Here is a 113,055-nt window from a genome sequence, read left to right as displayed (position 1 = left end):
TTATGCGGCGGCGTTCCGGAACCGGGAGGCACTGTCACCTCAAGGACGCTCAAGCCCATTTCGGGAACTTCGCCCATAAACTGCACCTTGTCGCGGATAACCCACAGGGCTTCCGCGCTTTCTTGCGTCTTGTATGCCATGCCCATGTCACTCTCCATTTGAATAGGTTTAACTCGATTGCTTATTCGGTCACTGGGCGTCGGGCTTTGCGGCTTTCAAAATGACCTGCATTGCCCATGACGCCGCCTCTCCGGCCTCCTGACCGGTTAGGCCGGCGTAGTCTTTGAGGATTTCCCATGCCCCTGCGCTGTACAGGAGGTGGAAAAGAGCCTCGGCCCTCTTCCCGTTTTCTGAAGCCGGCTCCATCTCGGCGGCGGTAAAGCACTGCTTGAATGCCTTCCGGCGTGCCGCAATCCTACGCATACGCATTGCGTATCCCGCCGGAGTGTGAATGCTTGCGCGTATGACGCCCTGGTTTTTGTCGAACTGCTGAAACATATCGATCGGCGCGTGAACGAGTTCGTCGAGCGTTGATGGCAAAGTCTGCGCGTTCATGCCTTCATTGATGAAAATCCAGAATGCGTCGAACAAGGCTTCCTTCGTTGCGAAATGCCGGAAAACCGTCCGCCTCTCGACGCCTGCGGATTTGGCAACGTCATCCATCGAGATGTCGCCGAATGGATTGACGTTCAGGAGATCCAGCGTCGCGCGCAGAATCCTCTCGCGCGTCTCGAGCGCCTGCTGTTCTCTCAGCGGAGAGGAATATTTTCGTGTATCAGCCGATCCTGACATTATGTCTCTCTTGATGTATTCATGTCATTATTAGTGACATTATTTTGGATGCGGGTCAATGCCTTTCTCGCGGGCTCATGACTCCGCGCTTGCTAAAGTGGCTTTCCCGCGACCGATATCGTTGAAAGTGAAGGATTATTTCCATGGCATCAGGGTTACGCTCAAGGTCCGAGCCCCGGCCATAAACCGATGGGAAAATTATTGTCCCATGGCTCTAATCCTCGGGCCACGAAGGCATCCGCTGCGCGGCGCGTCTCACAATATCAGCGACCGCATTCCTGCCGAAAGCCAGCAATTCACCAATAACTGCGCTCTTCGGCGATCAGGGCAGTTTCGCCCTCAACCCGTACAGGTTCCTACCAGACGAGACCGCGGGCCGCGACCTCCTCGACGCGGGTCACGACCCCGCCCCGATGAAACACCATCGTATCGAACAGGTTGGACACCACGCAGGTGTGGTTCGGGATGATGAAGAGCTTCTCGCCGATCTGCGGCCGAGGGCCGGTGCAATTCGAAAGATCGATCACCCCGTGTTCTTCCGAAAGGCTGGTGATCCGCGCCTCGGGATAGCCGACGATCAGGCCGTAATCGCTGAAGCCCTGGAGGTCCGAGGTCAGCGCTTTCGAGCCGGCGTCGATGACGGCGCGGTCGGCGGTCGGGCGGGAGACGACCGTTGCCAGCACGTGCATGGCGCAATCGTCCTCGCTGCAATGGCCCATGCGCACCATCTGGCGGTCGTTGTAGATATAGGTGCCGGCGCGGTGTTCGGTGGCGGAGGGGACGAGATGCGCCTCGAACAGGCTCGGCGTTCCGCCATTGCTGACGATCGGGCAGGTGATGCCGTCGGATTTCAGGCGGTCCAGCGTCTCGGCGATGAAGGCTTCGACGGCGGCGGCCGATTGCGGCTTCGGATAGGTGACGATGCCGCCGAAGGTGAGGCCGTCGGCAGCAGTGATGCGCCTGGCGAGCGAGGCCGCCTCTTCCGGCGTCTGCACGCCGCAGCGGCCGCCGCCGGTATCGCATTCGACAAGCACCGTCAGCGGCTTGTGGCCGGAAAAATGCGCTGCCAGCCCATCGATCGTCACTTCGCTGTCGGCGACGACCTTGAGATCAGAAATGCGCTCGTTCAGCCTGGCCAGGCGCTCGAGTTTCTGCTGTCCAAGGATGTTGAAGGTGATCAGGATGTCGTTGAAGCCGGCTTCGGCGAAGACTTCCGCCTCCGTGACCTTCTGGCAGTTGATGCCCCTGGCGCCGGCGGCGACCTGGGCGACGGCGAGTGCCGGTATCTTGTGCGTCTTGATGTGCGGGCGGAAGTTCAGCCCGTGCTCATCCATATAGGATTGAACGCGGGCGATATTGGCAGCCAGCCGGTCTTCGTCGATCACGGGGCGCGGCGTCGAGAGATCGGCGATCCGGTCTCCGGCCTTGGCGACGACGGCAAAGCTGCGATCAGGCATTCAGGCGGCTCCGCGTTTTAACCCATGTGGATCGGCCACGATCGGCCATATCGTCTTCGGCGCCCGCCGGTACGGCGTCGTCGCCGGATTATTGGGATAGGGCGTTCCGGCAGAGCAGTAAAGGATTTCCGCGGCGATCTTCGAAAAGGAGGCGAAGAAATGATTGGTGGATTTGATCACCAGGATCTTCTGCTTGGTCGGATCGATGCCCATCACCGAAAACAGGCTCGGATCGAAGCTCTGGGCGCGCGTCGAATTGAGGATGATATCGATGCCGCCGAGCACGATATGGGCGGCATCGCCGAAGGGCGCCAGGCTCTCGCCGAACTGCATCTCGGCATTCCTCACCAGCCTGACGACCTTGACCGTGCCATCGATCGGGTTGCCGGTGCCGGGCGCCGATTTGGCGCCGAAGCGCAGCGGAATTTCCGCCCCCTCGCCTGCCGCAAAACAGATCTGCACCGCCATTGGATCCCAGATGGTGCCGATAACAGCACTGGTGACGCCGCGGGCCATCAGCTCGGCGAGGATGACGGTCGCATCGCCCGCCGTGCCGCCGCCCGGATTGTCCCAGACATCGGCAATGACGACGGGCCATGCGGTGGCGGCCATGGCGCGGGACACCGCTTCCTTTTCGTCGATCTGCGGCACCATGAAGGTGCCGCGCTTGGAAAAGAGTTCGAGGCCGAGCTCGCGCGCCAGGGCGGCGCCCTTCTCCGGCTTGTTGTCGGTGACGACGAGCAGCTTCGTTCCCATTTCGGGCACGTCGCCGACCATGAAGCCGTGGATCACCGAGATCGACAGGATCTCGGGGTCATCCTTCTCGATCCGCATGATCTTGTCGACGAAGGAGCGCATCGGCTCGCGCGAGGTCGGGAAAACGTCGATCATCCGGCAGTCGAACACCGACATGCGGGGCTCGACCCGGCCTTCCAGCGTGTCGACGGCGATGCGCCAGAGATCCTCGGCGCGGTCGACGAAATCCGTGTGCGGAAATTCCTTGAAATAGACGGCGAAATTAAGCGCGGCGACACGTTTTGCGGTGAGATGGCTGTGCGGATCGAGCCCGGCGCAGATGAGGACATCGGGCCCGACGATGTCGCGCATGCGGGATAGAAGATCGCCTTCCGTATCCTCATAGCCGGCTGCCACCATGGCGCCGTGCAGGCCCATGACGACGGCGTCGACAGGCATGGCCGCGCGGAGCTGGTCGAGGATTTCGTCGCGCAGTTCCTCATAGGTCGTGCGGTTGACGAGGCCGGCCGGATCGGCCCAGGTGGCGGTGCCCTCAATCAGTTCCCAGCCCTTTTCTCTGGCGACGGGCCGGCCGACGGTGATCGGCGCGGTGCAGAGCGTCGGTGTATCAGGATGCTGGCCGGGCGGGGCATAAAGCGAGGCTTCGAATGCGCGACGATCGACGCAGATCGGGGAGAAGGTGTTGGTCTCGGTCGCCAGTGCTGCCGTGAATATGCGCAAGAAAGTGGCCTTCGTGTTGCAGGCCCCGCGTCACCCCATCGGGTTCGGCAGGTAGCCGGTGAAACCTGAGATCTTCCAGCGTCCCTCGTGCCGCCGGCAATAATAGAGCGTCTGCCATTGCAGGATATCGCGGGTGCCGTCGGCCTTGGTGATGCCGCCGTCGAACTTCTTGCGGACCAGTGCCGTCTCGCCTTCGATCTCGATGTCTTCGAGCGTCGTGGTGGTGAAGATCGCCGTGCGCGGATCTTCCGCGAAACTCTGCCCGGCGAAATCTCTCGCCTGCCGCAGCCACTCCTCGCGATAGGCCGCGAGCGTCGGGAAGGTGAGCCGCCACTTGTCGGGGTTCACCTCCTTGCGGCCGTCGATGCCGATGAAGCCTTCTTCGACGAAATCATGCTCGACCATCGCCCAGTCGGCGGCGAGAAAAGCATCGATATCGCGCGAAACGAGCATTTCCCAGATCGCGTGCCGGGCGCTGTCGGAGGGGAAAGGGTTTTGAAAAGGATCGCGCATGTGTGCCCCGGATTGAAATTCTTTTCATAAATCGCGTTTTTCACTGGTCAAATTCCGCTTTCTATGGTCATTTGTCAACGTATCAAGAAAATAATTTGCAAGGACTTCAGCATGCCCATCAAACGCTATGGCACGGTTCAAACGGGCGCCGGCGGCAAGACGCTGCCATTCGCGCATGCGGTCGAAGCCGATGGCTGGCTCTATGTTTCCGGCCAGGTTGCGATGGAAGACGGCGAAATCATCGACGGCAACATCATCGCCCAGACCCATAAGACGATCGCCAATGTGCTGGAGATTCTCGAGGAGGCCGGCTATGGCGTCGAGGATGTGGTGCGCGTCGGCGTCTGGCTCGATGATCCGCGCGACTTCTGGACCTTCAACAAGATCTATCAGGAGTATTTCGGCGACCATCCGCCCGCACGCGCCTGTGTGCAATCGTCGATGATGGTCGATTGCAAGGTTGAGATCGATTGCGTGGCCTATAAGAAGAAGGACGCATAGCGAAAAATCGGTGGGAGTCGGTTTGGATATCTTTTCGACATTGCAGGAAGATAAGAGCCGGCTTTCTCCTTCGGAGAACCGCATCGCCGAAATCATCGTCAATGATTTCGAGTTTGCGGTGAATGCCTCGATCATCGAGCTCGCCGAACGCGCCGAGGTTTCGCCGCCGACCGTTACCCGCTTCTGCCGCCGGCTCGGCTGCGAGAGCTTTTCCGATTTCAAGGTGCAGCTCGCCCGCACCGCCCATATCGGCGTGCGCTATCTGAAGCCGGAATCGAAAAGCACTGAACCGGCCGATGTCGCCCAGGATATCATCACCAAGGCGCAGAACGCGCTGTTTCTGCTGCACCGCTCGCTCGATCTGGCGGCGATCGAAGCGGCCGTTGCCCATATCGCCAAGGCCGACATGATCTATGCCTTCGGCTCGGGCGGCAATTCGTCGATGATTGCTGACGAGCTGCAGAACCGCCTCTTCCGTCTCGGGCTTCGCATCACCGCCAGCTCCGATCACAGCATGCAGCTGATGATGGCGGCGGCGGCCCGGCCGGGCGACGTGCTGATCGGTTCGTCCTTCTCCGGCCGCAATCTGGAGCTGGTGCGGGCCTTCGAGCTTGCCCGTCAGAACAAGGTGAAGACCATCGCGCTGACCCAGACGGACAGCCCGGTTGCCAAGGCCGCCGAAATTGTCGTGCCGATCGACCTTCCCGAGGGCAATAATATCTACCGTCCGACCTCGACGCGCATCGCCTATATCGCGACGGTCGATATTCTCTCGAGCCTGGTCGCCTATGCCGTTCAGCCGAAGGCGACGACCACGCTGCGGCGCATCAAGCAGCAGCTCGTCATCCACCGCGACGGCGACGACCGGCAATTGCTTGGAGACTGAAACCCATGAGCGGGAGTGCGGGAAAATGACCCAATCGGCAGCGATCGTCACGGGGGCGGCGGGCGATATCGGTGCGGCGATCGCCGCACGCCTTGCCGAAGATCACGACGTCGTGCTGCTCGCCGATATCGATGCTGCGGCTGCGGCCGCCGTCGCTTCCAAGCTCGGGCCGGCCGGCCGTTTCGTGGCCGTCGGCTGCGATGTGACCAGCGAGACGAGCATATCAGAACTGGCAAAACGCGCCGCTAATGCCGGGCTGGTTCGAACCCTCGTCAACAATGCCGGTGCGGCGCGGGCGACCAGCCTGCATGATACGACGCCGGGGATCTGGCGGGCGGACAATGCGCTCAATCTCGAAGCCGCTTTCCTGTGCTTCCGCGCCTTCGAACCGATGCTGAAGGCCTCCAAAGGGTCTGTCGTCAATATCGCCTCGGTCAATGGCATGCATGTCTTCGGGCACCCGGCCTATAGCGCGGCCAAGGCCGGCCTGCTGCATTTCACCCGGCTCGTCGCGGTGGAATACGGCAAGTTCGGCATCCGCTCGAATGCCGTCGCCCCCGGCACGGTGAAGACGCAGGCCTGGGAGGCACGCGCCGCCGCCAATCCCAATGTTTTCGAGGAGGCGCGCCGCTGGTATCCGCTGCAGCGCGTCGTCGATCCTCGCGATGTCGCCAATGCCGTTGGCTTCCTGGCCGGTCCGCTCGCCGCCGCAATTACCGGGGTCTGCCTGCCCGTCGATTGCGGTCTCACGGCTGGCCAGGCCGAGCTGGCGCGAACCTTCTCCCAATCGGAGCATTATTGATCAGCCGCTCCGATCTCCGAGCCGACAAGACAGCATAGCCTGACCTTCAGGGCTGCCCGTTGCGGCCGAGCCTGCGAATTTCCCTGACGATTGATGATCCGATGAGTCGCTTCTTTCCCGACGTCTTCCGCAATCCGGCGATCCGCGCCAGCATGATTGCCATTTTCACCTTCGGCATGGCGGGGGCGATGACCGCGCCCTATCGTTCAATCGTCGGCATTCGCGAACTGGGGCTGAGCGACGGGCTCTATTCCTTCCTCGCCTTTGCCTCGGCAGCGGTGAATGTGGTGATCAGCGTCCTGCTCGGCAATCTTGCCGACCGGCTCGGCGAATACCGTTCGGCAATGATGGGCGCCTGTCTGTTCGGCATCGTCGGCTACGGCATGGTCTATGCCTTTCCGAGCCCGGCGACCTTCATCGTCAGCGCGCTGCTGCCGCTGCCGATCTACGGGGCGCTGAACCCGCTGCTGTTTGCCAATGCGCGCGCGGCGATGCACGGCATGAGCCGCAGCAACATGATGACGGCCAACTCCGGCGTGCGCGCGATGATCTCGCTCTCCTGGGTGCTGATTCCCGGTATAACGGGTCTTGTCCTCTCCGGCGCGTCGAGCATGCTGCCGGCCTATCTCTTCGCCAGCCTCTCCTGTGTGCTGTGCCAGGGCATCATCCTCTTTGCTCTTCCGAAGCGCGCCGGAGCGATGATGGCGGAGGTTCGCCGTCTCACCTATTTCGAAGCGCTCCGCCAGGTGGTGTCGCCGCGGGTTTCGGCGCATATCGCAGGTGTCGCCCTGATCACCAGCACGCTGCATCTGAATGATGCGCTTCTGCCGTTGATCGCCACGGGCGCGGCGCATGGCCGGCTTAGCGATGTCGGCATTCTCGTCGGCATCGTCGCAGCGCTGGAGATCATCTTCATCATCGTCTGGTCACGGATCGCCCGGAAGACCGGCCAGATGACGGCGCTGGCCGCCGGCACCATCATCTACGCGCTATTTCTCGGCCTGCTCGGCTTTGCCTCCGTTCCATGGCATCTCTATGCGCTGACCCTGCTTGCCGGCATCGGTGCTGCGGCGATCATCAGCATTCCGATCACCTACCTGCAGGATCTCATTGGCGACCGGCCAGGGCTCGGCAGCGCGCTGATCTCCGTCAATGTCTTTGTGGGTACGGGCATCGGTGCGCTGGTCTTCGCCGCCGGCACCTGGGCGACCGGCTATTCCGGAACCGCCATTCTGAGCGCAGTCACCGGCCTGTCTGGGATCACGATCCTCGGCCTGCTGCAGCGGCGCAATGCCGTTGCGCCCGCCGACGCCGAGGTTCAATAGGGGGCACGAAGAATGTGGCTTTCATCGCCACCCGTCTTGTGACAAGGGTGGTGAGGCTTATCCTTTGAAGGCGACATGAAGGCGATTTCCGGCACGAATCTCGAGCAGGCCAAGTCTCACAATCGGCGCGTGGTAATCGAGTTGATCCGCACGCACGGTTCTCTGTCGCGAGCGTCGATCGCCCGCATGACGGCGCTGACGCCGCAGACGGTGTCGAATATCGTTGAGGAGCTGGAGAGGTCGCATCTGCTCGTCGCCGCCGAGGCGCAGAAGGTGGCGCGCGGCCAGCCGATCATTCCCTATTCCATCAATCCGGCCGGCGCCTATTCGATCGGCCTCGAGCTTGGCCGCCAGCAGGCGAGCGGCGTGCTGACCGATCTCTCCGGCGCCGTCTGCGCGCGCATCGAGCGCCAGGTCGAACACCCCGATCCGCAGCAGGCGATGCCGGTCCTCCAGTCGATCGTCGAGCATCTCAAACAGGCCTTCGCCTTCGACCACGAGCGGCTGCTCGGCGTCGGCATCGCCCTGCCCGGCCGCTATGCCGAGGGCGGCACCACCTCGCTCAGCCCCCAGAGCCTGCCCGGCTGGCAGGGATTCCCCGTCGGCCCTGAGCTGGAGCAGCGGCTCAATGTGCCGGTGCTGGTCGAGAACGACGCGACGGCCGCGGCGATCGGCGAGCGCCTGCACGGCGTCGCCCGCGGCCTCGCGAGCTTCGTCTATCTGTTTCTGGCCGCCGGCGGCGGCATCGGCGCCGGCATGTTCCTCGATGGCCATCTCTACAAGGGCAGCCGCCACAATGCCGGCGAGATCGGCCATATCATCGTCGAGCCGCATGGCAGGCTCTGCAGCTGCGGCAAACGCGGCTGCCTCGATCGTTATGTCTCGCCATCGGTCGCCTACGAATTCATGGGCATCGCCGATGCAGGGGAGCTTTCGCCCGACGCGCTCGACGCGCTGATCGACAGGGGCAGCGACGGTCTGGATGCCTGGCTCGACCAGGCCGTCCAGCCGCTGCGCCAGACCGTCGATTTCCTCGAACTCGCCTTCGATCCTCAGACGATCGTGCTCGGCGGCAGCCTACCGACATCGCTGATGCGCCGGCTTGCCGAACGGCTCGAGCCGCTGCACGATCCGATCGATCCCGGCCGGCAGCGAACGGTTCCCCGCGTCATGATCGGCATGACCGGCAAGGATACCGCCATCCTCGGCGCGGCCGCCCTGCCGATCTTTTCCGAAACCAATCCGCGCTTCGACGTGCTGCAGAAGCCGGTCGGTTAACGGCCAGGGGATGGTTTCGTTCAGTGAAAGTATTTCTGAAGAAAAATCATGTAGAGTATCATCGGAGAAGAGGCGATCGTGATTATTATGTGCAATTTACGCCTCAGAGATAGATATTCTGCGGCAATCTCGGGCGGGCAATCGGGATGACCATAGGCGATTCCCGTGAAAATAGTTCGGGCGTGGTAAGTTATATTCCCTATCCGGGCAGCGCGTGCCGCGAGCATTTCGTTACGCACATAAAAGTATGCGATCAGCACGCAGATGATGACAACATCAATTCCCAGCGTGACGCGGATCGCAAAGTTGATTTCGCCGTGCGTCATTCCTTGCCCTAGCCGTTGGAAAAATCGCCCACATATACTCGCAGCATCTCGCGATTTTTTCCTCGCGCAAGTGGAATGAGCGTTCTCCTCTGCTTCCCCTTCTACGACATTGAAGGTGGTTAACGGATCGTAAGACTCAAGTGTCCTCCGAGCTCCTTTGAAGCGTTTCCGTGGCTTGGGCGATGGCCTCGTCCAGGCGGTTTCGGAAAGCCCTGAGATCCGCGGGAATACGACGGTCGAAGACGTCGCGATCCATCTGAAAGACCGCGACGCTGCCCGTCCTTCAGCTGCGTGCCGGCAAGCTCGCATCTGGTTGCGGCGACCGCCGTGCGAGAGGGCGCGCAAAGATGATCACGTTCCCGAGAAGCGTCAGCGCCAGGCCGATCAGGCCGAGACCGGTCCAGTGGTAGCCCTCGAACACCGTCGACAGCGACAGGGCGACGATCGGGAACAGCACGGTGGCGTAGGCTGCGCGTGAGGAGCCGATGCGCGACACCAGCATCAGGTAGGTGGTGAAACCGATCACCGATCCGATGGTCGAGAGATAGAGCAGCGCGGCAAGATAGGTGATGCCTGATGGTGCCACGACCGGCGTCCGCGTCACGGCAATCAGGACGAGGAGGATGATCGCGCCATAGGTCATTCCCCAGGCATTGGCGGTCAGCGGCGAGATGCCGGCCGCGCTGTTGCGGCGCGATGCCATGTTGCCGAGCGAGAAGAACAGCGTGCCGAGCGCTGCGAGCCCGATCCCTTTCAACGTGCCCATGTCGAAATCGACGACAACCTCCTCTCCGAACAGCAGCAGGAGGCCGGTTGCGCCGAGCGCCGCTGCGAAGAGCGTGCGGCCGGTAATGCGGTCGCCGAAGAAGAGGCGCGCATTGACGGCGTTGTAGATCGTTGCGAGCGAGAAGATCACAGAGATCAGCCCTGAAGGAACAAAGGCGGCAGCGTTGTAGAAACAGATGAAATTGAGGCTGAACAGGCAGAGCGCTTGCGCCAGGATGAAGGGTTGATCGCGCAAGGCAGGGACCTCGAGCCGGCGCATGGCAGCCAGGATGGCGACGAGGATCACGGCGGCAAGCGCAAATCGGTAAAAGACCGAGACCAGGACCGGCACGGGACCGACCTGCATCGCAATGGCGATCCAGGTCGTCCCCCATATCAGGACGGTCGCGATGAAAAGAACGGCATTTGCCATGGAGGTATCCTTGTTTTCTCCACCAATAGGCAAACCGTGAACGGGTCTCTTGCAGATTCTTGCTATGAAATCGATGTCCCCGCACTTCCCCCTCGCCATATCAGGGGTCCCCCCGTATTATTCTGAACGCGTGGCCAGCTGTGGGAAAGATGAGTGAAAGATAGCCGCCTCTCGGTTTTCAGGTTTTTGTCCGCATCTCCCAATGCGCGGATGTCACAGTCGATCGATCTGGGTTTCGGGCGATCGGCTGCCATCTGGAGCAATGCGCATGACCGGATGAGCTATGAGCGGCCGGACGGTCATACGTTCAGTCTTTATCTCAGCGGTGGCGCCGGAACGCGTCGGCTGGATGGCGGCCCCGACGCGCGCGGCCGTCCTGGTGTGCTGTGCATCATGCCGCAGGGGCACTCGTCCGAATGGGAAATCACCGACTTCTTCGAATTCGTCCATCTGTATGTTCCCGACGATCAGATGCGCCGGATGTTTGCCGAGACGTTTGACCGCGATGCGCGGCTCATGGCTCTTCCCGAAGTGACCTTCGACGATGCACCGGTCCTGGCTGACAGGCTTCGGCAGATGACGGAAGCGATGTTGGCGGGCGTTCATCTGCTGGCCGAAGAAGCGATGACCCAGGCGATCAACGATCTCTTCGTTGATCCGCGTTATGGAGGCATGCGTGCCCGCGCGATCAGCGGCGGACTCGCGCCGCATGTGCGGCGCCGAACTCTGGACTATATCGAGGCCCATCTCGGCGAGACGATCCGCTTGCAGGATCTGGCTGATATCGGGCAGCTCAGCGCCTTTCATTTTCAGCGGATGTTCCGCGCAAGCTTTGGTGTGTCGCCGCATAGCTGGGTGGCGCACCGTCGTGTCGAGCGCGCCAAATCGATGCTATCGGGCATGGAGCCGATCGCGCAGATCGCTTCGGCCTGCGGCTTCAGCAGCCAGAGCCACATGACCCGGGCCTTCAAGCTGGGCACCGGCGTCACACCCTCTGCCTACCGGCAGCGGCAGTGAAGGCCGGCCTTACGATTGTTGCAGCCCGTAAAGCAGCGGCATCAGCCCTGCGAGTGCCTTGAAGCGGTCCCATGACCTGGCGGACGGCTTCGTCCAGCCGGTTTCGGCAAGCCCGGAGATGCGCGGGAAAACAAGGCGGTCGAATACAGCGCGATCCGTCATCGGTTCCGACCAGATGCAGGCCTGGATGCCGAGCAGCTTCTGCTTCTGGCCCGCCGACCAGCCACCGACCGGATCGAACTTATAGAGCTTTTCCGCATCGGAATTCCCCGCCCAGCTGGCGCCCGGCTCGTCCCAATTGGGCCTCAGGGCCATATCGAGGTAATAGACCTGCCCGGGGCAGACGACCATTTGATAGCCGCGTTCGGCAAGCTCGGCCGAGACCTCGACATTGCGCCAGCTGCAGAGATAGCTCTTCTCCTTGTCGATGACATCGCCATGCGCCGCCTCCTCCCAGCCGCCGGTGATGCAGCCCTTGCTCGCCAGGAAACGCTGCACGCGCTCCAGGAACTCCGCCTGCAGGATTCCCGCGCCGGAGCCGTGGATATCGTCGGCGCCATGCGTGTTGGTGACGACGTTCAGCCGCTTGGCATGGGCATCGGCAACCGCATCGCCGGCGACATCACGCAGGCGCGCGAGTGCTGCCGGCGAGCCGGACCATGCGCCGAGGGGCACTTCGTCGGCGCCGAGATGGATGACCTTGAACGGGAAGAGCTCGATCAGTTCGGAAAGAATGGTCTCGACGATCTCGTAGGTCTGCTCGCGGACCGGGTTGATGCAATTGTCAGGAAAGCCCTGGACCGAGTAGTAGCTGCCTTTCTCGGCCGGATCGCGCAGCTCCGGTATCGCCTGCTGCATGGCGTAGCAATGGCCGGGCATGTCTATCTCGGGCACGATTTCGATGCCGAAGCTCTTCGCCTGGGCGACGATCTCGCGGATGACAGCCTTGGTGTAGTAGCCGCCCGTTCGGGCCGGGCTTGAGCCCAGCAGCGGCGGCACGGCAAGGCCGTGGCCGCGCCAAGCGCCGATCTCGGTCAGGGCGGGATAGGCGTCGATCTCGACACGCCAGGCTTCGTCGTCGGAAAGGTGCCAGTGGAAGCGGTTGAGCTTGTTCCAGGCAAGCACCGCCAGCAGCTTCTTGACCTCGGCGGCGCCATAGAACTGGCGGGCGACGTCGAGATGCAGGCCGCGCCAGCCCATCGCCGGCTCGTCGACGATCTCGCCGGATGCGGGAAACTGGAAGACGCCGGGATGCAGCCTGGCGCCGCGCCAGATCTGCCCGAGCGTGACGAGCCCGTAGAGAAAGCCGGTGCGGCCGCTCGCCTCAATGGTCAGCCTCTCCTCGTCGAAGCTCAGCCGATAGGCTTCGGGACCGAAGCCGGCGGCATCCTTCAGGATGACCGGTACTGCGCCTTCCGCCTCGCTGCGCACGATGCCTTCGACGGCAAAGAGATGGTCGACCAGCGCAGCGAAGCCTTTTTCCGCCGCCTCCCCTTCGGCGCTCTGCGCCTGCGGCGCAAAGCCGGCCGGCAGCGGACGGCGGGAGGAGACCGCGACATGGTTCGGCCAGGGGATGACCGATATCTGAACGGGTGCGTTGACCGGAACGGGATAGATCTCGGCGCCGCGCTTCAGGGCTGCGTTGCTAACCGAAGAGCGCGTCGGCTCGATGCCGAGCACAATGGTGCTGCCATCGGAAAGCGCAAGATAGGCGCTTGTCGCGCCATCCGTCCAGTGGCGGAACTGCCAGCTCAGCGCAAAGACGGACACTGTCCAGGTTTCGCCCGCGCCGAGAACGAAACCAGCCGGTGGCTGGAATTCGGTGAAATTGGAGAGCCGCTTCGAGACGGTCGCGCCTTCGACGCGTCCGGCCGGATCGACGCGGCCCGGGCCGCTGACGCAGAGGGAAAAACTCGAAAGCGGTTCGCTGCCGAGGTTCTTGAGGCGCAGGACGTAGGAGAATTCCTGGCCGTCGGCGGGCGGGTTCCAAAGGGTTTCAAGCCGCAGGGCGTGCGGACGCGGTGTCGACATGGGACTCTTTCCTCGAGGAAAAACAGGCTTTTGAGCATTCCGGCGCGGGCGCCGGGATTGGCATGGCAGTGAAGTCAATCAAATTGATTTAATATTGATAGTCGGATTTTTGCCGGGGTCAATCGACGGGGCGGATTTTCTGTGGTGGCTCCGGGCCAAGCCGCGTGCCCGCGGGCCAGCCCCTGCCGCTCCCTCGGTTCTGCGGGTTGAGCCAAGATACTCAATCTGCCGATTGACAGCTCGATCGTTTCGATCGCAAACATGACAGCTTGGATGCCGCGGCCGGTGGGATCGTCGCATGTCGGTTGAAGTTGAAGCTGCTCGTCCGGATCGAACGCCCGCCATCGTCTGGCTCGGCTTCCTAGCGATGTGCGTCGGCATGTTCATGGCCATCCTCGACGTCCAGGTGGTGGCGACGTCGCTGCCGACCATCCAGTCGGCGCTCGAGATCGATCCGGATCAGATGAGCTGGATACAGACGGCCTATCTCATCGCCGAAGTGATCGCGATCCCGCTCACCGGGCTCTTGACGCGGCTCCTGACGATGCGATGGCTGTTCGTTGCCGCCATCACCCTGTTCGTGATTGCGTCGGCGGGCTGTGCCGCCAGCGGCAGTTTTGGCACGCTGGTCGCCTGGCGGGTGCTGCAGGGTTTTTCCGGGGGGACGCTGATCCCCTCGGTGTTTTCGGCCGTGTTCATCCTGTTCCCGAACAAGCGGCAGGCGCTTGCGACGACGATCGCCGGCGTGCTGGCGGTGCTGGCGCCGACCATCGGGCCGATCGTCGGCGGATGGCTGACCGAAACCTATTCCTGGCACTGGCTGTTCCTGATCAACATCCTTCCGGGCATTGCCTCGGCAGTGCTGGCGGCCCGCTTTCTGCCGCGGCAGGCGGCCGACTCGTCCGAACTCCGGCATCTCGACGCCGTGTCGCTTGTCCTGATGGCGGCGGCGTTGACGAGCCTGGAACTCAGCCTGAAAGAGGCGCCGACCAGCGGCTGGACTTCGGCCTATGTGCTGAGCCTGCTGGCGGTCTGTCTTGTGTCGGGAGGCGCCTTCATCGGCCGGACACTACGCCGGCGCCGGCCGATCGTCGATCTCGGCAATTTCGCCGATCGCAACTTTCTCGTCGGCTCGGTCCTGAGTTTCGTGCTTGGCATCGGCCTTTTCGGCTCGGTCTACCTCATGCCGGTCTTTCTCGCTTTCGTCAGGGGCCACGATGCGCTCGAAATCGGCATGACGATGCTGGTCACCGGCATTGCGCAGCTGATCACCGCGCCGGTCGCCGTCGCGCTGGAGAAGCGCATGGATGCGCGGCTGCTCTCGGCTGTCGGTTTCGCCATGTTTGCGATCGGGGTCGGCATGAGCGCCTTTCAGGACCCGCGTTCGGACTACGACGCGATGTTCTGGCCGCAGGTCGTGCGCGGCGTCGCCATCATGTTCTGCCTGCTGCCGCCGACGCGGCTGGCGCTCGGCACGCTGCCGGCCGATCGCATTCCCGATGCCAGCGGGCTTTTCAATCTGATGCGCAATCTCGGCGGCGCGATCGGCATCGCCCTGATCGACACCATCATCTACACGCGCTCGGAACCGCTGGGACAAGGTCTATGGGCGCGCCTTCAGGCCGGCGACATCGGCGCGGCAGCTTTCGTCGGCGCACCGCTTCAGGCCATATCGGGACATAATGGCAGTTTCGATGCCGATACCACCGCGTTGCTCGATCCGCTGATCCAGACGGCGGCAATCGTTCAGGCCATCGATGAAGCCTGGATGGTCGTCGCCATCCTGACCGGCTGCGCGCTGCTGTGCGTGCCCTTCGCCAGGCGGCCGGCGCCGGGGTGAAGATCGTCACGACCGCTTGCCGATCTGCCGGCCACCGGTAAGATTTCTCTCGATTTGCGCCATCCTCTGATTCCCCTCTGACATCAATCGACGAGACCTCAATGGCCCCCAACCGGACGCACAGCTTGCAAATGCCACGACGCGAAGAGCTTGGCCTCTTTGCGATCAGCAACGGTTCCGGCCTGACGATATCGGTGCTGCCGAACGGGACGCTGTTTGCCATCGACTATGCCGACGACAAGGGATCGGTGCAGGTCAACCAGATCCAGGGCTCGCCGCTCATCGGCGGCATCGGCCGCCTTTATCTGCGCGTCGGCGGCGCCCGTCCCGATGTCGTCGAGATCGTCGGGCCGCGTGCCAAAGGCAGTTTCGCCTATGATGCGACGAGCTTCTCCTGGAGCGGCAAGACAGGCGATATTGCTTACGACGTCCGCCTCGCGCTTCACTCTTCCGAAACGGCATGGTTCTGGCGTGCCTCGATCCGGCATCTGATGGATGGCACGCTGCCGGCGGATCTGGTGCTGATCCAAGATGTCGGCCTCGGCGACCGCGGCTTTCTGATGAACAGCGAGGCCTATGCCTCGCAATATGTCGATCACCACATTGCCGACCACAAGGCCTATGGCTGCGTCGTGATCAACCGGCAAAATCTCAAACAGTCGGGCGGCCGCAATCCCTGGCTCGCGCAAGGCTGCCTCGACGGGGCTGTCGCCTATGCCACCGATGCGATCCAGCTGGTGCAGGCAAAGAGCCGGCTCGACGACCTGCTGGTCGGCGCCTTCGGCACGCCGCTGCCGAGCGAACGGCGCCAGCAGGAGACCGCCTGCCCTGCCGTTCAATCGAGATCGCTGTCGGTCACACCAGATGGCGCGACGGCGACGTTCTTTGCCCTGTTCGCCGCCGATCATCCCGAGGCGTCGAGCGATGCCGATCTTTCGCGGCTCGACGGCATCGAGCTGCCGGACGATGCTGTAGCTCGTCCGGAAGCGGCAGCGCCGGTTCGCAGCCTGCTCCAGGACGCTCCTCTGCTGGAAGTCGAGACGCTGGATAAGGCGATCGGCCGGCTGTATCCCGAGCGGAGCCTGGAAGAGCGTGGCCACGGAAAGCTGCTTTCCTTTTTCGTGCCGGACGGTGCTCTCAACCGCCACGTCGTGCTGCGCGACAAGGAGCTCGTCGTCGCGCGGCGCCACGGCGCGATCGTCCGAAGCGGCCAGAACATGTTGCTTGACGATGCCACGCTTGCCGCCACCTGCTGGATGCAGGGCATTTTTGCTGCGCAGCTGACGATCGGCAACACCTCCTTCCACAAGCTCTTTTCCGTCTCGCGCGATCCCTACAATCTGACGCGCGCCAGCGGACTGCGCATCATGGCGGATGTCGGCGCGGGCTGGCAGCTTCTGGCGGTGCCGTCGGCTTTCGAGATGGGTTTGAGCGACTGCCGCTGGATCTATCAATGCCCGGAGCACACGATCATCGTGACGGCCGTCGCCTCCGGCGAGGATGCGGCGATGCAATGGAGCGTTTCCGTCGAGGGCAAGCCGTGCCGCTTCCTGGTCTTCGGTCATGTCGTGCTCGGCGAGCGCGAATATGACGCCGGCGGGCAGATCGACTTCGACCCCTCGCGCAAGCGCGTCTCCTTCCGGCCCGACCCCGCCTGGCTCTGGGGCGGGCGTTACCCCGATGCCGCCTATTGGCTGGTGAGTTCGACGCCCGATGCCATCGACGAGATCGGCGGCGACGAGCTGCTCTATACCGACGGCCTTGCGCGCAACGGCGCTTTCGTGGCGCTGCGCTCCCGGCCGACCCAGGCCCTCTCCTTCGCCGTCGTCGGTTCGATGACCGATGCGGACGACGCCGAGCGGCTGGCGCAACGGTATGAGGCCGGTGTTAGCGAGGAAGCCATGCTCGCCCCGGCATCGACATTCTGGCGCAACGCCGTGCGCGGCATGCGGATTGCCAGCGCTTCGCCCGATCTTGCCGCCCAGGCGACCCTCCTGCCCTGGCTTGCACATGACGCCATCGTGCATCTGAGCGTGCCGCATGGATTGGAGCAATATACGGCTGCTGCCTGGGGCACGCGCGACGCCTGCCAGGGGCCGATCGAATTCCTGCTCGCCTATGAGCATGACCGCGAGGCCAGGCAAGTGCTGAAAACGGTCTTCAGCGAACAGTACCTTGATAAAGGCGACTGGCCGCAATGGTTCATGCTGGAGCCCTATGCCAACATCCGGGCGGGCGACTGCCACGGCGATATCATCATCTGGCCGTTGAAGGCGCTGTGCGACTATATCGAAGCGACCGGCGATCTCGCCATTCTCGACGAGAAAGTGTCCTGGCGCGATGAAAAGACCATGCAGAAGGCGCCCGGGGCCGACACCATTGCCGTCCATGTCGAGAAGCTGCTCGATACCGTCCGCGAACGCTTCATCCCGGGAACCCATCTGATCCGTTATGGCGAGGGCGACTGGAACGATTCGCTGCAGCCCGCCGATCCGCATCTGCGCGACTGGATGGTCAGCAGTTGGACCGTCGCCCTGCTCTACGAGCAGATCGTTCGTTATTCCGCCATCCTGCGCCGCCTCGGTCACAAGGGCAAGGCCAAGGCGCTGAGCAAGATCGCAATGGCGATGCGCCGGGATTTCAATCGCCATCTCGTGCGTGACGGCGTCGTTGCCGGCTACGGCATCTTCGATCCCGCCCATGACGGCGTTGAATTGCTGCTGCATCCAAGCGACACGCGCACCGACCTGTCCTTCTCGCTGATCGCGATGACGCAGGCGATGCTCGGCAAGCTGTTCACGCCGGCGCAGAGGCGCGATCATATGCGGCTGATCGAGGAGCATCTGCTTTTCCCCGACGGCGTGCGGCTGATGGAAAAACCAGCGACCTACGCCGGTGGGCCTGAAACGCTGTTCCGCCGGGCCGAATCCTCCTCCTTCTTCGGCCGCGAGATCGGGCTGATGTATGTGCATGCGCATCTGCGTTATTGCGAGACGCTTGCCATCGATGCTGCGGCCGACGCGCTCTGGACGGCGATCGCCATCGTCAATCCGATCGCCGTCACGACGGCCTTGCCGCATGCTTCGCTGCGCCAGCGCAATACCTATTTCAGCAGCAGCGACGCGGCCTTCCATGACCGCTATCAGGCGGCAGATGATTGGGGGCGCGTCAAGGCCGGAAACGTCGCCGTCGATGGCGGATGGCGCATCTATTCAAGCGGCCCCGGCCTCTACACCAGGAGCTTCGTCGAAAATATCATAGGTTTCAAACGGCGGTTCGGCCGGCGCCGGCGCAAACCGCTGCTGCCGGCGGCGCATGCCGCCCTCGATCTGCAGACGGATCACGCTGCCTGGCGGCGGTTAATGAAGCCGAAGCCGCAGATTTGAAATTCAGGTCGGGTTGGTCGCGTCGCGCAGCTCTTCGAAGCGCGCCGCACTCTTCGACAGGTGGCTGCGGATCGCGCGACGCGCGGCCGCTTCGTTGCCATCGCGGATCGCCCCGAAGATGGCGTGGTGTTCCCTGCGCATGCGGGCGGCATGGCGCTGGCGCTCCAAGCCCGTCATCTTGTCGAGACGCGCCCATTGGCGCGGCACCATAATATCGCCGAACGTGTCGAAGAGGCGGCTGTAATAGGAATTCTGCGTCGCGACCAGGATCGACCTGTGGAAGGCGTAATCCTCCTGCGCGCCGTAGCCGCCCTTCTCCAGCGCCTTGTCGAGGGCGTCGAGGCGGTCCTGCATGCGCTCGATGTCCTCCGACGTACGCCGCAGCGCGGCAAGACCGGCGGCTTCATATTCGACCCCGATGCGCAGCTCCAGCACACGCAGAACCTCATCGATCGACTGCAGATCGTTGGGGATGATCGAGAAGGATCGCGGGTTGGGATCGTTCGAAACGAAGGCCCCCAGGCCCTGATGCGTGGTGATCAGGCCTTTGGCACGCAGCGTGGCGAGCGCCTCGCGCACGATGGTCCGGCTGACGCCGGTCGCCGCCATGATCGCCTGTTCGGTCGGCAGCCGCTGGCCCGGCTTCAGGTCGCCGGATTCGATCTGCGCCATCAGCGTATCGGCAAGGCCGCTGCGCAGGTTCGGCGGCTGGCGAATGGTGGTGAAGAGCGCGTTGTCCTTGTCCGTCATCCCGATCGAAATCCTGCCTGTCGAGGTGGCTCCGCCGACCGCTGTCCCTTTGCTAACGCATGCCGACGGGAAAGGCAAAACGACGTGCGGCTTGGCGGCTCAATATCGGTCACACGGTGACGCGGATCACCGCGCCAGCCAGCCGCCATCGACGGGCAGCACCGTCCCATGCACATAGTCGGATGCCGACGATGCCAGGAAGACGGCCGCACCGCCGAGTTCATCGGGCTTCCCCCAGCGCCCGGCCGGAATGCGGGCGAGGATGGCGGCATTGCGATCCGGATCCTCGCGCAGCGCCGTCGTATTGTTGGTGACGAAATAACCCGGCGCGATGGCGTTGACGTTGACGCCCTTGCCGGCCCATTCGCAGGCAAGCAGCTTGGTCAGGCCGGCAAGGCCGCTTTTCGAGGCGGTATAGGAGGGGATGCGGATGCCGCCCTGGAAGGACAGCAGCGAGGCGATGTTGATGATCTTGCCCCTGCCCTTGTCGACCATGTGACGGCCGGCCGCCTGCGACAGGAAGAAGGCCGTCTTCAGGTTGACGTCGATCACCGCGTCCCAGTCTTCCTCGGTGAAGTCGAGCGCATCGGCGCGGCGGATGATGCCGGCATTGTTGACGAGAATGTCGAGGTCGCCGAAGGTCTGGATGGCCTCGGCGACGATCCCCTTGACCGGTTCGATGGTGCCGAGATCGGCCTTGATGACATGGAAGCGGCTGCCCGCTTCCTTCACCAATGCTTCGGTTTCGTCCATCGAGGAGCGCCCGACGGCGACGATCGAAGCACCGGCCGCAGCCAGCGCGGCCGCGATGGCCTGGCCGATCCCGGTATTGGCACCGGTGACGACAGCCGTCTTGCCGGAAAGATCGAAGGGATTGGCCACGGCGCTCACCTCAGATCCGCAATGGCGATGTGGTCCATGTCGGTGAAGCTCTTGTTGTCGCCGGCCATCGCCCAGATGAAGCTGTAATTCTTGGTGCCGGCGCCTGAATGGATCGACCAGGGTGGCGAGATGACCGCTTGCTCGTTGGCGACAAGCATATGCCGGGTCTGCTGCGGCTCGCCCATGAAGTGGAAGACGCGCTGCTCGGCTTCGAGATCGAAATAGAGATAGGCTTCCATGCGCCGGTCATGTGTATGGGCCGGCATGGTGTTCCAGACGCTGCCCGGCTCGATCATGGTGAAGCCCAAAGTGAGCTGGCAGGATTGGCAGACCTCAGGGTGGATGAACTGGTAGATCGACCGCTTGTTGGCCGTCGCGGCTTCGCCCGGCGACAGGTGGCGGGCCTTTTCGCGGGTGAGCAGCACGGTCGGATGCGTCTGATGGGCCGGCGTCGAGACCAGATAGAACTTGGCCGGATTGTCGGCATCCACGCTTTCGAACCTGACGTCCTTGGCGCCCTTGCCGGCATAGAGGCAATCATATTTGGCAAGATCGTAGCTGGTGCCGTCGACGATGATGCGGCCGGCGCCGCCGATATTCAGGGCGCCGAGTTCGCGCTCGGCAAGGAAGGTTTCCTGTCCGATCGCCGTCGGCGCCGTCAGCGTCAGCCCGGCGCCGAGCGGAGTGGCGCCGCCGATGACCATGCGGTCGTAATGGGAATAGGTCAGCCGGATCTCGCCGCCTTCGAAGACGGTTTCCACCAGAAAGTGACGCCGCAGTGTTTCGGTGTCGTAACCGCGCACGGCCTCGGGATGGGAGGCGTGCCTCACGTCGATCTGCATGTCAATTTTCCTTCAGCTTCATTGTCGTCAGGCGGTACCGCTATTGCGGAAAGCGGGTCATATCGGACGTTTTCCGCCGCGGTGGTATCCGTCTGGTTACATAGTTGTACGACAAGTTCGGTGTCAACAGCTTTGTCCGCGCTTGCCTTAAAGACAGGGGAGGCGGCAGGAGCATTCAAGCAGAGTTGAGAACCAACAGGAGAATTTGCCTGGGATTGATGACGACATCCCCATCGCAAGCGGCCGCTCTCGGCGCGGTCCGGTGGCCAAAACGAAAAAGCCTGCCGCGGGAGGAGGTGCGGCAGGCTTTTCGAAAAGAACCGAACGACAGCTGGGAGGAAAAGTGCTGTCATTCCCGCAGGCGACCTTGGGAGGAGAATGGGCGCCTGCATATCGAAGGGATGCGGGAGGAGATGCATCCCTTCGATGGAAATAATCATACTTATTTTATGCCCAGTTGATAGGCATTTCTTTGCAAGGCAGCCATGCATTATGCGAAATGCTCATGGCTCGCGACGCAAAAGCAAAGCGCCCGCTCGGAAGAAGCAGGCGCTGGGCAAGGCTCGAAGAGAGTCGTCTGTCAGGCCGTTAGCGGCCGATGGCCGCACGGGCGATGGAGCGGATTTCGCCGCGGCCGATGCCGAGGTCGTCCAGTTCGCGCGTGGTCATACGGCCCAGTTCAGCGACCGTCTGACGGTACTTGCGCCAATTGTTGAAAGAGCGTGCTACGTTCATGATGATCCCCTTTCCGTGGGCTTTCGAAGCCTAGCTGCCAGTCCTTGGCGCTTCGTTCGCTTCGATGAGCCGTATATAATATGAGCCCCGTGATTGTTGCAGCGCCAATGCATCACTGCACCTATGCGGCTCTTGCATGGGTCGCGTCGGGAGGGTTTTGTTCAGGATCCGAACCGCTTCGCGGTCAGAGTTTGAAACGATCGAAGGCCGTCAGCCGCACGGTCGGCGGATCCGCCTCTCTCCATCGGTAGATTTCCGAGCGCAGATAGGAGAGTTCGTCACCGAGCTCGTCTTCGCCGACTTCGATCCACCAGGACTTCAGGCGGCCGTCGCTTCCGTCAGACCAGCGATAGCCCCTCGCCTTCAGATGGTCCTTCATTTCGAACGGGCTGTGTTCGGCGAAGATCCGGATGCGCGAGCGGTGGCTGGCCCGGTACAGTTCGGCAAACGGGCTTTCACCCTCACCTTGCTGCCGGTCGAGGATTTCCAGGAGCGCGTGGCAGTCGTCCACCGCGCGATGGCCGTCATGGAAATAACCGGCCTGGCCGACGAGATAGCCGAGCTTGGTGCCCTCGAAGCCGCGCGCGCTCCAGTCGATTTCCGACACCGAACATGCCCAGGCCTTGCCGGTGAAAAGCGTCGAGAAGGCCTCGCAGAACGGCCGGTCGAAACCGGCATTGTGGGCGATGATCAGATCGGCCGGTTCGATCAGATCGCTGAGCGACCTGATGTCGATCACCTGTCCTTCGACCATCGCATCGGTGATCCCCGTCAGCCGGGTGACTTCGGGCGGGATCGGCCGCGACGGCTGCTGCAGGCCGCCATAGATGCCGACGATATCGCCGACCGTGCCGTTGTCGGCGAATGTGAAGGCGACGGCGCCGATTTCGATGATTTCGTCGCTGCGATGGTTGAGACCGGTCGTCTCCGTGTCGAGAACGACGCCGAGCCGCGGATATTCCGGCCGCCTGACAGGGGCAATCGGCCGGGCGGTCAGTTTCCTGAGGATGCGATAGTTGCCGCTTTCTTCAAGTGCGCGCGCCATGTCTTCATCGGAACGGGCGTCCGGCTGCGACGGCGGCCGGCGCGAAGGAGCGCGCGCCTTGGCGACCGCCGGCGATGGCCTGGCAAACATGTCGAGTTGCGAATCTCTCTGCACGCTCATCGGACCTGTATGTCACGCGAAGGCGGTTTAATCCATGGCGCGGCGCGCTATCCCCAGCCCTTGTCTTTTATCGAGATGAAAGTTTAGCTGAGCCCGAGCAGCCAAAGGAGAAGACATGTCCGGTGATAATGGCAAAGGCGCCGACGAAGACGTCGTCATCATCGGCGGTGGCGCAGCCGGCATTGCCGCCGCTCGGCGCTTCCAGGCGATTCGTCCGGATCTTTCGATTCTCCTGCTGGAAGCCGGCGACCGTCTCGGCGGCAGGGCCTGGACGGTGGGATTGCCGGGCGCAGCCGACGTCGCGCTTGATCTCGGCTGCGGCTGGCTGCATGGGGCGCGGACCAATGCCTGGACGGCGATTGCCGAGAAGGTGGGGTTGACGGTCGATCGCACGCCGGCGCCCTGGAACGGCGGGCGGCGGCTTCAGCGGGATGGCGTCGACATCCATGCCGCGCAGGAGGCGATCGGCGGCTATTTCGAACGCCTCGACAGCCATGAAGGCGATGATGCGGATCTGGCGGCTGTGCTCGAACCAGGCAATGCCTGGAACGGCCAGATCCGGGCAATCGGCACCTATATCACCGGCGCCGAGTTGGAACTCTCATCGATCGTCGACTACACCAGATACGATCCGGGGCCGGGCCCGGACTGGCGGGTGCGCGAGGGCTACGGAACATTGATCTCGCTCTACGGGGGGCCGGTTCCGGTAAGGCTTGGAGTCGAAGTCGGGAGCATCGATCACCGTCACGCCGGCCGGGTCGGCATCGAGACGAACCAAGGCGTGCTGAGCGTCCGCGCCGTGCTGGTCACCGTTTCGACGAATGTGCTTGCCGCCGAAAAGATCGCCTTCGACCCGCCCTTGCCTGATAAAACGCAGGCGGCCGCCCGTTTACCGCTCGGGCTGGCCGACAAGCTCTTCCTCGGACTTGCCCATCCGGAGGCGCTGCCGGCTGATACCCATATGCTCGGCTCCATCAGCAGCGGTGCAACAGGCACCTATCAGCTCCGCCCTCTCGGCGCTCCTGTTGTCGAAGCCTATTTCGCCGGCGATCTGGCGCACCATCTGGAGCGGGAGGGAAAAGAGGCCGCCTTTGCCTTCGCCGCCGATGAATTGGCCGGGCAATTCGGCGCGGACATCCGCAAGGAGTTGTCGCTGGCGGCGATCTCCGCCTGGGCCGCCACCCCCCATATCGGCGGGTCCTATTCCTATGCCGAGCCCGGCGCCTCCGATCAGCGGGCGGTCCTCGCAGCACCACATGAGGGGCGAATATTCTTTGCAGGCGAAGCCTGTTCGCGCTCGCGTTACTCGACGGCGCACGGTGCCTATGAGACCGGTGTCGCAGCCGCGGACCTGATCGCCGCCTCGTTCTCGAAGAATCCGTAATCGTCGCCGGCTGCGCGGCAGGCGGGAATATGTTTTCCCACTTGTGGCACGGGCGGGATTGGTTATGCTGCCCTCGCCCCTGCGCTGGATGAGCCCAGGGCGCCATACGTCATCCGGCGGCAGAGGCCGCCTCAAGCTCGATATTGTCATTAGATTGCGGAAGCCGCGGCTTCTGCCCCGGCGATTTTGCGCGTCGGCTACGGGTATCCGCATGAGGAGGAATAAATGGATTATCGCAAGCTCGGTCCCAGCGGGGCCGTCGTCACCGCCTACTGCCTGGGCACCATGACCTTCGGCGCGGAGGCCGACGAAGCGGCCTCGCACAAGCTGCTCGACGATTATTTCGCCTGGGGCGGCAATTTCATCGATACAGCCGATGTCTACAGCGCCGGCAAGTCGGAAGAGATCATCGGCCGCTGGCTGAAGGCGCGCCCGACCGAGGCCCGCCAGGCGATCGTCGCCACCAAGGGCCGGTTTCCGATGGGCAACGGACCCAACGATATCGGCCTGTCGCGCCGGCATCTCGGCCAGGCGCTCGATGATTCGCTGCGCCGCCTCGGCATCGAACAGATCGATCTCTACCAGATGCATGCCTGGGACGCGCTGACGCCGATCGAAGAGACGCTGCGTTTCCTCGACGATGCGGTTTCCTCTGGCAAGATCGGCTATTACGGCTTCTCCAACTATGTCGGCTGGCACATCGCCAAGGCGTCGGAGATCGCCAAGGCGCGCGGTTATACGCGTCCGGTGACGCTGCAGCCGCAATACAGCCTGCTGGCGCGCGACATCGAGCTGGAGATCGTTGCCGCCTGCCAGGATGCCGGCATGGGCCTGTTGCCGTGGTCGCCGCTCGGCGGCGGCTGGCTGACGGGCAAGTACAAGCGTGATCAGATGCCGACCGGCGCCACACGCCTCGGCGAGAACCCCAATCGCGGCAGTGAATCCTATGCGCCGCGCAATGCCCAGGAACGCACCTGGGCGATCGTCGGCACGGTCGAAGAGATCGCCAAGGCCCGCGGCGTCAGCATGGCGCAGGTGGCGCTCGCCTGGACGGCGGCGCAGCCGGCCGTCACCTCGGTCATTCTCGGCGCCCGCACGCCCGAACAGCTCGCCGACAATCTCGGCGCCATGAAGGTCGAGCTATCCAACGACGAGATGGCGAAGCTCAACGAGGTCAGCGCGCCTCAGCCCTTCGACTACCCCTACGGCAAAGGCGGTATCAACCAGCGCCACCGCAAGATGGAAGGCGGCCGCTGAGCTTCGGTCTATAAGCAACAAGCTGTCAAAGATCTGCAGCCACCAACGAAAAAAGCCGCCATGTTTTTTCATGGCGGCTTTCTGCTTGGGAGGCGATTTAGGCCGGAAGCTGGAAGATCACGTTGGCGATCAGGACGATCGCCAGGCCGCCGGCGAGTGCCAGATAGGGCAGCATACCGGCTTTCTTGGCGCCGAGATCCCGGCCGACTAGTCCGAGATCCTCCATTGCGCCTGCCGGAAACTTGCCGCCGTCGCGCACATAGTGGCGATAGGCGAAGACCGGCAGGATTAGGGCGGCGAAGATGAAGCCGACCCAGAGTGCGTTGGAATAACCCCAGACCTTGGCGCCGGCGCCGAGGAACAGTGCGTTGACGAAGGCGAGCACGGTGTTGAGGCCGATCAGCCAGGTCGGCGCCTTCCAGGGGCGTTCGATGTGGCCGGAATCCATCCGATGGATCCAGCCGGAATTGAGGTTCAGGAAGTTGAAGATGATGTAGCCGACATTCGAGACGGCAAGCACGAAGAAGTAACCGCCGGTATCCGAGGCAATGGCCAGAAGGAAGAGGTTGAAGGCGAAATCGGTCCACATCGCCCGCGTCGGGGCGCCGTTTTCGTTGACGTGGTCGAGATATTTCGGCAGCCAGCCGTCCTTCGAGCCTTGGTAGAGCGTGCGCGAGGAACCGGCCATCGCCGTCATGATGGCGAGGAAAAGCGCCATGATCATCAGCACGACGAGCAGTTGGGTGACGACGCGGCCAGCGCCGATCAGGCCGCCAAGCGCTTCGGCAACGCCGGTGCCGTCGACGATGCCGGGCGCGAGCATGCCCGCATGGCCGAGAACGCCCTGGAATGCGAAGGGCACGAGGAAGAAGAAGAGACAACAGGCAAGGCCGGAATAGAAGATCGCCTTGAAAGTGTCGGTCTTCGGATTCTTGAGTTCGCGGGTGTAGCAGACGGCGGTCTCGAAGCCGTAGGTCGACCAGGCGGCGATATAGAGGCCGCCGAGGAAGAGCGTCCAGCCGCCGTTGCTCCAGGTACCGTCGGCGCCGGAATAAGCGGCCGTCGGCGGCACGAGGCCGGTGACGTTGGCTGCAAGGATATGGCCGCTGACGATCGGGTAAAGGCCGATGATGAGCAGCGGCACCAGCACGATGATTGCCAGCCACTTCTGCACGCTTGCCGTCTCGGAGATGCCGCGATGCTGGATCGCGAAGATGATCAGCATCAGGATGCCGCCTATGAAGAAGGTGGCGTTGACATTGGCGGTGGCAAGAAAGGGAATGCTGAAGCTGACGAGCGACCAGCTGCGGATCCACGGTGTCAGCGCAGCGACGCCGTCGGTGCTCAACAACGCTTTGACGGCGTCATCCGGTGTCGTGCCGGCATGGGCCGCAATATATTCGGCGACGCGGGGGCTATCGGCCGTGATGGACGCGGCATGCGCGGAGATCCAGTCGAGGACTATCTGCGAATCTGCCGCCGGGATGGGGAAGAAGGCATTGAGGATATAACCGGCGGCGATGGCGCAGCCGAGCGATAGCACGGGCGACCAGGCAAACCAGTTGCACCAGACGGACAGCGGCGCGATGAACTTCGAATAACGCAGCCATGCTGTAGCGCCATAGACCGAGGCGCCGCCGGATTTGTTGGCGAACATGCCGGCGATTTCGGCATAGGTGAAGGATTGCAGGAAACCCATCGCCATCGAAATAATCCAGACGAGGAAGGCCAGCTTGCCCGTCGTGCCTGCGATGCCGCCAATGGAGAAGAGAACGAGCGGCGGCACGCCCGCGGCCACCCAGAATGCGCCCTTCCAGTCGAGCGCACGTATAAGCTTACCTTCGGTGCCGGATGCGATTCCGACCTCCACAACATCTGTCATCGGTGAAATTCCCCATTCGATTGTTCCGGACGTATCTCTGTACGTCTCCCTGAACGTGTCTCCCTGACAGTCTCAAGCCCGCTCGGATGATTATGGTGATCCGCGCTCCCGACGGATTCTCCGAGTTGAACTATTGATGCATAGTGAAGATATTTTCTTTTTAGTCAATATCACTTTACTTTCCACAGGCATTTTGTAACCTGTATGGGCGTATGCCGAAGGGCATGCCGATCCCCCGAGGGTAGAATGCGAGAACTTCATCCTGTTGTGCCGGGCCCACGAACGGTCGCTCCGAGCCTTGTGCGTTATCCCGGCACCCCTGCCCTGCCGGAGGGGACGGAGCGCTACAGGGCAAGGGGCGGCGGATCGGTCGTCGTGCGTGTCGAGCCGGGAGATTGCGTCAGCGTTATCGACAGCGAGGGCGGACAGGTTTGCGAGATCTCCTTTGTCGATGAAAAAGGCCGCTTCCTGGCAACGGGCCTCGGAACGGCATTCGGCAATTCAGCCGAGGATTTGAAGGCCATTCTTCAAGAAGACGATGAGAGTGCTGCCCGTACGCGAGCAGCACTTCAGCGGCGCGGCGCCGATCTTGCGGCGGCTGGAGCGCTCAGCATCTTCGGGGCGGGATCGAGCGCGGGCAGCCGGGCGGAATTCACGATTTCCATGAAGGGACTGCTGATCGTCGCAGCACCCGCCGGCGCCATGTCGCCGGAGGCGCAGGACACGGCGACGCCGATCGAGATCCGGATCAAGCGAAGCCTGCTGATCCGCGACTATGCCGCCGCCCTGCCGGAACCGGCGGCCGATCCGATCGAGGATATCCGCATCCGGGCGGCGAGCGCCGCCGCCTATTTCGTCCGCGCCGGCGAATTCATCCAGATCATCGATGTCTATGGGCGCCAGTGCACCGATTTCCAGGCCTTTGCCGCCCGCAAGGTCGACAAGGGCCTCGATCTCGCGCTCGATTCGACCGTCACCCGCACGCTGCTCGGCCGCAGCTATCCCACGCCCGGCCTGCCGTCCAAGGCTTTCGACCGCGACTTCGAGCCGCTGGTCGAGATCGTCCAGGATACCGTCGGCCGACACGATGCTTTCGCAACTGCCTGCAATTCACGCTATTACGACGACATGGGTTATCCCGGCCACGTCAACTGCACGGATAATTTTAATGCGGCGCTGGCGCCTTACGGCATTGCCGGGCGCAAGGGCTGGGAAGCGCTGAATTATTTCTACAACACCAATATCGACCACAACAACCAGCTTTATCTCGACGAACCCTGGTCGCGCCCCGGCGATTACGTGCTGATGCGGGCGCTGACCGATCTCGTCTGCGTCTCCTCGTCCTGCCCTGACGATATCGATGCGGCCAACGGCTGGAATCCGACGGATATCCATGTGCGCACCTTTTCCGGAAAAGAGAAATTCTCACGAGCGCTAGCCTATCGAATGACCCCAGATGCCGACGCAGAACTGACGCGCGAAACCGCCTTCCATCCCCGCCTCTCCGCCTTGACGCGGGACTATGCTGAATATCGCGGCTACTGGCTTCCGAACCGCTTTTCCAGCGACGGGCCGATCGAGGAATACTGGGCCTGCCGCGAGCGCGCCGCGATCATCGATCTCTCGCCCTTGCGAAAGTTCGAAGTGACGGGGCCGGATGCCGAGGAGCTCTTGCAATATTGCCTGACGCGCGACGTGCGCAAACTTTCGACCGGCCAGGTCGTCTATTCCGCCATGTGCTATGAAAATGGCGGCATGATCGACGACGGCACACTCTTCAGGCTCGGCGACAAGAACTTCCGCTGGATCGGCGGCGATGATTTCAGCGGCATTTGGCTGCGTCAACAGGCCGAGAAGAAGGGTTTCAAGGCCTGGGTCCGATCATCTACCGATCAGCTGCACAATATCGCCCTGCAAGGCCCCAGGAGCCGGGATATCCTGAAGGAGATCATCTGGACGGCGCCGCGCCAGCCCGAGATCGGCGAGCTCGAATGGTTTCGCTTCACCGTCGCTCGCATCGGCGGCTTCGAGGGCGCGCCGGTGGTGATCTCGCGCACGGGCTATACCGGCGAGCTCGGCTACGAGATCTTCTGCCATCCGAAGGATGCATTGACGGTGTTCGACGCCGTCTGGGAGGCAGGACAGCCGCATGGCCTGAAGCCGATGGGGCTGGAGGCGCTCGACATGGTCCGCATCGAGGCGGGCCTGATCTTCGCCCATCACGAATTCACCGACCAGACGGATCCGTTCGAGGCCGGTATCGGCTTCACGGTGCCGCTGAAATCCAAGCAGGACGATTTCATCGGCCGCGAGGCGCTGATCCGGCGCAAGGAGCACCCGCGCCTTTTGCTCGTCGGCCTCGACATCCAGGCCAACGAGGCGGTCGGCCATGGCGATTGCATCCATATCGGCCGGGCCCAGGTCGGCGTCGTCACCAGCGCCACGCGCTCGCCTGTTCTCGGCAAGATGATCGCGCTCGCCCGCGTCGACGTGATGCATGCAAGCCCGGGCACTGAAGTCGAGATCGGCAAGCTGGATGGCCACCAGAAGCGCCTGCCGGCGACCATCGTGCCACTTTCCCATTACGACCCGCAGAAGACGCGGCCGCGCTCGTAAAGCGCATCGCAAGCTTTTAGATTCGTTCCCTACGCCCAGGTCGTTGTTTTTACGCATGTCGCGGTCGCAAGCCGCTGCACAGCTTTTCGCGACAGGCTTAAAATGGGATGATTTATACCGGATTGGCACAAAATCCTGAAACCTGTTCTGAATTGAAGAGTTGGAACAGGATAATGTCGTTCGAAAAGCGCAGCTTTTCGCCGTCATGCTCTAAGCAGCGTATGAAACGCGGAACGGATATGACAGAGACACTCAGCAAGGCACGCAAGCAGGCGGAGATCGCCTTCGGAAAGGCACAGTCGGAGTTCATGGCGCGAAGCCGTGCGGTGGAGGTGGTCGATCCAACCGTGCGCGCCCGCGAGGAAAAGACGTTGAGGTTACGCCAAGCGCGTGAGGCCAAGGAGTTGCAGGATCGCTTGGCCGCAGCCACCGTCCTGCCGAGAAGCGAAAAAGAATATCTGACGCTGGATCGGATGATTTTCTGCCTGGATTGGCCTAATATCGTCCAGGTTTGTGTCAAACAGTCAGGAAACAGGTTTGAAAAACAGCAGAAACAACGAGCTTGCCGATCGTCGCGGCGCAGCTGCCGAAGCCAAGGCGGCTCTTCTCAATGCCTATCGCAGCGCCAAGGAAGTGGCCGAACCCACTCGGCTCGCAAAGCAGGCAGAGCGTCAGGCCATAGCGGCGGCCAGGGAAGAACGGCGCGCTGAGCGGGAACGGGTAAAGCTTGAGGAGCAGGCGCGGGCTCAAGCCGCGGAAGCAGAACGTCAGGCTGCTGCCGAGGCCGTGGCCCGGGCCGATGTCGACGCGCGCGAAGCGGCGGACAAAGACCGGATCGCTCGCGTGATTGCGGATGAAGCCGCGCGAAAGGCCGCACGCGACCTCCGTTACGCCAATCGAAAAGCCAGAAAGTCGTAATTGCCGGCGCTGCCTGTCACAACGGCAGCGCCGTCTTTCAAGCAGCCTGTACGGCTGCATTCAGCGGGATTTCCACGTCGATTTCTAGGGTCGAGACGAATTCGTTGCGGTCGATCGTCACCTGCACCTTGTCGTGGTCGAGCTGCACGTGCTTGGCGATCACTGCAAGGATTTCCTCGCGCAGCAGAGAGACCAGGTCCGAGCCCGTCGAAGAGCGCTCATGGGCGAGAAGCACCTGCAGGCGTTCGCGCGCGGCAGGGGCGGTTCTCTGCTTGTTGAAAAGACGGAAAATATTCATGCTGCCCTCCGTCCGAAGAGTTTACCGAAGATATTCCGCTTTTCCTCAGGGATCGCCATTGGCAATGTCTCGCCGGCGAGCCGGCGGGCGGCATCGAAATAAGCCATAGCAGCCGGGCTGCGGCTCTCGGCCAGCGTTACCGGCGCACCGATATTGGATGCGCGCAGGACGTCCATGCTTTCCGGCACAATGCCGAGGAGCGGGATCGAAAGGATCTCCAGGACGTCGTCGACCTTCAACATGTCGCCGCGTTCGGCGCGGTTGGCGTCGTAGCGGGTCAGCAGCAGGTGCTTTTCCATCCGCTCGCCGCGTTCGGCCTTGGCGGTCTTGGCGTCGAGCAGGCCGATGATGCGGTCGGAATCGCGCACCGACGAGACTTCCGGGTTGGTGACGACGACGGCAACGTCGGCATGGCGCATGGCAAGTGTCGCGCCGCGCTCGATCCCGGCAGGGCTGTCGCAGATGATCCAGTCGAAATAGCGCTTCAGGTCGTTGATGACGCGCTCGACGCCCTCGGCCGTCAGATTGTCCTTGTCGCGAGTTTGGGAGGCCGGCAGCAGGAACAGCGTCTCCAGCCGCTTGTCGCGGATCAGCGCCTGGGTGAGCTTCGCGTCACCCTGGATGACGTTGATCAGGTCGTAGACGACCCTCCGCTCTGCGCCCATCACGAGGTCGAGATTGCGCAAGCCGACGTCGAAATCGACGACGACGACCTTTTCATTGCGTTGCGCCAGGGCCGCTCCCAAAGCGGCGGTCGAGGTCGTCTTTCCGACCCCGCCCTTGCCTGACGTGACGACGATCACTTTCCCCATTTCTCTCTCCTTTGCCGTGGCCGCAGCCGGGTCAGATCAGTTTTTCCGCCATGATCGCGTCCTCTTCGAGCCAGAGCTGGACAGCCTGTCCACGAAGATTGGGGGCCATGTCTTCCGCCATTTTGTAGATGCCGTCGATTGCGACGAGCTCAGCCTCGAGCTTGCGGCAAAAGATCCGTGCCGATGCGTTGCCGATGGAGCCGGCCATGGCCCGGCCGCGCAACGCGCCGTAGATATGGACGGAGCCGCCGGCAATCACCTCGGCGCCCGAGGCGACCGAGCCAACGATGGTGACGTCGCCTTCCGGGAAGATCACCGACTGTCCCGAGCGCACCGGTTCCCTGATGACGATGGATTGCGTTGTCGCTACCGGGCGGGTGTCGGGCGCTGCCGGCTTGGCCACCGGATCGGCAGGTTCATTCGGCTGAACCTCGATGTCGGAGGCGGAGCGGCCGCCTTTCAGCGCCGGAGGCATGCCCGCGCCGAGAATCGACGGCCGGGCGCCCTCGATTCCCATAATGCTGACATTGCGCTTAGCAAGTTCGGCGATGAGGTCCTTCAGCTGCGGCCGGTCGATTTGCAGGTCCGTCAGATCGAGCACGACAGGCCGTCCGAGGAAGAAGCCGGCCGAACGGGCAGCCAGATCGTCCAGTCTGGTCAGCCAATCATCGATCGGCAGATCTGGGGACAGCATGACCGCCAGGAAAGAGCGGCCCTTGATGCGGATAGAGCGAGCGTCTGTTAGCACTTTGGTCATCTATGTGAAGAAATCGTTGACCATGTCTACCGCCGGTATGGTTAACAAAAGGTTAACGCGGCCTGAACATTACATGCAACGACAGGAGGTTTTTCGTGGGCGGGATCATGCCAAGTGATTGGAATTGCGGCGCGATTATAAGATGCTCGGCACAGTTAACCGGACGGCTTTCATCGCGAGCCGCAAATTCAACCGTCGCCTGGGTAACGCTCAGCCTTGCGCCTTGCGTTGGGCGTCGGAAATGGCGCGTGCGGCCTCTTCCGAGGAGTTGGCGAGCGTGCGCATCTCGGCGGCAAGCACTGCAAAGCCTGACCCAGCCGTGCCGGCACGGGCCGCCTCGATGCCGGCATTGACGGCGAGCAGCTTCAGGTAGCGCAGCGATTGCAGGATCTCGTTGGTCTTCGAGGCGGTGACGCGCATGTCGGCGGTCTGTTCGTCGATTCGCTGATAGAGCGATTCGATATTGATGATGCTGCCCTCGAGATAGAGAAGTTCACCCTTCTCGTCCCAGATTCCGCCACCGGTCTCGGTCACCCAAATGAGATGGCCCCTGGCGTGGCGGATGCGGTATTCCATCGTCCAGTCCGTCCGCCCCTCGAGTGCCCGCCCCACCACATCGTCCATCAAAGGCACGTCTTCCTCGTACATGATCGAGGTGAAAGTCCGTGTCTTGTTGCCGATGATTTCGTCGACGGGGTAACCGAAGATCCGCTCGATGCCGTTGGTCATCTCAAGCATCGTGTAGTTTTCGTCGGCGCGGCAGCGGTAAAGAAAACCGCTCATGCGCCCGAGAATGCTTGTTTGAAAATCCATGATGGCCTCGCTCGAAAGGAGGAGTTGCGAATTGGATTACGCACTTCACTTTAAAAGTTGGAAGGCCGCAGCGAACGGCTCTCTTCCTGCCATGCGGTGCCGTAGCACTTTGAATTTGCCGCATATCGGTTCGGATCTCATAAATTATGCGGCATCCCGCCATCAGTTGCGCAGATATTCCTCCATGGAATCGTCGAGCGCCTCGACCCACGGTGTATGATGCGTCGGCGACATGTTGCCGGTCATCAGCGACCGGTAGGCATGATCGCGGAAGCCCATGATGTTGTGGGCCTTGTGATGTTCCCATTCCATGAAGGTCCGGTTGGTGCCTTCGATGTCGAAGGAGGGATAATCGGTCTCGGCGAGCAGTTCCTTCACGTAATCGCCCTGATACCAGATCATTTGCTCGGCATCTTCGAGCGTCTCCTCGCGCGCCCTCCACATGTCGAAATTCGCCTTCAGTTCCTCTTCCGGCGGCAGGGTGATGCGGCCCATCATCACGTCGCGTGCCCACCAGGCCTGAACGTCGAACATGTTGAAAGTATAGAACTGGTCCTGCATGCCGATATAGAAAAGCTGCGGGTTCTTGTCGAAGATCACCCCCTTGTAGAGGCTGTCAGCCCACAGGCGGTTGGCCGTCTTCAGCCGGAGATCGTCGGGCAGGAAGGGGAAATGGTGCTGGTATCCGGTGCAGAGGATCAGGGCATCGACTTCCTTGCTCGACCCGTCGAGGAAATGCGCCGTGCGGTTTTCGAGCTTGGTCAGCAGCGGCCGTTCTTCGAAATTCTCCGGCCATTTGAAGCCCATCGGCTTTGAACGGTAGCTCGTCGTCACCGATTTCGCGCCGTATTTCCAGCACTGCGAACCGATGTCTTCGGCCGAATAGCTGCGGCCGACGATCAGGATGTCCTTGCCCTTGAACTCGAGGGCGTCGCGGAAATCGTGAGCGTGCAGCACACGGCCGTTGAAGGTCTTCACGCCCTCAAAATAAGGCACGTTCGGCGTCGAGAAATGGCCGGTCGCAACGACGATATAGTCGAATTCCTCGTCATACATCCGGTCTTCGATGCGGTTATGCGCCGTTACCGTGAATTTCTTCGAGGCCTCATCGAAGCGGACCATGCGCACCGGTGTGCTGAAGCGCACCCAGTGGCGGACATTCGCCTTCTCGACGCGGCCCTTGATATAATCCCAGAGCACGGCGCGCGGCGGATAGGAGGCAATCGGTTTGCCGAAATGCTCCTCGAAGGAATAGTCGGCGAATTCAAGGCATTCCTTCGGGCCGTTCGACCAGAGATAGCGATACATGCTGCCATGGACCGGTTCGCCATATTCGTCGAGGCCGGTGCGCCAGGTATAGTTCCAGAGCCCGCCCCAGTCCGACTGCTTTTCGAAGCAGACGATCTCCGGGATTTCGGCGCCCTTCTGGGCGGCCGATTGAAAGGCGCGCAGCTGCGCCAGCCCGGAAGGACCGGCACCGATGACGGCTACTCTTGTCATGAAGCATTCCCCTCTTGATTAAATGGCATCGTTCCCCGGATAACTCCTCGACCTGAAATCGAAGACGGATAATCCAGAAATTCAACGTATTACGGTAATTCTCTCAGTCCGGATAAATACCCGGGCTGGTCGGAGCCCCGTCGTCGTATCTGGAAAGCCAGTCGATTGTCGTCTCGCGGTAACGGGTGAGTCCCTTGTAGTCGATGAGCTCCGGCGGCAGCGTCTTCAGCACCCGCGGGAAGCGCCGCGCCCATTTCGGCACGGTGACGAGTTCTTCCATGTTCATCAGGTAGCAGCGGATGACGAAGAGGATGGCGTTGGAGCGCGGCAGGCGCCAGAGGCTTTGCAGCTCAACCCGCAGATGCACCTTCTCGCCGACATTCTCCGGCGTCACCGTCGTGCGGTCGGGCCCCCATTTGTGATAATTCTCCGGGCTGGTGTCGAGCCGCGGATTGATCGTCATCGTCCAGTTGAAGCGCCGTGTCGGCTTGCCCTGCTGCAGGTTCAGAAGGAATTTCAGCGCCCGGTCGAAGATGCCGATCTGATGGGCCAGCGGCACCGGCCCGTGCCATTCCATGAAGTTCATGCCGATGTCGAAATCGAGCGACCAGTCGGCCTGTGTTGTCACCATGCCGGCATCCATCCACAGATTGCCGTCGCGCTGATCGACGATGCAGAAATCGCCCTGGGCCTGGCGGGTGATATATTCGAAGGGCTCATAGGGCAGCGTCGAGGTATCGCCGAAGGTGAAGCTGTCGTCGACGCCGAGCGGCCGGTTGATCCAGCGCCACTGGTCGCCGTTGCGGATCAGCGTGAAATGGTCGGGGTAGCCCGCCGCTTGCTCTTCCATCAAAAGCTCGAGCGTATCCCATTGCGCGCTCATCATGTGCGGCAGCGCCTGGTAGCGCAGCGGATCTTCCTTCAGCACCAGGGCCCGATCCTGCATCTCGGCGACGTAATGCTCGTCGACATCGATCAGGTTTTCGTAGACGGTTCCCGCCCGGCCGCGCACATGCGGTTCCATGTTGACCGAATACATGTATTCGTCGCGGTCGAAGGGAAACGGGAAACGACGGATATTCCCAGGGCTGTTCCGGTAGCTGAAATCGTCCCGGAATGTTTCTTGCTTGAAGGCGATTGCCATGTCCGGTCTCCTTTTTCGATGCCGTCAGAGATCAAGATGCAGCGTGTTTCCCTCGAAGCGGGAAACACAGATCATCACCTTGCTGCCGGATGCCTTTTCTTCGCTTGTCAGATAGACGTCGTTGTGCAGCAGTTTGCCCTCGCAGACGGCGACCGCCGTTTCGCATTGACCGCAGGCGCCGCCGCGACAGAGGAAGGGGGCGTCGACGCCGGCCGCCTCGATCGCCTCCAGCATGCTTTCGTGATGGCCGACCTTCACGGTCTTGCCGGAGCGTAGAAGCTCAATCGTGAATGGCTTCCCGGGCAGAGAGGAAAGAAACCGTTCCGAATGCAGGTTCTGCTCCGGCCAGCCGGCATCGAGCCCCGCATTCATCACGCCGTCGATCATGCCGGAGGGGCCGCAGACATAAAGATGCGTGCCGAGCGGCTGGCAGTCGAGCAGGCGTGTCAGCGGGATGGCGCCGCCTTCGGCGTCGCAATAGAGCTTGATGCGATGCGGACCGTAGCGCTCCAGGAGTTCCCGCCAGTAGGCGCCGCGGTCGCGCGTTCGGATGGCATAATGCAGCTCGAAGGCGGCGCCCTCGCGGGAAAACTGCTCCATCATCGCAATGAAAGGGGTAATGCCAATGCCGCCGGCGATCAGAAGATGCTTGCGCCCGCGCCAGTCGGGCTGGAAGAGGTTGACGGGATAGCTGACCTTCAGCTCGTCGCCTTCGCTGACCTTCTCATGCATGAAGGTGGAGCCGCCGCGCGAATCCTCGACATGCAGCACGCTGATTTCGTAGGCCGCGCAGTCGTGCGGGGGAGACATCAGCGAATAGGCGTTGCGGCGCATATGGCCGCAATCGTTCATCGAGACGACAATATGGGCGCCGCCGGAAAAATAGGGCATCGGCCCGCCATCCAAACGCTCGAAGCGGAAACGCTTGACGCGCTCAGCGATCGGGGTGATCCGCGCTACGCGCACGGGAATTTCAGTGCCGCCGCTCAAAGGAACAACTCCTTTGGCTGAGGCGCGCTGCCGGGCTCTTCCGCGTCGATGTTGACGCCCTGGAATGCGGCGAGTCGCCGCGAATAGTGATCGCGGACGAGAAGCGTCAGCCCGCAATGGCTGCAGGCGAAGGGGCTGGTGGTGACGTCGTCCGTGATGCCCTTGCAATGGACGCATTGCACCCGCCTGGCCAGCGAGCCGCGATGCTCGGTGATGATGGAGGGGTGGTCCATGCCGTAGTCAAGCGCCACGAGCATCGCCTGGCCGATGAAGCCCTCCGTGCCGGAGATATAAAGCCGAGTGCCCATATGGGCCGTGGCGAGGGATCCCTTCAACCGGAAGAGCAGCGTTGCGATCGTCGGCGCCGTGAAGAACATGTCGGCGCCGAGCCGGCGCAGCGTCTCGTCGAGGCCGGACCCTTGAGAACCGCGGGCGACATAGAGGATCTCGCTGCGGGAAAGAGCCGTTTCGTCAAGCGCCGGCTGCTGATCGAGGAGAGCCTTGGCGCCCTCCCCTTCGAGTGCGAAAATGTGCCGCCGGGCGCGCGGCTGGATGGTCAGGCCCTTATAGACTGGTCGGCTCTTGATGCCCGCGACGAGCATTGGCGTGCTCCTTAACCTACGGCCGTCCGCTTCTTCTTTTCCGGATCGTCGAAGGGAAGCGTATGGGCGGTGGCGGCTGCCTTGACGATCTTGCCGCGGACTTCGAGTTTTGTCCCGTGCACCGCCTTGTCAACATCGAGGCGGGCGATCGCCATGGATTTCCTCGTCAGTGAGGAATAGCTCGGGCAGGTGATGACTCCGACCTTCTTGTCGCCGGCAAAGACCTCGTCGCCGAGATTGGCCGGTCGGTCGGCGTCGATCAGCATGCCGAAGATCTTGAAGCGCTCCTTGCCCTTGAGACGGGCATGTTCCTCGGCGCCGCGGAAGCCCGTCTTGCCGGGGCTGACGGTGAAGTCGAGGCCGAGTTCCCAGAGACTGTCGCCGGGCGGCTGATCGGCGAAGGGATACATTTGCGAATTGTCGTAGGGGTAGAACAGAAGGTAGCTTTCGACGCGCAGCATGTCGAGGACCGAGAAGCAGCAGGGGATGATGCCCATCTCCTTGCCTTCCCAGACGATCCTGTCCCAGACCATAACGGCGTCCTGGCCGCGCACGAAGATCTCGTAGCCGCGCTCGCCGGTATAGCCGGTGCGCGAGATCATCACGGGCGCGCCGAACAGCGTCGTCTGCATGTGGTGGAAATATTTGAGGTCGCGGATGCCGGGCACATATTTGGCGAGGTAATCGACCGCCAGCGGACCCTGCAGCGACAGGTCGTGCAGGTCGTCGTCGAAGAGCACCGCGCAATTGCGGCCCGCCGCCTGTTTGACGACTTCCTCGTGGCCGGAGCCGGAGCCATGCACGAGCATCCAGGAATTCGGGCCGGTGCGATAGACGATGCAATCGTCGGTGAACTGGCCGCGGTCGTTCAGCATGGTCGCGTAGACCGAGCGGCCGGGATAGATCTTCGTCAGGTCGCGGGTGGTGATGTAGTCGAGGACGGCGATGGCGTGCGGGCCGACCAGGTGCACCTTCTTCAGCCCCGAGACGTCCATGATGCCGGCCTTGGTGCGGACCGCGACATGCTCTTCCGACATGTCCTTCTCGTAGGTCCAAGCGGTTCCCATGCCGCTCCAGTCTTCGAGCTTCGATCCCAGAGCGCGATGCCGATCCGCCAAGGCGGAGAAACGCCATGATAGAGCCATTTCCGTTCCCTCTTATTTCCTCTACGGAATATTTATTTCCTGACTATATAAATCTTTCGCGCCATGGCAAGCCCGCCAGGCGGCATTCCACTCAAAACTTCGGCGGCGTCTGCCCTACGGCCCGGTGGGCGGCGATGACCGTATTGGCCATCAGCATGGCGATGGTCGTCGGCCCGACCCCGCCGGGAACCGGGGTGATGGTGCTGGCAACCTTGGAGACCTCGGCGAAGGCGACGTCGCCGACCAGCCGGGTCTTGCCCACGCCCTTCTCAGGAGCCGGTATGCGGTTAATGCCGACATCGATGACCGTCGCACCCGGCTTGACCCAATCGGCCTTGACCATCTCCGGCCGGCCGACGGCGGTCACCAGAATATCGGCATTGCGGCAGACCTCGGCGAGGTTCTTGGTTCTCGAATGGGCCATTGTCACCGTCGCATTGGCGTTGAGCAACAATTGCGCCATCGGCTTGCCGAACAGGTTGGAGCGGCCGATGACGACGGCATTGAGGCCCGAGAGATCCTCGCCATGGGTGCGGCGGACGAAGACCATTGCGCCGGCCGGCGTGCAGGAGACCAGTCCGGTCTTCAGGTCGCCGGTGGCGAGCTTGCCGGCGTTGACGACGCTCAAGCCATCGACATCCTTTTCCGGCAGGATCGACTGGATGATCGGCTCGCTGGCGAGCGGCTTCGGCAGGGGCAGCTGCACCAGGATGCCGTGGATGGTCGGATACGAGCGCTGCCAGCTCCTCCTGCCTGGTCTCGGCCGGCAGCGTGTGCTGGACGGACTTGAAACCGCATTCCTTGGCCATGCGGCCCTTGGAGCCGACATAGGCGTGGCTTGCCGGATCGTCGCCGACGATGATGACGGCCAGGCCGGTGGTGACGCCGCTTACCTTTTCCAGCGCCGCCGTCGCACTCTTGACCGTCTGAATGACTGATGCAGCTACGTTCTTGCCGTCGATGACCTCGGCCATCTCTCACCCCATGCGTTCGGAGGCGTAGCTTCCGGGGCTTGCCGGGAAGACGACGGTTCGGTTGCCGTTGATGAAGGTGCGGTGATGGATATGGGCGTGAATGGCCCGCGCCAGCACCTGGCTTTCGACGTCGCGGCCGATCGAGACATAGTCGTCGGCACTCTGGGCGTGGGTGATGCGGGCCGTGTCCTGCTCGATGATCGGGCCTTCGTCGAGGTCGGCGGTGACGTAATGGGCGGTCGCGCCGATCAGTTTGACGCCGCGCTCATAGGCCTGCTTGTAAGGGTTGGCGCCCTTGAAGGAGGGCAGGAAGGAATGGTGGATGTTGATGATCTTGCCCGACATCTGCTTGCAGAGCTGGTCGGAGAGAACCTGCATGTAGCGGGCCAGCACGATCAGCTCGGTGCCGGTCTGGTTGACGAGCTCGACCAGCTGGGCTTCGGCCTGCGGCTTGTTCTCCTTGGTCACCTTGATGTGGTGGAAGGGGATGTCGTGATTGACGACGACCTTCTGGTAATCGAAATGGTTGGAGACGACGCCGACGATCTCGATCGGCAGCGCGCCGATCTTCCAGCGGTAGAGCAGGTCGTTGAGACAATGGCCGAAGCGCGACACCATCAGCAGCACCTTCATGCGGCTTTCGCTGTCGTGGAAATCATAGTCCATCTCGAAGGGTGCGGCGACGGCGGAAAAATCGGCGCTGATCTCGGGGCCGGACAGACCTTCTTCCGAAATGAAGCTGACGCGCATGAAGAACTTGCCGGTATCGAGATCGTCGAACTGCGAGCTGTCGACGATGTTGCAGCCCTTCTCGGCCAGATAGCTCGAAATCGCCGCAACGATGCCGCGCGTCGATTTGCAGGATACCGTAAGTACGAGGCTCTTCATGCTGTCTCTTCCTTCGCCCTTTCAGGTGCAAGAGTCCGGTCATGCCGAGCTTTCCAACCCGGCATGGCGAAGACATCGGTCCGGCTGCTCAGATATCGAGCGTGCTATCGCGTTCCCACTGGGTGAAATGCGAGCAGTAGGCATTCCATTCCAGGTGCTTGAGCTTGAGATAGGCGGAGGAAAACTCAGCCCCGATTGCCGCCTTCAAGCCTTCGTCGGCATCAAAGGCGCGCAGCGCATCCAGCAGGTTGAGCGGCAGGCGCGGCGCGTCCTCCACCAAGTGCCCCTCGGCATACATATCGATATCGTAGTGCTGGCCGGGGTCTGCCTGGCTGCGGATGCCATCGAGGCCGGCCGCGATGATGATCGCCTGCAAGAGGTATGGATTGACCGCGCCGTCCGGCAGGCGTAGCTCGAACCGTCCCGGCCCCGGCACGCGCACCATATGAGTGCGGTTGTTGCCCGTCCACGTCACGGTGTTTGGCGACCAGGTGGCGCCCGATGTGGTGCGCGGCGCGTTGATGCGCTTGTAGGAATTGACCGTTGGATTGGTGATCGCGGCCAGCGCGGAGGCGTGCTTCATGATGCCGCCGAGAAAGGTTTTCCCCTGAGCCGAGAGCCCAAAAGCCATTTCCCTGTCCGCGAAGGCGTTTACCCTGCCGTCGACGTCCCAGACCGAGATGTGCGCATGGCAACCGTTTCCGGTCAGGCCCTTGAAGGGCTTCGGCATGAAGGTAGCGCGAAGGCCGTGCTTTTCGGCGACCGACTTGACCATGAACTTGAAGAAAGAGTGCTTATCCGCAGTCTTCAGGACATCGTCATATTCCCAGTTCATCTCGAACTGGCCGTTCGCATCCTCGTGATCGTTCTGATAGGGCTTCCAGCCGAGCTCCAGCATGTAGTCGCAGATCTCGGCGATCACATCATACCGACGCATCACGGCCTGCTGGTCGTAGCAAGGCTTCTCGGCGGTATCGAACTGGTCTGAAATCACCGAACCATCAGAAGAGATGAGAAAGAATTCGGGCTCCACGCCGGTCTTCACCCGGAGCCCTTCCTTCGCAGCTTCAGCCACCAGTCTTTTCAGCACCACACGCGGCGCCTGTTCGACAGGCCGATCGTCCATGACGCAGTCGGCGGCGACCCATGCGACGTCTTTCTTCCAGGGCAATTGGATGACTGACAAAGGATCGGGAACCGCAAACAAATCCGGATGGGCCGGCGTCAGATCGAGCCACGTTGCAAAACCTGCAAAGCCGGCGCCATCTTTCTGCATATCTGCAATGGCTTCGGCGGGGACTAGCTTGGCGCGTTGGCCGCCGAACAGGTCGGTGTAGCTGATCATGAAATATTTGATGCCCTTGTCTCTGGCAAAAGCAGCAAGGTCCAGTGTCATTCTCGTTCCCCTTTGGATTTCCTGGAGACACCTTGGTTATGGATATGGAACGGCCGGGACGTTGCCCGGCCGGTAGAAATCAAAAGCCCCCTTTGCCGGGGATCCAGTTGGTGCCGGCCAGCGGCACTTGCGCCATGGCCGATGCCTCGATCGTCAGTGCGACGAGGTCTTCCGGCTCGAGGTTGTGCAGATGGTTCTTGCCGCAGGCCCGCGCGATCGTCTGCGCCTCGAGCGTCATCACCTTGAGGTAGTTGGCAAGGCGGCGGCCGGCCGCAACCGGGTCGAGGCGCTTTGCGAGCTCCGGATCCTGGGTGGTGATCCCGGCCGGATCCTTGCCTTCATGCCAGTCGTCATAGGCGCCGGCTGTCGTGCCGAGTTTCTGATATTCCTCTTCCCAGTGCGGATCGTTGTCGCCGATGGCGACAAGTGCCGCCGTGCCGATCGCGACTGCATCGGCGCCGAGCGCCAGCGCCTTGGCGACGTCGGCGCCGGAACGGATGCCGCCCGAAACGATCAGCTGCACCTTCCGATGCATGCCGAGTTCCTGCAGCGCTTGGACGGCCGGGCGAATGCAGGCAAGTGTCGGCATGCCGACATTCTCGATGAAGACGTCCTGGGTGGCCGCGGTGCCGCCCTGCATGCCGTCGAGCACGACGACGTCGGCGCCGGCCTTCACGGCAAGGGCGGTATCGTAATAGGGACGCGCGCCGCCGATCTTGACGTAGATCGGCTTTTCCCAATCGGTGATCTCGCGCAGCTCCATGATCTTGATTTCAAGATCGTCGGGGCCGGTCCAGTCGGGATGGCGGCAGGCCGAGCGCTGGTCGATACCCTTCGGCAGGTTGCGCATATCGGCGACGCGGTCGGAGATTTTCTGGCCGAGCAGCATGCCGCCGCCGCCGGGCTTGGCGCCCTGGCCGACCACGACTTCGATTGCGTCGGCGCGGCGCAGGTCCTTCGGGTTCATGCCGTAGCGCGACGGCAGATATTGGTAGACCAGCGTCTGCGAATGGCCGCGCTCCTCGTCCGTCATGCCGCCGTCGCCTGTCGTGGTCGAGGTGCCTGATATCGTCGCGCCGCGGCCGAGCGCTTCCTTGGCATTGCCGGAAAGCGCGCCGAAGCTCATGCCGGCAATGGTGATCGGCGTCTTGAGCGTGATCGGCTTCTTGGCGAAACGCGAGCCGAGCACCACCGTCGTGTCGCACTTCTCGCGATAGCCTTCGAGCGGATAGCGCGAGATCGAAGCGCCGAGAAACAAGAGGTCGTCGAAATGCGGAACCTTGCGCTTGGTGCCGGCGCCGCGGATGTCATAGATCCCGGTCGCCGCCGCGCGGCGGATTTCGGCGAGCGTATAGTCGTCGAAGGTCGCGGACTTGCGTGGCGGGGTATAGGGGTTGTGATAGCTCATGAGTGTCCCTCGCCTCAATACGCGTCGGCGTTGTCGATGTTGAAATTGTAGAGCTTGCGGGCCGAGCCGTAGCGCTTGAATTCTTCGGCCCTGACGTCCGTCACCCCTGCCTGCTTGAGCAACTCGGCAAGCTTGTCCAGATGCTCCGGCCGCATCTCTTTCTCGATGCAATCGGAGCCGAGGCTCTTCACCTCACCGCGGACGAACAGCTTGGCTTCGTAGAGCGAATCCCCCAGCGCATCGCCGGCGTCGCCGAGCACGACGAGATGGCCGGACTGGCCCATGAAAGCCGACATATGGCCGATGCTGCCGTGAACGACGATGTCGATGCCCTTCATCGAAATGCCGCAGCGCGACGCCGCGTTGCCCTTGATGACGAGCAGGCCGCCCCGGCCGGTGGCGCCGGCATACTGGCTGGCGTCGCCTTCGATGACGACGGTGCCGGACATCATGTTTTCGGCAACGCCCGGACCAGCGGACCCATGAACCGTAACCCTCCCGCCGTCATTCATGCCGGCGCAGTAATACCCGACCGATCCTCTGACGGCGACCGTGACGGGGCGATCGATGCCGACGGCGACGGCATGGCTGCCGCGCGGGTTGATGACTTCGAATTCAGTGTCGTTAGCGCCTTCGGAAAGGGCGTGCAGCGCGCTGTTCAACTCGCGAAGCGGGGTGTTGGAAAGGTCGAATATGGGCATTGAATCCTCGTTGGAATCCTCGTTTGTCTGGGAGACGGTTTCAGCCGCCTCCTGCTGTCAGGCGCCCCTCAGGCGGCCTTGTCGTGATCCCAGAAATAAACGGTCGCCGGCTCCGGCTCCCAGACACGGGCATTCTCGATGCCGGGAAGGTTGACCAGCGCGCGGTATTCCGAGCCGAAGGCGACATATTGGTCGGTCTCGGCCATGACGGCGGGCTTGCAGGCGATCGGGTCGCGCACCACGCCGAAGCCGGACTTGGTGCCGACGACGAAGGTGAAGAAACCGTCGAGATCGTCGAGGGCGCCGGTCAGCGCCTCGCCGAGATCTTTACCCTTGGCCATTTCGGCAGTCAGATAGGCGGCGGCGACTTCGGAATCGTTCTGCGTTTCGAAGGTCATGCCTTCGCGGATGAGTTGGCGGCGCAGATTGTTGTGGTTGGACAGCGAGCCGTTGTGCACCAGGCATTGGTCGACGCCGGTCGAGAACGGATGGGCGCCGAGCGTGGTGACCGCGGATTCCGTCGCCATGCGGGTATGGCCGATGCCGTGGGTGCCGCTCATGGCACGGACGTCGAACCGTTTCACGACGTCCTTTGGAAGGCCGATTTCCTTGTAGATTTCGACGCTTTCGCCGGAGCCCATGAGGCGGACAGCCGGGCGGATCCGTTCGAGCGCCTCGCGTACTGCTCCAAGCTTGGAGGCATCAAGCTCAATGACCGCATGCGTGCTCTTGATCCACACATGGGCCTTGATGCCGGCTTTCTCGAGATCAACGGCGAGGCCTTCAAAGTCCGCCTCTGGATTGCTGGACTGGATAGTGATTTTCGCCTTGCCCTCTGCGGAGCCGCCATAGATCGCGATACCGGCCGAGTCCGGTCCGCGATCGGTCATGGTGATCAGCATATCCGAGAGCAGGTTTCCCAGCTGAGGCTCAAGGCTCTTGTCCTTGAGGAACAATCCAACAATGCCGCACATAGCCTGTGCCTCCTTTCATGTTGAGAAAGGACTAGCAGGTCTGCCTGAGGACTTCAACTGGCAGGAATAAACTTTTCTTCTGAGGCAAGTCAGCCACGCGAATTCTGCTGGGGATAGCTGATGATCGAGAGGTACCTGCTGGGCAGTTTTACCAGTTGCTCCGGCCCATGCGGCGCATCGGCGTCGAAGAACAGGCTGTCGCCCGGCTGCATCTGGAAAAGCTGGTCGCCGTGGCGGTAGATGACCTCGCCTTCGAGCATGTATAGAAACTCCATGCCCTCATGCTGGAAGGTCGGGAAAACATCCGAATCGGCCGTCAGTGTGATCAGGTAGGGCTCGACGATGACGCCGCTGGTGTTGTTGTCGATATGGCCGAGCAGGTTATATTGGTGGCCGGCCCGCGTGCCGCGCCGTTCCAGCTCGACGCCCTGCCCCGCCTTGACGAAGACGGCATTGCGCGGCTCTTCGTAGCGGCGAAAAAAGGCCGTCAGCGGAACGCCGAGCGCCCGCGACAGCGATTGCAGGGTCGTCAGCGAAGGCGAGATGTTGCCGTTCTCGATCTTCGAGAGCATGCCGAGCGAAATGCCGGTGGCGGCCGCGAGATCAGTGACCGTGATGCCGAGTTTCTTGCGGTAGGCCCGCACCTCATGGCCGATCGCCATTTCGAGGTTGTTCTCTTTCGGTTCCCGGACAGCGTGCGGATCCTGCGAAAAAGGAGCGCGTCCGCCATGCGCCGGTTCCGGTTGCTTTTCCGCTTCATGGTTGGATTTCATCGTTTTTCCGCTGCCGCCTTCTCTTTTGTATGAAGGCAATCCTATCGTGGTAGTGAAATATCCTCAACCTTGAAGAAAACTCAATCCCGCCGCGCCTCACTGGGAGCCATGCCATAGGCGGTGCGGAACATGCGGGAAAAATGGCTCAAACTGGAAAACCCAGTGGCGACCGCGATTTCCGAGATGGAAAGCGGGCTCTGCTTCAGCAGGCGATGGGCATGCTGAAGCCTGATCCTATGATATTGGTCGAGAAAGGTCGTGCCGAGCTGGCCTGAAAAAAGCCGATCAAGGTGACGGGGAGTGACACCGGCGATACGCGCCATGGCGGCGCGGTCGAGCGGCATCTCGATCGTCTCTTCCATCCGCTCGAGAACAGTGAGCAGGCCGGGGTGGTGGACGCCGTAGCGTTCGGCAAGCGAGGCGCGCTGCGGGGCTGCCGGCTCGTTGACCTCCGTGTGAAGATACCAGTCGCTGACGCGGCGGGCAAAATCCGGTCCCATCCGTTCGGCGATCAGCACATGCATCATGTCGAGCGGGGCGATGCCGCCGCCGCAGGTGATGCGGTTGCCGTCGATCATGAAGCGCGCCTGGCGCGGTGTGAGATCCGGGAAGGCCTCGAGAAGGGCGGCCGCATGCTCCCAGTGGATGGTGAAGTCGCGGCCCTCAAGCAGACCGGCGGCCGCCATCAGATAGGGACCACCGGAAATGCCGCCGATCCGCACACCCTCGCGTGATAGCTGCCTGAGGCAGGCAAGCACGCCGGGATAACGCCAGTCCCGCGGCGAGCCGCCGGCGCAGACGAAGGCGGTGCCGGGCCCGGAGCCCCGGGCAGGAAGAGGTTCGGCGGGCACACTGACGCCCGAGGAAGAGAGCGCCGGCGCGCCATCCGGGGAGAAGATCGACAGACGATAGATCTCGCGGCCAGCCAGAAGGTTTGCCGCGCGTAACGGCTCGGTCGCCGAGGCATAGGACATCAGCGCGAATCCCGGGATCAGGATGAAACCGATCTCCTGAACGTTTCGATTATCGGAGGAGGACATGTCTCTTTTCTAACCATTCAAGTCCCTATCGCGCAAGTCGATCCCGGCCTTTCTGGCATCATGCGCCCGTTCTTTTCGGATTGACCCATGCGCTATTCCGCTCTTTCGATTTTCCTCAACGGCCTTCGCGGCAACAAAGCCTGGACGCCCGCCTGGCGTGACCCGGCGCCGAAGCCGCATTACGATGTCGTCATCGTCGGCGGTGGCGGGCATGGCCTTGCCACTGCCTATTACCTCGCCAAGGAATTCGGCGTCACCAATGTCGCCGTGCTCGAAAAGGGCTATCTTGGCTCCGGCAATATCGGCCGGAACACCACGATCATCCGCTCAAACTACCTGCTTGCCGGCAATAATCCCTTCTACGAACTGTCGATGAAGCTCTGGGAAGGGTTGGAGCAGGACTTCAACTTCAATGCCATGGTCTCCCAGCGCGGCGTGCTCAACCTCTTCCATTCCGATGCGCAGCGCGACGCCTATACGCGCCGCGGCAACGCCATGCGGCTGCACGGCGTCGACGCCGAGCTTCTCGACCGGCAGGCGGTGCGTAAGAGGCTGCCCTTCCTCGATTTCGACAATGCGCGTTTCCCCGTCATGGGCGGGTTGTTCCACCCGCGCGGCGGCACGGTGCGCCACGATGCCGTCGCCTGGGGTTATGCGCGCGGCGCCGACAGCCGCGGCGTCGACATCATCACCCAGTGCGAGGTCACCGGCATCCGCACTGAAAACGGTCAGGTCACCGGCGTCGAGACCAGCAGGGGCTTCATCGGCTGCGGCAAGCTGGCGCTGGCGGCGGCCGGCAATTCCACCACCGTTGCCGATATGGCCGGCCTTCGCCTGCCGATCGACAGCCATGTGCTGCAGGCCTTCGTCTCCGAAGGGCTGAAACCCTTCATTGATAATGTCGTCACCTTCGGCGCCGGACATTTTTATGTGTCCCAATCGGACAAGGGCGGCCTTGTCTTCGGTGGCGATATCGACGGCTATAATTCCTATGCCCAGCGCGGCAATCTGGCGACCGTCGAGCATGTCGCCGAAGCTGGCGTGGCGATGATCCCTTCGCTGTCGCGGGTGCGTTTCCTGCGTTCCTGGGGCGGGGTCATGGACATGAGCATGGACGGCTCGCCGATCATCGACCGCACCCATATCGACAATCTCTATCTCAACGCCGGCTGGTGTTACGGCGGCTTCAAAGCAACGCCCGCCTCCGGCTTCTGCTACGCCCATCTGATCGCCCGCAACACGCCGCATCAGACGGCCCGCGCCTTCCGGCTCGACCGTTTCGCCCGCGGCTATCCGATCGACGAAAAGGGCGTCGGCGCCCAGCCCAATCTGCACTGAGGACACTCAACATGGCGAGCCTGATTTCCTGTCCTCATTGCGGCGCCCGGCCGAAGGAGGAATTCTCGATCCGCGGCGATGCGAGCCTTGTCAGGCCGGCGCCGGATGCCGGTGCGGATGCCTGGTTCAAATATGTCTATCTGCGCGACAATCCGCGCGGCCGCCACAGCGAATATTGGCACCATTCCGCCGGTTGCCGCCGCTGGCTGATCGTCGAACGCGATACCGCCACCCATAAGGTCCATCGCGTCAGGGATGCCGCCCTTTCAAAGCTCGGCGGAGAACCGGCATGACGAGCTTCCGTCTTTCCTCCGGCGGTCGCATCGACCGCGCCATGACACTCGGCTTCAGTTTCGACGGCAATGCGCTGGAAGGCCATCCGGGCGATACGCTCGCCTCCGCGCTGCTTGCCAATGGCATCCAGTTCGTCGGCCGCAGCTTCAAATATCACCGCCCACGCGGCATCCTGACGGCGGGTGCGGCCGAACCGAACGCGCTGGTGACGACAGGCAGCGGCGGGCGCACCGAACCGAATACGCGCGCGACCATGATCGAGCTCTACGAGGGGCTGACGGCAAAAAGCCAGAACCGCTGGCCCTCGCTCGACTTCGATATCGGCGCCGTCAACGGCCTGCTCTCGCCCTTCCTCGGCGCCGGTTTCTACTACAAGACCTTCATGTGGCCTGCGGCGTTCTGGGAAAAACTCTACGAGCCGGTGATCCGCAAGGCGGCGGGCCTCGGCAGAGCCGGCTATGAGGCTGATCCCGATATTTACGAGAAATGCTGGGCGCATTGCGACCTGCTGGTGATCGGCGCCGGCTCCGCCGGCCTTGCCGCGGCGCTCACCGCCGGCCGCGCCGGCGCCCGCGTCATCCTCGCCGACGAAGGCGCCGAACTCGGGGGCAGCCTGCTGTCCGAGAGCGGCACGATCGAGGGCAAGCCGGCCGACACCTTCGTCGGCGAGCTGCTGACCGAACTCGAGGGGCTGGAAAATGTCCGCCGCCTGCCGCGCACGACCGTCTTCGGCTGGTACGACGACAATGTCTTCGGCGCCGTCGAACGTGTGCAGAAGCATATGGCGCTGCCCGATCCGGCCCGCCCGGTCGAACGCTTGTGGCGCATCGTCGCGCGCCAGGCGATCCTGGCGACAGGAGCCGAGGAGCGGCCGCTCGTCTTCGGCGGCAACGATATTCCCGGCGTGATGATGGCGGGCGCCATGCGCAGCTATCTCAACCGGCAGGCGGTGGCGCCGGGCACAAGTACGGTGATCTTCACCACCAACGATGCCGGTTACCGCACCGCCGCCGACCTCGAAGCCGCCGGCCTCGCCGTTGCGGCGATCGTCGACAGCCGGGCGGAGACGGCCGAAAGCTGGCAGGGCCGCGCCCAGGTGCTGACGGGCGCCCGGGTGATCGATGCGTTCGGCGGCAAGCGCCTGCGTGGCGTCAACATCCAGAGCGAAGACGGCATTCGCCGCATCGAAGCCGATGCACTTGCCATGTCGGGGGGCTGGAGCCCGATCATCCATCTTGCCTGCCATCGCGGCGGTAAACCCCAATGGTCGCACGAGGCCGCGGCGTTTCTGGCGCCGGCTGCGCAGGATGGTCTTGCCGTTGCCGGCTCGGCTGCCGGCCTCGCGCAGATTGCAGCCTGCCTCGGCGATGGCGCGGAAAAGGCTGCCGCCGCATTGAAGGCAATCGGCTTTGCAGCGGAACCGGCCTTTGCCTCAGCCACCGAGACGGCTCAGCGCACGAAGCCGCTCTGGTCGGTCAAAGGGTCGAAGGGCAAGGCTTTCGTCGATTACCAGAACGACGTGCATCTCAAGGACCTTGGCCTTGCCGTTCGCGAAGGTTACGGCCATGTCGAGCTTGCCAAGCGTTATACCACCAGCGGCATGGCGACCGACCAGGGCAAGCTTTCCAACATCAACGCCATCGGCATCCTTGCCGAGGCACGCGGCGTTTCGCCCGCCGAAGTGGGAACGACGACCTTCCGGCCTTTCTATACGCCGGTCTCTTTCGGCGCTCTGACCGGGCCGTCGCGCGGCAAAGATTTCCAGCCGGCGCACAAATCGCCGTTGCACGGCTGGGCGAAAAAGAATGGCGCGGTCTTCGTCGAAACCGGCCTCTGGTATCGCTCCGCGTGGTTCCCGCGCGCCGGCGAAATGACGTGGCGCGAAAGCGTCGACCGCGAAGTGCTGAACATCCGGAAAAATGCCGGTCTCTGCGACGTCTCGACCCTCGGCAAGATCGAAATCTTCGGCCGCGACGCCGCGGCCTTCCTCGACCGGGTCTATTGCAACGGCTTTGCCAAGCTTGCCGTCGGCAAGGCGCGCTACGGCATCATGCTGCGCGAGGACGGCTTCATCTATGACGACGGCACCACCAGCCGCTTCAGCGACGAGCATTTCTTCATGACGACGACGACGGCGCTTGCCGCCGGCGTGCTGACCCATCTCGAATTCTGCGCCCAGGCGCTCTGGCCGGAGCTCGACGTCTGCTTCGCCTCCTCGACCGATCAATGGGCGCAGATGGCCGTTGCCGGGCCGAAGTCCCGCACCATCCTCGCCGAGATCGTCGATGAGGACATCTCCGACGCGGCCTTCCCCTTCATGAGCGCCCGCAAGGTTTCGCTGTTCGACGGCCATCTCGAAGGCCGGCTCTTCCGCATCTCCTTCTCCGGCGAACTCGCCTACGAGCTTGCCGTGCCGGCCGGCTACGGCGAGAGCGTTGCCGACGCCATCATGGCAGCCGGGGAAGAACACGGCATCTGCGCCTATGGCGCCGAAGCGCTCGGCGTCTTGCGCATCGAAAAGGGCCACGTCACCCATGCCGAGATTAACGGCACGGTCACCCCAGGCGATCTCGGTTTCGGCCGCATGGTTTCCTCCACCAAGCCGGATTTCATCGGCATGGCGATGCTCGCCCGTGAGGGCCTGCAAGATCCCGAGCGTCCGCGTCTGATCGGCGTCAAGCCGCTCAATCCGGCAAGCACCTTCCGCACCGGTTCGCATATTCTTGCCGAGGGCGCTGCGGCGACGCTCGAAAACGATCAGGGCTACGTCACGTCAAGCGCCTTTTCGCCGACGCTCGGCCATAAGATCGGCCTGGCGCTCGTCAAGCGCGGGCCGGAGCGCGTCGGGGAGAAGGTGACAGTCTGGAACGGGCTGCACAATGAATACATCGAGGCGGTGCTCTGCCATCCCGTCTTTGTCGACCCTGAAAACGAGAAGCTCCATGCCTGATCTTCCCCTGCACCGGCCGGTTCTCGCCGGCGCCAGATATAGCGGCATGGCAGGATCCGGCCTCCGGCTGGAAGCCTTGCCGGAAGGCCATCTGCTGCACGTGCTCGGCGCGATCGAGCCGGCCGCACTTGCCGGCGAACTGGCAAAAGTAGGCCTTGTCAAGAGTTCGATCCGTCAGGCCGGCTTCCGCCAATGGTTCGTCGCCGGCGACGAACCGCTTGCGCTGGCCGGTCTTGACGCTCTTGCGGCAGCACTTGCCGGTAAAGCCTTCGTCACGGACCAGAGCCACGGGCGCGTCCGCATCGGAATCTCCGGCCCGTCTTCGCGCGTGCTTCTATCAAAGGGCACTGCCGTCGATCTCGATCCCGCCGTTTTTGCGAGAGGCAGTTCGGCGATGACGATGGTCGGCCATATCTCCGTGCAGATCGCCCGCACCGGCGATGACAGCTTCGAACTCACGGTCCTGCGCAGCTTCGCCGAAAGCCTCTGGGACGAACTCTCTCATATGGCGGCGAGCGCCGAAAGAGGATAGCCGGCAAAGGCCATCCTCCCTGTCATCGCGCCAAGTGGTTGCCCCATGAGTGAAAGCGACGATTGGCGTTCACGTCCGAGACCGAGATTGCCGGCGAATACGCCCTCATCCGGTCCCGCTGACCGGCCAAAGACGCCCCGCTCCACGGGGGGCGTCTACCTCTGCTAATCCGTGTCAGCTTGCCGGATTGCGCGCCGTGACGATCCACGCCGCGCCGTCGATCATTATCGACCGCTCGCCGGGGCGGTCCGCGAAGGCGGCACGAACCGCGGCCGAGGCGCGGGCGCGGATGTCGTCTGACTGATCAGCGAGCGCGCGCGACAGCGGGCCGACCTCGAGTGTCATCTTCACCGCGTCGTCGATCGCCGCGTCCCGCCCTCGCCGAACGGGATGGAAGCATCGAAGGGCGCGATAGCGATATCGGTGAAGCCAGCCGCCGTCAGGATACGCGCCACCCGCCCCCGGTCGCCAAACGAGAACGGGCCGGGCACTTCGGGATCGGGCGGCGCCATCGGCGGGAGGATGCCCTTGATCGCGCCCATCGGCAAGCGCACCCAATCGTTCTCGGCCATGCCGCGCCAGCAGACGAAAGCGACCCGCCCGCCCGGCTTGAGCGCACGGCGCATATGCGCGAACGCCCCTGTCGGATCGTCAAAGAACATCACTCCGAAGCGCGAGAACAGGATGTCGAACGCGCCCCCGGGCAACTCGGTGCTGCTGGCGTCGGCCACCTGGAACAGGACCGGCGTGTCCTGCGGCGCTAAAGCGCGCGCTCTGCCGATCAGCGGTTCGGATATGTCCACGCCCAGCACTTGGCCTCCCGCGCCGACGCGGGCGGCCAGATCCAGACTAGACGCCCCCGCGCCGCAGCCGACGTCCAGCACGCGTTCGCCCGTAGCGGGCGCGGCGGCTTCGATCGCGGCCTGTCCGAAGACTGCCATCATGGCATCGAGCCGGGCCTGGTAAGCGACCCAGCGCTCCCCGCTTTGGCCATTCCAGTCGGCTACCTGATAAACATTTCTCTCTGCCATGCCATATCCTGTTCTGATCCGTTCTTAACTGGGTTATCCGCCCGCTTGGCCGCTGCCACCGTGCGCGGCGATGAACATGGCGACAGCCGACCGGCAATAGGCTTCGATTTCGTTGTCGTCCTCTGCTCGCGCCTCATCGAAGCGTGCGATAATCAGGAGATCGGATCCTTTGAAAAGCGCGGCAAACAAGCGGGCGGACCGAAGAGGATCGGGCACGTTCAGAACCGCCTTCGCGTGCAACTGACGCAACAGGACCTCGATTTGGGCGATGATATGGGCGGGGCCGGCTTCGTAATGGAGCTTGCTCAACGACTTTTGGCTCGTGACGTCGGCCATGACCATGGCTTCGACACTGCGCACGTCCGATCTCAACAGCGTACGAAGCAGGGATGATCCCACCGCCATGAGCTGATCTTCAACCGAACCGTCGACGCCTTCAAAAAGGGCCTGTGGTAAAAACTGATGGCAGCGGGCCGTAAAGGCCGCCCCGAACAGCGCCTCCTTGTTCTCGAAGTGCTTGTAGATGCTGAGCTTGGATATCTTGGCTCGCTGGGCGACCTTGTCCAAGGTCGTCGCGTGAAAACCCAATTCCGCAAAGAGTTCGCTCGCCGCGTCGACAATCGTTTGGCCAAGCGCCTCATTGGCGGGCCGGCCGCGCCGGACTTGACTAATTTCGGTCACGACAATTCCAATCCTTGACAGTATCTTTATTCTTGAATTACGATACTACGTAGTGTCCGAAATTCCAAGAGTGGATTTTATCGTGTCCTCCAAATCAAATTTCCTTTGGCCGCCCAACGATATCGAATGCGTATCGCCGGACAAACCTGCGCGCCAGGCTGAGCTCGCCCCCCTCCATCCCCAACACGGAGCTTATCACCATGGATGACGTTATCATCATCGGCGGCAGCTTTGCCGGTCTCGCTGGCGCCTTGCAGCTCGGCCGTGCCCGCCGCAAGGTCACCGTTCTCGATACCGGCCTGCCGCGCAACCGCTTCGCTGGCCACTCGCATGGCTTGCTCGGCCACGATCACAAGCCGCCGCTGGACATCCTGGCCGAGGCGCGGCAGCAGCTGGCCCGCTATCCCACCGTCAAGCTGGTCAATGCCCGGGCCGACAGCATCTCCGGCGCCATCGACAATTTCTCCGTCCTCAGTGGCGATGGCGAAAGCCTTGGGGCGCGCCGCCTGATCCTGAGCTATGGCGTTGCCGACCAGATGCCTGAGGTTCCGGGCTTTGCCGAAAGCTGGGGCACATCCATCGTGCCCTGCCCCTATTGCGATGGCTTTGAAGTCGCTGACCAGCATTGGGGCCTCGTCTGGTCCGGCCCGCCGTCGCACAACTATGTCAGGCTGTACCACGACTGGACCGCAACGTTGACGGTCTTCGCCGATGGTCACGACATTGCACCCGATATCCGGGCCGATCTGGCGCGCCGCAACATACCTGTCGTCGACGGCCGGATCATCGAGATCGCCCATCACCGGGGCCATATCACCACCGTCAATCTCGATAGCGGCCGCAATGCCGGCGTCGACATCCTGTTCGCGCATCCGCGCAACAAGCCATCCGCAAGCCTGCATGAATCACTAGGCCTCGCCATGGTCAATACGCCGTTGGGCATCGCACTCAAGGTCGACGAGCGCCGCGAAACCAGCATACCCGGCATCTACGCCGCCGGCGATCTTGCAAACCCAGCCATGGCCTCGGTCACCACGGCAATATCGCAGGGCGCGACGGCGGGTATCTCCGCCCAGCAGTCGATGCTGGTTTGAGAGGAGAGAATCCCTTCTCCGGCTGCCGCCATCGGTTCGGCCGGTGGCGGCGCTGGCTCCTCAGCCTCGAAATGTATAGTTGTTGATCGAAGCAGGCTTCATCTCGATGGAAAAGCCCGGCAGGGTCGGCGGCATATAGGCGGCGTCCTCGATCCGGCAGGGGTCGAGGAAATGTTCGTGCAGGTGATCGACATATTCGATGACGCGGCCTTCCTTGGTGCCTGATACCGCAACATAGTCGATCATCGACAGATGCTGCACATATTCGCAGAGGCCGACGCCGCCGGCATGCGGCCAGACCGGAAGGCCGAACTTGGCGGCGATCAGCAGGACGGAGAGAACCTCGTTCAGCCCGCCCATGCGGCAGGAATCGATCTGGACGATATCGATCGCGCCTTCGGCGATAAATTGCTTGAACATGATGCGATTCTGGCACATCTCGCCGGTTGCGACCTTCACCGGGCTGATTGCCTGGCGGATCTTGCGGTGGCCGGCGACATCGTCGGGGCTTGTGGGTTCCTCGATGAAGAAGGGCTTGGCGAAAGCAAGCGCCTTGACCCAGTCGATCGCCTGGCCGACATCCCAGACCTGGTTGGCGTCGATCATCAGGTAACGATAGGGACCGATCACTTCGCGGGCGATCCTCAGACGGCGGATATCGTCTTCCAGATCGCGGCCGACCTTCATCTTGATATGGTTGAAGCCGGCGTCGATCGCCTCCCGGCAGAGGCGGCGCAGTTTCTCGTCCTCATAACCGAGCCAGCCGGCCGAGGTCGTATAGCAGGCGTAACCCTCCTTTTCGAGAGTGGCGATACGTTCCGCCTTGCCGGTTTCTGCCTTCTTCAGAATAGCGATCGCTTCATCGCGCGTCAGGACGTCGGTGAGGTAACGGTAATCGACGATATTCGCGATTTCTTCCGGCGACATTTCGGCGACGAGCCGCCAGACGGGTTTTTTGGCCTGCTTGGCGAGCAGATCCCAGACGGCGTTGACGACCGCGCCGGTCGCCAGGTGAATGGCGCCCTTTTCCGGGCCGATCCAGCGCAGCTGGCTGTCGCTCGTCAGATGCCGCCAGAATTTGCCGGGATGGGCGAGCACCTCGTCGAGATCGACGCCGACCACGAGGTGGCGCATCGCTTCGATCGCCATGCAGCAAATATCGTTGCCGCGGCCGATGGTGAAGGTCAGGCCGTGGCCGGCAAGATCAGGCGCATCCGTGTCGAGAATGACATAGGCGGCCGAATAGTCCGGATCGGGGTTCATCGCGTCGGATCCGTCGAGGCTTTGCGAAGTAGGAAAGCGGAGATCGAAGACGCGAAGGTCGGTGATGCGGCTCATATTGTTCCTCCCAAATACGATAGCCGGATCGGCCGGCAGCCTGCCGGCTCCTCATCGGCTGAAGCGCGTTGCGATCTTTCCGATTCGCTCCTCGCGCTTTAGGTCTTTGTTTTACCCATGCCGTCATCGAAAACCGCTGCACAGTTTTGCGCGACATGCGCCGGGTCAGATCGTCCAGCCGCCGTCGATGGCGATCGCCTGCCCCGAAGTATAGGTAGCGCCGGCGAGATAGACGGCGAGATCTGCGATCTCCTCCGGCGAACCGAGCCTGCCCATCGGCTGGCGGGCAATGAAGGCGGCGCGGGCCGCATCGTAGTCGCCGCCGGCACGCATGCGGTCCTGCAGCGATGGGCTTTCCACCGTGCCGGGGCAGATGGCGTTGCAGCGGATGCCTTCGGCGACATAATCGGCGGCGACGGATTTGGTCAGGCCTATGACGGCGGCCTTGGTGACGCCATAGGCGAAGCGGTTCGGCACGCCCTTGATGCTGGAAGCCACCGAGGCCATGTTGATGATCGCCCCGTCCTTGCGCTCCAGCATGCCGGGCAGCACGGCCCGGATGGTGCGGATCATCGCCTTGACGTTGAGATCGAGGGCAAATTCGAAATCGGAATCCTTCATCTCCAGGATCGAGCCCGCATGGACGAAGCCGGCGCAGTTGAACAGCACGTCAACCGCGCCGATCTCGGCGACGAGGGCCTTGACCGCATCCTCCTCGAGCACGTTCAGCTTGTGGGTCGAAACGCCGGTTTCCGCAGCCAGCGTCGCCAGCGCCTCGGTGTTGATGTCGGTGGCGTGGACCTTGGCGCCGATCGCGGCAAAGGCTGCCGCCGTCGCCCGGCCAATGCCCTGGCCGGCGGCGGTGATGAGAACGGTCTTGCCGGAAAGTCTGTTTGTCATGTCACGGGCCTTTTCTGGAATTGTCTGCGCTGGCGGTGCGTACGGTCATATCTTGGCGAAGGCCGGGCTGAGATGGAATAGCTTGTCTATCAGCGCCTGCCATTTTCCTTCTTTGCGGATTGCGGCCCGCCTGCGGCAAAACACGATGCCGGCTTCCCTGTCGTTCCCGCCGATCCGCTGTCTTCAACAATGATTTGTCTGTTTATAGACAAACAGACGATTGGCCAAGGGTCAAGCGCGAAGTTTTGCTTTTCCGGCTGCGGTTCTGCGTATATGCAGAATTATATTCACAGGAGGATGAAATGGAGCCCGACGAGTCAGACCGCTACCGCGCTCCGGCCCTCGACAAGGGCCTCGACATCCTGGAACTGCTTGCCGGCGTCGACAGCGGCCTCACCCAGGCGGAAATCGCCAAGCGGCTCGACCGCAGCCCCAACGAATTCTATCGCATGCTCGACCGGCTGGTCCGTCGCGGCTACGTCACCCGGCTGGACGGCGATCGTTATTCGCTGACGCTGAAGCTCTTCGGACTTGCCCAACTGCATGCGCCGGTGCGCCGGCTCGCCTCCTACGCCACGCCGCTGATGCGCGATCTCGCCCAGCGCGCGCGTCAGGCCAATCACCTGGCCGTCTTCGATCGCGGCGCCGCCGTTGTCATCGCCCAGCAGGAGGCCCCGGATTATTGGGGATTCTCGATCCGCATCGGCGCCCATATCAGTCTCTTCGACACCGGTTCGGGGCATGTGCTGCTTGCCTTCCGCAGTGCTGAGGAGCGGGAGATGATGATATCGGAACATGTGCGCAATCGCGCCGATATCGAACTCGGCGCCGAGTTCTATGATCGCCTCGATCAGATCCGCGAGCGCGGCTATGAGATGATGGCGAGCGCACAGACCTCGGGCGTCTACAATCTGTCGGCGCCGGTGCTCGGGCCCGATCGGCGCTGCATTGCTGCCCTCACCTGTCCATTCATCGCGCTCGTCAATGCGCCGTCGGCGCCCGACATCACTCAGACGATCATGCTGCTGCAGAAGACCGCCGCCGAACTCTCACAGCTTGCCGGCTCCGACGTCAGCATGCCGGCCTGAACTGTCGAATTTCTATTTGAACAATCCATTCACCAGGGATAGCTTGCCGCAAGCCAGCCTTGGAGGAACCCGTGTTCATCGACACCCATCTGCATGTTATCGATCGGTCGGCGCTGCCTTATCCCTGGCTCTCCGGCGTGCCGGCGCTCGACCAGGATTTTCTCTACGAGACCTATGCAGCCGAAGCGCGCCGCTGCGGCATCACCACGGCGCTGCATATGGAAGTCGATGTCGATCCGGCCGCCATGCAGGCCGAGACCGACTACATCGCCGCTATCGCCCAAAAGCCCGGCAGCCTGATTGCCGGCGCCATCGTCTCCTGCCGGCCGGAAGATCAGGGCTTTGCCGCTTATCTCGAGCGGCAGAAATCCGATCCCTTCGTCAAAGGATTTCGTCGCGTGCTGCATGTCGTGGCCGACGACGTCTCGGAAGGTACGCTGTTTCGCGAAAACATAAGGCGCGTTGGCGGCAGCGGCCTGACCTTCGACCTCTGCACATTGCCGCATCAGGCAGGACGCGTCGCCGCCCTCGTCGACCTTGCGCCGGATGTGCAGTTCGTGCTCGACCATTGCGGCGTGCCCGATATCCGCTCGGACGCCTTCCAGCCGTGGAAGGCCGGCATATCAGAGATCGCCCGGCGGCCGAACGTCATCTGCAAGGTTTCGGGCGTTGTCGCCTATGCCGATGCCGCGACGTGGACGGCGCAGACGCTGCGGCCCTACATCGAACATGTCATCGCAAGTTTCGGCTGGGACCGTGTCGTCTGGGGCAGCGACTGGCCGGTCTGCACGCTCGGTGGCGGCCTTTCCACCTGGGTCGCTGCGACCCACGCCGCGCTCTCCGGCAGCAGCGAGGCGGAACGTTCGAAGCTGCTCTTCGCCAATGCCCAACGGATCTGGTCACTCTGACGCGGCTTCTGCCGGGATCAAGGGGGCGGCATTATCCTGCCCGTGGAGGATGGCCGCGCGGGCATAGTCTATCAAAGCCGCATGGTTGGCTTCCAGCGAGCCCGCGTGCAGGAACAGGCAATGATGGCACATCGCGGCGTTGCCATGCGCCAAGGCATAGGCTGGATCGAGTTCGGCGGCGCATTCGAGCAGCCGCCAATAAAAAGCCGGCACGCGTGCGGGTGACTGTTCTCCACCTAGGCACGAACAATATTTCGAGAACGTGCCAAGCTCGCTGCATCCGGCCCTCCGGATCCCATCGCGCTTGCCGACCCTTCGAAGCCGCTACGACACGGATCAGATATCCGCTCTGACGACAAGGGCACAGGCTCGATCGAAACTTTGCGCTTGCGACGGCATAACTGCCAAATCGCAATCGACTTAAGGCTAATTAATTCAAAATATTGCAGCCTCTTTTGCGCAGCTTCTCAGGCGCGGGGCGTGGTAATCCCGGATCATGCCGGCGGTTGGCATCAAGGGTAGGCTGCCCTCTTTCCCGTAGCGACGCCACGTCCCAAAATCAGGTGACGTGTCGTCCAAAAGTACTACTTTGGCATGCTTTTTGCTCCTGCTAATATGAAGCGTGGTGATGTTTCGGTTTGGGACGACTTACAGCGGGGCAATTGCTAGCTTTATGTAACTCAGGTAAAAGTTGTCAGACACGGATATGGCGAATAACCTCATCTCCGTGTCCTCAGGAGGGAAAACAAAATGAAAGAAGAACCGCACGCAGTGGATGTTCATGTCGGGAAGACCATCCGCATACAGCGTCTGCTGCGGAAAGTTTCGCAGACGGAATTGGGCGATCGCGTCGGCGTGACATTCCAGCAGATCCAAAAATACGAAAAAGGCTCCAACCGCGTTTCCGCCAGCATGCTGGTCGAAATCGCCGGTGCGCTGAAGGTCGACGTCAGGACGTTCTTCGACGACCTGTCCACTCCTGATACGGCCAACGACAACCCCGCTCCCAGCGAGGAATTCGTTATTTCGCGCGAGGGCGTCCTTCTCAACGCCGCGTTCTTCTCGATCAAGAACGAAGCGCTTCGCAAGAAGATCCTGAAGCTCGTCCAGGCAATCGCCCACACCGAACAGATGGACGGTGAAGCGGCCGAATAGGCCGGATCTTCTTCACGCGTTCCGAACGGACTGCATGAAGGTCAATGGCGATCGATCAGGATCAGATTCTCGCTGGCGTCCTTCATTGCGATCTTGGCCTTGCTGCCGAGCAGTTTCTCGAGGTTGACGTCTAGCTCCCTGTCCGGATCTATGCCGTCCCAATCGATGACGACCTGCAGCAGCGCCATGTTCGTCAGGTGCATCAGATTACGCAGCTGAAGCTTTTCAGCCTCCTCCTTGGCCGCCGACAGCAGCCGGAAGATCCTTGCGTATTCACTGCCTGTACCTTCGTTATGTTGTTCAAACATTGTCCGCCCCTTTGGCCGTGGAGGCCTCAGATTCCATCACCACTGCATCTTTTCGCCATGACCGTTATACAAGCGTTACAGGCGTCACATTACGCGTGACTTCGGCGTGCAAAAGCTCCCAGTGAGAGGTCGCGGCAAAGTGCCAGTCACGGTTGATGGGCACGAATTCGTCGCGGCGCAGCCATTCCAGCACCAGCCGCGCGTCGTCCCGCTTGCGTTCGACCCGGTTCTTGCGCAGGGCGGCGAGCAGATGGTCGCGGCGCGGCTTGCGGAAATGGCACTCGTCCACCACCCTCGCATAGGTGCGCTCGGAGAAATGCAGGAAGCGGCCGGAGAGCAGCAGTTTCTTGCGCTCGCCCGACGAAATCTCTCCGCCGACATGAAGCGCGTTGATCGTCGGTTCGAAATCGACCCAAGGCACCGAAAGCGGCAGCCAGCCGAGCGCCTGCGGCGCATGCACCAGCGCTACTGCCTCATCGTCGAGCAGCCGCCCGGACAGGTAATCTTCAAAGATCGAGCCGAGCCCGACCATGCCGAAAGGAGCGCATTCGGCGGCCCGCAATGCGCCCATGCTGGCGCCGCCGGCAACGGCGACATCCTGTTCGAGCGCGTAGAGAATCTCCTTGTGCCAGACCGACGGCAGATCGCCGAAATAGCCGTCGACGAGGCCGATCGCGGTGGCCCCATCCTCCACCGCTTTGAGAATGTCGCCGCAGACGGCAGGCGGCCGGAAATCGATGCAGGGAGACATGTTTCTTGCTGCGGCAAGACCGCCACCAAGGCTCGGACCGACGAACAGAACCTTCATGATTGGGCTCCCCTCATGGTGTTGACGGCGCGCAGGCCGAGTTGGATGTACTGACCTGAAATATCGACCTCCAGGCCCGGCACGATTACCCTGACGACGGAGACCGGCAGAGCCTGATAATGCGGAAACGGCACGACGACGATCTGCTCGATGCCGGTTGCCGTCAGCCGGTCGGCAATATGGCCGATGGTCTCCTGGATGGTTGCGGGACGGCGATGGCGGGGCTGGAAGGAGCGCATTCGGCTATCGCCGTCCCAGAGTTCGACCACCTGCTGCATCGCCGCACTCTTGTCGAGCCGCTGATAGATGCGCGGCGAGAAATCGTCGCGGCTGCCGGCGATCGCCGTCAGCCGGCTCTGCGCCGCCTCGGTGATGGCACGCAGCGCGGCACGCACTGGGTCGGGGTGGCAACCGCAGCCGCCGCAGAGATGGGCCCAGCGCGCATCGACGCGGTCGGACAGATTGCCCGGCATGATGACGCCTAAAAAGGCCGGGATACCGATATCCGTGGTCATGTCGAGCAGCAGCAGACGCATGCCGGCGCGCGAAATCCGGTCGGTCATGACATCGATAACCGCATCGCCGAAGGAGGCGGGATCGATGCGGCTCTCCTTGAGGCGCTGCGGCGATTTCAGCTGGGTCAGGGCCCAGGCGTCGCGCTCCACCAGCTCGCAAAGCCCATGCAGGACCGCTTCGGACGGCGTGTTGCCGGAGGCCAGCCCGTCGCTCGACTGCTCAAAGCCCGACGGCCGCTCGCCGCGATGGTCGAGGCCGACGAGCCACCAGGGGACAACGACGCTGCTGCCGGAGAGGATGTCGAGGCCCGAGCACCAGGGGATAGGGCCGCCGCCGATGTCATCGGGCGCGCAACGCGCAACATTGTCGAGATCGATCATGGCGGCGCCTTCCGCCCGCATGCTCTCGACGGTCGCCTGTGTCAGGTCGGCTGGCGCAATTTCCGCGATCCGAGTCTCGATCGCCTCCATGGCGGCTGATGCCATAGCGGCATCATTGTCGATACCTTTGCCCTGGAAGACCGAAAGCGTATGGCTGTTCGGTCTCGTCGCGAAGGCGACGGGGATGTTCAGCACATCGAGGGCGGTCAACAGGCCGACGCGCGTGATGCCGAATTCGCGCAGATGCGGCCTGATGGCGGCCAATGTCTGCGCGGGCGTGACCGCTCGGTCATGATAGTCGCTGATGCCGGCCGATGATCGTTCGAGGTCACCGGCTAGCGCTTCAAGGTCGGCGAAGGCGGACATACCGATCTTGTTCCTATCGGAACCTCAGCGCATGCGTCAGACTCTCAAGCGCGTTGGCGGAAACATTCAGCTGGTCCTGCTTCAGGGCTGCTTTGGCGGCTGTGGAAAAGCGCAGGGACTGTGTCTGACCTGCGTTGGTTTCAGCGTTCGTCTGCATGTTCATCTCCTATTGGCTGGACAGCGCGTTGCTGCCGTTAACCATCGGAGAGAAACATTGTCCGCGTCATTTAAGCGTTACAGGCTTCGTTAAAAGGCCGTGCAATTAAGGAAGACCGGCTAATTGTAGGCCTTTTATCAACGGTTCCGTAAAGGCGGGATCGCGATCGGGGACGAAATGACGAATATCTTCGCTGCGGAAATCGGGGAAGTTTTCCAGCACCACGCGTGCGTAGTTTCCCGCCTTACCCCTATCGCCTGCCATGGCATGGGAGGCGGCGAGCAGGCGAGCGGTCGCCTGTTTGGCCTTTACCGGCTCCAGCGCTTTGATTGCCTTTTCGTATTCTTCGCGCATGAAGTGGATGCCGCCGAGGTTCCAGTAATAGTAGTCCGGCGGCAGCGGGTTGAGCCTGAATGCGGCGCGGCTGAGCTCCAGTGAGCGATCGAAATCGCCGTCATGGGAAAGGGCATCGGCATAATCGGCGAGGATGTCGGCATCGTTGGGATTGAGATCCTGAGCCTGCTGGAAATATTCTAGGCTTTCGTCGAAACGGCGGCGGTACAGCGCCACGAAGCCGAGTTCGCGGTAGGCCCGGCCGCTGTTCGGGTCGGATTGCTGGGCGAGCCGCGCGGCCCCATTCGCCTCGTCGAGCAGATCAGTGTCCTGCATGCCGCGGATCAGCCATTCCATGCCCAGCGCGCGCGACACGCCGGCATGAGCGGCCGAGAAATTCTCGTAGCGATTGAGCGATGATTTGAACCATTTGCGCGCCTGACGCAGATGCTGCAGGTCGGTCTGGGCGATCAGCCGCTTGCCTTCCAGATAGAGACGGTAGGCGGATGGCGGCGCATCGCCGATCGGCATCACCAGTTCGTGGCGCTCGATCGTGTCGGCGAGCGATGAAACAATCCGCCGTGTTAGATGCGCGAAGGATTCGCTGATCTTCTGCATGACCAGCGGCAGTTCCAGCGCCCAGATCACCTCCGACGTCGTCGTTCGCGTCAGCCGGCAGGTCGCATAAACATCCTCGTCGCGGCCCTGGATGGTGACGTAGACCGCATAGTCGAAGCTGAGGTCGAGGGGGCCGGGGACGGCGCGCGCCGGATCGACCGAGCGGCTGAGGATCTCGAGGCTCGTATGGGCTGCGATCACCTTGAAGCCGCGCTGCTGGCTGAGGCCGATGGTGACGTCTTCGAGAAGGGCCCGGCCGACGCGCTCCATCAGCGGATCGGTAAAAATACTTTCAGGCGGCAGGATGATGATCCGCGGCTGGCCGAGCGGGTCGGCGAAGCCGCCGAGCGCGGAAGACGGGCGCTCGCCCGCGGCCTGTGCTGCCGGGACCAGGCCGAGTTCGCGTGCAAGCGCGCTGGTGCTTTCCTCCGGCTCGGTATCGAAGTCGTCCTTCAGCTGGCTCTTGCACTTCAGATAGGCCTGACGGGCCGCGGCCGGATCGTTCATCCTGACATAGAGGCGCATCAGGGCGCGATAGGCCGTCTCGCTGGCGGGGTCGAGTTCCAGCAGACGCCGGGCAAAGGCGACCTGCTCTTCCTCCGATCTGTCTTCGCCAGCTTCGACCAGCCGGGTGAGATGGGCGGCGCGCAATTCGTCAATACGCTGGCGTTCGAAGGTCAGCCAGTCCTCGGCCCCCTGCGTCGGCGATTTGGCGCCTTCGAGCAGTTCGCCACTCAGGATGTCGCCGTCTTCAGCGGCGAGCGGCCCTTTCTGCTTCAGCAAATGAACGTCGACTTCCCAGCCATCGGCAAGCCCGATATGGGTTCGGGTCGTCGCCAGTAGCGGCGGAAGGCCGGCGGGAATGCTCTGCTCGATGCGCGCCAGGAGTTGGCGCAGGCTGCCTGCGCGCTTTTCCGGCAATTCCGATTGCCAGAGCTGGCGTCTGACGGTTTCGCGGTCGAGCTCGAGATCGGCTTCGGCGGCGAGCATGGCGAGGAGAAAATAAGACTTCTCCGGCAAGGGGAGTTCCCTCCCCGCTGCCAGCAGTCGCGGCCTCCCGAGCAGGCAAAGCCTGTTCGTCGACATCTGTCCGGATGTCCGTTGCATCCCGCTTCTCACCCCTGAAAGCCAGGCGCGCATGCGCACCCGCCGGTCAACCGTATGTTAGAGCTATACGATGTTAGAGCTATATGCGGTCCGCGCATAGCGGCTTTGCTATGGAAAAGCGGATTTTTCGTCGAATATCTGCATTTTTTCGCGTTGGCCGACAGGAAATGCTTGCCAACACTTTCCAGGCGATACGAATTGCCTTCCATTATTTCAGCCGGGCGAGGCTCGATGGCCGGCAATTTCAGCAGGCAGAGTTGAGGATCTCACAGCATCTGCGCAACCCGTTTCGGGCTTGTTTCCGTCGCGGCCGCCTCGATGAAATCGAGGCCGATATCCAGCACCGGCGCACTGTGCGTCAGCCAGCCGACGGAAATAAAGTCGACACCGGCGGCTGCGATTGCGGCGGCTGTTGCCGGCGTCACCCGGCCGGATGCCTCGGTGATCGCCCGACCGGCGACGATGGCGACGGCCTCGCGCAGCTGATCCGGCGTCATATTGTCGAGCAGGACGGCATCGACGCCTGTTTCCATCGCTTCATGCAGCTGATCGAGCCTGTCCACTTCGACCTCGACCTTCACGAGATGGCCGACGTCGGCCCGGGCCCGGCGGATCGCCTCGGCAACGCCGCCGGCGATCGCCACGTGATTGTCCTTGATCAGCACCGCGTCATAAAGGGCGAAACGGTGGTTCATGCCGCCGCCGGCCCGCACCGCATATTTCTCCAGCGCCCTCAGCCCCGGCGTCGTCTTGCGCGTGCAGGCAACAGAAGCTTTGCTGCCGCTGATGGCGGCGGCAATCTCGGCCGTCACGGTGGCGATGCCGGAGAGATGGCCGAGGAAATTCAGCGCGGTTCGCTCGGCGGTGAGCAGGCCGCGCGACGGACCTTCTATGGTGGCGATTACGTCGCCTGGTTTGACCGCGTCGCCATCCTCGACATGGCGTCGCAGGACGATCTCGGGATCGACGAGCGTGAAAGCGAGTTCGGCCGCGTCGAGACCGGCGATCACGCCCGGCTGACGGGCGGCCATCACCACTGTCGAGCGGTGATCCTTGGGGATGACAGATGCCGAAGTGATGTCGCCGGCGAGGCCGAGATCTTCGAGCAGGGCCGCCCGCACCAGCGGCTCGACGATCAGGCGCGGAAGGGGAACGAGGCTCATCTCAGGCACTCCTGGCAAGGGCATAGGGCGGTGTTGCGCGGGCGATCTCCAACGCCTGGGAAAGGCGCATCCGGCGACGCTGCGCATCGGCGAGCTTCAGCGGAAAATCAGTGCGGGCATGGGCGCCGCGCGATTCCATCCGCAGGCCGGCGAAGACGGCGATCAACAGCGCAACGATGGCCGGATCGGCGGCAGGGCCGTCACTTTCGGCAAGCGGCAGCAGAGCGGCGGTCGCGTCCTGCACGGCATCCCGATTGCGCAGCACGCCGAGATGGCGCGAGACGATCGGCCGGACAAGCGATGCGTCGGGCGAAACCGGCAGCCTTTCGGATTGGAAAGGACTGCCGGTGCGTGCCGCCATGTCCGCTATGTCGCGCGCCGCCCGCATGCCCATCACCGCCGCTTCCAGCAGTGAATTGCTGGCCAGCCGGTTTGCGCCGTGCAGGCCGGTCGAGGCTGCTTCCCCGGCAACCCAGAGGCCGGGAACCGAGCTGCGGCCGTTGGCATCGGTCGCGACCCCGCCCATGTGGTAGTGAACGGCCGGGCGCACCGGAATGAGGTCTTTCGCCGGGTCGATTCCGGCTTCGCCGCAAAGGGCTGCGATAACAGGGAAGCGTGCGGCGAACCGGCTGCCGAGCGCGTCGCGAGCGTCGAGGAAGACCCTGCCGCCGCGGGCGATCTCGGCGCTGATGGCGCGCGCCACCACATCGCGCGGCGCAAGCTCGGCGCCGGGGATGCGGGCCATGAACCGTTCGCCGCGTTCGTTGACGAGGAGGGCCCCCTCGCCGCGCACCGCCTCGCTGACCAGCGCTAGGGGCCTGCGGCGTGAATCGAGCGCCGTCGGATGGAACTGGACGAATTCCATGTCGGCGAGATCGGCACCTGCCCGTGCCGCGAGCGCGATCCCCTGGCCGAAATTGCCGAGCGGATTGGTGGTCGCATCATAAAGACCGCCGATGCCGCCGGTGGCGAGCACCACCTTTCCGGTCGGCAGGATGGCGGCTCCACCCGCGGTCGCGCAGAGCAGGCCGGCGACCTCGTCGCCGTCCATCAGAATCCGCCGCGCTTCGAAGCCTTCGAGCACGGATATGGTGGGCGTCTGCGCCACGGCCCGCACCAGGGCGGCGATGATTGCCGCACCCGATCCGTCGCCTTCGGCATGGACGATGCGGCGGCGTTTATGGGCCGCCTCCAGTCCGAGCGAGAACTCTCCCGCCGCATTGCGGTCGAAGCGCACGCCGGCCTGTTCCAGCGCTGCAATTGCCGACGGCGCCCCGGCAATGATGCCGGCCGCGACGGGCCGATCGCAGAGCCCGTCGCCGGCCGCAAGCGTATCGGCCAGGTGCAGCGCCGCGCTGTCGTCGGCGCCGATGGCGGCGGCGATGCCGCCTTGCGCCCAGGCGCTCGAGGTCTGCGTGCCGAGGGCAGCGCGGGTAACGATGACGGAGGGTTCCGGCGCCAGCGTCAGCGCGGTCATCAGCCCAGCCAGGCCGCTGCCGACAATGACGGTGCGCCCGGCAAGATGATCGAGACGTTCGCTCATATCGCCAGCATCCTTTCGACGGCGCGCCGCGCCGCTGCGGCGATTGCCGGATCGACCGTCACTTCATGGCGGTTTTCCTCAAGCGCCGCGCGGATATTGGCGAGCGTGATCCGCTTCATATGCGGGCAGAGATTGCAGGGACGAATGAACTCGACGTCGGGATGGTGCACGGCGACGTTGTCGCTCATCGAGCATTCTGTCAGCAGCACCACGCGCGCCGGCTTCTGCCTGCCGACATATTCCGACATGACAGCGGTTGACCCGGCGAAATCGGCCTCCGCCACCACGTCGGGCGGGCATTCCGGATGGGCGAGAACCGTCACGCCGGGATGATTTTCACGCAGCTGGCGGACATCGTCAGCGGTGAAGAGTTCGTGCACTTCGCAATGTCCATGCCAGGCGATGATCTCGACGTCGGTCTCGCGGGCGACGTTGCGGGCGAGATATTCGTCGGGGATCATCAGCACCTTCGGCACGCCGAGCGACTCCACCACCTGTTTGGCATTGCCCGAAGTGCAGCAGATGTCGGAGGCGGCCTTCACCGCGGCCGAGGTATTGACATAGGTGATGACGGGGACGCCGGGATGGGCCTGGCGCAGCAGCGCGATATCCTCAGGCGTGATCGAATCTGCCAGTGAACAGCCAGCGCCGAGATCGGGGATCAGTACCGTTTTTTCAGGATTGAGAAGCTTGGCGGTCTCGGCCATGAAATGCACGCCGGCCAGCACAATGACATCGGCATCGACCTCGACCGCCTTGCGGGCGAGCGCCAGGCTGTCGCCGACGATGTCCGCCACACCGTGAAAGATCTCGGGTGTCTGGTAGTTGTGGGCGAGAATGACGGCATTGCGGCGGCGCTTGAGAGCGAGGATAGCGTTGACGTCGTCCTCGAACGACATCCATTCGGCTTTGGGAATGACGCGGCTGACGCGGTTGTAGAGCGATGATGCGGAAACTGGGTGATTCATGACCGGCTCCTAATTATGCTCCATTTGAGCATATCATGGACAATGACATATTCTCGCTGTGAGCATATGTCAATTGCGGGAGAGCGGTAATTTCGTTCCTGCGAGCGCCCGTTCTTCGAGCACCGTGTGGCGGAAGCGGAAGAGCTTGGCCGGCCGGCCGCCGGTTTCGCTTTCCGTTCGGCCGGTTTCCTCGACCAATTCCTGCTGTTCGATGAGGCGGCGGAAATTCTGCTTGTGCAGCGTCAGCCCCGCCAGGGCCTCGATCGTGCGCTGCAGCTGCAGAAGCGTAAAACTGTCCGGCATCAGTTCGAAGACGACGGGGCGGTATTTGATTTTGGCGCGCAGCCTGGCGATCCCGGTCGCCAGAATGCGGCGGTGATCGGAAAACATCGCTCGCCCAAGATTGGCTTCCACCCCGCATCCGGCTTCGGCCACAAGTCCGGCTTCATACAGCAGTTCGTAGCGCTGCAAGGCCAGATCCTCGTTCCAGCCGCCGCCGTCGAGGCCGAAGGTGAAGTCGGCGCGCCGATGGCGAAGGTCGCGCCGGGCCGGATCGGCATCCGCCCAGGTTTTGAGGCGTGCCACGATCTCGTCCAGCACGGCCGGCCGGCCCTGCCGATGGTCTTCCCAGGGAAAATAGGCGTACCAGCCGTGCCATCCCGGCCGGCCGGCGCCCGCCTGCTCGTTGACGAGGCCGAGATAGCTGATCGAGATCGTCCGCCCGCCCAGAATCTCGTTGTTCCGGTCTCTGTCGGCGAAGGTATAGAGTTGCTCGAGATAGCCGACCGGATGCTCCGTCTGCTCCTGCACCCATTCGCGCAGGCCCGATTGCAGGGTTCGATGGCCCATCTCGAACGGACCCGACGGCAGCGCGTTGCCGGACCGGATGGTCATGACGCGCGGCTCGTCCCCCGTCACCGCGACGAGCACTGCAATCAGTTCCGCATGCGCAAAGCCGATCGTCACAGGGGACCGAATACTCCGTTCCGAATGATTCGAACGAATCATTCCTGCCATAGGCGGTGACGGAAGCCAATCGAACTTTCCCCTTCTCTCGCCACGAGAAGTGTAGCCGTCGGGTGAGCGTCAGCGTTTGCCCGTCTCGCCAGCCAGTCGGTCGAGGAAAATCTTCAGTTCGGCCTCGTCGATACCGACGCAATGACGCTTTTCCGGATAGGCGCCGGTCCTGACGTCCTCGGCGAATTCGGTGAAGGCGGCGATGCGTTCGCGTTGCAGCCGGTCATGTTCGGCGGCGAAGTTGCGGTAGACCTTGGCATGGCGCGGATAATGGTCGCGATTGGCGCCGAGCACGTCGTCGGCGAAGAGATATTGGGCGTCGCAGCCGCTGCCTGCCCCCATCGAGATCATCAGCATCGAGGTGTTGCTGCTGATGACGGCCGCGACATCCCCCGGCACGACTTCGATTTCGGCGGCGAAGGCGCCGGCCTCTTCCAGCGCCTTGGTCTGTCGCCAGATCTCGGCCGCGCTCGCCGCCGTCTTGCCGACGGCGCGGAAGCCGCCCGTCCAGGTGGCTTTCGATGGGATCAGCCCAAGATGGCCGCAGACCGGGATGCCCTCGTCGCGCAGGCGCCGGATCGTCTGCAGGCTCGCAGCGCAATAGACGGCATCGCCGCCGACCTTCAGCGCCGCGAAAGCGGCGCGCAGATAGTCTTCGGCCGAGACATGATCGCCATATTCGAGGCCCGGAATCGCAAAGGGCGTGGGGGCGATTTCGCGAAAGACCGGACCGAGCAGCGACGGTGGTACCGAGACGATGTCGATCCCGGCCCTTTCGGCGGCTTCGGCCTCCTCGAGCGAGGTGACCCGCAGCATGGTGAGCTGGCGCTTGCCCTTTTCCGCGAGCAGGTCGGCAACGGTTGCACGCTTATGTTTTTTCATCATCAATTCCTTTGAAAATATCGGGGGCTCAGGCGGCCAGAAGGGATTTCAGCTTGACGTTGCTTGATGTCAGCGCAGCCGGGTCTGGCTGGGCGCCAGCCGCGATCAACATTTCAGCAAGTCTGATGTCGCGCGCCACGGCATTGCCCGGTCCGATGCCGCTTGCGGCGATCAACCGTCCATCGGCGCCGAGGTGGAAGAGAATGAAGGCGTCTGGCCCGAGGTCGCGGCGCAGATGCAGGACCGCCCCTTCGGCGAGGCCTGCTATCTGCAGCGTCATGTCGTATTGGTCAGACCAGAACCACGGCACGGATGAAACGGCTTCGTCGCGGCCGAGCATGTTGGCTGCGGCCAGTGTGCCCTGCTCCTGGGCATTGCGCCAGGATTCAAGCCTTACCCGCCGGCCGCCATAGATTGGCAGCGGAAAGGAGCAGCAGTCGCCGGCGGCAAAGACATCAGGCGCCGAGGTCCGGAGATAGGTGTCGACGGCAATGCCGTTTTCGATCGTAAGCCCCGCCCTTTCAGCGATCTCGACATTCGGCCGCGCGCCGATGCCGACGAGGGCGAGGTCGGCCTCTACCACCTCGCCCGTCGATAGTTTGACGACGGCCTTCCCGCTTTCCTCGGTCAATCTCTCGATCGAGACGCCGCAGCGGATATCGACACCTTCGGCGCGGTGGCGTTCGGTGAGCAGATGGGCGATCTCCTCGGGCACGCCGCGTTTCAGCACTCGCTCCAGCCCCTCGATAACCGTGGCGTCGGCGCCAAGCAGGCGCGCCGTCGCGGCAAGTTCCAGCCCAATGAAGCCGCCGCCGATAATGGCGATATGCCGCCCTGGCTTCATTGAGTCGCGCAGCGCGGCAGCATCATCATGGGTGCGAAGCGAACGAATATGCGGATTGCCTTCCGGGGCGCCCGGGAGCGATCGCGCGGCCGCGCCCGTCGCCAGCAGAAGCTTGTCGTAGGAGAGCGTGGTGCCATCCGAAAGCATGACGGTCCGGGAGGCAGGATCGAAATCCCTGGCTTCAAGACCGGTTAGCAGCCGGATGCCGCTTTCGACGTATTTTTCCGCAGCGGCGATGAATTTCGGATCGCCGGCATCGGCGGCAGCGGTCTTGGAAAGCGGCGGTCGTTCATAAGGGTGAATGGGTTCGGCGCCAACAAGCGTTAGCTCGCCGGCAAAACCTTTTTCTCGCAGAGCGAAGGCGGCGCGGGCACCGCATTCGCCCGCACCGAGGATGACGATATGAGCCACATCAGCCTCCCTCACACCGCGATGAAGACGGTGTCGCCTTCGACCTTGACCCGATAGGTCCTGAGATTGACGCAGACCGGCGCACCCTTGGCTTCGCCCGTCTTGTAGTTGAAGCGGCCGTTATGTTTCGGACATTCGATGATCTCATCCATCACCAAGCCGTCGGCGAGATGGATATGTTCATGCGTGCAGAGCCCGTCGGTCGCGAAGAACTCGTCGTCGGGGCTGCGGTAGACCGCAAAGGTGCGCCCGCCATGATCGAAGCGGATGACATCCTCTTCGTCGATCTCGTCCTTGCCGCAGACTTCGATCCAGTTTCCGCTCATCTTTAACCTCCGTCGATTGTCATTATTGCGCCGCCGGGGCGAGTTCGCTGTGGAATTCCTCGCGGTAGGGCCGCGCGGTGGCCGGCAGTTCCCGCTTCAGGAAATAATCCTCGTTGCGCAGCTGCCGCAGGAAAGCCGGAATCATCTCACGGTAGCCCGACCAGATCGATCGGTTCGGCGCCGGCAGGTCGTGCTTGATCATCGCGTGCAGCTTCGGCAGGGCGTGGTAGGGCACCATCGGGAACATGTGATGTTCGACGTGGTAATTCATGTTCCAGTAGATGAAACGGCTGATGGGGTTCATATAGACGGTGCGGCTGTTCAGTCGGTGATCGATGACGTTGTCGGCAAGCCCGCCATGCTGCAGGAGCCCGGTCAGCACATGATGCCAGGCGCCGTAGAGACGCGGCAGGCCGATCAGCATCAGCGGCAAGATCGTGCCCGTGGCGACTGCAACGGCGACGGTCGCAAGATAGATCGCCAGCCAGATGCGGGCGATGCGGATCGCTTTGGGCTGTTCCATTTCGGGAATGAAGGTTTTCTCGGCCGCGCTGATGACACCGAAGGCGTTGCGCAGCATGTCGATCATCGCATGCCAGACGTCGAGGATGCCGAAGAAATTGAGAATCAGCCGGAGGAGGTCCGGTGGCCGCATCACAGCGATTTCCGGATCGCGGCCGACGATGACGGTATCGGTGTGATGGCGCGCATGGCTCCAGCGCCAGGTCACCGGATTGCGCATGATCATGAAGCAGGCGATCTGGTAGACGACGTCGTTCATCCAGCGAGTCTTGAAAGCGGTGCCGTGACCGCATTCGTGCCAGCGGCTGTCGGAGGCCGAGCCGTAGAGCACGCCATAGGCGAGGAAGAAGGGCACGGCGATCCACGAACCCCAGAAATAGATGCCGAGCCCGGCAAGAACGGCCATGCTGCCGAGCCAGATGACCGTGTCACGGATCGCCGGCGCATCCGAGCGCTGCATCAGCGCCTTCATCTCCTTGCGCGGAATATCGGTGTGGTACCATTGCGCTGCCGCCAGCCCCGTCTCGACGGCGGTGCGGCCGCTTTCGCCGAGCAGGTCGTAGTCGCGTTTCTTTGCCTGGGTCGCCATTATCTGCCTCCCGTTGCCCTTGCCGATCAGAATAGGTTGACTTTGGCGGGCCCTCAATGCAGGCTTGATACAATCTATCAAAAGCCATCATAAGTAGCTTGCATTCGTGATCGAATCTATCAGGAACGTTCATGCGCCGTCCCACCATCTCCGATCTCGCCCGCGCCTCGGGCGTCAGTGTTGCCACCGTCGACCGGGTTCTCAACGGCCGCCACCGCGTGCGGGAGGAAACGGCGCGGCGGGTTTATGACGCGGCCCAGGCGATCGGCTACCATGCCGTCGGCCTCATCCGGCAGCGTGTCTTCGAGGATCTGCCGCAATACAGGCTGGCCTTCCTGCTGCAGAAGCCGATGCAGCCCTTCTATCAGGCCTTCGCTCGCGAAATCGAGGCAGCGGCGCGCAACGTGACCACCGCCCGCCTGCAGATCCAGATCGATTATCCCTCAGCGGCCACCCCAGCCGCCATCATCGAGAAGATCAAAGGCTTTGCCGCCCGGAACCAGGCGGTTGCCGTCGTCGGGCCGGACTATCCCGCGGTGACGACGGCGGTCGAGGAGTTGAAGGAGCGGGGCATCCCGGTGTTCTCGGTGCTCTCCGATCTCGCCACGGGCGTGCGCGACGCCTATGTCGGCGTCAACAACCGCAAGGTCGGGCGAACCGCTGCTTGGACGATCGCCCGCACGGCGCACAAACCCGGCAAGGTTGCCTGTTTCGTCGGCAGTCACCGCTTTCACGGCCATGAACTCAGGGAGATTGGCTTCCGTTCCTATTTTCGCGAGAATGCGCCGGAATTCGACGTCGTCGACACGCTGATCAATCTCGAAACCGCAGAAATCACCCACGAGGCGACGCTGACGCTTCTGCAGAAGCATTCCGACCTCGTCGGCCTCTATGTCTGCGGCGGCGGCATGGAGGGGGCGATCTCGGCATTCCGTGAAGAGGGTGTCGGCGGCCGGATCGCGCTGGTGGTCAACGAACTGACACCGGACAGCAAGGCCGGTCTCGCCGACGATATCGTCACGATGGTGATCGCAACCCCCCTGCCCGCCCTTTGCAAGGAGCTAGTGTCACTGATGCTCGGCGCCATCGGCGAGGCCGCCATTCCTGGCCAGTCCTTCCTGCCATTCGACATCTACATTTCAGAAAACATCTGAGGAGTGATGGAATTCCATCATCGCCCTCGAAATTCTTTCAGCAATGAAAGCGGGAGCAGGCGATGGCGGATGGATTGCCGCACGAATTCCGATAGAGATTCGCACGCCCATTCACAGGATTGCTCCGCCGGGATGCGGAGACGAGGAGGATATATCCGTCATGACTTCCATCCGCTTTGCCCTCAACCATATGGCCGCGCCGTCGCTTGCCATCGATGATTTCTTCGCGCTGGCAAAGTCGCTCGGCATCGGAGAGGTCGAGATCCGCAACGACCTTTCCGGCAACGCCATTCTCGACGGCACCAAACCCGAGGCGATCAAGCAAGCCGCCGAGAGCCACGGGCTGACGATCATCTCGATCAATGCGCTGCAGCGCTTCAACGAATGGAATGCAGTCCCGGCTGCCGAAGCGCAGGAACTGATCGACTATGCCAGCGCCTGCGGCGCCAAGGCGCTCGTCCTCGTTCCGAAGAACGACGGCACCGGCTGCGCCGATGGCGAAAGGCAGGCCAATCTGCGCCAGTCCCTGACGGCGTTGAAGCCGATGCTCGATAAAGCCGGCATTATCGGCCTCGTCGAGCCGCTCGGTTTCGAGATCTGCTCGCTGCGCTCGAAGACCGAGGCGGTCGAAGCGATCAAGGAACTCGGCGCGCAATCGACCTTCAAGCTCGTTCACGACACATTCCACCATCACCTTGCCGGCGAAGCCGTGACCTTCCCGGAGCTTGCCGGGCTCGTGCACATTTCCGGCGTCAGTGACCCCGCTGTTTCCGTGGCCGATATGCGCGATTCCCACCGGGTCCTCGTCGACGGCGACGACCGGCTCGACAATGCCGGGCAGATCAAGGCGCTGCTGCAGGCGGGCTACAAGGGTCCGTTCTCCTTCGAGCCCTTCGCAGCCGAAGTTCATGCCGTCAAGGACCCTGCTGCAGCGCTACGGGCCAGCATGGATTATCTCACTGCACGAGTTTGAGACTGCAAAGACCTGCGGCGCTGTCATGAAGCGTCGCCACGATTGTCGATGCGGTCGGCCGCGGGCGAGCGGCCAACCGCATCACCCTATTCGCGGCCCCTGAACCGGCGCTGATAGGCGGGGTCGTAGAGCGAGCTCTCGCGAAAATCCTCTGCCGCAAGCGATGGGCCGACGAAGATGATCGCCGTGCGTTCGATCGGCTCGGCCGCAACCTTTGCCTCGATATCGCGGAGTATTCCCCGCAGCACGCGCTCGTCCGGCCAGGAGGCCTTGACCACGATCGCGACCGGGCAGTCGGCGCCGTAGAGCGGCGTCAATTCCGCCACCACCTGCTTCAGCGCATGGATTGCCAGATGGATCGCCAGCGTGGCGCCGGTGGCGCCGAATTTCGCCAGCGTCTCGTCATTCGGCATCGGCGAGGCGCGGCCGGAAACGCGGGTGAGCACCAGGCTCTGGGCCACGGCCGGGATCGTCAGTTCGCGGCCGAGCACGGAGGCAGCGGCGGCAAAGGCCGGAACACCCGGCGTCATCGTATAGGCGATGCCGTGTTTTTGTAGCCGGCGCACCTGCTCGGCCACCGCACTCCACACCGAGAGATCGCCGGAATGCAGCCTTGCGACATCCTGCCCGGCAGTCGCGGCGGCGAGATATTCCGCCTCAATCTCGTCGAGTGACATCGGCGCGGTATCGACGATACGCGCGCCCGGCGGGCAATATTGCAGCAGGTCTGGAGAGACGATCGAACCGGCATAGAGACAGACCGGGCACCGGGCGATGAGATCGCGGCCACGCACCGTGATCAGATCCGCAGCCCCTGGCCCCGCGCCGATGAAATGCACCGTCATTCCGTCATCCTTTCGTCCAGCGCCACTGCGTCACCGGCATGGCCGGCCGCCAGCCGCTCATGCCGCCTAAGGCGCCGGCGCGCGCTATTTCGATGCGCGTGAGCGAGCCGCCGCGCTTTGCATGTTCGCAGAGCAGCACGGCTTCCATCTCCAGCGTCACGGCATTGGCGACGAGCCGCCCTCCCCGCTTCAGCGCCGCAATCGCGGCATCGATGACGCCAGCCTCGCTGCCGCCGCCGCCGAGGAAGATCGCATCCGGTTCCGGCAGGCCCACAAGCGCGCCGGGTGCTGCGCCTTCGACGACGGCGAGATGTGGCACGCCGAAGGCGGATGCGTTGCGGGCGATCCGCGCCGCCCGCTCCGGCGATTGCTCGATGGCAATCGTCTTCAGCGACTGACCGGCAAGCATCCATTCGATGCCGATCGATCCCGAACCCGCGCCGATATCCCAAAGCAGTTGACCGTGCCGCGGCGCGAGCGCCGACAGCGTCATTGCCCGGATTTCGCGTTTGGTGATTTGTCCGTCATGCTCGAACAGTTCGTCCTCGAGCCCGGCGACGAAAGGCAGAATGCGCGCGCCCTCCCCTGCCGTGACAATGAGGGCGCAGACATTGAGGGGATCGATGTCCGCAAGATCGAAATCCGCCGCGATCGCGCTTCTGCGCCGTTCCCGCGAGCCGCCCAGCGCCTCGAGAACGGTAAGCTGTGACTGACCGAAACCATCGGCGGTAAGCAGGTTTGCCAGCGCGCGAGGCCCGTTCTCGTCCGACGTCAGCACGATGATCCGCCGCCCAGGGTGCAGATGCGGCCGGATCAGGTCGATCGGCCGACCATGCAGCGAAATCGTCGCGATGTCCTGCAGCGACCAGCCAAGCCGCGAGGCGGCAAGGCTGAAGGCCGACGGCGCCGGTATGGTGCGCATCTCTTCCACCGCCAAATGGCGGGAGAGCGTTGCGCCGACGCCATGGAGAAACGGATCGCCGGAGGCGAGCACGACGACCGGCGTGCCGCGCCTTGCAAGGATGGCCTCGATCGAGCGCGCGAATGGGCTCTGCCAGGAAAACCTCTCACCTGATATCAGCTGCGCCGCAAGCGCATGATGCCGTGCGCCGCCAAAGACGGCCGGTGCGCTGGCGATCAGCCTTTTCGCCTCCTCGCCCAGCCCTTCTGGACCATCTTCCCCGATACCGATAATAGTCAGCCAGGGCTGATTGCCGGGAGGAGAGAGATCAGACATGGGACGGCCTCGCATTCTGATCCTCGGCGGCACGAGCGAGGCGCGCCTGCTGGCCGAAGCGCTCGCCGCGCGTGACGATTGCGATATTCTTCTGTCGCTGGCCGGTCGTACCGAAAAACCGGCTGCGCAGCCGGTTCCGGTTCGCATCGGTGGTTTCGGCGGCGCTGCGGCGCTGGCCGATTTCCTGAACGGGGGCGGATATGATCTGCTGATCGACGCCACGCATCCCTTCGCCGAGCGCATCTCCGCCAATGCCGCTCATGCTGCCGAGGCCACCGGCATAACCGCGATCGCTCTGCGTCGTCCTGAATGGCAGCGCCTGCCGGGCGACAATTGGCGGGACGTGCGGAGCATTCCGGCAGCCATTGAGGCGCTTGGCCCCTCCCCCCGCCATGTTTTCCTGGCAACGGGCCGGCAGGGTGCGCATTATGCCGAAGCGGCAGCGCAGCATCGCTATCTCGTTCGCAGCGTCGACCCCGTCGAGCCGCCGCTTGCGCTCGTGAATGTCGATTATATCCTCGATCGTGGTCCGTTCACGCTGGAAGGCGAATTGGCTCTGCTGAGACAGCACCATATCGATGTCATCATTGCCAAGAACAGCGGCGGCGGCGCCACCTATGCGAAGATCGAGGCAGCCCGCCTGCTCGGCATCGAGGTGATGATGGTCACGCGTGCGCAAGCGTCCATGGTCAAGACGGTCGAAACTGTCGAGGCGGCGCTGGCGGCGGTCGGTCACCTCTTCCCCTCCGCCATGAAACGCGGGGTGTAGACGAGATCCGGCTTGCCGGGCCGCGTGACGATCCGCGTTTCGGCCGAGCCGATGATGATGCAGGTCGCCATATCGGCCATCGAGGCATCAGCCTGGGACAGCGGCTGTACGGCGATACGTTCGTCCGGCCGCCCGGCCGCGCGCCCGAAAATAACCGGTGTCGTTGCCGGCAGATGCTCGCGCAACAGCTTGAAGGCCTCGCCGAGCTGCCAGGGCCGCGCCCGGCTGATCGGATTATAAAGGGCGATGACCAAGCCGGCCCTTGCCGCCAATTCGAGGCGGTTTTCTATTATACTCCAAGGTTTTAAATTGTCGGACAGCGAGATGGCGCAGAAATCGTGGCCGAGCGGTGCCCCGGCTCTTGCCGCCACCGCCAGCATCGCCGTGATGCCGGGCAGGATAGTGAGATCGACCGCGCGCCAGGCTGCTGGCCCATTCTCGATCGCCTCGCAGACAGCGGCAGCCATGGCGAAGACACCGGGGTCGCCGCCGGAGACGACGCAGACCTTGGCGCCCCCCGCTGCCATCGAAAGGGCCGCCCCTGCCCTGTCGAGCTCTTCGCGATTGTCCGAGGCGTGGCGCAGCTGATCGTGGCGGAGCTGCAGCCGGTCGAGATAGGGTCCATAACCGAAGAAATCCGTCGCCGCATCGACGGCGGCCAACGCTTCCGGCGTCATCTGTTCGGGATTGCCGGGACCGGTGCCGATCACGAAAAGCGCGCCGCTCATCGGCTGCCCTCCCAGCCCGGCACCAAGACGAGCGAAAAATACGGCGCATCGCCATCTGCCCTGTCGGCAAGCTTTGCCATGGCCGCATTCGCCATGGTGCCGCGTTCGACATAGACGGCTTCACCGAGTCGTCCGGCAGTTTCCAGCGCCCGGCGGATTTTCGGCAGATTGCGGCCGACCTTCATGATGACGGCGGCCTGCGTATCGGCCAGGCGGCGCGTCAGCTCGGCCTCGGCCATCGTACCGGGCAGTACGGAAAGCACATCATCTCCCTGGACGATCGGCATGCCGGCCAATGACCAGCAGCCCGACATGGCGCTGATGCCGGGGATCACTTCCGTCGGGTAGCGCTGGGAAAGTCTGACATGCAGGTGCATGTAGGAGCCGTAGAAGAGCGGATCGCCTTCGCTGAGCACGGCGACGGTTTGCCCGGCATCGAGATGTCCGGCGATTGCCTCGGCGGACCGGTCATAGAACAGGGTGATCAGGCTACGGTAACGCTCGTCGTTCTTGTCGATTTCGGTGGTGACGGGATAATAGAGCGGCAGCAGCGTCACGCCGGAGTTCAGCAGCGGCTCGACGATCGCCTTGCCGTTGCCGCCCCTGCCCTCTTTGGCGAAGTAAGCAATGACGTCGGCATCTTTGATGGCTCGGACGGCTTTAAGGGTCAGGAGCTCCGGGTCGCCGGGACCCGTGCCGACGCCGATCAGGCGGCCTTGCCTTGTCATAGGCCCGGCCTCGCCAGCGCATTGATGGCGGCCGCCGTCATGGCGCTGCCGCCGAGCCGGCCGCGCACGATGGCAAAGGGGACGCCATAGGAATTTTCCGCCAGCGCATCCTTCGATTCCGCCGCGCCGACAAAACCAACGGGCATGCCGAGGATGGCAGCGGGTTTCGGGGCGCCATCGCGCAAGAGTTCGAGCAGGTGGAACAGCGCCGTCGGCGCATTGCCGATCGCGACGATGCTTCCGCCGAGCCGGTCGAGCCACAGATGCATGGCGGCCGCCGAGCGCGTGTTGCCGGTCTTAACCGCAAGCTCCGGCGTGGCGGGATCGCGCAACGTGCAGATCACCTCGTTCATCGCCGGTAGCCGTGCCCTGGTAACGCCCTGAGCGACCATTTCCGCGTCGCAGAAGATCGGCGCCCCACCTTTCAGCGCTTCGCGCGCCGCGCTGACGACATCGGCGGAAAAGACAAAATCGTCCGCCGCTTCGACCAGCCCGCAGGCATGGATCATGCGCACGGCGATCTCGGCCTGATCTTCGGTGAAGCGCGAAAGATCGGCCTCGGCGCGGATGATCGCAAAGGAGCGCTCGTAGATCGCGTCGCCGCTGCGGATATAATCGTAGTCTGGCATTCCTATTCCTGTCGCAGCGCCTTCGAAAGGCCGGTTGCGCCAAGCCGTGTAAGGCAGGCGGCGGTCGATTCGCCAGCGCCTCTGTTATCTTCGATGGAGCGGGCGAGCCTCTCTATAGCGAAATCGATCCGTCCGCCAGCGATCCGTTCATCCGGCTGATCCATTGCCAACCCGTTGAGGATGAGATCGTAACCTTCAACCGTCCCGGTCAGGGTCAGCGCTTGGCGCGCATGTGCGCAGCCTTTGGCACAGCCGGAGAGATGCAGCGTCAGCGACCCGTCGAACAGGTCGGGTGCGGCAGCCAGGATGCGGCGGGCCAGCGTTCGTGTCTCGTAGAAGCCGGAGCCGCAGGCGCCGGCGCCGGCGCAGGCGGCGATATGCTCGGCTTTCTTGCCGGGTTGCGCGCTGAAGCCATATTGGGCGGCCGCGGCCTCGATCGCCGGCACTTTCTCTGCAGACAGGCCGAGGAAGAAGAAACCGCGACCCGGCGCCAGCCGGATGGCCGTTGCGCCGGAGGCCTTGGCGAGATCGAGCAGCGCGGTCAGGTCGGACGCTCTCGTCTGCCCGAATTCCGGCCGCACGCCGAGTACGGCTTTGCCATCCGCCAGCCTATGCAGGCCCGGCAGCGGCATCCTTGCCGAGCACGGCTGAGTGGATCGGACAGCGGCCACGGTAGGAAAATGTGTTTGCAGAAGCACCGGATCGATATCCCGTGCCCGACTGCCCTGCCCGAGCATTGCCAGCAGAACCAGGATTTCGCCAACGGCCGAGACGGCCGCCTCCGCAGTGCCGACCGCGACCGGCGTTGCGGTCGCACCATCGCCGTTGATGGCGACAAGCCAACGCGCTTGGGATAGCGCGAGGACACGAATATCGGCGGAAAGCGCCGACAAGCCGAAGGTTCCACCGCCGTCGATGACGATCGACAGTTTCGGCGCAAGCCGCGGCGAGGCGAGCAGTTCCTGAAGCTTGCTGCGCAGGGCCAGTTCCATTGCGGCCGGATCGCTCGCCTCCTCCGGGTCGATGCCATGCAGCGGCGAGATCTCGATCGCCGGCCCGTCAGGCACGGTGATCTCGGCGGCATCGATATCGGAAGCGAGCTGTCCGACCGTCTCGGCCCGCAGCCCGCGGATCTGCAGATTGCCGCGCGCGGTGATCTCGAGAATACCATTTCCATGCGCTGCAGCTGAGTGAGCAAGAGCGGAGAATTGCGAGAGCGTCAACGCGCCGCCGGCCGGCCGCAGCCGCACGAGCAGGCCATCACCCGTCGGCATCGGCGCGGCAAGGGCGGGGCAGGCGCCGCGCGCCCGCCTCTTCGCCGCCGCGCGATCACGGCCGTCCGTTCTGTCGATCGCCTTGGCGGTCTCTATGCCCATTCTTAATCCTCTGTCCGTGTCTTACATGATCGCGGCAGACGCGGCAAAACATGATGGAAACGGTCGGCCGGCTATTCCTCGAAATCCCGTCCCTTGCGCAGGAGATAGATATCCATGATCCAGCCATGCCGTTGCCGGGCCTCGCTCCTGAGTGTCAGGATATCGGCCGCGACATCGCCGAGCCGTCCTGATCGAACGATCTCGTCCTCTGTACCGAGATAGGCGCCCCAGAAAATCTCGGCATCTGGGTCGTCAATCTTGGCAAAAGCCTGTTCGCCGTCGAGCATGACGACCGTCGTCGACACCTGGAGCCCCTCCCGCGCCAGCCGACGTCCGGTGGTAATTTCGATCGGCTTGCCGACGAGATTGATCGGGATTTTATGGCTGGCCGCCAGGGCCTGGATGCTGGTGATGCCGGGAACGACACTGTAATCGAAATCCAGGTCGGCTTGCTGCCGCACCCGTTCGATGATGCGGATCGTGCTGTCGTAGAGACTGGGATCACCCCAGACCAGAAAGGCGCCGCTGCCATCCTCGGACAGGCCGGCGATCAATTCTGCATAGATATGGGCGATCTCGCCATGCCAGGCGTCGACGCTTTGCGCGTAGCTTCTGTCGGCCGTCTGTCGCTGCGGTACTGCGAATTCTGAGATCCGGATCCCCGGCCGTGTGATATATCGCTCGCAGATCTCGCGGCGGACCTCGGCAAGCTCTTCCTTGGCCGCGCCCTTGAGCGGCAGGAAGATCAAGTCGGCGGCGTTCATCGCATTGATTGCCTGTATGGTGACGTGCTCCGGGTTGCCCGTGCCGATGCCGATGATATGGATGTGCTTCACGCCGATACTCCGATGATATCTGCCGGTCTTGCCGAAAAAGCCGGACCACCGCAAGGGCAGGTGGGGAGTTGGCCGCGGCCAACTGGGCCGACGATGAGGCCCCGGCCCCTATTGTTGCCGCAAATCCCGAATCGTGTCGTTTTCGATACGCTTTTTGACGCTAAGTTGACAGAAAAGCGCATCGAAAAGGATTGGGTGTTTTGGACAACATTAGCGTATCGACGACAGATGTGCGGATCGAGCGGCATGCGAACCAGCTTTCGCGGCAATTGAAGCTGCTGCGCGACAAGCTGTTTCCGCCGCTTTCGCAGAAGACGCTGCGCACACTCTGGCGAAGCCGCTCAGATGATCGGCGTTTCCGACGGCTATCTTCGCCAGCTTTCGCTGGATGGCAAAGGGGCCGCAGCCGGAGCTTTCCCAGAATGGCCGGCGCTCCTATACGCTCGGCCAAATCAATGAATCCCTGGCGGCTGGCGCCGCTTCGGGGCTGGGGTCGGAGGGTAAACGCCTGCGCGGCTTCGCCCCGCATTGCCCATTGGCGCGCCCGGACTTTCCTGGGCGCGTTGCGCTACAATCGGCTTGCCGCACCTGTCTCCGATGGATCATAGTCAAGAGAACCCGAGAACGCTTTCGAAGCGTTACGGGATCGATCAGAAGGCCATCGCCAAATGGCGGAAGCGGTCCTCTGTTGCGAACCTTCCGACTGGCCCGAAAGAGCCGAGATCGACGGTGCTATCCGTCGAGGAGGAGGCCGTTATCGTCGCTTTCCGCCGCACGAATTCACTGCGAAGGACGCCCGGCCGGCGATCAGCCATCGTAAAACTACCGCCACCGAGGCGCTCGCTCGGCGTTATGAAGAAGTTCGGATGCTGTCGCAAAGGGGCCGAATAGCTGCAGCAGGCGGGCTTCCTCGATATCATTGAGATGGTGACGCTTGGCGAAATCCTTTACCGACCACACGGGTTTGGTTTCAACATTCTTGAGAGATTCAATATGCTGCATGCTTACTCAGTCCTCCTGCTACCAAGTGGATGAGTTAAACATTGCTAAATTAGAAATATATTAAATAAGACATATCGGACGCGTTGGTACGCTACCGAACACATGCCGGCGACGACAAGGTCGAAGCGGGCTTTGATGGTCTGCATCGATGCTTCGCGCAAGGCCTCCGTTCACAGGTTCATAAATACCCCTTACGCCAGATTCTGGTGTCAAAGCTGGTTAGAAGTGCGACATGCCAGTAAACAATGCCGTCCTGCTTCGACGCGTAAAACGAGGTTGCCGGCGCGCGAGAACGATCTCCGATTTTACGTGCCTCATGTCCCGAACAGATCCGGGCCGCCTGCACTTCGAGGTTCACGCATCGCAACGCCGGCGGCAAACTGACTGGCATCCTGGCCTGATGTCCGACGAAAGCGCCAAAACCGTTCGCCCGCTCATGCCCCTTTCATAACGGCACCGACGCGCTATGCTGTCATCACGATAGGAAACCAGTGCAATCCATGAGACCATCACGCCAGGGCGAGTTGCGGGAACGGATCACGATCGTTGGCGACGTCAATGCCGCCTCTTTCGTCCCGTGGATTCGCCGCCATGCCGACAAGCTTGGCCTTTCCCAGCATTTCTTTTACGCCGGCGCCGGCAGGATAGAGCTCGAGGTGGCGGGGCCTGTGGAACTGATCGACATGCTGGAAATAGGCTGTTCGCTCGGACCGATCGATGTCTGGGTCGACGAGATTCAGCGCAAAATTGTAGATCCCTCCGACACGCTGCAACCTGCTCAGGATTGATCGCATGCACTTTATTTAATCATTGTTGCCAATGCGAATCTTTTATGCAAGCTTCTGAAAACGAAGATTGCAACCTCGTCAGCAATGTATGGCCAGCGGCGCTAAAGCATTGGTAAAATTGAGGAAGTATAGGTCATGTTCTCTGATACGACCGGCTCATGGACGCCTGTCGCGCTTTCTGCCGATTTGCCGCCGGCAACTGTCATACCGGCCTGGACCCCGGCGGGAGCGAGTGCTCTCTGGCGCAGTCAGTCCGGGCGTCTATCGGCATCATCCGACCGCTGTCCGCACCGTGGCATGCGATTGTCTCATGGCTTCGTGCGGGGCGAGGCGCTCTCCTGTATCTATCACGGCTGGAGCTACTCTCCGGCGGGAGGATGCATTCGCATCCCGGCTCATCCCGACCTCGTGCCGCCGGAGACGATCCGTGTGGCCGTTCAGCAGGTCGAAGAATTGGATGGCATTATTTGGGTGGCAGTGGGCGAACCAACGGCCCGGCCGCCGCGCCTCGACCATCTCGTTCCCCTCCGTTCGCTGACGCTGGAGGCTGATGTTGCAGCGATCGAGGCGGCAGCCGGTGGAAAAGCCGATGCGGACGGGCTGATCGGCATTGCCGATTGTCCGTGGGTGCGGCTGCTGCCGACAGCGCAGATCGGGCGCACGCTCGTTCACGTCCTTGTGGAGCAGGGTCGCAATGCCGCCGATCGGCTCGTGGCGTCACGCATCGCCGAGGCCTTGCGCCGCCGGGCGGAAACAGACCGAAAGGATGTCGCATGACGGGAGCCGGCGCGATGATCGATGAATGGTACCCGGTCGGCCTCTTCAGCCAGCTCACCGAGGCGGGAAGCAAAACCGCTTTAATGGGCGAGCCCATAGAGGTGACGCGCACGCCTGACGGCGCGGCGCAAGTTAGATCGAGCAGTGGACGCGCCCTGCCCGTCCGCGTCCGCTACGGCCATGTCTGGTCTTCTCTCGGCAACCCCGCCAAGGAGCTGTTTGCCATTCCCGAGGCCGATCAACCCGGCCGCCGCTTTGTCGATGTCGGCGTCGTACGGGTACGCTGTTCGCCGCTGAGAGCGGTCGAAAACTTCCTCGACATCGCACATTTTCCCTTCGTCCATACGGATATACTCGGCGCCGAGCCGCACACGGAAGTCGAAAGTTATAAGGTCGAGATCCGCGAGGCGGAGGATGAAGTCTGGGCGACGCAGGTGAAATTCTACCAGCCACAGGCGGCAAAGTCGGCGACCGGCGGGATAACCACTGAATATATGTACCGCGTGCCGGCTCCGACCTGCTCGGTGCTGTACAAGACCTGCCCTCCCCGCCCGACGGAATGGGATGTCATTACCCTGTTCGTCCAGCCGCTTGCGGAAGATCTTTGCGACGTGTGGCCGTGGATGGCCCTCTTCGATGATGTGACGCCAATGACAGACCTCATCCATTTTCAGCAGATGATTTTCCTGCAGGATCGGTCGATCCTCGAAAACCAGATCCCGGCGCTTCTGCCGCTCGATCCCGGCATGGAAATTCCGACCCGGGCCGACATGACATCGATCGCTTACCGGCGCTGGCTGAAGCGCCATAACTATCTCTATGGCGCGCAGCTGGTCGCACAATGAAGCTCTACGACTACATCCTTTCGCCGAGCTGCTACAAGATCCGCCTGATGGCTGCGATCCTCGGCGTCAAGCTGGACATCCGGCCGGTTGACTTCCATCCGGGTGCCGAGCATCGGGGCCCTGAACTTCTGGCCCTCAATCCGGCAGGCTCCATACCGATCCTTGAGGATGGCGACCTCGTCCTGACGGAATCTTCAGCCATCCTTGCTTATCTCGCCGCCCGGAGCGGGCCGGAATGGTTGGGCGCGAGCGCGCCGCAGGAAACGGCGCGCCTGCAGCAATGGCTCTCTTTTTCACACCGGCTGACAGCCAGTCTTGGCGGCGCACGGCTGCATCAGATGCTTTTGCGCCCCGGCAATATTGAGGCCCTGCAGGCACAGGGGGTCGCTGCGCTGCGCGAGCTGGAGGCGGGCCTTTTCGAGCAGCGGCTCCGAGACATGCGGTTCCTGATATCGAACCGCGCGACCATCGCCGACATCGCCTGCTTCCCCTATGTGGCGTTGGCGCCTGATGGCGGCATATCGCTCGATCCTTATCCGAACATCCGGCTCTGGCTGCGCGCCATCCGCAGCCTTGAGGGTTTCATCGAAATGCCCGGCATCCACCGCCTGCACGAGTTGAAGCCCGATCCTCATCCGGCCGGTTTGGAGAAGTGAGATGGCCGGCTACCTCCTGAAAAACTGCGCAGCCATCATTGTCGACGAAGGCAATGGGCCAACCGTGCGCCGCAATGCGGATCTGCTGACCAGGGGTCCGGCAATCCAGGCGATCGGTGAGAACCTGCCGCAAGAGGCGCTGCCGGCCGATACGATCATCCAGGATGCATCCGGCTGGTTTGTCTATCCAGGCCTCGTCAATACCCATCACCACTTCTTTCAATGCTTCGTGCGTAACCGGGCAGATCTCGACTGGACGAAGCTCTCCGTGATCGAGTGGCTCGATCGCATCTATCCGATCTTCTCGCGGCTGAACGAGGATTGCTTCTACCATTCGTCGGTCACGGCCATGGCCGAGATGATCAAGCATGGCTGCACCACGGCCTTCGACCATCAATATTGTTTCCCCCGGCATGCCGGAAAGCGCCTGATCGATCGCCAATTCGAGGCGGCCGAACTTCTCGGCATGCGTTTCCACGCAGGACGCGGCGGCAACACACTGCCGAAGTCCGAGGGGTCGACGATCCCGGACGCCATGCTGGAAACGACGGACGAATTCATCGCCGATTGCGCCCGGCTGATCGACAGCTATCACGATGCTGGCGCCTTCAGCATGCGGCAGGTGGTCGTCGCCCCCTGCCAGCCGGTCAATTGCTATCGCGAGACCTTCGTCGAGTCGGTCGCGCTCGCCCGTGATCGCGGCGTCCAATTGCACACGCATGTCGGTGAAGGCGAAAGCCCCGTCATCGAAGCCCGGTACGGCATGCGTACAGTCGACTATTGCGCCGAACTCGGCTTTGCCGGGCCTGACACCTATTATGCTCACTGCTGGGAGTTGACACACGAGGAATTGCGCAAGCTGGCGGCAAGCGGCACGGGTGTCTCGCATTGCCCGGAGCCGGTCTATCTGGTCGGCGCCGAAGTGACGGACATTCCTGCGATGGCGGATTTCGGCCTGCGCATCGGGCTCGGTTGTGATGGTGCAGCTTCGAACGACAACTCCAACCTCATGCACTGCATCCACTCTGCCTATATGCTGCAATGCCTGACGGCATCGACGCGCGCTCATCCGGTTCCCGCGCCAGTGGATTTCCTGAACTATGCGACCACGGGCGGCGCAAGTCTGCTAGGCCGCAGCGATATCGGCCGGCTTGCTCCCGGCATGGCCGCCGACCTCTTCGCGGTCGATACGCGGCGGATGGATTATGTCGGCACGCGCCACGATCCGTTGAGCCTTATTGCCAAGGTCGGGATCGGCATGCCAACCGATCTGACCATGATCAACGGGCGCATCGTCTGGCAGGCCGGTGAATTTATCGGGCTCGAAGAGGCCAAGCTTTTCGCCGCCGCGGAAGCGGCGCTCGAGACAGTGAAATTTTGAAAACCAAAAGGGGAACTGACATGTCCAACGATCTCACCCGCAGAACACTCATGAAGAGCGCGGCGGCTGCCGGTCTCGCGACGGCTTTTGCCGGCCGCTCCGTGGCTGCCGCCGACGAACCGCTCGGCATTGCCCTCGTCGTTCCCTCGCCGGTCGGCGACGTCGGCTGGGGCCATGCGCTTGCCGCCGGCATCGACCCGATCAAGGCCGCTTACGGCGACAAGGTGAAGGTCACGATCATCGAGAACATCGCCGAAGGCCCGGATGCCGACCGAATCATGAACAAGACGGTCGCCGACGGAAATCATTTCCTGATCGCCGGCTCCTTCGGCTATCAGAACGGCGCGCTGCAGATTGCCCGTCGTAACCCCAAGGTGACCGTCCTGCATGCTTCAGGCTTCCAGGTCGCGCCGAATTTCTCGCCCTTCGCCGCCAAATATTTCCAAGGAACTTATTTGCTCGGCATGGCGGCGGCGGCCGTTTCCAAGACCGGCAAGCTAGGCTCGGTTTCGGCCTTCGCGATTCCCGAGCTGATCACCTCCGTCAATGCCTTCACGCTCGGCGCACAGGCCGTCAAGCCGGATATCGAAGTGTCTGTCGTCTGGGTCAATTCCTGGTTCGATCCGGCCAAGGAGCAGGAAGCCGCCAAGGCGCTGATCTCGCAAGGCTGCGACGTGATCTTCTCGAATGCGCAGGATACGCCTTCGGTGATCTCGGCCTGCGAGGACGCCGGCATCTATGCCTTCAATCTCAATTCCTCAATGAAGAAATATGCCGAGAAGACCTATCTCGGCTGCGTCGCCACTGACTGGTCGCCGTTTTTCAAGGCGTCGGTCGACGCGCATCTTGCCGGCACCTTCAAGGGCGCCAATACCTTCCTCGGCGTCGCCGACAAGGTGGTCGAAGTCGTCGACTGGAACCCGGCCATTCCGGCCGATACGATGACCAAGATCAAGGAAATCGAGGCGAAGATCGCCGATGGCAGCTTCTCGCCATTCACCGGCCCGATTACCAAGGCTGACGGCAGTGAAGGCGTCGCTTCCGGTGCCACGCTGGCGGACGCTGAGATCGTCGCTATGAATTGGCACGTCAAGGGTGTGACGACGCCGTTGCCGAAGTAAGCCATGGAAAACCCGCTTCTGTCCCTGCGCGGCATTTCCAAAAGCTACGGTCAGGTCCATGCCAATCGGCAGATCGACCTCGACGTCGCGGCCGGCTCGATCCATGCCATCCTCGGAGAAAACGGGGCCGGCAAATCGACGCTGATGAAGCTGATCTATGGCGTCGAGCAGCCGGACAGCGGCACGGTCGCCTGGAATGGACAGCCACTCAGCCTTGCCTCTCCCGCAGAGGCAAGGCGCGCCGGCATTGGTATGGTCTTCCAGCATTTCTCGCTGTTCGAGAGTCTGACGGTCGTCGAGAATATCCGCCTGATCGTGTCCGGCAAGAAGAGCGAGCTTGCCGAGCGGGTTCGCAAGCTCGGGCGCGAGTTCAGTCTCGAGGTCGATCCTTTCGCCCATGTGCATTCGCTTTCCGTCGGCGAAAGGCAGCGGGTGGAAATCATTCGCTGCCTGATGACCAATCCGAAACTGCTGATCCTCGACGAGCCGACGTCGGTGCTGCCGCCGCAGGCGGTGGAAAAACTCTTCGAAACATTGCGCCGGCTGCGCGACGGCGGCGTATCCATCCTTTTCATCTCCCACAAGCTGGAAGAGATCCAATCGCTCTGCGATTGGGCGACGATCCTGCGCGGCGGTCGCGTGACCGGTCATGTCGATCCGTGCGAGCATGACGCCCACGAACTTGCGCGCATGATGATCGGACGCGACATGCCGGACCCCATGCCTGCTCTGCCTTTGGCCGAGGGCGAAAAGCGGTTGGAGCTTATCGGCCTCGACTACCGGGTGGATCCTTTCGCCGTACCGCTCTCCAATGTCAGCCTGACGGTGCACGCCGGTGAAATCCTCGGCATTGCCGGGATTTCAGGGAACGGCCAAAGTGAGCTCGCAGCACTGATTTCAGGCGAGACCGTCCTGCCGCGGGATCAGCGCGACCAGATCTTCATGATGGGCCGAGATGTCGGCACGCTCGACGCCGCCGCGCGCCGCCTGCTCGGCTTCGCTTTCGTCCCGGAGGACCGGCTAGGCCGCGGTGCGGTTCCCGAAATGTCGCTTGCTCTCAATAGCCTGCTGACCGCCCATCCGCTCGACCTTGTCAGGCACGGCCTGCTCGACAAGACACGGGCGAAGAGCTTTGCCAGTGAATGCATTCGCGACTATGACGTGCGCACCCCCGGCCCCGAGGCGGAAGCCGGGTCGCTTTCCGGCGGCAACCTGCAGAAGTTCATCGTCGGGCGCGAAATCATGCTGGCGCCGAAGCTTCTTTTCCTGGCCCAGCCGACCTGGGGCGTCGATATCGGTGCAGCCGCGGCAATCCGCAAGCGGCTCATCAGCCTTCGCAATGAAGGCATGGCGATCCTCGTCATTTCCGAGGAGCTCGAGGAATTGTTCGAACTCTGCGACTTCATCCAGGTCCTGCACCACGGCACGCTGAGCCCGCCGCTGGTCACGCGCGACACCAAGCCCGAAGAGATCGGCCGCTATATGATCGGAGCCCAGCTGAATCGCAAGAAAGCCCCCGCATGAGCAGAACCTTCCTCGCCCTGCCCACGCTGGTCCGCCGGGAGCGGGCATCGCTTGCCGCCACCCTTCTGGCACCGCCCATAGCCCTCATCATCACCGTCATTCTCAATCTCGGACTTTACGTCGTCATGGGCCGCGATCCGGCTGCGGTCGTCTATGCGATGCTGATCGAGCCCTTCGTCTCGTGGGCGTCGTTCTCCGAGGTGCTCCTGAAGACCGGGCCATTGCTCCTTATCGCGCAGGGGCTTGCAATTGGATTCCGCGCCAAGGTGTTCAATATCGGTGCCGAAGGACAATTCGTCCTCGGTGCGATCTTCGCCTCCGCAATTCCGATCTGGTGGCCTGGCGCAACAGGACAATGGATCTGGCCGGCAATGCTGCTGCTCGGCACGATAGGCGGCGCGTTTTGGGCGTCACTCACCGCCTTCTGGCGCGTCAGGCTCAATGCCAATGAAATCCTCGTTTCGCTGATGCTAAGCTTCGTTGCCGTGCAACTCCTCAATTATCTGCTGCTCGGCCCGTGGAAGGATCCGAACGGCTTCAACTTCCCGCAATCGGTCATGTTCCAGTATGACGCGATGGTGCCGATCCTGGTCGAGGGAACGCGCGTCAATGTCTCGCTCATTCTCGCCCTCCTCCTGTCGATTGCCGCCTGGGTCTTCATGCAGAAGAGCTTCATCGGCTACAAATTGCAGGTCGGCGGGTTGGCGCCGCGGGCGGCGAGCTACGCCGGATTCAGGGAAAGCCGGGCAATCTGGCTTTCCCTGCTGATCGGCGGCGCGGCAGCCGGTCTTGCCGGTGCGGCCGAGGTCGCCGGCCCCCTCGGTCAATTGCAGCGCTCTATTTCCACCGGATATGGCTATGCGGCAATCATCGTCGCCTATCTCGGCGGGCTGCATCCGATCGGCATCATCATCTCAGCCATCGTCATGGCGGCGCTTTACATCGGTGGTGACAACGCAATGGTCTCCGCCAATCTGCCGGTTGCCGCCGTCCGGGTTTTCCAGGGCAGCCTGCTTCTCGCCTATCTGGTCGCCATCGCCTTCACGCGCTACCGCCTTGCCTGGCGACCGGCGGCAGCCAGGAGCGCGACGTGAACGCCATCGAGTTCATCCTCGCCGGAATGCTGGCGGCTGCGACACCCTTTCTCCTCGCAGCCCTCGGGGAACTGGTCGCCGAGCGCGCCGGGGCTCTCAATCTTGGCGTCGAGGGGCTGATGGCATTCGGCGCCGTCATCGCCTTCATTATCGTCTATCACGGCGGCGGTCATTTTTTGGCTTTCCTCGCCGGCGGCCTCGGCGCCGCCCTGCTGTCGCTGATCTTTGCGGTCATCGTGTTGGGCTTCAACGCTAATCAGGTCGTCACGGGGCTCGCCATCGGGATTCTCGGGCAGGGCCTGTCGGCGCTGTTCGGCAAGAGCTACGAGAGCCTGACGGTCAGGGCTCTGCCGAAGATCGACATTCCCGGCCTTTCCGATCTTCCCGTCATCGGCGGACTGTTTGTCCAGGATATTGTCGTCTGGTTTTCGCTGGCCGCAACCATCGCGATCTGGGCGATGTTTGCCTATAGCAAGGTCGGTCTGATCATCCGCGCCATAGGGGAAAACCCGAAAGCGGCGCATGCAATCGGCTACCCGGTCATCGCCATCCGCTTCGCCGCAGTCGCATTCGGAGGCATGATGGCAGGCTTCGCGGGCGCCTATGCTGCGACGATCTACACGCCGCTCTGGGCGGACGGGATGATTGCCGGCCGCGGTTGGATTGCAATCGCGCTCGTCGTCTTCGGAACCTGGCTGACTGGCCGCATTTTTCTCGGGGCATGCCTGTTCGGCGCCGTATCGCTGATGGGGCTCGCCGCCCAGGCGACCGGGCTCGACGTCCCCTCGCAGCTGCTCGCATGCCTGCCCTATCTGGTGACGATCATCGTGCTCGGCATCATTTCGGCGGATCGCCGCCTGCTCAAGCTCAACGGCATCGCCTCGCTCGGCGAACCGTTCGAGCGATAGCATGACGCGCCGGCGCGCAACGTAATAACCGGGATTCGATCCTTCGTTCGCCATTACGACAGCTGAAGCAAAGCGAGTGGTGGTTCGGTTTCAGAGCCTCCGACGACCGGCGCATGGCCTACTCAGCTTGCGCCTGCTTCGCTTGCAAGCGGCTCGCGCTTCATTCGCCGGCAGTCGCGGCATTCAGGATCGTCCTGGCAATGTCGGCAAAACCAAGCCCCGCAGGCTGGGCGGAGATCCATTTCGGCACATGCTGCAAATGCGGAAGAACAGGAACGATATTGCGGACGCCGAAAGAATTCGGGATGAAACCAAACATCGGCGCATCGTTTCGAGAATCGCCGACGTAGCCGCAAAGTTAAAGTGTCCTATCTCTGCAAAGTGGGAATGTCACTCTCCCCGCGTCAAGCCGGCGTGTAAATTGCGGATGGCCTTGGACCGCCACGGCCGAAGAATGCTTCGCTGTTTCCCCCATCGATAAGGCCTAGGCCTGTGTCGGCGGGCTGGCGGCTGCGGTTGTTAATCCGCCATTCGCCCATTTTGCGACCATCACTTGTCTATTGGTTTTCAGTGCATTAAGTTATACAAGACATAGTTGCATCCACTCCTGCCGGCCGATAGGTCCAGGTGGCTGCAAAGCGATACCTTCGGATGCCAATATGATCTGGAACCATCGCATCACACGCATCATTGTCGGCCTGCTGCTGCTGACGCTCGTGGCTGTCGTCTCATTGCCGATGATTACCGGCTTTACGAGCCTTGATGGCACGGTCAATGCGCGGTTTGCTGTTGTTAATGCCCCAATCGACGGCACGATTGCCGAAGAACCGCTCAAGGTCGGCAGCCCGGCCAAAGCGGGACAATCCCTCGCAGAAATCAAAAATACGCGCGTCAATCGCGCAATCCTCGCGTCGCTCGAGGCAGATCGCAACACCGCACTCGACCGTGTCGCGGCACTGAAAAAGGAACGGGAGGAGCTTTCCGCGCTTCGCGAGGAATTGGCGGCCAGATTGGAAGTCTACAGACAGACCACCATTGCCAATCTCGAACGCGAAGTCGAAATCCTCAGGAAAAAAGTCGAGGTGTCGCAAGCCCAGGATCTGGTCGCGCAGGTCGACCTGGACCGTCGGATGGCACTCAACTCAAAAGGTATTCTGACGCAGAAGCTGGTTGAGGCCGCGCGTGCCGCCGGAGCTGCGACCGGCGGCGAGGTCGAAATCAGCAACCTGACCGTCGATCAATTGCAACAAAGGCTCAATGCGGTCCGCCAGGGTATCTTTGTCTTCGGCGACGGACAGAATGACGTGCCCTATTCGCGGCAGCGTGAAGACGAGGTGGTCGTTCGCATCAACGACTTGAACTCACGCATAGCGGAAAATGAGACACGAGCCGGCGAAGTCCAAAAGCAATTAGTCGAAGAGAGAAACCGCGTCAGCAGCCTTGAATCAGCAACCGCAACCGCGCCGTTCGACGGCGTTGTCTGGAGCAGGAGTATCGTCAACGGTTCCAATGTCGTGCTGAACAACGAGCTGATGCGCCTGCTCGACTGCCGGGAGCTGTTCGTGGATATCCTTGTTCCTGAAGTCAATTACGACGAGATCTATCCCGGACTTGTTGCGCAGGTGCGCTTGCTCGGCCGCAGCGATGTCTTCAAGGGCACCGTCATTTCCGTCAGAGGCAATTCGGCCACGGTCGAGGCCGATTCCTTTGCCGCCAGTTTGCCGCCGTCGACACAACGCAATGCCCGCATTCGGGTTCGCCTCGATCCATCCTTCATGAACGACGACTTTGCGAACTTCTGCCAGGTGGGGCGCACAGTGCAGGTACGGTTTTCCAAGCGCGGCATCAACGTATCCAACTGGGTTAAAAGCCTGTGGTTCAGTATCTTGTAGCGCTGGTTCCGACCTTTGTCGTTTTGGCGTTCTTTTTCCTGGGGCCGTTCAATTGGTCGCGCCATCACAGCTGGACACGGGCGGTGACTTGCGCGTTCGTCGCAGCATTTGCATTGCGATACATGTTCTGGCGCTTGACGGAGACCGTGCTTCCCTACCCCGGCGACGGTCCGAGTTTCTACTGGGTCTGGATCCTCTTTGCCGTCGAGGTTCTGGCCTGCTTCGAAGTCATTCTTTTTCTGATATTGATGAGCCGCTATGTCGACCGGAGCGCAGAGGCGGACAGGCTGGGTCGTGTTTTCTTCGCGCGCGACAAGCGTGAGCTGCCGACCGTCGATGTTTTCATTCCCACCTATAACGAGCCGCTCGACGTGCTCGAGCGAACCATCATCGGCGCCCGCTCGCTGGATTATCCCGCCGACAAGTTGAATGTATATGTGCTTGACGACCAACGCCGCGACTGGCTGAAGGCCTATTGCGAAGAAAAGAACGTCATCCATGTCACGCGCGGCGACAACAGCCACGCCAAAGCAGGCAATATGAACAATGGGCTGAAGGTCAGCTCGGGCGATTTTATTGCGATCTTCGACGCCGATTTTGTTCCCTATCGACATTTCCTTCGCCGGACGCTGCCCTTCTTTTCCGATAACAGCATCGGCATCGTTCAGACACCTCAACATTTCTTCAATGTCGATCCGGTGCAATCAAACCTGGGCCTGGAAAACATCTGGCCCGACGAGCAGCGCCTGTTCTTCGACGAGATCGCGCCCAGCCGCGACGCCTGGGATGTCAGTTTCTGCTGCGGCTCATGCTCGATCGCCCGCCGCAAGGCCATCGACGCAATAGGCGGGTTTCCGACGGAGTCGATCACTGAAGACCTGCTGACCACTCTTTCGATGCTCAACAAAGGCTACAAGACGCGCTATCTGAACGAGCGGTTATCGATGGGACTGGCCGCCGAAAACCTGACCGGTTACTTTGTGCAGCGTGAACGGTGGTGTCAGGGAGGTATTCAAACCCTTTACCTGTATAATGGCCCGCTGCACGGCCCCGGATTGACGCTGTTTCAGCGGATCATGTTCCTGCCGGCATCATGGCTGGTGCAGTATCTGGTGCGCTTCATGATCTTGCTCGTCCCCATCGTCTATCTCTGGTTCGGCCTGCTCCCGCTCTATTTCACCGACATAGCCGATTATGTCTCTCATCAGGTGCCGCTGCTGGCAGCGTATTTTCTGCTTATGCTGTGGATCACGCCGACGCGCTATCTGCCGGTGGTTTCCAGCGCCGTCGGGACCTTTGCGACATTCCGCATGCTGCCGACCGTGGTCTCCAGCTTGGTAAGACCATTTGGCAAGCCATTCAGGGTGACGCCGAAGGGCAGTGGCAACGAATTGAACCAGTTTGACCGCTACAGCTTCGCCTGGATCGCAAGCATGATCACGATCACCGTTGTTGGTCTGCTGGTCAACGTCGTGCCGGAAACGTCGCATGTACAAGGCCAGTTTTCGCCGGTCGCGGCCTGGTGGTCAGGAATTAATATCGTCGTCCTGCTCATCGCGTCGCTCATCTGCTTTGAGAAACCCCGGCGGCTGTTTCATGCTTTCAAGCTTGATGAACCTGCTGTCGTAGACGATGTCCCCGGCCAAATCGTGAGTCTGGCACTGGACAAGGCGGTCGTTGCTGTCCACAACATGGCCAGATTTCAATCCAAATCGGTGATGCTGAAACTCGCCGGCTTCGCCCCGATCAAGGCGGAGCTCGGACAGGTCACCCAACGACGAAGTAGCATCAGTCGCAGCGGCGACAAGCAAGCCTATTACCTGCACCTCTATTTCGAGCTCAGCGGCGCTGCTCGCGACAGCATGATTGTCAAACTCTACACCGGCCAATATTCGCGGGACATTCGCGATATCGACAAGGTTGCCGTCTCTCTCAATCTGTTGCTGCGGTCATTTGGGCGAACGCGCACATTGTAGCCCAGCTCATGACAGCTTTGGTGTACGAACGCTGGGGAGCCCGTCGTAAAGTGACCAATGGATCGCGATGACGTCGCCTTCCAGGCATGACAGGCCCGGGCTCGCCTCACCGCCTTTCGGCGCGGCGTCGTTCACCACTTGTCGCGGCATCCAGGATCGTCCTCGCAATGTCGGCGAACCCAAGCCCCGCAGGCTGGGCGGAGATCCATTTCGGCACATGCTGCAAATGCGGAAGGACAGGAACGATATTGCGGACGCCGAAAGAATTTGGAATGAAACCGAACATCGGCGCATCGTTTCGAGAATCGCCGACGAATGCCGTGAGCGAAGGCAATTCGGCAGGATCGACCCCGAACATGCCTGTCAGGAGGCGCTCGCTCATCGCACGTTTGTCATAAGTACCGATCCAGGTGTTTATATGGATGGAACTGATGGCGACGGTCCCGCCCATCGCCCTGATTTCGCAGGCCAGCTCTTCGACAGCGTGCGCATCGTGTCCCTGAATGTCGATCGCCACGTCGGCCAGGCGGAACACCTGATCATGGGCAATCCTGAAGGTGCCGCCTTTTTCCGAAATCAGATTTTCGATCGCCTGGAGATGCCGACGTTGATGCTCGCCTTGCATCGCGCCGTCCTCCCAGTAATCGAAGACGACCTCGCCGCTGCGGCGCGTAACGGCATAAGCGCCGCTTTCGCCGATGACCGCAGCGACAGGCCAGGCACGGACGATGTGTTCGCACCACCCAGCTGAACCGCCCGTGACCGGAACGACGGCAATGCCGGCGCGGCTGAGGTCCCAAAGGGCATTATAGGTCTGCGGCAGAAGTTTCCCCTCGGTCGTCAGCGTATCGTCGATATCGGTGAAGAGATAATGCACGTGCTGCAACTCGGCCGCGGATGGCGCCAGATTTACGAAGGTCATATCGCCTCCTCGCCGCAGGTCACCACCTCCATGCTGCTCTCAGCGAGCACGCCGGCGACGGACGCATCGGCCGGCAGCCGGTCGGTGTAAAAGCGGGTAATCTTGTTGAAGGGCGCAACGCGCACGCTCGCATGGCGCGTCCACTTGCTGACATCGGCCGCCAAAAGGCGCGTCTGCGCATTCTCCAGCAGCGCATTGGTGATCTGCGCTTCGGCGTAGCTGAAGTCCATCAGGCCGGTCAGCGGGTTCAGTGCGCCGGCGCCGACAACCGCGAAGGTCGCATAGAATTTCTCGACGAACTTGATCACGTCAGTACCCACAACGTCACGGTCGTCGTGACGCAGCAGCCCGCCGGTGAGATGGACTTCGACACTGGGAGATTCGCAAAGCGTCAAGGCGACGTGCATATTGTTGGTGATGACCCTCAGCCCCTGATGATCGCGCAAAGCCTCTGCAACGAACTGAACCGTGCTGCCGATCCCGAGAAACACCGTCGCATCCGGGCCGATATCGGCGGCGACCCGTCTGGCGATCTGTCGCTTGGCGCGTCGATTGAGTTGGGCACGGGCGTTGAGCGAGATGTTGCTGCCCTCGATTGGCACATCGACGCCACCGTGAAAGCGGCGGGCGTGCCCAAGATCGCACAGCGCATTGATATCGCGCCGGATCGTCTGGGTCGTCAGGTCGTACCGACGCGCCAGCTCGTCGATATATTGGACCCCCTCGCTTTCGATAAGCGCCAGTATTTCGCGTTGTCGGCTCGATATGACCCGCTGCGCCATCGTTATTTCCTAGGAAAGATAGACACTCGGGTCGTCTGTTATCACACCGGTCAAGCCGGCATCCCAGAAAGATGCGAGCTGTCGAGGATCGTTGCAGGTCCAGGCCCGAACCTTGATGCCGTGACGCACCGCCTCTTCGAGGAACCCGATGCTGAGAGATTTGTAACCAAGATGGACTGTCGTTGCCGGAATCGATTGGAGGATGTCTTTCCAGTCATCCGGCACCCTGCTCCACAGCATGGCGAGCTCGTAGCCGGGATTGATTTCGTGCATGCGCTTGAGTGCAGCAGCGTCAAAGCTCGATATCATGATCTCAGTTTGCGGCGCGCGCGCCCGAAGATGTTCATCAACGGTTTTCACCAGTTGCTCGAGCGATTTGTGATGCGGGTGCTGCTTGATCTCGACATTGGCATTCAGCCCCAGTTCCGCCAAGGCGGACACGGCCGCGGCAAGGGTCGGCAAGGGCTCGCCCCTGAAGCGAGGATCGAACCAGGCGCCTGCATCGATCGTCTCGAGATCGGCTGCGGTGAGGTCACCGAGATTGCCCGTCGACGAAGAGCAACGGTCGACTGAAACGTCGTGGATGACGACGGCCGTTCCGTCACCGAGCAGCGCGACATCGAACTCGACCCATTCGGCCCCCTGCTCGGCCGCCGCCCGAAAAGCGGCTATCGTGTTTTCCGGAGCGACGGACGATGCGCCCCGATGCGCCTGAACCTCGCTGCGGGAAGGTCCGGATCTTCGCTCTGATTCCTTCATTCACTCGTCTCTTTCGTCGTTTCTCGTGGCATCAGACTTACAGGAGAGCCCATGGGCGGCATCTCAGTCCGTGCGCCTTCCGGTCCTGCTGTTGAAGGGATGCATCTGATCGACGCGGGCAAAGACATCGATCCTGGCGGACTCGGCAAAGTCCGGCCGTCCCTGAACGGTCAGGACAATCGTCTGCTGGCTCTCGCCCAACCTGACATGCAGGTGGCTTTCGCCGCCGATCGGCTCCAGCAATTCGACGATCGCATTCAGGCGGATGGAAGTCCCGGCAGGCTTTTCGACGTGCAGTGCATCCGGCCGAAGCCCGACCACATCCGTTCCCGCAGGCAGGGCAAGGCGTCGCTCTGCCTCGACCGTATCGAGCACCTCGACCGGCACGAGGTTCATCGGCGGAGAGCCGATGAAGCCGGCAACGAACAGGCTCGCCGGCCGGTCGTAGACCTCGACCGGCGTCCCCACTTGCTCGACCAGCCCGCCATTCATGACGACGAGCCTGTCGGCAAGCGTCATGGCTTCGAGCTGGTCATGGGTGACGTAGATGCTGGTGGTCTTCAGGCGGCGTTGCAGCCTGCGGATTTCAACGCGCATCTGTACGCGCAGCTTGGCATCGAGATTGGACAGCGGCTCGTCAAACAGAAACGCTGCCGGCTCGCGCACGATGGCACGTCCCATCGCGACGCGTTGGCGCTGGCCTCCCGACAATTCGCGTGGCTTGCGATCGAGCAATGGTCCGATTTCGAGGATGTCGGCCGCCTCCTTGACGCGGCGGTCGATTTCCGCGCGGGCTGTGCCACGGTTTTTCAAACCATATTCCAGATTTCCGCGCACCGTCATATGCGGATAAAGCGCGTAGTTCTGGAAGACCATGGCGATGTCGCGCTCTGCCGGCTCCGCCTTGTTCACGTTGCGGCCGGCAATTTCGACTTGCCCGTCGCTGATCGACTCCAATCCGGCAACCATGCGAAGCAAGGTAGATTTGCCGCAGCCGGAAGGACCGACGAGGACGATGAACTCGCCGTCTGCAACAGCCAGATTGATGCCTTTGACGGCGGGAACGGACCCATAGCTTTTCTTGACGTCGATAATATTGATCGTGGCCATTTCATTTCTCCGTTTCGACCAGGCCTTTGACGAAAAGGCGTTGCATGGCGACGATGACGAGGACGGGCGGCAAAGCGGCCAGGATGACCGCTGCCATGACGAGATTCCATCTTGGCTCGGCATCGGCGACCGCAGCCATGCGCTGAATACCCATCACGACGGTGTAGAGGCTCTGGTCGGTGGTGACGATCAGAGGCCACAAATACTGGTTCCAGCCGAGCACGAACAGGATGATGAACAGCGCCGCGATATTGGTCACCGAGAGCGGCAGCAGGATGTCGCGGAAGAATTTCAGCGGTCCGGCGCCATCGACGCGCGCGGCCTCCATCAGTTCGTCGGGAACGGTGAGGAAAAACTGGCGGAACAAAAAGGTCGCGGTTGCCGATGCGATCAGCGGAATGATGAGCCCGCCGTAATTGTTCAGCATTCCGAGGTCGGCGACCACCTTGTAGGTCGGAACGATGCGCACCTCGACCGGCAGCATCAGGGTGATGAAGATCATCCAGAAGGCGAGCGTGCGAAAGGGAAACCGGAAATAGACGATCGCGAAGGCGGAGAGAATGGAAATGGCGATCTTACCGACCGCGACACCGACGGCCATGATCAACGAGTTGAGCAGCATCGGCCCGATCGGCGGGGCGCCGGAACTCGTCATTCCCGCCGACAGCATGGTCGAATAGTTTTCGATGAGGTGCGGTCCAGGGACCAACGGTACAACGCCGGACAGGAAGTCGTTCGGACCGTGGCTCGAGGCGATGAAGGCGATATAGACCGGGAAGACCACGATCGTGACGCCCAGGATCAGGACGAGGTGAGCCAGGACATTCAAAAAAGGACGATTTTCAACCACCTTTGACGCTCCTCAATATTGCACGCGGCGTTCGACGAAGCGGAACTGGATCGCGGTGAGAGCAATGACAATCACCATGAGTATGACCGACTGCGCCGCCGAGGAGCCCAGGTTGAGACCGATGAAGCCGTCGAAATAGACCTTGTAGACGAGAATTTCCGTGGCGCGCGCCGGTCCGCCCTGCGTCGTCGCGTGAACGATGCCGAAGGTATCGAACATCGCGTAAACGATGTTGATGACGACCAGATAGAAGGTGGTCGGCGAGATCAACGGGAACACGATCGTCCAGAAGCGCTTCACCGGCCCGGCGCCGTCGATGGCGCCGGCTTCCTGGAGCGAGCGCGGCACGGATTGCAGCGCGGCCAGGAAGAACAGAAAGTTATAGGAAATCTGTTTCCATGTGGCGGCGATGACGATCAGGACCATCGCATCGTTCGGATTGACCAGATGGTTCCAACTGACCCCCATGCTGCGAAGCATATAGGCGACGATGCCAATCGAGGGGTTGAACATAAACCACCAGAGAATGCCGGCAATCGCGGGTGCAACGGCGTAAGGCCAGATCAGCAAGGTCGAATAAAGACGGGATGCGCGCAGCACACGCATGGCCGCGGCGGCCAGAATGAGGGCGATCGTCGTGGACAAGACCGTCACCAGAACGGCAAAGACCAGGGTGTGGCCGAAGGCGTCCATATAGAGCGGGTCGGCAAAGAGCCGGCGATAATTTTGGAACCACACGAAGTTCGTTTTGAAGCCGAAGGCATCCTGGCGAAGGAACGACTGCCAGAAGGCGGTCCCGGCGGGCCACAGGAAGAAGACCACGGTTATCAGAATCTGGGGAGCAATAAGCAGATAAGGCAAGACCTTATTGGGAAAGACGGTCCGTTTGGTTTGCATGGGCCCTCACTGACTGACGGAGAGGCAGGGGCCGGCCGCGCCGACCCCTGCCCGGAGCCCTTAGTTGGCGGATTCGAAATCGCGAAGCTGCTCGTTGCCGCGCGCGACAACGGAATCAAGCGCTTCCTTCGCGGTCTTCTTGCCGCCCAGCAGTGCGGCGAATTCATCGTCGATGATGCCGCGGACCTGGACGTAATTGCCAAACCGGATACCCTTGGAATTTTCGGTCGGCGTGACCCTCGTCAACTGCTTGATGCCGACATCTGCGCCAGGATTCTTTTCATAAAATCCCTGCTCCTGGCTCAGCTTGTAGGCAGCTTCGGTGATCGGCAGGTAGCCTGAGAACTGATGCCAGTCGGCCTGAACTTCCGGCTTCTGCAGATAGGTGTAGAACTTTGCCACACCCTTATATTCTTCTTCCGGGCGGCCCTTCAGCGTCCAAAGCGTGGCGCCGCCGATGATCGAATTGAGCGGCTGCGCAATGACGTCGTCATAATAGGGAAGCGGTGCGAAGCCGACTTTGAAATTTTTGGCATTGTTGATCACGCCGGCACGGCCGGCCGACGAGTTCATGTACATCGCGCATTCCTGCGAATAGAACATCGGAGGGGCGTTATCGCCGCCGACAGGTCCGCCGAATTTAAAGAGCCCTTCATCCTGCCACTTCTTCAGGTTCCCCCAGTGGCGGATCGTCAGATCGTTGTTGAAGGTAAATTCCGCGTCCAGGCCGCCGAAGCCGTTTGCCTTGGTGGAGTAAGGCTTGTCATGCAGGGCGTTGAGATTTTCGGTCTGAATCCATGAAATCCAGGCGCTGGTGAACCCGCACTTGGCAGCGCCCGACTTGACGATCGTACGCGAATAAGACTCTACATCCGCCCAGGTTTTCGGCGGCGTCTCCGGATCAAGGCCAGCCTTCTTGAACACGTCCTTGTTGTAATACATGATCGGCGTGGAGGAGTTGAACGGCAAGGACAAGACATTGCCGCTGGTGTCCGAATAATAACCGACGACGGGCGCAATGAATTTGTTCTGATCCCAGGATTCGCCTTGATCCTTCATCAGTTGGTACACCGGATAGACGGCCCCCTGCGCTGCCATCATGGTTCCGGTGCCGACCTCGTAGACCTGCACGATCGCAGGCTGCTGATTGGCGCGGAAGGCAGCGATGGCGCCTGTCAGAGTCTCGTCATACGTGCCCTTATAGACCGGCACGATTTCATAATCGGATTGAGATGCGTTGAAGCCCTTGGCGATTTGCTCCAGCTTCGCGCCGTTCTCGCCGCCCATTGCATGCCACCACTGGATCTTCGTGGCAGCCATTGCTGGCGCAGACAACGACAGGCTGGTCAGTCCTGCGGTCAGGAAAAAAGCGATCTTATTCATGGTCACTCCCACTTTCTTTCGGTCCGCAGCCTCCCGCTCCAGACGCGCGGCAATGGTAGCAGCGGAGTTTCACATTGCAATAACGGAATGTTCAAATGAACATGTCGAATGCACGCATACTGAGCACCGAACGGCTTCTCAGTGTCACAGCATGATCGGCTTGACCGACATTCGCCGTCAGCCGCTCGAATGCCCAGATACAATGTTCAAATGAACGTCTTGTGTCAGTTGGCGCAAAAATATAGGGGACGCAGAAATTTACCGCAGCAACGAGCGCGTGCCCGCGTCAAGACAAAGCGGCCGACATACGCGAGTTCAAGAATGCAGGACGGCCCTCAAGCCTTCATCGCCGCATCCATGACCGCTTCACGGCGGGTCGGATGTGCGTGACTGACGCCAACGACCTTCAGAAAATATAAGCCACGTCTCAGACGGCTTGAACTCGGGCCTTGCGCCACGCCTGGAACCGCTCGAGCGTTTCTTTGTTGGGCGGGTAGACGCCGAGTGTCGGCTTGCCGGATTCGATCTCCAGCTTCAGGAATTCCTCCTGCTCCTCCATCGCGACTGCCTCGTCGGCAATTTCGCCGACATATTCGCGAGGAATGATGATGACGGCTTCGCAGTCGCCGAAAACGATGTCATCCGGGTAGACCGCAACGCCGCCGCAGGCAATCGGCTGGTTCATATCCGATGCATGATGGGCAACCAGATTGGCGGGCGCTGCAGGACCCAGGCAATAGGTGGGAAGCCCGAGATGGGCGATATCGGCGGTGTCGCGAACACCTCCGTCGAGCACGAGACCGGCGCAGCCGCGATAGACAAGGCGACGAGCCAGTACCGCGCCAATGCCGGCGATCTCGGCGATCGAGCGGCAGTCGAACACAAGCACGTGGCCCTCCGGTATCGTGTCGATCGCCTTGCGCTGCTGGTTTGACGGATCGGAACTATAGGTCGAACCGTCGATATCCTCGCGGGCCGGAATATAACGGACGGTGACGGCCGGACCGATCATCGGTTTTTCGGCGGCCGCGAGCGGGCGCACCCCGCGAACAGCCGTGTTCCTCAGTCCCCGCTTCAGCAGCAAACTGCTGAGACTCGCCGAATTCGTCTGCAAAAGTTTGGCGTAAACCGATGGGTCCAAAGCGGTCATGAGATCCCTCCCCTTGTTCGGCGAAAGATCTACCATATCAAAGCAATTGTTCAATAGCGGATTTATAGTTTCTTATTTGGACAATGGATTGAGCCCATTGATGGTTTTCGTCAGCGTAGCAGCCGCCTCCAGGACCTCGCGCCTGATCGACCGAGCCCGATCCGGTGTTGCCTCCCCAATGAAAGGCACGCTGACGGTGGCGATCAGACGACCTTGATCATCGAATACTGGTGCGGCGAAGGCGCGCAAGCCGAGGTTGGATTCCTGATTGTCCTCAGCGTATCCGTTGCGGCGAATTTCCACGAGTGCTTCTTTCAGCGCCTCCGGATCAGTCATCGTGTAGGGCGTCTTGGCCTCCAGCCCGCCGGAGCAGTAGGCTTCGGTTTCGCTATAGTCCGAATAGGCCAGAGCAAGCTTGCCCGCCGCTCCGACGTGCTTGCGCGAGCGCGCGCCGACCTTGATAAACAAAGCATAATCGCCGGGGCTCGAAGCGGCGAATATCGTCATCATCTCATGCCCCTCGGGCACGGCCAGCTTGAAGGATTCCATTATCCTCTCCGCCGCCGCCGCAAGAATTGGCCTTGCCGCCTCGATGAGCGTCACCCGATCGGCACCGGGCGATATCCGCCGGGCAAGCTCGACGAATTTCGGCCCCAGTTCGTAGGAGGCTCCGCCATTGACCCGCGCGACCAGGCCGTGCGCGGTCAGCGAATTCAGAATGCGGTAGACCGTGGAGCGGGGCACACGCAGCTGATCGACCAGAGCCCCAAGGGAAATGCCAGTTTTCGCATCGGCCACCGCCTCAAGCAGATGGGCCGTCTTTTCCACCACAGGAGAACCATGCTTTGGTTCATTCATGAAATTCATATTCCATTAGAGAATTAATTTTCTTGACTTGCTCGGTGTCGCCAACCATCTTGTCCACCGCAAGTGTCGTATTTGACACTACGCGCTTGCGGGAGGAAGTAAAGCCGATAGAGCGCCAAAGAGATCGCGCGCAGCCGAACGGCTGCCGTGAACTGGATGCCGGCGCGCGGCTGGGAACGGGAGGAGGCTTTCATGGCGATAAGGACTATCCACGCAATTTGCATCGGGCTGGCAATCTCCTTGGCGGCGAGTGTCGCAATGCCAGCATACGCTGCCGAGGACAAGCTGACGGTTGTGGTAACGGACGAACCGAAGTCGCTGGATCCCTGCGACACAGACCTTTCGGGAAACTCCCGCATCCTGCACAACAATATCACTGAGGCGCTCGTCAACCTCAGCCCGCAGGACGGATCGGTCGTTCCAAGCCTTGCCACCGGCTGGCGACAGGTCGATGAGCTGACCTGGGAGTTCAAGCTGCGCGAGGGCGTGACGTTCCATGACGGCAAGCCGTTCGATTCCAACGCAGTCGTCGCCGCCGTCAAGCGGGCTCAAGACCCGGCACTGGCATGCGAAGTCGGACTGGCCACCTTGAAGGGCGTCAAACTCAACGCACAGGCCGCCGATCCGACGACCGTCCTCATCAAAACCGACGTCGTCGAACCGATCCTGCCGAACAAGATGTCTGCCGTCGACATTGGTTCACCGGCGACCCCGGACGACGGCAAGACGCGCAGCCCGGCCGGAACGGGGCCTTACAAGCTGGAAGCATGGACGCCAGGCCAGTCCGTCACGCTGACGGCCTATGACGGCTATTGGGGCGATAAGCCGGCGATCAAAAACGCGACGATCATCTGGCGTGCCGAATCCGCCGTTCGTGCGGCAATGGTAGAGACCGGAGAAGCGCAGGTCGCCTATGAGATCGCGCCGCAGGACGGCACGACCGAACAGGACCAGGCCTTTCCGAACGCTGAAACTTCGCTGTTGAGGATCGATGCCCAGGTCCCACCACTGAACGACAAACGCGTGCGCGAAGCCCTCAATCTCGCCATCGACCGGGACGGCCTCGTCGGAACCATTTTCCATGGGGACGCCCAGAAGGCGATGCAGGTCGTGCCGCCTTCGGTGTTCGGCTTCAATCCCGACATTCCCGTCTGGACCTATGATCCGGAAAAGGCGAAGTCGCTGCTTGCTGCAGCCAAGGCCGATGGCGTACCGGTCGATAAGGAGATCCTCATCTACGGTCGCATCGGCATCTATCCCAACTCCTCCGAAAGCCTGGAGGCAGTTCAGGCGATGCTCGCGGATGCCGGTTTCAATGCGCGGCTTGAGATGCTCGAGACCAGCCCGTGGCTGAACCGGCTTCTGAAGCCGTGGGGTAAGGATCGCCCGCCGTCCATACTGCAGACGCAGATCGACAATGCCGAGGGAGATGCCGTCTTCACCCTGCCCAACCGCTTCACCACCGACGGCAATCAGGCGACAATCGCAGACCCCAAGCTCGATAAGCTGATCGCCGATGGTTCGAAGGCAACCGGCGACGAGCGCAAGAAGCTGTTCCAGGAAGCGTTCCCTTACATCGCCGTCGATGCGGTCAATATCGCGCCGCTCTTCCACATGGTCTCTATTGCCCGGGTCGCAAAGGACGTGAACTACACCCCCGATGTGCAGGCCGGCAACGAGATCAAGCTGAAGTCGATCAGCTATCGCTGATCGATGAGCCTAAACACTGTCGCCTGAGGAGAGCGGATGTCCCTCGCCTATTTCCTGAAACGTGCCGCCTTCGCAGCGCTCGCACTTGCGGCTCTGATGACGTCAGCCTTTTTTCTCGTGCGGCTGACGGGTGATCCCGTCAATCTCTATCTGCCTGTCGACGCCTCGGATGCGGCGCGCGAAGCCATGCGCGTCCGCCTTGGCCTCGATCGTTCCCTTCTCGCCCAGTTCTTCGATTGGGCCTGGGATATGCTCAGCCTCGATTTCGGCATGTCTCTCTGGCACCATCGTCCCGCGATGAACGTCGTGCTGGAAGCCTTGCCGAACACATTGGCGCTCGGCGCCATTGCCTTGGCGCTTGCCTTTGCCGCCGCGATCGTCGTCGGGTCGATTGCGGCAGTGAATGCCGGTGGCTGGATCGACCGGGGCATCAACCTCCTGTCGCAGTCCGCCGCCAGCGTACCCGATTTCTGGCTCGGCCTGATGGGTGTCCTTCTGTTTGCGGTCACCTTCCGAATTCTACCGACCTCAGGCTTTGGCGGTCCCGTCTACTGGGTGTTGCCGGTCGCCTGCCTGTTTGCCCGACCTTTCGGAACTCTGGTGCAGATCGTCCGCGGCTCGATGATCGAAGCGCTGAACGCGACATTCGTCCGCACTGCCCGCGCCAAGGGTGCCCGCGATGGACGCGTCACCTTCGTGCACGCGCTTCGCAACGCGCTCCTTCCGGCGGTCACGGTGACCGGCGACCTCGCCGCCCAGTTCGCCGGCGGCGGCGGTGTCGTCGAAGTGGTCTTCGGCTTTCCTGGCATCGGCAAACTGCTGATCGACGGCATCCTGAAACGCGATTTCGCGATCGTTCAGGCATCGATCTTTGCCGTCGCCGTCGTCATCTTCGTCATCAATATCCTGATCGACATGCTCTATGCCTCGATCGATCCGCGCGTGAGGGTCGAATGACCGACACATCCGCCGAGCTCCTTCCCGTCCGAGAGCGCCGCGGCAGGCGCATCCTCTGGCTCATGCGGGCGCTTTCGGGAGATCCGATGGCGGTGGCGGCAACCATCTGGCTGCTGATTGTCGTGCTTGCCGTTGTCGCTGACAGCCTTTCGCTCCTGGGTGAGAACCGCATCTCGCTCAAGGCACGCAACCTGCCGCCCTTCAACTTCGGGCAGTCCTGGAGCTTGTGGCTGGGCGCCGATGCGCTCGGACGCCCGCTCCTCGTCCGTCTCATCGAGGCGGCATCGACGACGATCGGGATCGCTCTCGTCACGGTATTGACGAGCCTGGCCGGGGGGACGCTGCTCGGCGTCGTCGCCGGCTATTTCGGCGGCTTCGTCGGCAGCCTCATCATGCGGATCTGCGACATTATCCTCGGCTTCCCGACGCTGCTGGTGGCCTTGTTCGGCCTCTATCTATTCGGCCCGAGCGTCGGAAACCTCGTGATCGTGCTCGCCGTGACCCGCATGCCGGCCTATATCCGAGTCGCACGGGCCGAAACGCTGGAGGTCCGCGAGAGGCTGTTCGTCGATGCGGCGCGCGTCTTCGGCGGCGGACCAGCCTGGATCCTGCGCACCCACATTCTCCCGAGCGTCGCACCGACAATGCTGACGCTCGCCTCCGTCAATCTTGCCATGGTCATGCTGTTCGAATCCGGGCTCAGTTATCTCGGACTTGGGATACAGCCGCCTTCGGTCAGCTGGGGCCTGATGGTCGCGCAGGGCCAGGGCTACCTGTCCTCCGCCTGGTGGCTCAGCTTCTTCCCCGGGCTTGCCGTCATGTTCACCACCATGTCCTTCAACCTTCTCGCCAACTGGTTCCGGATCGTCAATGATCCGTCACAGCACTGGCGGCTTGTCAGCCGGAGGCGCTGATGACTCTTCTCGATGTTAGGGACCTTCAGGTCAGCTTCGATACGGCTGCCGGCCGCATCCTCGCGCTCAACGGCGTTTCCTTCTCGCTTGAGCGCGGCGAGGTTCTGGCGCTTCTGGGAGAAAGCGGCTCGGGAAAGTCGGTGACCGCCTCGGCCATCATGGACCTCGTTCCCGATCCGCCTGGCGCCATCGACCGCGGCTCCATCCGCTTCGAGGGCACCGAGTTGCTGCAACTTCCGAGGAGCGAGCGGCGTGATCTGTGCGGTGACCGGATCGCCCTGATCTTCCAGGACGCGCTGGCGTCGCTCAACCCGGTCTATCCGGTCGGCTGGCAGATCGCCGAGATGTTCCGCATCCATGGGCGCAAGCCGGAGGGCGGTGTGGAAAATGCGGTGATCGACCTGCTGACGGCGATCGGTATTCCCGACTCCGAACGGCGCGCCAGGCAATATCCGCACGAGTTTTCGGGCGGCATGCGCCAGCGCATCATGATCGCCATGGCCGTGGCGCTCGAACCGGATATCATCATTGCCGACGAGCCGACAACGGCGCTCGACGTTACGATCCAGGCGCAGGTGGTCGAGCTACTCCGCACCATCCGCGGCCGCAGCAATGCCGGCATGATCTTCATCACCCATGATCTCGGCGTGGTGGCCGAGCTGGCAGACCGTGTCGCGGTCATGTATGCCGGCCGCATCGTCGAAACCGCAAGTGTTTTCGAACTCTTCGAGGATGCCCGGCATCCTTACAGCGTCGGGCTGCTTGCCTCGCAGCCGCGCATCGACACCGATGAGGACGAACTGATCCCGATCCCCGGCTCGGCCCCCAATCCTGTCGCCCTGCCGTCCGGCTGTGCCTTCAGGACACGCTGTCCGCGCGCCGAGGGCGTCTGCGCCGAGCTGGCGCCTCGTCTTGAAACCGTCGGTCCAGGCCGCCAGGCCGCCTGCCACTTCCCGGTAACGCCAGCATGACCGAGCCTCTTCTCAAAGTGCAAAATCTCTCCCGGCATTTCGGCAGTGGCGCAACGGCGGTACGCGCCGTCGATGACGTCAGCTTCGACATCGCCCATGGAGAAACGGTCGGCCTCGTCGGCGAAAGCGGATGCGGCAAGACCTCGCTGGTACGCACACTCCTGAAGCTCGGGCCGGCAACGAGCGGCAGCGTCCTGCTCGACGGCGTCGAGATCACCAGTGCAAGCGGCCGCCAGTTGCACGATCTGCGCCGAAAGATGCAGGTCATCTTCCAGGACCCCTACCAGTCGCTCAATCCGCGCCTGCGGGTCGACCGGTTAATTGCCGAACCCTGGGCGCTGCATCCCGGCGTCCTGCCCAAATCCAAATGGCGGGAGGAGACGGTCAGGCTGCTCGAATCCGTCGGATTGCGCGCCGAACATGCGGACCGCTATCCCTCCGAATTTTCGGGAGGCCAGCGTCAGCGGCTCGGCATCGCGCGCGCCCTGACCCTCGATCCGACCCTCCTCGTCTGCGACGAGCCGGTCTCGGCCCTCGACGTCTCGGTCCAGGCGCAGGTCGTCAATCTGCTCGCCAGGCTGAGGCGCGAGCGCAATCTGGCGATGCTGTTCGTCGCCCATGATCTGGCCGTCGTGCGGCATGTCTCCGACCGCGTGATGGTCATGTATCTCGGCAAAATCATTGAAACAGGGCCGAAACAGTCGATTTTCAGCGCGCCGGCCCATCCTTACACGCAGGCTCTGATGTCGGCAGTCCCGACACCGGATCCGCGGCTTGGCGGACAACGCAGCCGCATCGTTCTGAAAGGCGACCTGCCAAGCCCCGTCGATCCACCGAGCGGATGCCGGTTTCGAACGCGCTGCTGGAAGGCGACCTCGATCTGCGCGGAACAGGAGCCGGCATTGACGAACAGGACGGCAGCCCCCGGGCTGCTGACCGCCTGCCATCACGCCGATCCGGGTTTTTCCGCGAATGCCATCTGACTTCACCGGAGCGGCCAGGCTTCTCTTGCGAGGAAGCTATGTCCACGCCGGTCACCGTAGCTGCAGAGCCAAGGTAAGGAGCGCGGCGAAGACCATGAGGACGCCGTAAGGTATCTTCCGGCTTGCCCGGATTTCCTCGATGCGCATGAAAAAGGCGAGATGTGCGACGCGCAACGGTACCGGCAGCCGCAGGACCAAGAGCGTCACGACGCCGAGGACGAGGAGCAAGAACGAAAACGGCAGCATTCCGTGCCATCCGACAAAAAGGCCGATCGGGAGGAAAAGCTTGGCGTCTCCTGCGCCAAACAGCCGGAACGCCCATAGCATCACGCCGAGCATAAACATCAGCAGACCGGCCCCAATGTCGCCTCCAATTCCGCTCGAAGCAAACAACGCAGCGCCGAGATCCTCGGAGCCTAGCATCACGGCCACCGCGCGCACTGCATAAAGTGTCACGAGCGCAAGCGCGACCGCATTGGGGAGCTTCCAGGTGCGGAAATCGGTCCAGGCGGCATAGAGAAAAAGTAATACCGAAAGCGAATTAACAACAACTATCATTCCAATCATAGGATTCAACCTTTTGGGCTATGGAAATCTACCACGTAGGTCCGTTTTTACTCAGATTCGGCATATTTTCCCGGGTTTTTATGATCAGTCCTCGTGTTTTGGTCTTAACCATAAGTATAGTTCTCAATTCGAGCTGGTATAAAACAATTGACTAAATTAGAATTAACAGACTATTAATATTTCCAGTCGAAGGGGCGGTCTCAACGACAAAGCGTGCCGGGGGAATTACGGCGCACAACTTACCTGGGAGGTTAATTCTCGATGAAAGCATTTGTAAATAGCGTACGCGCTTTCGCGCGGGAAGAAGATGGCGTCGCGCTGACTGAATATCTTATTCTGCTTGGTTTGTTGGTCGGCGGAGTTGTTGCATCAGTTGTCCTGATCGGCGGTGAACTCAACACGGCATGGGCATCGTGGGCCACTTGGTTCCAAGCACAAAATCTGGAAGCGCCGCCGGCCTGATGCACCTCAGCTGCTTCCTGAGCAGCGTTTTTGAGCTGAAGAGAGGGGTTTTGTTAACCCCTTTCTTCTAAATTAGCAGCAATGAATGGATGCGCTCCGTCCAGTGTAGCGAGTAACCGCGATGCGTTCTTCAACGATTTTAAGCCTCGTTATTGCATTTGTACTCGCCGCCGCCGCAGTTTTCGGCATGCGCGCGTATCTCTCCGATCAGAAGGCCCGGCTGCTGGCGATGAACGGCGTGAAGGCCGAGGAACGGACACTTGTCGTCGCCGCCAAGCCAATGCGCTTCGGCGACCGGATCCGATCCGAAAATCTCAGGGCCATTCCGTGGCCCTCCAATGAAACACCCACGGGCTCATTCGTTAGTATCGATCTGGTCGTCGGCAATGATGCCCAGCCGCGTTATGCCATGGCCGCGATCGACCCTGGCGAGCCGGTGCTATCCTCGAAGATCACGGGTGCCGGCGAACGCGCCACGCTGTCGGCGGCGCTCGACCAGGGCATGAAGGCAGTCTCCATCCGTGTCAACGACGTGCTCGGCGTTGCCGGCTTCGTAAGACCTTCGGATCGCGTCGACGTGCTTCTGACGCGGGTCGTGCGCGGACCGGCAGGCAACGATCAGACCTTCGTCGACGTGCTGCTGCAGGGCGTCAAAGTGCTTGCAGTGGACCAGACGGCAGACGAGCGCAAGGACGAGCCGTCCGTCGTCAAGACCGTGACCTTTGAGGTCACGACTGATGAGGCCCAGCGCCTTACCCTCGGCTCCAGTATCGGCACGCTCTCGCTGGCGCTTCGCAATGTTGCCTCTTCCTCTGTCGAACAGACGCGGCCGATCACCGTCGCCGACCTCGGTGGCGGCGCGATGGCGACGGAACTGGGCAAGGATTTGGA

106 protein-coding genes and 6 pseudogenes (2 of these 112 running past the window's edge) are annotated in these 113,055 nt (G+C 62.1%); 44 read left to right on the top strand and 68 right to left on the bottom strand.

Going from position 1 to position 113,055, the window contains the following annotated elements; translation table 11 throughout:
- The 5 genes from PYR71_RS24680 to PYR71_RS24660 form a co-directional block, all read right to left on the bottom strand.
- A protein-coding gene (locus tag PYR71_RS24680; RefSeq protein WP_275621221.1) for a cupin domain-containing protein crosses the window boundary here: on the bottom strand, positions 1-146 show its 5' end (the start). The gene continues 313 nt to the left of window position 1, outside the view; 146 of the gene's 459 nt are visible here — the first part of the coding sequence; its start codon is at positions 144-146; its stop codon lies off the left edge, out of view.
- 43 nt (positions 147-189) lie between these two features.
- On the bottom strand, positions 190-792 hold the full coding sequence (locus tag PYR71_RS24675) for a TetR/AcrR family transcriptional regulator (RefSeq protein ID WP_275621220.1): 603 nt from the start codon (positions 790-792) through the stop codon (positions 190-192).
- 356 nt (positions 793-1,148) lie between these two features.
- Complete coding sequence (locus PYR71_RS24670) at positions 1,149-2,249, bottom strand: D-TA family PLP-dependent enzyme (RefSeq protein ID WP_275621219.1); 1,101 nt, start codon at positions 2,247-2,249, stop codon at positions 1,149-1,151.
- Complete coding sequence (locus PYR71_RS24665) at positions 2,250-3,725, bottom strand: M81 family metallopeptidase (RefSeq protein ID WP_275621218.1); 1,476 nt, start codon at positions 3,723-3,725, stop codon at positions 2,250-2,252.
- 30 nt (positions 3,726-3,755) lie between these two features.
- On the bottom strand, positions 3,756-4,238 hold the full coding sequence (locus PYR71_RS24660; protein ID WP_275621217.1) for a hypothetical protein: 483 nt from the start codon (positions 4,236-4,238) through the stop codon (positions 3,756-3,758).
- A 111-nt stretch (positions 4,239-4,349) separates the two neighbouring features.
- Here PYR71_RS24660 and PYR71_RS24655 point away from each other — a divergent pair, with 111 nt between their 5' ends.
- From PYR71_RS24655 to PYR71_RS24635, 5 genes are all read left to right on the top strand, one after another.
- Positions 4,350-4,739: a RidA family protein gene (locus tag PYR71_RS24655; protein ID WP_275621216.1), complete on the top strand. Its 390-nt coding sequence runs from the start codon at positions 4,350-4,352 to the stop codon at positions 4,737-4,739.
- Between the two features lie 22 nt (positions 4,740-4,761).
- Complete coding sequence (locus PYR71_RS24650) at positions 4,762-5,625, top strand: MurR/RpiR family transcriptional regulator (RefSeq protein ID WP_085861695.1); 864 nt, start codon at positions 4,762-4,764, stop codon at positions 5,623-5,625.
- Positions 5,626-5,650: 25 nt separating this feature from the next.
- A complete protein-coding gene (locus PYR71_RS24645) occupies positions 5,651-6,427 on the top strand; it encodes an SDR family oxidoreductase (protein WP_275621215.1) in 777 nt (258 codons plus the stop codon).
- A 101-nt stretch (positions 6,428-6,528) separates the two neighbouring features.
- Positions 6,529-7,752, top strand: coding sequence for an MFS transporter (locus PYR71_RS24640; RefSeq protein ID WP_275621214.1), 1,224 nt, complete (start codon positions 6,529-6,531; stop codon positions 7,750-7,752).
- Positions 7,753-7,827: 75 nt separating this feature from the next.
- Complete coding sequence (locus PYR71_RS24635; protein WP_275621213.1) at positions 7,828-9,030, top strand: ROK family transcriptional regulator; 1,203 nt, start codon at positions 7,828-7,830, stop codon at positions 9,028-9,030.
- 20 nt (positions 9,031-9,050) lie between these two features.
- On the opposite strand, the gene PYR71_RS24630 is transcribed toward PYR71_RS24635, so the two are convergent.
- Positions 9,051-9,356 carry a hypothetical protein gene (locus PYR71_RS24630; protein WP_275621212.1) on the bottom strand — a complete coding sequence of 102 codons (306 nt, stop codon included), beginning with the start codon at positions 9,354-9,356 and terminating at the stop codon, positions 9,051-9,053.
- 283 nt (positions 9,357-9,639) lie between these two features.
- The gene (locus PYR71_RS24625; protein WP_275621211.1) at positions 9,640-10,554 is read right to left on the bottom strand and encodes a DMT family transporter; all 915 of its coding nucleotides are present in this window, start codon (positions 10,552-10,554) and stop codon (positions 9,640-9,642) included.
- 153 nt (positions 10,555-10,707) lie between these two features.
- On the opposite strand from PYR71_RS24625, the gene PYR71_RS24620 reads away from it, so the two are divergent.
- Positions 10,708-11,571: a helix-turn-helix domain-containing protein gene (locus tag PYR71_RS24620; RefSeq protein WP_489686407.1), complete on the top strand. Its 864-nt coding sequence runs from the start codon at positions 10,708-10,710 to the stop codon at positions 11,569-11,571.
- Positions 11,572-11,580: 9 nt separating this feature from the next.
- Here the strand turns inward: PYR71_RS24620 and PYR71_RS24615 are convergent, their stop codons facing one another.
- Positions 11,581-13,602: a beta-N-acetylhexosaminidase gene (locus PYR71_RS24615; RefSeq protein WP_275621209.1), complete on the bottom strand. Its 2,022-nt coding sequence runs from the start codon at positions 13,600-13,602 to the stop codon at positions 11,581-11,583.
- Between the two features lie 298 nt (positions 13,603-13,900).
- Between PYR71_RS24615 and PYR71_RS24610 the strand changes: the two genes are divergently transcribed.
- Together PYR71_RS24610 and PYR71_RS24605 are read left to right on the top strand one after the other, a co-directional pair.
- Positions 13,901-15,442: a DHA2 family efflux MFS transporter permease subunit gene (locus PYR71_RS24610; RefSeq protein WP_275621208.1), complete on the top strand. Its 1,542-nt coding sequence runs from the start codon at positions 13,901-13,903 to the stop codon at positions 15,440-15,442.
- Positions 15,443-15,543: 101 nt separating this feature from the next.
- Positions 15,544-18,828, top strand: a complete 3,285-nt coding sequence (locus PYR71_RS24605) for a GH36-type glycosyl hydrolase domain-containing protein (RefSeq protein ID WP_275621207.1) — start codon at positions 15,544-15,546, stop codon at positions 18,826-18,828.
- Between the two features lie 3 nt (positions 18,829-18,831).
- On the opposite strand, the gene PYR71_RS24600 is transcribed toward PYR71_RS24605, so the two are convergent.
- The 5 genes from PYR71_RS24600 to PYR71_RS24580 form a co-directional block, all read right to left on the bottom strand.
- Positions 18,832-19,578 (bottom strand): FadR/GntR family transcriptional regulator, encoded by a 747-nt coding sequence (locus tag PYR71_RS24600; RefSeq protein ID WP_275621206.1) that lies wholly within the window; start codon positions 19,576-19,578, stop codon positions 18,832-18,834.
- 126 nt (positions 19,579-19,704) lie between these two features.
- Positions 19,705-20,469 carry a 2-dehydro-3-deoxy-D-gluconate 5-dehydrogenase KduD gene (gene kduD, locus PYR71_RS24595; RefSeq protein WP_275621205.1) on the bottom strand — a complete coding sequence of 255 codons (765 nt, stop codon included), beginning with the start codon at positions 20,467-20,469 and terminating at the stop codon, positions 19,705-19,707.
- Positions 20,466-21,302 (bottom strand): 5-dehydro-4-deoxy-D-glucuronate isomerase, encoded by an 837-nt coding sequence (gene kduI / locus PYR71_RS24590; protein ID WP_275621204.1) that lies wholly within the window; start codon positions 21,300-21,302, stop codon positions 20,466-20,468. The genes kduD and kduI overlap by 4 nt, the downstream gene beginning before the upstream one ends.
- A 588-nt stretch (positions 21,303-21,890) precedes the next feature.
- Positions 21,891-22,037: a DUF1127 domain-containing protein gene (locus PYR71_RS24585; protein WP_004669789.1), complete on the bottom strand. Its 147-nt coding sequence runs from the start codon at positions 22,035-22,037 to the stop codon at positions 21,891-21,893.
- Positions 22,038-22,221: 184 nt separating this feature from the next.
- The gene (locus tag PYR71_RS24580; RefSeq protein WP_275621203.1) at positions 22,222-23,202 is read right to left on the bottom strand and encodes a 3'-5' exonuclease; all 981 of its coding nucleotides are present in this window, start codon (positions 23,200-23,202) and stop codon (positions 22,222-22,224) included.
- A 115-nt stretch (positions 23,203-23,317) separates the two neighbouring features.
- On the opposite strand from PYR71_RS24580, the gene PYR71_RS24575 reads away from it, so the two are divergent.
- Positions 23,318-24,586, top strand: coding sequence for a flavin monoamine oxidase family protein (locus PYR71_RS24575; RefSeq protein WP_275621202.1), 1,269 nt, complete (start codon positions 23,318-23,320; stop codon positions 24,584-24,586).
- A 225-nt stretch (positions 24,587-24,811) separates the two neighbouring features.
- On the top strand, positions 24,812-25,843 hold the full coding sequence (locus PYR71_RS24570) for an aldo/keto reductase (protein WP_275621201.1): 1,032 nt from the start codon (positions 24,812-24,814) through the stop codon (positions 25,841-25,843).
- 97 nt (positions 25,844-25,940) lie between these two features.
- Here the strand turns inward: PYR71_RS24570 and PYR71_RS24565 are convergent, their stop codons facing one another.
- A complete protein-coding gene (locus PYR71_RS24565; protein ID WP_275621200.1) occupies positions 25,941-27,725 on the bottom strand; it encodes a trimethylamine N-oxide permease in 1,785 nt (594 codons plus the stop codon).
- Between the two features lie 246 nt (positions 27,726-27,971).
- Between PYR71_RS24565 and PYR71_RS24560 the strand changes: the two genes are divergently transcribed.
- From PYR71_RS24560 to PYR71_RS24550, 3 genes and pseudogenes are all read left to right on the top strand, one after another.
- Positions 27,972-30,341, top strand: coding sequence for a trimethylamine N-oxide demethylase (locus PYR71_RS24560; protein ID WP_275621199.1), 2,370 nt, complete (start codon positions 27,972-27,974; stop codon positions 30,339-30,341).
- 239 nt (positions 30,342-30,580) lie between these two features.
- A pseudogene (locus PYR71_RS24555) lies at positions 30,581-30,840 on the top strand (hypothetical protein).
- Between the two features lie 38 nt (positions 30,841-30,878).
- Positions 30,879-31,259: a DUF6481 family protein gene (locus PYR71_RS24550; RefSeq protein WP_275621198.1), complete on the top strand. Its 381-nt coding sequence runs from the start codon at positions 30,879-30,881 to the stop codon at positions 31,257-31,259.
- A gap of 37 nt (positions 31,260-31,296) precedes the next feature.
- On the opposite strand, the gene minE is transcribed toward PYR71_RS24550, so the two are convergent.
- The 17 genes and pseudogenes from minE to PYR71_RS24465 form a co-directional block, all read right to left on the bottom strand.
- Positions 31,297-31,557: a cell division topological specificity factor MinE gene (gene minE / locus PYR71_RS24545; RefSeq protein ID WP_097582326.1), complete on the bottom strand. Its 261-nt coding sequence runs from the start codon at positions 31,555-31,557 to the stop codon at positions 31,297-31,299.
- A complete protein-coding gene (gene minD, locus PYR71_RS24540; protein WP_097582328.1) occupies positions 31,554-32,369 on the bottom strand; it encodes a septum site-determining protein MinD in 816 nt (271 codons plus the stop codon). The genes minE and minD overlap by 4 nt, the downstream gene beginning before the upstream one ends.
- A 31-nt stretch (positions 32,370-32,400) precedes the next feature.
- A complete protein-coding gene (gene minC, locus PYR71_RS24535) occupies positions 32,401-33,126 on the bottom strand; it encodes a septum site-determining protein MinC (protein WP_275621197.1) in 726 nt (241 codons plus the stop codon).
- Positions 33,127-33,336: 210 nt separating this feature from the next.
- Positions 33,337-33,939: a methyl-accepting chemotaxis protein gene (locus tag PYR71_RS24530; protein WP_275621196.1), complete on the bottom strand. Its 603-nt coding sequence runs from the start codon at positions 33,937-33,939 to the stop codon at positions 33,337-33,339.
- 162 nt (positions 33,940-34,101) lie between these two features.
- A complete protein-coding gene (locus PYR71_RS24525; RefSeq protein ID WP_275621195.1) occupies positions 34,102-35,439 on the bottom strand; it encodes a trimethylamine monooxygenase in 1,338 nt (445 codons plus the stop codon).
- A 103-nt stretch (positions 35,440-35,542) separates the two neighbouring features.
- A complete protein-coding gene (locus tag PYR71_RS24520; RefSeq protein WP_275621194.1) occupies positions 35,543-36,583 on the bottom strand; it encodes a heme-dependent oxidative N-demethylase family protein in 1,041 nt (346 codons plus the stop codon).
- A gap of 24 nt (positions 36,584-36,607) precedes the next feature.
- Positions 36,608-37,573 carry a PDR/VanB family oxidoreductase gene (locus PYR71_RS24515; protein WP_275621193.1) on the bottom strand — a complete coding sequence of 322 codons (966 nt, stop codon included), beginning with the start codon at positions 37,571-37,573 and terminating at the stop codon, positions 36,608-36,610.
- Positions 37,570-38,175: a dimethylamine monooxygenase subunit DmmA family protein gene (locus PYR71_RS24510; RefSeq protein ID WP_275621192.1), complete on the bottom strand. Its 606-nt coding sequence runs from the start codon at positions 38,173-38,175 to the stop codon at positions 37,570-37,572. The genes PYR71_RS24515 and PYR71_RS24510 overlap by 4 nt, the downstream gene beginning before the upstream one ends.
- 11 nt (positions 38,176-38,186) lie before the next feature.
- A complete protein-coding gene (locus PYR71_RS24505) occupies positions 38,187-39,320 on the bottom strand; it encodes an aminomethyl transferase family protein (protein ID WP_275621191.1) in 1,134 nt (377 codons plus the stop codon).
- Positions 39,321-39,411: 91 nt separating this feature from the next.
- Positions 39,412-40,294, bottom strand: a pseudogene (locus tag PYR71_RS24500) (bifunctional methylenetetrahydrofolate dehydrogenase/methenyltetrahydrofolate cyclohydrolase).
- Positions 40,295-40,297: 3 nt separating this feature from the next.
- Positions 40,298-41,182: a formyltetrahydrofolate deformylase gene (gene purU, locus PYR71_RS24495; protein WP_275621190.1), complete on the bottom strand. Its 885-nt coding sequence runs from the start codon at positions 41,180-41,182 to the stop codon at positions 40,298-40,300.
- 88 nt (positions 41,183-41,270) lie between these two features.
- Positions 41,271-42,578, bottom strand: a complete 1,308-nt coding sequence (glnT, locus tag PYR71_RS24490) for a type III glutamate--ammonia ligase (RefSeq protein WP_275621189.1) — start codon at positions 42,576-42,578, stop codon at positions 41,271-41,273.
- Positions 42,579-42,657: 79 nt separating this feature from the next.
- Positions 42,658-43,986 carry an FMN-binding glutamate synthase family protein gene (locus tag PYR71_RS24485; protein ID WP_275621188.1) on the bottom strand — a complete coding sequence of 443 codons (1,329 nt, stop codon included), beginning with the start codon at positions 43,984-43,986 and terminating at the stop codon, positions 42,658-42,660.
- A gap of 14 nt (positions 43,987-44,000) precedes the next feature.
- The gene (locus PYR71_RS24480) at positions 44,001-44,687 is read right to left on the bottom strand and encodes a GXGXG domain-containing protein (RefSeq protein WP_275621187.1); all 687 of its coding nucleotides are present in this window, start codon (positions 44,685-44,687) and stop codon (positions 44,001-44,003) included.
- Between the two features lie 68 nt (positions 44,688-44,755).
- Entirely contained in the window at positions 44,756-45,661 is a 906-nt protein-coding gene (locus tag PYR71_RS24475; RefSeq protein WP_275621186.1) for a class II glutamine amidotransferase, read from the bottom strand.
- Positions 45,662-45,750: 89 nt separating this feature from the next.
- Positions 45,751-46,434, bottom strand: coding sequence for a helix-turn-helix domain-containing protein (locus tag PYR71_RS24470; RefSeq protein ID WP_275621185.1), 684 nt, complete (start codon positions 46,432-46,434; stop codon positions 45,751-45,753).
- A gap of 80 nt (positions 46,435-46,514) precedes the next feature.
- The gene (locus PYR71_RS24465) at positions 46,515-47,474 is read right to left on the bottom strand and encodes a GlxA family transcriptional regulator (RefSeq protein WP_275621184.1); all 960 of its coding nucleotides are present in this window, start codon (positions 47,472-47,474) and stop codon (positions 46,515-46,517) included.
- Positions 47,475-47,561: 87 nt separating this feature from the next.
- Here PYR71_RS24465 and PYR71_RS24460 point away from each other — a divergent pair, with 87 nt between their 5' ends.
- From PYR71_RS24460 to PYR71_RS24445, 4 genes are read left to right on the top strand one after another with little or no spacing between them, the layout of a single operon-like run.
- Positions 47,562-48,812: a sarcosine oxidase subunit beta family protein gene (locus PYR71_RS24460; RefSeq protein ID WP_275621183.1), complete on the top strand. Its 1,251-nt coding sequence runs from the start codon at positions 47,562-47,564 to the stop codon at positions 48,810-48,812.
- Between the two features lie 11 nt (positions 48,813-48,823).
- Positions 48,824-49,105 (top strand): sarcosine oxidase subunit delta, encoded by a 282-nt coding sequence (locus PYR71_RS24455; RefSeq protein ID WP_275621182.1) that lies wholly within the window; start codon positions 48,824-48,826, stop codon positions 49,103-49,105.
- Positions 49,102-52,056, top strand: coding sequence for a sarcosine oxidase subunit alpha family protein (locus PYR71_RS24450; RefSeq protein ID WP_275621181.1), 2,955 nt, complete (start codon positions 49,102-49,104; stop codon positions 52,054-52,056). The genes PYR71_RS24455 and PYR71_RS24450 overlap by 4 nt, the downstream gene beginning before the upstream one ends.
- The gene (locus PYR71_RS24445; protein WP_275621180.1) at positions 52,049-52,588 is read left to right on the top strand and encodes a sarcosine oxidase subunit gamma family protein; all 540 of its coding nucleotides are present in this window, start codon (positions 52,049-52,051) and stop codon (positions 52,586-52,588) included. The genes PYR71_RS24450 and PYR71_RS24445 overlap by 8 nt, the downstream gene beginning before the upstream one ends.
- Before the next feature lie 174 nt (positions 52,589-52,762).
- Here the strand turns inward: PYR71_RS24445 and PYR71_RS24440 are convergent.
- Positions 52,763-53,619 (bottom strand): annotated as a pseudogene (locus PYR71_RS24440) (class I SAM-dependent methyltransferase).
- 33 nt (positions 53,620-53,652) lie between these two features.
- Complete coding sequence (locus tag PYR71_RS24435) at positions 53,653-54,300, bottom strand: TetR/AcrR family transcriptional regulator (RefSeq protein WP_275621179.1); 648 nt, start codon at positions 54,298-54,300, stop codon at positions 53,653-53,655.
- A gap of 200 nt (positions 54,301-54,500) precedes the next feature.
- On the opposite strand from PYR71_RS24435, the gene PYR71_RS24430 reads away from it, so the two are divergent.
- Complete coding sequence (locus PYR71_RS24430; protein ID WP_275621178.1) at positions 54,501-55,394, top strand: NAD(P)/FAD-dependent oxidoreductase; 894 nt, start codon at positions 54,501-54,503, stop codon at positions 55,392-55,394.
- Positions 55,395-55,454: 60 nt separating this feature from the next.
- Here the strand turns inward: PYR71_RS24430 and PYR71_RS24425 are convergent, their stop codons facing one another.
- Positions 55,455-56,732, bottom strand: coding sequence for an L-fuconate dehydratase (locus tag PYR71_RS24425; protein WP_275621177.1), 1,278 nt, complete (start codon positions 56,730-56,732; stop codon positions 55,455-55,457).
- Positions 56,733-56,897: 165 nt separating this feature from the next.
- Positions 56,898-57,632 carry an SDR family oxidoreductase gene (locus tag PYR71_RS24420; protein ID WP_275621176.1) on the bottom strand — a complete coding sequence of 245 codons (735 nt, stop codon included), beginning with the start codon at positions 57,630-57,632 and terminating at the stop codon, positions 56,898-56,900.
- Between the two features lie 302 nt (positions 57,633-57,934).
- Here PYR71_RS24420 and PYR71_RS24415 point away from each other — a divergent pair, with 302 nt between their 5' ends.
- Positions 57,935-58,720, top strand: coding sequence for an IclR family transcriptional regulator (locus PYR71_RS24415; protein WP_275621175.1), 786 nt, complete (start codon positions 57,935-57,937; stop codon positions 58,718-58,720).
- Between the two features lie 71 nt (positions 58,721-58,791).
- A complete protein-coding gene (locus tag PYR71_RS24410) occupies positions 58,792-59,628 on the top strand; it encodes an amidohydrolase family protein (protein ID WP_275621174.1) in 837 nt (278 codons plus the stop codon).
- Here PYR71_RS24410 and PYR71_RS24405 read toward each other — a convergent pair.
- The gene (locus PYR71_RS24405) at positions 59,620-59,841 is read right to left on the bottom strand and encodes a hypothetical protein (protein WP_275621173.1); all 222 of its coding nucleotides are present in this window, start codon (positions 59,839-59,841) and stop codon (positions 59,620-59,622) included. The genes PYR71_RS24410 and PYR71_RS24405 overlap by 9 nt on opposite strands.
- Before the next feature lie 537 nt (positions 59,842-60,378).
- Here PYR71_RS24405 and PYR71_RS24400 point away from each other — a divergent pair.
- Entirely contained in the window at positions 60,379-60,783 is a 405-nt protein-coding gene (locus PYR71_RS24400) for a helix-turn-helix domain-containing protein (RefSeq protein ID WP_004668301.1), read from the top strand.
- Between the two features lie 41 nt (positions 60,784-60,824).
- Here PYR71_RS24400 and PYR71_RS24395 read toward each other — a convergent pair whose 3' ends face one another.
- The 13 genes from PYR71_RS24395 to PYR71_RS24335 all read right to left on the bottom strand — a co-directional run bounded on the left by PYR71_RS24395 (position 60,825) and on the right by PYR71_RS24335 (position 73,641).
- The gene (locus PYR71_RS24395) at positions 60,825-61,091 is read right to left on the bottom strand and encodes a hypothetical protein (RefSeq protein ID WP_004668299.1); all 267 of its coding nucleotides are present in this window, start codon (positions 61,089-61,091) and stop codon (positions 60,825-60,827) included.
- Positions 61,092-61,155: 64 nt separating this feature from the next.
- Positions 61,156-61,899 (bottom strand): TfuA-like protein, encoded by a 744-nt coding sequence (locus PYR71_RS24390; protein ID WP_183916551.1) that lies wholly within the window; start codon positions 61,897-61,899, stop codon positions 61,156-61,158.
- Positions 61,896-63,161, bottom strand: a complete 1,266-nt coding sequence (locus tag PYR71_RS24385) for a YcaO-like family protein (protein ID WP_275621172.1) — start codon at positions 63,159-63,161, stop codon at positions 61,896-61,898. Before PYR71_RS24385 ends, PYR71_RS24390 begins: the two co-directional genes overlap by 4 nt.
- A 13-nt stretch (positions 63,162-63,174) precedes the next feature.
- Positions 63,175-63,318, bottom strand: coding sequence for a hypothetical protein (locus PYR71_RS24380; protein WP_183916547.1), 144 nt, complete (start codon positions 63,316-63,318; stop codon positions 63,175-63,177).
- 105 nt (positions 63,319-63,423) lie between these two features.
- Positions 63,424-65,376 carry a BTAD domain-containing putative transcriptional regulator gene (locus tag PYR71_RS24375; RefSeq protein ID WP_275621171.1) on the bottom strand — a complete coding sequence of 651 codons (1,953 nt, stop codon included), beginning with the start codon at positions 65,374-65,376 and terminating at the stop codon, positions 63,424-63,426.
- A gap of 266 nt (positions 65,377-65,642) precedes the next feature.
- Positions 65,643-66,563: a carboxylating nicotinate-nucleotide diphosphorylase gene (nadC, locus tag PYR71_RS24370; RefSeq protein ID WP_275621170.1), complete on the bottom strand. Its 921-nt coding sequence runs from the start codon at positions 66,561-66,563 to the stop codon at positions 65,643-65,645.
- Positions 66,541-68,082 (bottom strand): L-aspartate oxidase, encoded by a 1,542-nt coding sequence (locus PYR71_RS24365; RefSeq protein ID WP_275621169.1) that lies wholly within the window; start codon positions 68,080-68,082, stop codon positions 66,541-66,543. Before PYR71_RS24365 ends, nadC begins: the two co-directional genes overlap by 23 nt.
- Complete coding sequence (gene nadA / locus PYR71_RS24360; RefSeq protein ID WP_275621168.1) at positions 68,079-69,050, bottom strand: quinolinate synthase NadA; 972 nt, start codon at positions 69,048-69,050, stop codon at positions 68,079-68,081. The genes PYR71_RS24365 and nadA overlap by 4 nt, the downstream gene beginning before the upstream one ends.
- 69 nt (positions 69,051-69,119) lie before the next feature.
- Complete coding sequence (locus PYR71_RS24355; protein WP_275621167.1) at positions 69,120-70,067, bottom strand: NUDIX hydrolase; 948 nt, start codon at positions 70,065-70,067, stop codon at positions 69,120-69,122.
- Positions 70,068-70,136: 69 nt separating this feature from the next.
- Positions 70,137-70,952: a 3-methyl-2-oxobutanoate hydroxymethyltransferase gene (locus PYR71_RS24350; protein WP_275621166.1), complete on the bottom strand. Its 816-nt coding sequence runs from the start codon at positions 70,950-70,952 to the stop codon at positions 70,137-70,139.
- Positions 70,953-70,977: 25 nt separating this feature from the next.
- Positions 70,978-72,204 carry an NAD(P)/FAD-dependent oxidoreductase gene (locus tag PYR71_RS24345; protein ID WP_275621165.1) on the bottom strand — a complete coding sequence of 409 codons (1,227 nt, stop codon included), beginning with the start codon at positions 72,202-72,204 and terminating at the stop codon, positions 70,978-70,980.
- 11 nt (positions 72,205-72,215) lie between these two features.
- The gene (locus tag PYR71_RS24340; protein WP_275621164.1) at positions 72,216-72,530 is read right to left on the bottom strand and encodes a MocE family 2Fe-2S type ferredoxin; all 315 of its coding nucleotides are present in this window, start codon (positions 72,528-72,530) and stop codon (positions 72,216-72,218) included.
- 22 nt (positions 72,531-72,552) lie between these two features.
- Positions 72,553-73,641, bottom strand: a complete 1,089-nt coding sequence (locus PYR71_RS24335) for a fatty acid desaturase family protein (protein WP_275621163.1) — start codon at positions 73,639-73,641, stop codon at positions 72,553-72,555.
- A 131-nt stretch (positions 73,642-73,772) separates the two neighbouring features.
- On the opposite strand from PYR71_RS24335, the gene PYR71_RS24330 reads away from it, so the two are divergent.
- Both PYR71_RS24330 and PYR71_RS24325 read left to right on the top strand, forming a co-directional pair.
- Positions 73,773-74,795 carry a LacI family DNA-binding transcriptional regulator gene (locus PYR71_RS24330; RefSeq protein WP_275621162.1) on the top strand — a complete coding sequence of 341 codons (1,023 nt, stop codon included), beginning with the start codon at positions 73,773-73,775 and terminating at the stop codon, positions 74,793-74,795.
- Positions 74,796-74,955: 160 nt separating this feature from the next.
- A complete protein-coding gene (locus tag PYR71_RS24325; protein ID WP_275621161.1) occupies positions 74,956-75,768 on the top strand; it encodes a TIM barrel protein in 813 nt (270 codons plus the stop codon).
- An 86-nt stretch (positions 75,769-75,854) separates the two neighbouring features.
- Here PYR71_RS24325 and cobM read toward each other — a convergent pair whose 3' ends face one another.
- Both cobM and cbiE read right to left on the bottom strand, forming a co-directional pair.
- The gene (gene cobM / locus PYR71_RS24320) at positions 75,855-76,613 is read right to left on the bottom strand and encodes a precorrin-4 C(11)-methyltransferase (RefSeq protein ID WP_275621160.1); all 759 of its coding nucleotides are present in this window, start codon (positions 76,611-76,613) and stop codon (positions 75,855-75,857) included.
- 4 nt (positions 76,614-76,617) lie between these two features.
- Positions 76,618-77,850, bottom strand: coding sequence for a precorrin-6y C5,15-methyltransferase (decarboxylating) subunit CbiE (gene cbiE, locus PYR71_RS24315; protein ID WP_275621159.1), 1,233 nt, complete (start codon positions 77,848-77,850; stop codon positions 76,618-76,620).
- Between cbiE and PYR71_RS24310 the strand changes: the two genes are divergently transcribed.
- On the top strand, positions 77,849-78,619 hold the full coding sequence (locus PYR71_RS24310; protein WP_275621158.1) for a cobalt-precorrin-6A reductase: 771 nt from the start codon (positions 77,849-77,851) through the stop codon (positions 78,617-78,619). The genes cbiE and PYR71_RS24310 overlap by 2 nt on opposite strands.
- On the opposite strand, the gene PYR71_RS24305 is transcribed toward PYR71_RS24310, so the two are convergent.
- The 5 genes from PYR71_RS24305 to cobF form a co-directional block, all read right to left on the bottom strand.
- Entirely contained in the window at positions 78,583-79,347 is a 765-nt protein-coding gene (locus PYR71_RS24305) for a precorrin-3B C(17)-methyltransferase (RefSeq protein WP_275621157.1), read from the bottom strand. The genes PYR71_RS24310 and PYR71_RS24305 overlap by 37 nt on opposite strands.
- A complete protein-coding gene (locus PYR71_RS24300; RefSeq protein WP_275621156.1) occupies positions 79,344-80,075 on the bottom strand; it encodes a precorrin-2 C(20)-methyltransferase in 732 nt (243 codons plus the stop codon). The genes PYR71_RS24305 and PYR71_RS24300 overlap by 4 nt, the downstream gene beginning before the upstream one ends.
- Entirely contained in the window at positions 80,072-80,704 is a 633-nt protein-coding gene (locus tag PYR71_RS24295; protein WP_275621155.1) for a precorrin-8X methylmutase, read from the bottom strand. The genes PYR71_RS24300 and PYR71_RS24295 overlap by 4 nt, the downstream gene beginning before the upstream one ends.
- A 2-nt stretch (positions 80,705-80,706) precedes the next feature.
- Positions 80,707-82,080 carry a precorrin-3B synthase gene (gene cobG / locus PYR71_RS24290; protein ID WP_275621154.1) on the bottom strand — a complete coding sequence of 458 codons (1,374 nt, stop codon included), beginning with the start codon at positions 82,078-82,080 and terminating at the stop codon, positions 80,707-80,709.
- A gap of 71 nt (positions 82,081-82,151) precedes the next feature.
- The gene (gene cobF, locus PYR71_RS24285) at positions 82,152-82,916 is read right to left on the bottom strand and encodes a precorrin-6A synthase (deacetylating) (RefSeq protein ID WP_275621153.1); all 765 of its coding nucleotides are present in this window, start codon (positions 82,914-82,916) and stop codon (positions 82,152-82,154) included.
- A gap of 200 nt (positions 82,917-83,116) precedes the next feature.
- Here cobF and PYR71_RS24280 point away from each other — a divergent pair.
- Positions 83,117-83,376: pseudogene (locus PYR71_RS24280) on the top strand (plasmid partitioning protein RepA); the annotation flags it as partial.
- Positions 83,377-83,513: 137 nt separating this feature from the next.
- A pseudogene (locus tag PYR71_RS24270) lies at positions 83,514-83,690 on the top strand (IS481 family transposase); the annotation flags it as partial.
- A 48-nt stretch (positions 83,691-83,738) separates the two neighbouring features.
- Here the strand turns inward: PYR71_RS24270 and PYR71_RS24265 are convergent.
- Positions 83,739-83,918: a hypothetical protein gene (locus PYR71_RS24265; protein ID WP_183916507.1), complete on the bottom strand. Its 180-nt coding sequence runs from the start codon at positions 83,916-83,918 to the stop codon at positions 83,739-83,741.
- Positions 83,919-84,418: 500 nt separating this feature from the next.
- Between PYR71_RS24265 and PYR71_RS24260 the strand changes: the two genes are divergently transcribed.
- From PYR71_RS24260 to PYR71_RS24220, 9 genes are all read left to right on the top strand, one after another.
- Entirely contained in the window at positions 84,419-84,706 is a 288-nt protein-coding gene (locus tag PYR71_RS24260) for an acylphosphatase (RefSeq protein WP_275621152.1), read from the top strand.
- 135 nt (positions 84,707-84,841) lie between these two features.
- A complete protein-coding gene (locus PYR71_RS24255; protein WP_275621151.1) occupies positions 84,842-85,483 on the top strand; it encodes a Rieske 2Fe-2S domain-containing protein in 642 nt (213 codons plus the stop codon).
- A complete protein-coding gene (locus PYR71_RS24250) occupies positions 85,480-86,328 on the top strand; it encodes an aromatic ring-hydroxylating oxygenase subunit alpha (RefSeq protein WP_275621150.1) in 849 nt (282 codons plus the stop codon). Before PYR71_RS24255 ends, PYR71_RS24250 begins: the two co-directional genes overlap by 4 nt.
- Positions 86,325-86,984: a glutathione S-transferase family protein gene (locus PYR71_RS24245; RefSeq protein WP_183916487.1), complete on the top strand. Its 660-nt coding sequence runs from the start codon at positions 86,325-86,327 to the stop codon at positions 86,982-86,984. Before PYR71_RS24250 ends, PYR71_RS24245 begins: the two co-directional genes overlap by 4 nt.
- Position 86,985: 1 nt before the next feature.
- On the top strand, positions 86,986-88,365 hold the full coding sequence (locus PYR71_RS24240; RefSeq protein ID WP_275621149.1) for an amidohydrolase: 1,380 nt from the start codon (positions 86,986-86,988) through the stop codon (positions 88,363-88,365).
- Between the two features lie 20 nt (positions 88,366-88,385).
- The gene (locus PYR71_RS24235; RefSeq protein WP_183916483.1) at positions 88,386-89,486 is read left to right on the top strand and encodes a BMP family ABC transporter substrate-binding protein; all 1,101 of its coding nucleotides are present in this window, start codon (positions 88,386-88,388) and stop codon (positions 89,484-89,486) included.
- A gap of 3 nt (positions 89,487-89,489) precedes the next feature.
- Positions 89,490-91,010 carry an ABC transporter ATP-binding protein gene (locus tag PYR71_RS24230; protein ID WP_275621148.1) on the top strand — a complete coding sequence of 507 codons (1,521 nt, stop codon included), beginning with the start codon at positions 89,490-89,492 and terminating at the stop codon, positions 91,008-91,010.
- The gene (locus tag PYR71_RS24225) at positions 91,007-92,104 is read left to right on the top strand and encodes an ABC transporter permease (protein ID WP_275621147.1); all 1,098 of its coding nucleotides are present in this window, start codon (positions 91,007-91,009) and stop codon (positions 92,102-92,104) included. The genes PYR71_RS24230 and PYR71_RS24225 overlap by 4 nt, the downstream gene beginning before the upstream one ends.
- A complete protein-coding gene (locus tag PYR71_RS24220; RefSeq protein ID WP_275621146.1) occupies positions 92,101-93,012 on the top strand; it encodes an ABC transporter permease in 912 nt (303 codons plus the stop codon). The genes PYR71_RS24225 and PYR71_RS24220 overlap by 4 nt, the downstream gene beginning before the upstream one ends.
- A gap of 160 nt (positions 93,013-93,172) precedes the next feature.
- Here PYR71_RS24220 and PYR71_RS24215 read toward each other — a convergent pair.
- Positions 93,173-93,361, bottom strand: a pseudogene (locus PYR71_RS24215) (hydrolase); the annotation flags it as partial.
- A 310-nt stretch (positions 93,362-93,671) separates the two neighbouring features.
- On the opposite strand from PYR71_RS24215, the gene PYR71_RS24210 reads away from it, so the two are divergent.
- Both PYR71_RS24210 and PYR71_RS24205 read left to right on the top strand, forming a co-directional pair.
- Complete coding sequence (locus PYR71_RS24210) at positions 93,672-94,904, top strand: HlyD family secretion protein (protein WP_275621145.1); 1,233 nt, start codon at positions 93,672-93,674, stop codon at positions 94,902-94,904.
- On the top strand, positions 94,886-96,880 hold the full coding sequence (locus tag PYR71_RS24205) for a glycosyltransferase (protein WP_275621144.1): 1,995 nt from the start codon (positions 94,886-94,888) through the stop codon (positions 96,878-96,880). Before PYR71_RS24210 ends, PYR71_RS24205 begins: the two co-directional genes overlap by 19 nt.
- Before the next feature lie 106 nt (positions 96,881-96,986).
- On the opposite strand, the gene PYR71_RS24200 is transcribed toward PYR71_RS24205, so the two are convergent.
- The 9 genes from PYR71_RS24200 to PYR71_RS24160 all read right to left on the bottom strand — a co-directional run bounded on the left by PYR71_RS24200 (position 96,987) and on the right by PYR71_RS24160 (position 105,591).
- The gene (locus tag PYR71_RS24200; RefSeq protein ID WP_275621143.1) at positions 96,987-97,802 is read right to left on the bottom strand and encodes an HAD-IIB family hydrolase; all 816 of its coding nucleotides are present in this window, start codon (positions 97,800-97,802) and stop codon (positions 96,987-96,989) included.
- Positions 97,799-98,584, bottom strand: coding sequence for a DeoR/GlpR family DNA-binding transcription regulator (locus tag PYR71_RS24195; protein ID WP_275621142.1), 786 nt, complete (start codon positions 98,582-98,584; stop codon positions 97,799-97,801). The genes PYR71_RS24200 and PYR71_RS24195 overlap by 4 nt, the downstream gene beginning before the upstream one ends.
- Positions 98,585-98,593: 9 nt before the next feature.
- A complete protein-coding gene (locus tag PYR71_RS24190) occupies positions 98,594-99,343 on the bottom strand; it encodes a glycerophosphoryl diester phosphodiesterase (RefSeq protein WP_275621141.1) in 750 nt (249 codons plus the stop codon).
- 63 nt (positions 99,344-99,406) lie between these two features.
- Positions 99,407-100,453, bottom strand: coding sequence for a sn-glycerol-3-phosphate import ATP-binding protein UgpC (locus PYR71_RS24185; RefSeq protein WP_275621140.1), 1,047 nt, complete (start codon positions 100,451-100,453; stop codon positions 99,407-99,409).
- A 1-nt stretch (position 100,454) separates the two neighbouring features.
- Complete coding sequence (ugpE, locus tag PYR71_RS24180; RefSeq protein WP_183916464.1) at positions 100,455-101,303, bottom strand: sn-glycerol-3-phosphate ABC transporter permease UgpE; 849 nt, start codon at positions 101,301-101,303, stop codon at positions 100,455-100,457.
- A gap of 12 nt (positions 101,304-101,315) precedes the next feature.
- The gene (ugpA, locus tag PYR71_RS24175) at positions 101,316-102,200 is read right to left on the bottom strand and encodes a sn-glycerol-3-phosphate ABC transporter permease UgpA (RefSeq protein WP_183916462.1); all 885 of its coding nucleotides are present in this window, start codon (positions 102,198-102,200) and stop codon (positions 101,316-101,318) included.
- A gap of 60 nt (positions 102,201-102,260) precedes the next feature.
- Positions 102,261-103,583, bottom strand: a complete 1,323-nt coding sequence (gene ugpB / locus PYR71_RS24170; protein ID WP_183916460.1) for a sn-glycerol-3-phosphate ABC transporter substrate-binding protein UgpB — start codon at positions 103,581-103,583, stop codon at positions 102,261-102,263.
- 427 nt (positions 103,584-104,010) lie between these two features.
- Positions 104,011-104,733 (bottom strand): RraA family protein, encoded by a 723-nt coding sequence (locus tag PYR71_RS24165; protein WP_275621139.1) that lies wholly within the window; start codon positions 104,731-104,733, stop codon positions 104,011-104,013.
- A 72-nt stretch (positions 104,734-104,805) separates the two neighbouring features.
- On the bottom strand, positions 104,806-105,591 hold the full coding sequence (locus PYR71_RS24160) for an IclR family transcriptional regulator (protein WP_275621138.1): 786 nt from the start codon (positions 105,589-105,591) through the stop codon (positions 104,806-104,808).
- 201 nt (positions 105,592-105,792) lie between these two features.
- Between PYR71_RS24160 and PYR71_RS24155 the strand changes: the two genes are divergently transcribed.
- From PYR71_RS24155 to PYR71_RS24135, 5 genes are read left to right on the top strand one after another with little or no spacing between them, the layout of a single operon-like run.
- Positions 105,793-107,310, top strand: coding sequence for an ABC transporter substrate-binding protein (locus tag PYR71_RS24155; protein WP_323115740.1), 1,518 nt, complete (start codon positions 105,793-105,795; stop codon positions 107,308-107,310).
- Positions 107,311-107,346: 36 nt separating this feature from the next.
- Positions 107,347-108,267, top strand: a complete 921-nt coding sequence (locus PYR71_RS24150) for an ABC transporter permease (protein ID WP_183916452.1) — start codon at positions 107,347-107,349, stop codon at positions 108,265-108,267.
- The gene (locus tag PYR71_RS24145; RefSeq protein ID WP_275621136.1) at positions 108,264-109,181 is read left to right on the top strand and encodes an ABC transporter permease; all 918 of its coding nucleotides are present in this window, start codon (positions 108,264-108,266) and stop codon (positions 109,179-109,181) included. The genes PYR71_RS24150 and PYR71_RS24145 overlap by 4 nt, the downstream gene beginning before the upstream one ends.
- Positions 109,181-110,152 carry an ABC transporter ATP-binding protein gene (locus tag PYR71_RS24140; protein WP_275621135.1) on the top strand — a complete coding sequence of 324 codons (972 nt, stop codon included), beginning with the start codon at positions 109,181-109,183 and terminating at the stop codon, positions 110,150-110,152. Before PYR71_RS24145 ends, PYR71_RS24140 begins: the two co-directional genes overlap by 1 nt.
- Positions 110,149-111,135: an ABC transporter ATP-binding protein gene (locus PYR71_RS24135; RefSeq protein WP_275621134.1), complete on the top strand. Its 987-nt coding sequence runs from the start codon at positions 110,149-110,151 to the stop codon at positions 111,133-111,135. Before PYR71_RS24140 ends, PYR71_RS24135 begins: the two co-directional genes overlap by 4 nt.
- A gap of 51 nt (positions 111,136-111,186) precedes the next feature.
- Here PYR71_RS24135 and PYR71_RS24130 read toward each other — a convergent pair whose 3' ends face one another.
- Positions 111,187-111,702: a prepilin peptidase gene (locus PYR71_RS24130; protein WP_275621232.1), complete on the bottom strand. Its 516-nt coding sequence runs from the start codon at positions 111,700-111,702 to the stop codon at positions 111,187-111,189.
- Positions 111,703-111,963: 261 nt separating this feature from the next.
- On the opposite strand from PYR71_RS24130, the gene PYR71_RS24125 reads away from it, so the two are divergent.
- Both PYR71_RS24125 and cpaB read left to right on the top strand, forming a co-directional pair.
- The gene (locus PYR71_RS24125; protein ID WP_183916441.1) at positions 111,964-112,164 is read left to right on the top strand and encodes a hypothetical protein; all 201 of its coding nucleotides are present in this window, start codon (positions 111,964-111,966) and stop codon (positions 112,162-112,164) included.
- A 121-nt stretch (positions 112,165-112,285) separates the two neighbouring features.
- On the top strand, positions 112,286-113,055 hold the 5' portion of the coding sequence (gene cpaB / locus PYR71_RS24120) for a Flp pilus assembly protein CpaB (RefSeq protein WP_183916439.1). Its footprint extends 145 nt past the window's final position; only the first 770 of its 915 coding nucleotides appear in the window; it begins with the start codon at positions 112,286-112,288; the stop codon falls past the right edge of the window.

This window comes from Rhizobium mulingense (assembly GCF_029194105.1).
GTDB lineage: Bacteria > Pseudomonadota > Alphaproteobacteria > Rhizobiales > Rhizobiaceae > Rhizobium > Rhizobium mulingense.
The sequence above is the reverse complement of the archived record's forward strand: the minus strand, read 5'-3'. Positions and strand labels throughout refer to the sequence as shown.

Excerpts from the sequence above, each read along its gene's own strand:
- PYR71_RS24140 (WP_275621135.1), top strand. The coding sequence starts at position 109,181 with ATGACTCTTCTCGATGTTAGGGACCTTCAGGTCAGCTTCGATACGGCT.
- PYR71_RS24475 (WP_275621186.1), bottom strand. The coding sequence starts at position 45,661 with ATGTGCGGCATTGTTGGATTGTTCCTCAAGGACAAGAGCCTTGAGCCT.
- PYR71_RS24390 (WP_183916551.1), bottom strand. The coding sequence starts at position 61,899 with ATGAAGGTTCTGTTCGTCGGTCCGAGCCTTGGTGGCGGTCTTGCCGCA.
- PYR71_RS24585 (WP_004669789.1), bottom strand. The coding sequence starts at position 22,037 with ATGAACGTAGCACGCTCTTTCAACAATTGGCGCAAGTACCGTCAGACG.
- cbiE (WP_275621159.1), bottom strand. The coding sequence starts at position 77,850 with ATGTCTGATCTCTCTCCTCCCGGCAATCAGCCCTGGCTGACTATTATC.
- PYR71_RS24245 (WP_183916487.1), top strand. The coding sequence starts at position 86,325 with ATGAAGCTCTACGACTACATCCTTTCGCCGAGCTGCTACAAGATCCGC.
- purU (WP_275621190.1), bottom strand. The coding sequence starts at position 41,182 with ATGAAGAGCCTCGTACTTACGGTATCCTGCAAATCGACGCGCGGCATC.
- cobG (WP_275621154.1), bottom strand. The coding sequence starts at position 82,080 with ATGGGCATAGAGACCGCCAAGGCGATCGACAGAACGGACGGCCGTGAT.
- PYR71_RS24385 (WP_275621172.1), bottom strand. The coding sequence starts at position 63,161 with ATGTCCGCCTTCGCCGACCTTGAAGCGCTAGCCGGTGACCTCGAACGA.
- glnT (WP_275621189.1), bottom strand. The coding sequence starts at position 42,578 with ATGACACTGGACCTTGCTGCTTTTGCCAGAGACAAGGGCATCAAATAT.
- PYR71_RS24355 (WP_275621167.1), bottom strand. The coding sequence starts at position 70,067 with ATGGCAGGAATGATTCGTTCGAATCATTCGGAACGGAGTATTCGGTCC.
- PYR71_RS24195 (WP_275621142.1), bottom strand. The coding sequence starts at position 98,584 with ATGGCGCAGCGGGTCATATCGAGCCGACAACGCGAAATACTGGCGCTT.
- PYR71_RS24400 (WP_004668301.1), top strand. The coding sequence starts at position 60,379 with ATGAAAGAAGAACCGCACGCAGTGGATGTTCATGTCGGGAAGACCATC.
- PYR71_RS24200 (WP_275621143.1), bottom strand. The coding sequence starts at position 97,802 with ATGACCTTCGTAAATCTGGCGCCATCCGCGGCCGAGTTGCAGCACGTG.
- PYR71_RS24300 (WP_275621156.1), bottom strand. The coding sequence starts at position 80,075 with ATGACAAGGCAAGGCCGCCTGATCGGCGTCGGCACGGGTCCCGGCGAC.
- PYR71_RS24530 (WP_275621196.1), bottom strand. The coding sequence starts at position 33,939 with ATGGATTTTCAAACAAGCATTCTCGGGCGCATGAGCGGTTTTCTTTAC.
- PYR71_RS24615 (WP_275621209.1), bottom strand. The coding sequence starts at position 13,602 with ATGTCGACACCGCGTCCGCACGCCCTGCGGCTTGAAACCCTTTGGAAC.
- PYR71_RS24350 (WP_275621166.1), bottom strand. The coding sequence starts at position 70,952 with ATGATGAAAAAACATAAGCGTGCAACCGTTGCCGACCTGCTCGCGGAA.
- PYR71_RS24425 (WP_275621177.1), bottom strand. The coding sequence starts at position 56,732 with ATGAGCCGCATCACCGACCTTCGCGTCTTCGATCTCCGCTTTCCTACT.
- PYR71_RS24525 (WP_275621195.1), bottom strand. The coding sequence starts at position 35,439 with ATGACAAGAGTAGCCGTCATCGGTGCCGGTCCTTCCGGGCTGGCGCAG.
- PYR71_RS24660 (WP_275621217.1), bottom strand. The coding sequence starts at position 4,238 with ATGCGCGATCCTTTTCAAAACCCTTTCCCCTCCGACAGCGCCCGGCAC.
- PYR71_RS24640 (WP_275621214.1), top strand. The coding sequence starts at position 6,529 with ATGAGTCGCTTCTTTCCCGACGTCTTCCGCAATCCGGCGATCCGCGCC.
- kduI (WP_275621204.1), bottom strand. The coding sequence starts at position 21,302 with ATGCAGATCGACGTGAGGCACGCCTCCCATCCCGAGGCCGTGCGCGGT.
- PYR71_RS24150 (WP_183916452.1), top strand. The coding sequence starts at position 107,347 with ATGTCCCTCGCCTATTTCCTGAAACGTGCCGCCTTCGCAGCGCTCGCA.
- PYR71_RS24325 (WP_275621161.1), top strand. The coding sequence starts at position 74,956 with ATGACTTCCATCCGCTTTGCCCTCAACCATATGGCCGCGCCGTCGCTT.
- PYR71_RS24125 (WP_183916441.1), top strand. The coding sequence starts at position 111,964 with ATGAAAGCATTTGTAAATAGCGTACGCGCTTTCGCGCGGGAAGAAGAT.
- PYR71_RS24520 (WP_275621194.1), bottom strand. The coding sequence starts at position 36,583 with ATGGCAATCGCCTTCAAGCAAGAAACATTCCGGGACGATTTCAGCTAC.
- PYR71_RS24340 (WP_275621164.1), bottom strand. The coding sequence starts at position 72,530 with ATGAGCGGAAACTGGATCGAAGTCTGCGGCAAGGACGAGATCGACGAA.
- PYR71_RS24335 (WP_275621163.1), bottom strand. The coding sequence starts at position 73,641 with ATGGCGACCCAGGCAAAGAAACGCGACTACGACCTGCTCGGCGAAAGC.
- PYR71_RS24395 (WP_004668299.1), bottom strand. The coding sequence starts at position 61,091 with ATGTTTGAACAACATAACGAAGGTACAGGCAGTGAATACGCAAGGATC.
- PYR71_RS24465 (WP_275621184.1), bottom strand. The coding sequence starts at position 47,474 with ATGTCCTCCTCCGATAATCGAAACGTTCAGGAGATCGGTTTCATCCTG.
- PYR71_RS24225 (WP_275621147.1), top strand. The coding sequence starts at position 91,007 with ATGAGCAGAACCTTCCTCGCCCTGCCCACGCTGGTCCGCCGGGAGCGG.
- PYR71_RS24265 (WP_183916507.1), bottom strand. The coding sequence starts at position 83,918 with ATGCAGCATATTGAATCTCTCAAGAATGTTGAAACCAAACCCGTGTGG.
- PYR71_RS24185 (WP_275621140.1), bottom strand. The coding sequence starts at position 100,453 with ATGGCCACGATCAATATTATCGACGTCAAGAAAAGCTATGGGTCCGTT.
- ugpB (WP_183916460.1), bottom strand. The coding sequence starts at position 103,583 with ATGAATAAGATCGCTTTTTTCCTGACCGCAGGACTGACCAGCCTGTCG.
- PYR71_RS24310 (WP_275621158.1), top strand. The coding sequence starts at position 77,849 with ATGGGACGGCCTCGCATTCTGATCCTCGGCGGCACGAGCGAGGCGCGC.
- cobM (WP_275621160.1), bottom strand. The coding sequence starts at position 76,613 with ATGACGGTGCATTTCATCGGCGCGGGGCCAGGGGCTGCGGATCTGATC.
- PYR71_RS24510 (WP_275621192.1), bottom strand. The coding sequence starts at position 38,175 with ATGCTCGTCGCGGGCATCAAGAGCCGACCAGTCTATAAGGGCCTGACC.
- PYR71_RS24480 (WP_275621187.1), bottom strand. The coding sequence starts at position 44,687 with ATGCCCATATTCGACCTTTCCAACACCCCGCTTCGCGAGTTGAACAGC.
- PYR71_RS24625 (WP_275621211.1), bottom strand. The coding sequence starts at position 10,554 with ATGGCAAATGCCGTTCTTTTCATCGCGACCGTCCTGATATGGGGGACG.
- PYR71_RS24210 (WP_275621145.1), top strand. The coding sequence starts at position 93,672 with ATGATCTGGAACCATCGCATCACACGCATCATTGTCGGCCTGCTGCTG.
- PYR71_RS24330 (WP_275621162.1), top strand. The coding sequence starts at position 73,773 with ATGCGCCGTCCCACCATCTCCGATCTCGCCCGCGCCTCGGGCGTCAGT.
- PYR71_RS24230 (WP_275621148.1), top strand. The coding sequence starts at position 89,490 with ATGGAAAACCCGCTTCTGTCCCTGCGCGGCATTTCCAAAAGCTACGGT.
- PYR71_RS24415 (WP_275621175.1), top strand. The coding sequence starts at position 57,935 with ATGGAGCCCGACGAGTCAGACCGCTACCGCGCTCCGGCCCTCGACAAG.
- PYR71_RS24235 (WP_183916483.1), top strand. The coding sequence starts at position 88,386 with ATGTCCAACGATCTCACCCGCAGAACACTCATGAAGAGCGCGGCGGCT.
- PYR71_RS24375 (WP_275621171.1), bottom strand. The coding sequence starts at position 65,376 with ATGCAACGGACATCCGGACAGATGTCGACGAACAGGCTTTGCCTGCTC.
- PYR71_RS24655 (WP_275621216.1), top strand. The coding sequence starts at position 4,350 with ATGCCCATCAAACGCTATGGCACGGTTCAAACGGGCGCCGGCGGCAAG.
- PYR71_RS24250 (WP_275621150.1), top strand. The coding sequence starts at position 85,480 with ATGACGGGAGCCGGCGCGATGATCGATGAATGGTACCCGGTCGGCCTC.
- PYR71_RS24630 (WP_275621212.1), bottom strand. The coding sequence starts at position 9,356 with ATGACGCACGGCGAAATCAACTTTGCGATCCGCGTCACGCTGGGAATT.
- PYR71_RS24190 (WP_275621141.1), bottom strand. The coding sequence starts at position 99,343 with ATGAAGGAATCAGAGCGAAGATCCGGACCTTCCCGCAGCGAGGTTCAG.
- PYR71_RS24485 (WP_275621188.1), bottom strand. The coding sequence starts at position 43,986 with ATGAGCTATCACAACCCCTATACCCCGCCACGCAAGTCCGCGACCTTC.
- PYR71_RS24380 (WP_183916547.1), bottom strand. The coding sequence starts at position 63,318 with ATGCAGACGAACGCTGAAACCAACGCAGGTCAGACACAGTCCCTGCGC.
- PYR71_RS24610 (WP_275621208.1), top strand. The coding sequence starts at position 13,901 with ATGTCGGTTGAAGTTGAAGCTGCTCGTCCGGATCGAACGCCCGCCATC.
- PYR71_RS24670 (WP_275621219.1), bottom strand. The coding sequence starts at position 2,249 with ATGCCTGATCGCAGCTTTGCCGTCGTCGCCAAGGCCGGAGACCGGATC.
- PYR71_RS24445 (WP_275621180.1), top strand. The coding sequence starts at position 52,049 with ATGCCTGATCTTCCCCTGCACCGGCCGGTTCTCGCCGGCGCCAGATAT.
- PYR71_RS24295 (WP_275621155.1), bottom strand. The coding sequence starts at position 80,704 with ATGCCAGACTACGATTATATCCGCAGCGGCGACGCGATCTACGAGCGC.
- PYR71_RS24240 (WP_275621149.1), top strand. The coding sequence starts at position 86,986 with ATGGCCGGCTACCTCCTGAAAAACTGCGCAGCCATCATTGTCGACGAA.
- minC (WP_275621197.1), bottom strand. The coding sequence starts at position 33,126 with ATGACCAAAGTGCTAACAGACGCTCGCTCTATCCGCATCAAGGGCCGC.
- PYR71_RS24455 (WP_275621182.1), top strand. The coding sequence starts at position 48,824 with ATGGCGAGCCTGATTTCCTGTCCTCATTGCGGCGCCCGGCCGAAGGAG.
- PYR71_RS24460 (WP_275621183.1), top strand. The coding sequence starts at position 47,562 with ATGCGCTATTCCGCTCTTTCGATTTTCCTCAACGGCCTTCGCGGCAAC.
- nadA (WP_275621168.1), bottom strand. The coding sequence starts at position 69,050 with ATGAATCACCCAGTTTCCGCATCATCGCTCTACAACCGCGTCAGCCGC.
- ugpA (WP_183916462.1), bottom strand. The coding sequence starts at position 102,200 with ATGCAAACCAAACGGACCGTCTTTCCCAATAAGGTCTTGCCTTATCTG.
- PYR71_RS24580 (WP_275621203.1), bottom strand. The coding sequence starts at position 23,202 with ATGAGCGTGCAGAGAGATTCGCAACTCGACATGTTTGCCAGGCCATCG.
- PYR71_RS24560 (WP_275621199.1), top strand. The coding sequence starts at position 27,972 with ATGCGAGAACTTCATCCTGTTGTGCCGGGCCCACGAACGGTCGCTCCG.
- PYR71_RS24130 (WP_275621232.1), bottom strand. The coding sequence starts at position 111,702 with ATGATTGGAATGATAGTTGTTGTTAATTCGCTTTCGGTATTACTTTTT.
- PYR71_RS24255 (WP_275621151.1), top strand. The coding sequence starts at position 84,842 with ATGTTCTCTGATACGACCGGCTCATGGACGCCTGTCGCGCTTTCTGCC.
- PYR71_RS24305 (WP_275621157.1), bottom strand. The coding sequence starts at position 79,347 with ATGAGCGGCGCGCTTTTCGTGATCGGCACCGGTCCCGGCAATCCCGAA.
- nadC (WP_275621170.1), bottom strand. The coding sequence starts at position 66,563 with ATGCCCTTGCCAGGAGTGCCTGAGATGAGCCTCGTTCCCCTTCCGCGC.
- PYR71_RS24365 (WP_275621169.1), bottom strand. The coding sequence starts at position 68,082 with ATGAGCGAACGTCTCGATCATCTTGCCGGGCGCACCGTCATTGTCGGC.
- PYR71_RS24675 (WP_275621220.1), bottom strand. The coding sequence starts at position 792 with ATGTCAGGATCGGCTGATACACGAAAATATTCCTCTCCGCTGAGAGAA.
- PYR71_RS24430 (WP_275621178.1), top strand. The coding sequence starts at position 54,501 with ATGGATGACGTTATCATCATCGGCGGCAGCTTTGCCGGTCTCGCTGGC.
- minD (WP_097582328.1), bottom strand. The coding sequence starts at position 32,369 with ATGGGGAAAGTGATCGTCGTCACGTCAGGCAAGGGCGGGGTCGGAAAG.
- PYR71_RS24160 (WP_275621138.1), bottom strand. The coding sequence starts at position 105,591 with ATGAATGAACCAAAGCATGGTTCTCCTGTGGTGGAAAAGACGGCCCAT.
- PYR71_RS24575 (WP_275621202.1), top strand. The coding sequence starts at position 23,318 with ATGTCCGGTGATAATGGCAAAGGCGCCGACGAAGACGTCGTCATCATC.
- PYR71_RS24420 (WP_275621176.1), bottom strand. The coding sequence starts at position 57,632 with ATGACAAACAGACTTTCCGGCAAGACCGTTCTCATCACCGCCGCCGGC.
- PYR71_RS24600 (WP_275621206.1), bottom strand. The coding sequence starts at position 19,578 with ATGACGGACAAGGACAACGCGCTCTTCACCACCATTCGCCAGCCGCCG.
- PYR71_RS24260 (WP_275621152.1), top strand. The coding sequence starts at position 84,419 with ATGAGACCATCACGCCAGGGCGAGTTGCGGGAACGGATCACGATCGTT.
- PYR71_RS24145 (WP_275621136.1), top strand. The coding sequence starts at position 108,264 with ATGACCGACACATCCGCCGAGCTCCTTCCCGTCCGAGAGCGCCGCGGC.
- PYR71_RS24635 (WP_275621213.1), top strand. The coding sequence starts at position 7,828 with ATGAAGGCGATTTCCGGCACGAATCTCGAGCAGGCCAAGTCTCACAAT.
- PYR71_RS24645 (WP_275621215.1), top strand. The coding sequence starts at position 5,651 with ATGACCCAATCGGCAGCGATCGTCACGGGGGCGGCGGGCGATATCGGT.
- PYR71_RS24155 (WP_323115740.1), top strand. The coding sequence starts at position 105,793 with ATGGCGATAAGGACTATCCACGCAATTTGCATCGGGCTGGCAATCTCC.
- PYR71_RS24450 (WP_275621181.1), top strand. The coding sequence starts at position 49,102 with ATGACGAGCTTCCGTCTTTCCTCCGGCGGTCGCATCGACCGCGCCATG.
- minE (WP_097582326.1), bottom strand. The coding sequence starts at position 31,557 with ATGAATATTTTCCGTCTTTTCAACAAGCAGAGAACCGCCCCTGCCGCG.
- PYR71_RS24605 (WP_275621207.1), top strand. The coding sequence starts at position 15,544 with ATGGCCCCCAACCGGACGCACAGCTTGCAAATGCCACGACGCGAAGAG.
- PYR71_RS24135 (WP_275621134.1), top strand. The coding sequence starts at position 110,149 with ATGACCGAGCCTCTTCTCAAAGTGCAAAATCTCTCCCGGCATTTCGGC.
- PYR71_RS24470 (WP_275621185.1), bottom strand. The coding sequence starts at position 46,434 with ATGAAATCCAACCATGAAGCGGAAAAGCAACCGGAACCGGCGCATGGC.
- PYR71_RS24565 (WP_275621200.1), bottom strand. The coding sequence starts at position 27,725 with ATGACAGATGTTGTGGAGGTCGGAATCGCATCCGGCACCGAAGGTAAG.
- PYR71_RS24505 (WP_275621191.1), bottom strand. The coding sequence starts at position 39,320 with ATGGCTCTATCATGGCGTTTCTCCGCCTTGGCGGATCGGCATCGCGCT.
- PYR71_RS24165 (WP_275621139.1), bottom strand. The coding sequence starts at position 104,733 with ATGACCGCTTTGGACCCATCGGTTTACGCCAAACTTTTGCAGACGAAT.
- PYR71_RS24570 (WP_275621201.1), top strand. The coding sequence starts at position 24,812 with ATGGATTATCGCAAGCTCGGTCCCAGCGGGGCCGTCGTCACCGCCTAC.